This is a genomic window from Streptomyces sp. NPDC096040 (genome assembly GCF_040303265.1).
Classification (GTDB): domain Bacteria; phylum Actinomycetota; class Actinomycetes; order Streptomycetales; family Streptomycetaceae; genus Streptomyces.
On record NZ_JBEOTA010000012.1, the window covers coordinates 1 to 114,035 of the forward strand.

General features: G+C 69.7%; 94 protein-coding genes and 11 pseudogenes (1 of these 105 running past the window's edge). 56 read left to right on the plus strand and 49 right to left on the minus strand.

Features of this window, described 5'->3' with window-relative positions; genetic code table 11:
- Window positions 1-549: transposase (locus ABTY98_RS17805; protein WP_352221852.1), on the plus strand; the 549-nt coding region annotated here is incomplete at its 5' end.
- Between the two features lie 438 nt (window positions 550-987).
- A pseudogene (locus ABTY98_RS17810) lies at window positions 988-1,152 on the plus strand (transposase); the annotation flags it as partial.
- Between the two features lie 6 nt (window positions 1,153-1,158).
- On the opposite strand, the gene ABTY98_RS17815 reads toward ABTY98_RS17810, so the two are convergent.
- The 3 genes from ABTY98_RS17815 to ABTY98_RS17825 form a co-directional block, all read right to left on the minus strand.
- Window positions 1,159-1,659, minus strand: coding sequence for a VanZ family protein (locus tag ABTY98_RS17815; protein ID WP_352221853.1), 501 nt, complete (start codon window positions 1,657-1,659; stop codon window positions 1,159-1,161).
- A gap of 1,242 nt (window positions 1,660-2,901) precedes the next feature.
- Window positions 2,902-3,075 (minus strand): hypothetical protein, encoded by a 174-nt coding sequence (locus ABTY98_RS17820; RefSeq protein WP_352221854.1) that lies wholly within the window; start codon window positions 3,073-3,075, stop codon window positions 2,902-2,904.
- Window positions 3,076-3,319: 244 nt separating this feature from the next.
- Window positions 3,320-3,601, minus strand: coding sequence for a hypothetical protein (locus tag ABTY98_RS17825; protein WP_352221855.1), 282 nt, complete (start codon window positions 3,599-3,601; stop codon window positions 3,320-3,322).
- 196 nt (window positions 3,602-3,797) lie between these two features.
- Between ABTY98_RS17825 and ABTY98_RS17830 the strand changes: the two genes are divergently transcribed.
- On the plus strand, window positions 3,798-4,862 hold the full coding sequence (locus tag ABTY98_RS17830; RefSeq protein WP_352221856.1) for an ATP-dependent DNA ligase: 1,065 nt from the start codon (window positions 3,798-3,800) through the stop codon (window positions 4,860-4,862).
- A gap of 125 nt (window positions 4,863-4,987) precedes the next feature.
- On the plus strand, window positions 4,988-5,962 hold the full coding sequence (locus ABTY98_RS17835) for a DUF3048 domain-containing protein (RefSeq protein ID WP_352221857.1): 975 nt from the start codon (window positions 4,988-4,990) through the stop codon (window positions 5,960-5,962).
- On the opposite strand, the gene ABTY98_RS17840 is transcribed toward ABTY98_RS17835, so the two are convergent.
- Window positions 5,959-6,423, minus strand: coding sequence for a MarR family winged helix-turn-helix transcriptional regulator (locus ABTY98_RS17840; RefSeq protein WP_352221858.1), 465 nt, complete (start codon window positions 6,421-6,423; stop codon window positions 5,959-5,961). The genes ABTY98_RS17835 and ABTY98_RS17840 overlap by 4 nt on opposite strands.
- Before the next feature lie 222 nt (window positions 6,424-6,645).
- On the opposite strand from ABTY98_RS17840, the gene ABTY98_RS17845 reads away from it, so the two are divergent.
- The 8 genes from ABTY98_RS17845 (at window position 6,646) to ABTY98_RS17880 (ending at window position 14,047) form a co-directional block, all read left to right on the plus strand.
- A complete protein-coding gene (locus tag ABTY98_RS17845) occupies window positions 6,646-7,401 on the plus strand; it encodes a CoA transferase subunit A (RefSeq protein WP_352221859.1) in 756 nt (251 codons plus the stop codon).
- Entirely contained in the window at window positions 7,401-8,045 is a 645-nt protein-coding gene (locus ABTY98_RS17850; protein ID WP_352221860.1) for a CoA transferase subunit B, read from the plus strand. The genes ABTY98_RS17845 and ABTY98_RS17850 overlap by 1 nt, the downstream gene beginning before the upstream one ends.
- A complete protein-coding gene (locus tag ABTY98_RS17855) occupies window positions 8,042-9,244 on the plus strand; it encodes a thiolase family protein (RefSeq protein ID WP_352221861.1) in 1,203 nt (400 codons plus the stop codon). Before ABTY98_RS17850 ends, ABTY98_RS17855 begins: the two co-directional genes overlap by 4 nt.
- A gap of 109 nt (window positions 9,245-9,353) precedes the next feature.
- Window positions 9,354-10,127 carry a protocatechuate 3,4-dioxygenase subunit beta gene (gene pcaH, locus ABTY98_RS17860; RefSeq protein ID WP_352221862.1) on the plus strand — a complete coding sequence of 258 codons (774 nt, stop codon included), beginning with the start codon at window positions 9,354-9,356 and terminating at the stop codon, window positions 10,125-10,127.
- A 6-nt stretch (window positions 10,128-10,133) separates the two neighbouring features.
- Window positions 10,134-10,736 (plus strand): protocatechuate 3,4-dioxygenase subunit alpha, encoded by a 603-nt coding sequence (gene pcaG, locus ABTY98_RS17865; RefSeq protein WP_352221863.1) that lies wholly within the window; start codon window positions 10,134-10,136, stop codon window positions 10,734-10,736.
- 5 nt (window positions 10,737-10,741) lie between these two features.
- Window positions 10,742-12,073: a 3-carboxy-cis,cis-muconate cycloisomerase gene (gene pcaB, locus ABTY98_RS17870; protein WP_352222053.1), complete on the plus strand. Its 1,332-nt coding sequence runs from the start codon at window positions 10,742-10,744 to the stop codon at window positions 12,071-12,073.
- Window positions 12,070-13,191, plus strand: coding sequence for a bifunctional 3-oxoadipate enol-lactonase/4-carboxymuconolactone decarboxylase PcaDC (gene pcaDC / locus ABTY98_RS17875; RefSeq protein ID WP_352221864.1), 1,122 nt, complete (start codon window positions 12,070-12,072; stop codon window positions 13,189-13,191). The genes pcaB and pcaDC overlap by 4 nt, the downstream gene beginning before the upstream one ends.
- Before the next feature lie 64 nt (window positions 13,192-13,255).
- Complete coding sequence (locus ABTY98_RS17880) at window positions 13,256-14,047, plus strand: SDR family NAD(P)-dependent oxidoreductase (protein WP_352221865.1); 792 nt, start codon at window positions 13,256-13,258, stop codon at window positions 14,045-14,047.
- 97 nt (window positions 14,048-14,144) lie between these two features.
- Here the strand turns inward: ABTY98_RS17880 and ABTY98_RS17885 are convergent, their stop codons facing one another.
- Window positions 14,145-16,826, minus strand: coding sequence for an ATP-binding protein (locus ABTY98_RS17885; protein ID WP_352221866.1), 2,682 nt, complete (start codon window positions 16,824-16,826; stop codon window positions 14,145-14,147).
- Between the two features lie 181 nt (window positions 16,827-17,007).
- On the opposite strand from ABTY98_RS17885, the gene ABTY98_RS17890 reads away from it, so the two are divergent.
- The 3 genes from ABTY98_RS17890 (at window position 17,008) to ABTY98_RS17900 (ending at window position 20,591) form a co-directional block, all read left to right on the plus strand.
- A complete protein-coding gene (locus tag ABTY98_RS17890; protein WP_352221867.1) occupies window positions 17,008-18,279 on the plus strand; it encodes an MFS transporter in 1,272 nt (423 codons plus the stop codon).
- Window positions 18,280-18,282: 3 nt separating this feature from the next.
- Window positions 18,283-19,425, plus strand: a complete 1,143-nt coding sequence (locus ABTY98_RS17895) for an anhydro-N-acetylmuramic acid kinase (RefSeq protein ID WP_352221868.1) — start codon at window positions 18,283-18,285, stop codon at window positions 19,423-19,425.
- Window positions 19,426-19,526: 101 nt separating this feature from the next.
- Window positions 19,527-20,591: a DUF2510 domain-containing protein gene (locus ABTY98_RS17900; protein ID WP_352221869.1), complete on the plus strand. Its 1,065-nt coding sequence runs from the start codon at window positions 19,527-19,529 to the stop codon at window positions 20,589-20,591.
- 153 nt (window positions 20,592-20,744) lie between these two features.
- Here the strand turns inward: ABTY98_RS17900 and ABTY98_RS17905 are convergent, their stop codons facing one another.
- A complete protein-coding gene (locus ABTY98_RS17905) occupies window positions 20,745-21,359 on the minus strand; it encodes a TetR/AcrR family transcriptional regulator (RefSeq protein ID WP_352221870.1) in 615 nt (204 codons plus the stop codon).
- A 225-nt stretch (window positions 21,360-21,584) separates the two neighbouring features.
- On the opposite strand from ABTY98_RS17905, the gene ABTY98_RS17910 reads away from it, so the two are divergent.
- Complete coding sequence (locus ABTY98_RS17910) at window positions 21,585-22,379, plus strand: phosphatase PAP2 family protein (protein WP_352221871.1); 795 nt, start codon at window positions 21,585-21,587, stop codon at window positions 22,377-22,379.
- Complete coding sequence (locus tag ABTY98_RS17915) at window positions 22,376-23,329, plus strand: DMT family protein (protein WP_352221872.1); 954 nt, start codon at window positions 22,376-22,378, stop codon at window positions 23,327-23,329. Before ABTY98_RS17910 ends, ABTY98_RS17915 begins: the two co-directional genes overlap by 4 nt.
- Before the next feature lie 121 nt (window positions 23,330-23,450).
- On the opposite strand, the gene ABTY98_RS17920 is transcribed toward ABTY98_RS17915, so the two are convergent.
- The 4 genes from ABTY98_RS17920 to ABTY98_RS17935 all read right to left on the minus strand — a co-directional run bounded on the left by ABTY98_RS17920 (window position 23,451) and on the right by ABTY98_RS17935 (window position 27,908).
- On the minus strand, window positions 23,451-24,107 hold the full coding sequence (locus ABTY98_RS17920; protein WP_352221873.1) for an LURP-one-related/scramblase family protein: 657 nt from the start codon (window positions 24,105-24,107) through the stop codon (window positions 23,451-23,453).
- Window positions 24,108-24,174: 67 nt separating this feature from the next.
- Window positions 24,175-26,223 carry a phosphocholine-specific phospholipase C gene (locus ABTY98_RS17925; RefSeq protein WP_352221874.1) on the minus strand — a complete coding sequence of 683 codons (2,049 nt, stop codon included), beginning with the start codon at window positions 26,221-26,223 and terminating at the stop codon, window positions 24,175-24,177.
- Between the two features lie 197 nt (window positions 26,224-26,420).
- A complete protein-coding gene (locus tag ABTY98_RS17930; protein ID WP_352221875.1) occupies window positions 26,421-26,882 on the minus strand; it encodes a hypothetical protein in 462 nt (153 codons plus the stop codon).
- A gap of 90 nt (window positions 26,883-26,972) precedes the next feature.
- The gene (locus ABTY98_RS17935) at window positions 26,973-27,908 is read right to left on the minus strand and encodes a hypothetical protein (RefSeq protein ID WP_352221876.1); all 936 of its coding nucleotides are present in this window, start codon (window positions 27,906-27,908) and stop codon (window positions 26,973-26,975) included.
- 394 nt (window positions 27,909-28,302) lie between these two features.
- Between ABTY98_RS17935 and ABTY98_RS17940 the strand changes: the two genes are divergently transcribed.
- The 4 genes from ABTY98_RS17940 to ABTY98_RS17955 all read left to right on the plus strand — a co-directional run bounded on the left by ABTY98_RS17940 (window position 28,303) and on the right by ABTY98_RS17955 (window position 34,007).
- The gene (locus ABTY98_RS17940) at window positions 28,303-31,344 is read left to right on the plus strand and encodes an AfsR/SARP family transcriptional regulator (protein ID WP_352221877.1); all 3,042 of its coding nucleotides are present in this window, start codon (window positions 28,303-28,305) and stop codon (window positions 31,342-31,344) included.
- Window positions 31,345-31,428: 84 nt separating this feature from the next.
- On the plus strand, window positions 31,429-32,091 hold the full coding sequence (locus ABTY98_RS17945) for a M15 family metallopeptidase (RefSeq protein WP_352221878.1): 663 nt from the start codon (window positions 31,429-31,431) through the stop codon (window positions 32,089-32,091).
- Window positions 32,092-32,256: 165 nt separating this feature from the next.
- The gene (locus ABTY98_RS17950) at window positions 32,257-32,739 is read left to right on the plus strand and encodes an RNA polymerase sigma factor (protein ID WP_352221879.1); all 483 of its coding nucleotides are present in this window, start codon (window positions 32,257-32,259) and stop codon (window positions 32,737-32,739) included.
- Window positions 32,740-32,858: 119 nt separating this feature from the next.
- Window positions 32,859-34,007: a C40 family peptidase gene (locus ABTY98_RS17955; protein ID WP_352221880.1), complete on the plus strand. Its 1,149-nt coding sequence runs from the start codon at window positions 32,859-32,861 to the stop codon at window positions 34,005-34,007.
- Between the two features lie 51 nt (window positions 34,008-34,058).
- On the opposite strand, the gene ABTY98_RS17960 is transcribed toward ABTY98_RS17955, so the two are convergent.
- The gene (locus ABTY98_RS17960; RefSeq protein ID WP_352221881.1) at window positions 34,059-34,637 is read right to left on the minus strand and encodes a PadR family transcriptional regulator; all 579 of its coding nucleotides are present in this window, start codon (window positions 34,635-34,637) and stop codon (window positions 34,059-34,061) included.
- Between the two features lie 53 nt (window positions 34,638-34,690).
- Between ABTY98_RS17960 and ABTY98_RS17965 the strand changes: the two genes are divergently transcribed.
- Entirely contained in the window at window positions 34,691-35,086 is a 396-nt protein-coding gene (locus ABTY98_RS17965) for a nuclear transport factor 2 family protein (protein ID WP_352221882.1), read from the plus strand.
- A 326-nt stretch (window positions 35,087-35,412) separates the two neighbouring features.
- Window positions 35,413-35,547: pseudogene (locus ABTY98_RS42325) on the plus strand (IS110 family transposase); the annotation flags it as partial.
- Window positions 35,548-35,555: 8 nt separating this feature from the next.
- Here ABTY98_RS42325 and ABTY98_RS17975 read toward each other — a convergent pair.
- Window positions 35,556-37,496, minus strand: a complete 1,941-nt coding sequence (locus tag ABTY98_RS17975; RefSeq protein ID WP_352221883.1) for an RICIN domain-containing protein — start codon at window positions 37,494-37,496, stop codon at window positions 35,556-35,558.
- Between the two features lie 434 nt (window positions 37,497-37,930).
- A complete protein-coding gene (locus ABTY98_RS17980; protein ID WP_352221884.1) occupies window positions 37,931-40,162 on the minus strand; it encodes an alpha-L-fucosidase in 2,232 nt (743 codons plus the stop codon).
- A 495-nt stretch (window positions 40,163-40,657) separates the two neighbouring features.
- On the opposite strand from ABTY98_RS17980, the gene ABTY98_RS17985 reads away from it, so the two are divergent.
- From ABTY98_RS17985 to ABTY98_RS42330, 15 genes are all read left to right on the plus strand, one after another.
- Window positions 40,658-41,722 (plus strand): sugar ABC transporter substrate-binding protein, encoded by a 1,065-nt coding sequence (locus tag ABTY98_RS17985; protein ID WP_352221885.1) that lies wholly within the window; start codon window positions 40,658-40,660, stop codon window positions 41,720-41,722.
- 47 nt (window positions 41,723-41,769) lie between these two features.
- Window positions 41,770-43,335 (plus strand): sugar ABC transporter ATP-binding protein, encoded by a 1,566-nt coding sequence (locus ABTY98_RS17990; RefSeq protein WP_352221886.1) that lies wholly within the window; start codon window positions 41,770-41,772, stop codon window positions 43,333-43,335.
- Entirely contained in the window at window positions 43,328-44,368 is a 1,041-nt protein-coding gene (locus ABTY98_RS17995; protein WP_352221887.1) for an ABC transporter permease, read from the plus strand. Before ABTY98_RS17990 ends, ABTY98_RS17995 begins: the two co-directional genes overlap by 8 nt.
- Before the next feature lie 94 nt (window positions 44,369-44,462).
- Window positions 44,463-45,788, plus strand: coding sequence for an L-fuconate dehydratase (locus ABTY98_RS18000; protein WP_352221888.1), 1,326 nt, complete (start codon window positions 44,463-44,465; stop codon window positions 45,786-45,788).
- A complete protein-coding gene (locus tag ABTY98_RS18005; RefSeq protein ID WP_352221889.1) occupies window positions 45,781-46,683 on the plus strand; it encodes an amidohydrolase family protein in 903 nt (300 codons plus the stop codon). Before ABTY98_RS18000 ends, ABTY98_RS18005 begins: the two co-directional genes overlap by 8 nt.
- Window positions 46,674-47,111, plus strand: coding sequence for an RbsD/FucU domain-containing protein (locus tag ABTY98_RS18010; RefSeq protein ID WP_352221890.1), 438 nt, complete (start codon window positions 46,674-46,676; stop codon window positions 47,109-47,111). Before ABTY98_RS18005 ends, ABTY98_RS18010 begins: the two co-directional genes overlap by 10 nt.
- Entirely contained in the window at window positions 47,108-48,151 is a 1,044-nt protein-coding gene (locus tag ABTY98_RS18015; RefSeq protein ID WP_352221891.1) for a zinc-dependent alcohol dehydrogenase, read from the plus strand. Before ABTY98_RS18010 ends, ABTY98_RS18015 begins: the two co-directional genes overlap by 4 nt.
- Window positions 48,148-48,909, plus strand: coding sequence for an SDR family oxidoreductase (locus ABTY98_RS18020; protein WP_352221892.1), 762 nt, complete (start codon window positions 48,148-48,150; stop codon window positions 48,907-48,909). Before ABTY98_RS18015 ends, ABTY98_RS18020 begins: the two co-directional genes overlap by 4 nt.
- Entirely contained in the window at window positions 48,906-49,547 is a 642-nt protein-coding gene (locus ABTY98_RS18025) for a bifunctional 4-hydroxy-2-oxoglutarate aldolase/2-dehydro-3-deoxy-phosphogluconate aldolase (RefSeq protein WP_352221893.1), read from the plus strand. Before ABTY98_RS18020 ends, ABTY98_RS18025 begins: the two co-directional genes overlap by 4 nt.
- Window positions 49,544-50,638, plus strand: coding sequence for a PfkB family carbohydrate kinase (locus ABTY98_RS18030; RefSeq protein ID WP_352221894.1), 1,095 nt, complete (start codon window positions 49,544-49,546; stop codon window positions 50,636-50,638). Before ABTY98_RS18025 ends, ABTY98_RS18030 begins: the two co-directional genes overlap by 4 nt.
- A 62-nt stretch (window positions 50,639-50,700) precedes the next feature.
- Window positions 50,701-51,714, plus strand: a complete 1,014-nt coding sequence (locus tag ABTY98_RS18035) for an aldo/keto reductase (RefSeq protein WP_352222055.1) — start codon at window positions 50,701-50,703, stop codon at window positions 51,712-51,714.
- Complete coding sequence (locus ABTY98_RS18040; protein ID WP_352221895.1) at window positions 51,705-52,412, plus strand: FadR/GntR family transcriptional regulator; 708 nt, start codon at window positions 51,705-51,707, stop codon at window positions 52,410-52,412. Before ABTY98_RS18035 ends, ABTY98_RS18040 begins: the two co-directional genes overlap by 10 nt.
- 1,056 nt (window positions 52,413-53,468) lie before the next feature.
- Window positions 53,469-55,697, plus strand: coding sequence for an alpha-L-fucosidase (locus ABTY98_RS18045; protein ID WP_352221896.1), 2,229 nt, complete (start codon window positions 53,469-53,471; stop codon window positions 55,695-55,697).
- 434 nt (window positions 55,698-56,131) lie between these two features.
- On the plus strand, window positions 56,132-56,659 hold the full coding sequence (locus tag ABTY98_RS18050) for a hypothetical protein (protein ID WP_352221897.1): 528 nt from the start codon (window positions 56,132-56,134) through the stop codon (window positions 56,657-56,659).
- A 149-nt stretch (window positions 56,660-56,808) separates the two neighbouring features.
- A complete protein-coding gene (locus ABTY98_RS42330; RefSeq protein WP_502994269.1) occupies window positions 56,809-56,961 on the plus strand; it encodes a hypothetical protein in 153 nt (50 codons plus the stop codon).
- A gap of 45 nt (window positions 56,962-57,006) precedes the next feature.
- Here ABTY98_RS42330 and ABTY98_RS18055 read toward each other — a convergent pair whose 3' ends face one another.
- The 6 genes and pseudogenes from ABTY98_RS18055 to ABTY98_RS18080 all read right to left on the minus strand — a co-directional run bounded on the left by ABTY98_RS18055 (window position 57,007) and on the right by ABTY98_RS18080 (window position 62,927).
- Window positions 57,007-58,659 (minus strand): glycoside hydrolase family 27 protein, encoded by a 1,653-nt coding sequence (locus ABTY98_RS18055; protein ID WP_352221898.1) that lies wholly within the window; start codon window positions 58,657-58,659, stop codon window positions 57,007-57,009.
- 37 nt (window positions 58,660-58,696) lie between these two features.
- Window positions 58,697-59,005: pseudogene (locus ABTY98_RS18060) on the minus strand (arabinofuranosidase catalytic domain-containing protein); the annotation flags it as partial.
- Between the two features lie 64 nt (window positions 59,006-59,069).
- A pseudogene (locus tag ABTY98_RS18065) lies at window positions 59,070-60,536 on the minus strand (glycoside hydrolase family 10 protein); the annotation flags it as partial.
- 46 nt (window positions 60,537-60,582) lie between these two features.
- The gene (locus ABTY98_RS18070) at window positions 60,583-60,747 is read right to left on the minus strand and encodes a hypothetical protein (RefSeq protein WP_352221900.1); all 165 of its coding nucleotides are present in this window, start codon (window positions 60,745-60,747) and stop codon (window positions 60,583-60,585) included.
- Window positions 60,744-61,193, minus strand: a complete 450-nt coding sequence (locus ABTY98_RS18075) for a hypothetical protein (protein WP_352221901.1) — start codon at window positions 61,191-61,193, stop codon at window positions 60,744-60,746. The genes ABTY98_RS18070 and ABTY98_RS18075 overlap by 4 nt, the downstream gene beginning before the upstream one ends.
- A gap of 138 nt (window positions 61,194-61,331) precedes the next feature.
- The gene (locus ABTY98_RS18080; RefSeq protein ID WP_352221902.1) at window positions 61,332-62,927 is read right to left on the minus strand and encodes an arabinofuranosidase catalytic domain-containing protein; all 1,596 of its coding nucleotides are present in this window, start codon (window positions 62,925-62,927) and stop codon (window positions 61,332-61,334) included.
- Between the two features lie 695 nt (window positions 62,928-63,622).
- Here ABTY98_RS18080 and ABTY98_RS18085 point away from each other — a divergent pair.
- Complete coding sequence (locus ABTY98_RS18085) at window positions 63,623-64,666, plus strand: LacI family DNA-binding transcriptional regulator (protein ID WP_352221903.1); 1,044 nt, start codon at window positions 63,623-63,625, stop codon at window positions 64,664-64,666.
- Between the two features lie 107 nt (window positions 64,667-64,773).
- Here ABTY98_RS18085 and ABTY98_RS18090 read toward each other — a convergent pair whose 3' ends face one another.
- The 6 genes from ABTY98_RS18090 to ABTY98_RS18115 all read right to left on the minus strand — a co-directional run bounded on the left by ABTY98_RS18090 (window position 64,774) and on the right by ABTY98_RS18115 (window position 72,794).
- Window positions 64,774-66,627 (minus strand): RICIN domain-containing protein, encoded by a 1,854-nt coding sequence (locus tag ABTY98_RS18090; protein ID WP_352221904.1) that lies wholly within the window; start codon window positions 66,625-66,627, stop codon window positions 64,774-64,776.
- A 75-nt stretch (window positions 66,628-66,702) separates the two neighbouring features.
- Entirely contained in the window at window positions 66,703-68,439 is a 1,737-nt protein-coding gene (locus tag ABTY98_RS18095) for an amylo-alpha-1,6-glucosidase (protein ID WP_352221905.1), read from the minus strand.
- An 82-nt stretch (window positions 68,440-68,521) separates the two neighbouring features.
- The gene (locus ABTY98_RS18100; RefSeq protein ID WP_352221906.1) at window positions 68,522-69,346 is read right to left on the minus strand and encodes a carbohydrate ABC transporter permease; all 825 of its coding nucleotides are present in this window, start codon (window positions 69,344-69,346) and stop codon (window positions 68,522-68,524) included.
- A complete protein-coding gene (locus ABTY98_RS18105; protein WP_352221907.1) occupies window positions 69,343-70,326 on the minus strand; it encodes a carbohydrate ABC transporter permease in 984 nt (327 codons plus the stop codon). The genes ABTY98_RS18100 and ABTY98_RS18105 overlap by 4 nt, the downstream gene beginning before the upstream one ends.
- Window positions 70,327-70,336: 10 nt before the next feature.
- Window positions 70,337-71,584, minus strand: coding sequence for a sugar ABC transporter substrate-binding protein (locus ABTY98_RS18110; RefSeq protein ID WP_352221908.1), 1,248 nt, complete (start codon window positions 71,582-71,584; stop codon window positions 70,337-70,339).
- A 187-nt stretch (window positions 71,585-71,771) separates the two neighbouring features.
- Window positions 71,772-72,794 carry a LacI family DNA-binding transcriptional regulator gene (locus ABTY98_RS18115; RefSeq protein ID WP_352221909.1) on the minus strand — a complete coding sequence of 341 codons (1,023 nt, stop codon included), beginning with the start codon at window positions 72,792-72,794 and terminating at the stop codon, window positions 71,772-71,774.
- A gap of 437 nt (window positions 72,795-73,231) precedes the next feature.
- Here ABTY98_RS18115 and ABTY98_RS18120 point away from each other — a divergent pair, with 437 nt between their 5' ends.
- Together ABTY98_RS18120 and ABTY98_RS18125 are read left to right on the plus strand one after the other, a co-directional pair.
- A complete protein-coding gene (locus ABTY98_RS18120; protein ID WP_352221910.1) occupies window positions 73,232-73,324 on the plus strand; it encodes a twin-arginine translocation signal domain-containing protein in 93 nt (30 codons plus the stop codon).
- Window positions 73,325-73,931: 607 nt separating this feature from the next.
- Window positions 73,932-74,458 (plus strand): annotated as a pseudogene (locus ABTY98_RS18125) (winged helix-turn-helix domain-containing protein); the annotation flags it as partial.
- Between the two features lie 55 nt (window positions 74,459-74,513).
- On the opposite strand, the gene ABTY98_RS18130 reads toward ABTY98_RS18125, so the two are convergent.
- A complete protein-coding gene (locus ABTY98_RS18130) occupies window positions 74,514-74,966 on the minus strand; it encodes a MarR family winged helix-turn-helix transcriptional regulator (RefSeq protein WP_352221911.1) in 453 nt (150 codons plus the stop codon).
- 118 nt (window positions 74,967-75,084) lie between these two features.
- On the opposite strand from ABTY98_RS18130, the gene ABTY98_RS18135 reads away from it, so the two are divergent.
- From ABTY98_RS18135 to ABTY98_RS18145, 3 genes and pseudogenes are all read left to right on the plus strand, one after another.
- Window positions 75,085-75,813: an SDR family NAD(P)-dependent oxidoreductase gene (locus ABTY98_RS18135; RefSeq protein ID WP_352221912.1), complete on the plus strand. Its 729-nt coding sequence runs from the start codon at window positions 75,085-75,087 to the stop codon at window positions 75,811-75,813.
- 176 nt (window positions 75,814-75,989) lie between these two features.
- Window positions 75,990-76,790, plus strand: a complete 801-nt coding sequence (locus ABTY98_RS18140) for an SMI1/KNR4 family protein (protein ID WP_352221913.1) — start codon at window positions 75,990-75,992, stop codon at window positions 76,788-76,790.
- 93 nt (window positions 76,791-76,883) lie between these two features.
- Window positions 76,884-77,177: pseudogene (locus ABTY98_RS18145) on the plus strand (helix-turn-helix domain-containing protein); the annotation flags it as partial.
- Here ABTY98_RS18145 and ABTY98_RS42335 read toward each other — a convergent pair.
- The 3 genes from ABTY98_RS42335 to ABTY98_RS18160 all read right to left on the minus strand — a co-directional run bounded on the left by ABTY98_RS42335 (window position 77,149) and on the right by ABTY98_RS18160 (window position 81,898).
- Window positions 77,149-77,445 (minus strand): helix-turn-helix domain-containing protein, encoded by a 297-nt coding sequence (locus ABTY98_RS42335; protein WP_502994270.1) that lies wholly within the window; start codon window positions 77,443-77,445, stop codon window positions 77,149-77,151. The pseudogene ABTY98_RS18145 and the gene ABTY98_RS42335 sit on opposite strands and share 29 nt — an antisense overlap.
- Before the next feature lie 37 nt (window positions 77,446-77,482).
- The gene (locus tag ABTY98_RS18155) at window positions 77,483-78,529 is read right to left on the minus strand and encodes a zinc-binding dehydrogenase (protein WP_352221914.1); all 1,047 of its coding nucleotides are present in this window, start codon (window positions 78,527-78,529) and stop codon (window positions 77,483-77,485) included.
- A gap of 147 nt (window positions 78,530-78,676) precedes the next feature.
- Window positions 78,677-81,898 (minus strand): bifunctional cytochrome P450/NADPH--P450 reductase, encoded by a 3,222-nt coding sequence (locus tag ABTY98_RS18160; protein ID WP_352221915.1) that lies wholly within the window; start codon window positions 81,896-81,898, stop codon window positions 78,677-78,679.
- Between the two features lie 237 nt (window positions 81,899-82,135).
- On the opposite strand from ABTY98_RS18160, the gene ABTY98_RS18165 reads away from it, so the two are divergent.
- Window positions 82,136-82,789, plus strand: a complete 654-nt coding sequence (locus tag ABTY98_RS18165; RefSeq protein ID WP_352221916.1) for a TetR/AcrR family transcriptional regulator — start codon at window positions 82,136-82,138, stop codon at window positions 82,787-82,789.
- Window positions 82,790-82,800: 11 nt separating this feature from the next.
- Here the strand turns inward: ABTY98_RS18165 and ABTY98_RS18170 are convergent, their stop codons facing one another.
- Window positions 82,801-83,208, minus strand: coding sequence for a transposase family protein (locus ABTY98_RS18170; RefSeq protein ID WP_352221917.1), 408 nt, complete (start codon window positions 83,206-83,208; stop codon window positions 82,801-82,803).
- A gap of 296 nt (window positions 83,209-83,504) precedes the next feature.
- Here ABTY98_RS18170 and ABTY98_RS18175 point away from each other — a divergent pair, with 296 nt between their 5' ends.
- Both ABTY98_RS18175 and ABTY98_RS18180 read left to right on the plus strand, forming a co-directional pair.
- Entirely contained in the window at window positions 83,505-83,804 is a 300-nt protein-coding gene (locus ABTY98_RS18175; protein ID WP_352222057.1) for a YciI family protein, read from the plus strand.
- A 379-nt stretch (window positions 83,805-84,183) separates the two neighbouring features.
- Entirely contained in the window at window positions 84,184-84,549 is a 366-nt protein-coding gene (locus tag ABTY98_RS18180) for an HIT family protein (RefSeq protein WP_352222058.1), read from the plus strand.
- Between the two features lie 96 nt (window positions 84,550-84,645).
- Here ABTY98_RS18180 and ABTY98_RS18185 read toward each other — a convergent pair whose 3' ends face one another.
- The 5 genes and pseudogenes from ABTY98_RS18185 to ABTY98_RS18205 all read right to left on the minus strand — a co-directional run bounded on the left by ABTY98_RS18185 (window position 84,646) and on the right by ABTY98_RS18205 (window position 88,095).
- Window positions 84,646-85,110, minus strand: coding sequence for a hypothetical protein (locus ABTY98_RS18185; protein WP_352221918.1), 465 nt, complete (start codon window positions 85,108-85,110; stop codon window positions 84,646-84,648).
- Window positions 85,110-85,808 (minus strand): hypothetical protein, encoded by a 699-nt coding sequence (locus tag ABTY98_RS18190; RefSeq protein ID WP_352221919.1) that lies wholly within the window; start codon window positions 85,806-85,808, stop codon window positions 85,110-85,112. Before ABTY98_RS18190 ends, ABTY98_RS18185 begins: the two co-directional genes overlap by 1 nt.
- Window positions 85,793-86,158, minus strand: a pseudogene (locus tag ABTY98_RS18195) (YdeI/OmpD-associated family protein); the annotation flags it as partial. The gene ABTY98_RS18190 and the pseudogene ABTY98_RS18195, both read right to left, overlap by 16 nt.
- An 89-nt stretch (window positions 86,159-86,247) precedes the next feature.
- Entirely contained in the window at window positions 86,248-86,625 is a 378-nt protein-coding gene (locus tag ABTY98_RS18200; protein ID WP_352221920.1) for an STAS domain-containing protein, read from the minus strand.
- Window positions 86,626-87,239: 614 nt separating this feature from the next.
- Window positions 87,240-88,095 (minus strand): annotated as a pseudogene (locus ABTY98_RS18205) (LysR family transcriptional regulator).
- Between the two features lie 93 nt (window positions 88,096-88,188).
- Here ABTY98_RS18205 and ABTY98_RS18210 point away from each other — a divergent pair.
- Window positions 88,189-88,926: an SDR family oxidoreductase gene (locus ABTY98_RS18210; RefSeq protein ID WP_352222059.1), complete on the plus strand. Its 738-nt coding sequence runs from the start codon at window positions 88,189-88,191 to the stop codon at window positions 88,924-88,926.
- 210 nt (window positions 88,927-89,136) lie between these two features.
- Here ABTY98_RS18210 and ABTY98_RS18220 read toward each other — a convergent pair.
- Window positions 89,137-89,439, minus strand: a pseudogene (locus tag ABTY98_RS18220) (VOC family protein); the annotation flags it as partial.
- A gap of 31 nt (window positions 89,440-89,470) precedes the next feature.
- On the opposite strand from ABTY98_RS18220, the gene ABTY98_RS18225 reads away from it, so the two are divergent.
- Window positions 89,471-89,923: a MarR family winged helix-turn-helix transcriptional regulator gene (locus tag ABTY98_RS18225; RefSeq protein ID WP_352221921.1), complete on the plus strand. Its 453-nt coding sequence runs from the start codon at window positions 89,471-89,473 to the stop codon at window positions 89,921-89,923.
- Between the two features lie 143 nt (window positions 89,924-90,066).
- Here ABTY98_RS18225 and ABTY98_RS18230 read toward each other — a convergent pair whose 3' ends face one another.
- The 7 genes from ABTY98_RS18230 to ABTY98_RS18260 all read right to left on the minus strand — a co-directional run bounded on the left by ABTY98_RS18230 (window position 90,067) and on the right by ABTY98_RS18260 (window position 99,563).
- Window positions 90,067-90,639, minus strand: a complete 573-nt coding sequence (locus tag ABTY98_RS18230) for a glycosyltransferase (RefSeq protein ID WP_352221922.1) — start codon at window positions 90,637-90,639, stop codon at window positions 90,067-90,069.
- A 237-nt stretch (window positions 90,640-90,876) separates the two neighbouring features.
- Complete coding sequence (locus ABTY98_RS18235) at window positions 90,877-91,797, minus strand: carbohydrate ABC transporter permease (protein WP_352221923.1); 921 nt, start codon at window positions 91,795-91,797, stop codon at window positions 90,877-90,879.
- Window positions 91,794-92,729: a carbohydrate ABC transporter permease gene (locus tag ABTY98_RS18240; protein ID WP_352221924.1), complete on the minus strand. Its 936-nt coding sequence runs from the start codon at window positions 92,727-92,729 to the stop codon at window positions 91,794-91,796. The genes ABTY98_RS18235 and ABTY98_RS18240 overlap by 4 nt, the downstream gene beginning before the upstream one ends.
- Complete coding sequence (locus ABTY98_RS18245) at window positions 92,726-94,114, minus strand: ABC transporter substrate-binding protein (RefSeq protein WP_352221925.1); 1,389 nt, start codon at window positions 94,112-94,114, stop codon at window positions 92,726-92,728. Before ABTY98_RS18245 ends, ABTY98_RS18240 begins: the two co-directional genes overlap by 4 nt.
- Window positions 94,115-94,152: 38 nt before the next feature.
- Entirely contained in the window at window positions 94,153-95,253 is a 1,101-nt protein-coding gene (locus ABTY98_RS18250) for an enolase C-terminal domain-like protein (protein ID WP_352221926.1), read from the minus strand.
- A 63-nt stretch (window positions 95,254-95,316) separates the two neighbouring features.
- Window positions 95,317-98,580 (minus strand): discoidin domain-containing protein, encoded by a 3,264-nt coding sequence (locus tag ABTY98_RS18255; RefSeq protein ID WP_352221927.1) that lies wholly within the window; start codon window positions 98,578-98,580, stop codon window positions 95,317-95,319.
- 125 nt (window positions 98,581-98,705) lie between these two features.
- On the minus strand, window positions 98,706-99,563 hold the full coding sequence (locus ABTY98_RS18260) for a FadR/GntR family transcriptional regulator (RefSeq protein ID WP_352221928.1): 858 nt from the start codon (window positions 99,561-99,563) through the stop codon (window positions 98,706-98,708).
- A 254-nt stretch (window positions 99,564-99,817) separates the two neighbouring features.
- Here ABTY98_RS18260 and ABTY98_RS18265 point away from each other — a divergent pair, with 254 nt between their 5' ends.
- From ABTY98_RS18265 to ABTY98_RS18290, 6 genes are all read left to right on the plus strand, one after another.
- A complete protein-coding gene (locus ABTY98_RS18265) occupies window positions 99,818-100,870 on the plus strand; it encodes an aldo/keto reductase (protein WP_352221929.1) in 1,053 nt (350 codons plus the stop codon).
- An 8-nt stretch (window positions 100,871-100,878) separates the two neighbouring features.
- Window positions 100,879-102,624, plus strand: a complete 1,746-nt coding sequence (locus ABTY98_RS18270) for a class I mannose-6-phosphate isomerase (protein ID WP_352221930.1) — start codon at window positions 100,879-100,881, stop codon at window positions 102,622-102,624.
- Window positions 102,621-103,547: an ROK family protein gene (locus ABTY98_RS18275; protein ID WP_352221931.1), complete on the plus strand. Its 927-nt coding sequence runs from the start codon at window positions 102,621-102,623 to the stop codon at window positions 103,545-103,547. Before ABTY98_RS18270 ends, ABTY98_RS18275 begins: the two co-directional genes overlap by 4 nt.
- Before the next feature lie 750 nt (window positions 103,548-104,297).
- On the plus strand, window positions 104,298-105,362 hold the full coding sequence (locus ABTY98_RS18280) for a Rieske 2Fe-2S domain-containing protein (protein ID WP_352221932.1): 1,065 nt from the start codon (window positions 104,298-104,300) through the stop codon (window positions 105,360-105,362).
- Window positions 105,359-105,529, plus strand: coding sequence for a hypothetical protein (locus ABTY98_RS18285; protein WP_352221933.1), 171 nt, complete (start codon window positions 105,359-105,361; stop codon window positions 105,527-105,529). Before ABTY98_RS18280 ends, ABTY98_RS18285 begins: the two co-directional genes overlap by 4 nt.
- A complete protein-coding gene (locus tag ABTY98_RS18290; RefSeq protein ID WP_352221934.1) occupies window positions 105,526-106,464 on the plus strand; it encodes a PDR/VanB family oxidoreductase in 939 nt (312 codons plus the stop codon). The genes ABTY98_RS18285 and ABTY98_RS18290 overlap by 4 nt, the downstream gene beginning before the upstream one ends.
- 143 nt (window positions 106,465-106,607) lie before the next feature.
- Here the strand turns inward: ABTY98_RS18290 and ABTY98_RS18295 are convergent.
- Window positions 106,608-106,682, minus strand: a pseudogene (locus ABTY98_RS18295) (hypothetical protein); the annotation flags it as partial.
- A 12-nt stretch (window positions 106,683-106,694) separates the two neighbouring features.
- Here ABTY98_RS18295 and ABTY98_RS18300 point away from each other — a divergent pair.
- Window positions 106,695-107,247 (plus strand): annotated as a pseudogene (locus ABTY98_RS18300) (ABC transporter ATP-binding protein); the annotation flags it as partial.
- On the opposite strand, the gene ABTY98_RS18305 reads toward ABTY98_RS18300, so the two are convergent.
- The 5 genes in view from ABTY98_RS18305 to ABTY98_RS18325 are tightly spaced (at most 55 nt apart) and all read right to left on the minus strand, a layout consistent with a single transcriptional unit that may run on beyond the window.
- Window positions 107,216-109,393 (minus strand): discoidin domain-containing protein, encoded by a 2,178-nt coding sequence (locus ABTY98_RS18305; protein ID WP_352221935.1) that lies wholly within the window; start codon window positions 109,391-109,393, stop codon window positions 107,216-107,218. The pseudogene ABTY98_RS18300 and the gene ABTY98_RS18305 sit on opposite strands and share 32 nt — an antisense overlap.
- Window positions 109,394-109,448: 55 nt before the next feature.
- Window positions 109,449-111,056, minus strand: a complete 1,608-nt coding sequence (locus ABTY98_RS18310; RefSeq protein WP_352221936.1) for a glycoside hydrolase family 13 protein — start codon at window positions 111,054-111,056, stop codon at window positions 109,449-109,451.
- A gap of 32 nt (window positions 111,057-111,088) precedes the next feature.
- Window positions 111,089-111,970, minus strand: coding sequence for a carbohydrate ABC transporter permease (locus tag ABTY98_RS18315; protein WP_352221937.1), 882 nt, complete (start codon window positions 111,968-111,970; stop codon window positions 111,089-111,091).
- Window positions 111,967-112,923 carry a carbohydrate ABC transporter permease gene (locus ABTY98_RS18320; RefSeq protein ID WP_352221938.1) on the minus strand — a complete coding sequence of 319 codons (957 nt, stop codon included), beginning with the start codon at window positions 112,921-112,923 and terminating at the stop codon, window positions 111,967-111,969. The genes ABTY98_RS18315 and ABTY98_RS18320 overlap by 4 nt, the downstream gene beginning before the upstream one ends.
- A 6-nt stretch (window positions 112,924-112,929) precedes the next feature.
- Window positions 112,930-114,035, minus strand: partial view of an ABC transporter substrate-binding protein gene (locus ABTY98_RS18325; protein WP_352221939.1) — the 3' portion only. Its footprint extends 247 nt past the window's final position; the window shows 1,106 of its 1,353 coding nt (coding positions 248-1,353); the start codon falls outside the window, past its right edge — the gene reads right to left on this strand; its stop codon occupies window positions 112,930-112,932.

Here is a 114,035-nt window from a genome sequence, read left to right on the forward strand (position 1 = left end):
CGCACCGCCGCGGCCACGGGAGCGGACCTGCTGTGGCGGGTACGCAAAGACCTCGTGCTGCCGGTGGTCGAGCAACTGCCGGACGGCTCCTACCTCACGGAGATCTTCGACCGCAGCGACATCCACCACACCCGTCGTGGGGTGCCAGTACGGGCGGTGGAGTACACCATCGCCGGCCATGAGGGCGTCTACCGGCTCCTCACCACGATCCTCGACCCGCACATGGCCCCGGCCGCGGAACTGGCCGCTCTCTATGCCCAGCGATGGGAGTTCGAGTCCACCCTCGACGAAATCAAGACCCACCTCGGCGGGCCGCACCTGGTACTGCGTTCGCAGCACCCTGACGGGGCCGAGCAGGAACTTTACGGCTTCCTCCTCGTCCACCACGCCATCCGGCACCTGATGCACCAGGCCGCACGACAAGCCGACCGGGACCCCGACCGGATCTCCTTCACCCGCTCACTGCGCGTCGTGCGCCGCCAGGTCACCGACCAGGCGGCGTTTTCCCCCCGGCCGACTCCTCCGCGCGGTCAAAGCCACCCACGCTGAACTCCTGGAACGCCTCCTGCCACGACGCCGCCGCCGGGCCAACCCCCGCGTCATCAAATGCAAAGTCGCCAGCCGGCCCCTCAAACGCGCCGTCCACCGGGCAGCAGATCGCCCACCCGCCGCAGCCACCACCCTCGTTGGCGCCACCAAACCCAAACAGGTCAAGCGAACACCAAAGCCCTAAGTTACCGGTATTGAGGCTAAGGAGGGTCTTCGCAATTGAGCGGTGGAGTCGTCGCGAGATTGGCGGATGCGTGCCACTCACGACCGCGAAAGACGCTGATCGCAGCCGCTCGACCTGGCACGGATCCGCCAATCACCGTCCCTGGCGACAGCTACTACCGCCCCGTCACCAGCGCGCGCACCGCTCAAGTTTGAAGTCCCGCTAAGGAACTACACGCGATCCCGCCGGTCCGCGGCAGTGTCGGACGATCTTGCACCGGTCCGGGCACTTACCGGTGGGTTGCCGAGCGCACCTTCGCCTGGCTCCACGGCTGCCGACGCCTACGCATCCGCTGGAAACGACGGGCCGACATCCACGAAGCCTTCCTCGAACTCGCCTGCTGCCTGATCACCCACCGACAACTCGGCTCATCGTGTTAACCATTGTCAGGGCTGCCGTGTCTGGCTGCGGCGTCGGACACGTGATTTCAACTGTGGCGAAACCAGATAGTTGGCGAGCGTGTACAGCAGAACCCCGAGCACTGTTCCGCACGTATTCACGATCACATCATCGATATCGACGACCCGTCCAGCTTTCATGAGCCACTGCATGAATTCGATTGCGATGCTCAATGCGCAGCCGACAGAAATCGCGACGATACCACTGGTACGCGGGTAAGCGAATCGATAAGAAATGGCGACAGGGATAAACATCGCGGCATTCGCTACCTGTTGGCGAATATACATAGAGCGCTCCATGCTACCCATGGTTGAATAGTCAAAGAAGATGCCCTGACCTGGAATGATCCAGACCGTGCTATCACCCGAACCTATGGCTTGATCGGAGGTGATCGTGGCCATAAGGGCAATTGCAACAAAGAATAGCAATAGAGCGCGCGCCCCGGATCGGAAGCTCTCGCTCTTCTTTTCCATCCCGAAGCCGGCCATGCAGGCGAGGAGACAGGCCAAGAGCCCGACGGCGACGCTAACGGGCGTTATGCAGAGAACCAATTGCCACATATGTGAACTTTCGCCGAGCCCCTTTGCGGCCGGTCGGCTCGGGCGCCGACCGGCCGCAAGGTATCACGTGGGCTTAGTAGCAGAGCCACTTGCTGATGTAGGTTGTGCCACCGGACAGCATGGTCGCCCTGCCGGCGGTCTTGGTGGCGATCCAATCGGGGTCGTAAGTGTGGCCATCCGAGTTCTTGAATTGCACGCCAAGCTTCACGGTGACGGAGGAGCCGCTGTGCTTCCAGTACTCAGAAGTGAAGTCGCCCGGAAGGGGCAATTACAAGACTCAGCCCCAGCGCGACTGCAAGGCTGACCAAATTGTAACTATCTTGCGCGCCGAAATTAGCCATCCTTGACTACTCGTGCAATTGTCCGGCGAAACGATCATGAACCTATCAGAAGGCTATGGGCTCGTCGAGTGCGTCTGGAACGCCTCTTTCGGCTTGTCCGGTTCCCTCTCCACTGCCCTCCGCAGGGCGTGGGCGATGAGCGTAGTTTTACTGTTTCATTCACACTTTCAGAGGTGTGCTTTGTTTTTTGATTTCCTATATACCCGAAGAGTAAGAATTACGAGGAAAGTGGGTGGATCTTTCAATTTGGCGGTCGATAGAGCCTCCTGCCGATCCGAAGGCGGCAGCAGCGGTTCGGCTCCAGCCGGTCCGACGGCTCATCCGACACGATCCATGGCGACGTCCCGACACTGGACCGAACGCTCAACTCTCGCCCAGGACAGGGCCATCAGTGCCGATTGACCTCATTGCGCCAACAGCCATAAGACGCCACTGACGTCCTTCTTTCCGCTCCGGACTAAAGGTGTGATATTTGTCTGAAATGCTGGAATCGATGCTGTTGCTCCCGGCCGGACGTCAGCGGCCCCCGTGGTAGTCGCGCCACATCGAGCGCAGCACCAGGACGCAGATGGTCAGGGCGACGACGGCGATGGCCAGCACCACGAGGGCGATGGACAGGCCGACAAGGACGGCCACCAGGACCGTGCCGACGACCGCCAGAGCGACGACGCCGAGGCAGCCGATGCCGACGTACGTACCGACCGGGTACGCCTTGATCGGCGTCAGCGGTACCGGCGCCGGGGTGACCGGCCACGGGTAGATCGGCTGGCCGGTCCAGTCATACCGATCGGCTGAAGGTGGTCACACGACGGCGTGTGGTCGGGGATGTTCATGACCGCCTCCCACCGACGAACTCGCGCCGCGGTTCGGCGGCTGCACGGCGGGACAGGTCGAACTCCGAACGCAGGCGCTCGACGGTCACCTTCCGTCCGGTATCGGTGACCACTTCCCGGTTCGGCTTGAGATCCCTTTTGCGCAGCTCAGCAGGGGTGAGGGTGACCACCTGCGTCACCACCTTCCGGGGGTTGGCGGCGGGGAGGGAAGTGGTCACCTTGCTGGTCGTCTGAGTGGCCGTGACGTCGACCCAGGCGAACGGCAGTTCCGTCTCGTGGTGGTCGTCTCCCTGCTCGTGCCGGTGAGGTCACGTCGATGACTCCCGCGAGGGCGTGCGCGGCGACGTACGCGTCGATGGCGACGGGCAGCATGGCGGCGATCGGGGGCTTGGCCCCGAGGCGGCGGCCCAGCTCCTACTCGGCGGTCGCGGTGAGGGCGATACCGGCGAAGAGGGAACTTCCCGCAGCCAGGCGCGGGTGGGGTCGGCGGTCTCGGTGGTCGTGCTCGGCCGCGTCCTCGACCGCGATGATCAGCATGGCGATAACGACCTCGTACCGCCCGATGAGGCTGAGGTCCGTCTGGTTCAGCTCGGTGTAGTCGAGACCGTCCGTCTCGACGAGAAGCTGACGGGCGATGGCGACGGGGCGAGGGGCGGTCTCGTCGAGTTCACTGCGAAGGACGGGTACGTTTTCCACGGAGCCGGCACCTTGATCTGGAAGGTGCTGAATCAAGGCCCGATGTCGGTCTCTCACACCGGCTCCGGGTCGCCCCGCCGTCTCACAGACCTCTCGCACACTGAGTGCGAAGGGCTGGGCCGTGGGGCGCTGAGCTGCACTGATTGGACTCAGCGGAATCCCACGGACCCCGAAAGACGGTCGGTAAGCTTGTGGCATGGATCTGCCGGTGATGCCACCCGTGAAGCCGATGCTCGCCAAGTCGGTGGCGACGATCCCGCCGGACATGCAGTACGAGGCGAAGTGGGACGGCTTTCGCGCGATCGTGTTCCGGGACGGCGCCGAGGTGGAGCTCGGCAGCCGCACCGGGAAGCCGTTGACCAGGTACTTTCCAGAGCTGGTAGGGGCACTGAAGGAGCGGGTGCCCGAGCGGTGCGTGCTGGACGGGGAGATCGTGATCGCCCGGGAAGGCCGGCTGGACTTCGACGCGCTGACCGAGCGGATCCATCCGGCGGACTCCCGGGTGCGCACCCTGGCGGAACGGACGCCCGCCTCCTTCGTCGCCTTCGATCTGCTGGCGCTGGCGGACGAGTCCCTGCTGGAGGTTCCGCTGACCGACCGCCGCGCCCTGCTCACCAGGGCGCTGGCCGGGGTCGCCCCGCCGGTGCACCTGGCGCCGGCGACAACCGATGTAGACGTGGCCCGGCAGTGGTTCGAGCAGTACGAGGGGGCCGGTCTCGACGGGGTCATCGCCAAACCGCTCACCCTGCGCTATCTCCAAGACGAGCGCGCCATGTTCAAGGTCAAGCACGAGCGGACCGCCGACGTCGTGGTGGCGGGCTACCGCCTGCACAAGAGCGGCCCCGTGGTCGGCTCGCTGCTGCTGGGACTGTACGACGACCGGGGCGCCCTGCAGCACGTGGGCGTGTCGGCCGCGTTCCCCATGAAGCGGCGGGCCGAGTTGATCGAGGAACTGGAGCCGCTGCGCATGGACGACGTCTCCGGGCATCCGTGGGCCGCCTGGGCGGAGGAGGCCGCCCATGAGTCGGCCCGGCTGCCCGGCGCGCCGAGCCGCTGGTCGGGCAAGAAGGACCTGTCCTGGGTGCCGCTGCGGCCGGAGCGGGTGGCCGAGGTGGCGTACGACCATATGGAGAACGGCGCCCGCTTTCGCCACACGGCCCGCTTCCGCCGCTGGCGCCCGGACCGCACACCGGAGAGCTGCACCTACGCCCAGCTGGAGGAACCTGTGCGCTACGACCTCACGGAGATCCTGGGGGCGTAGCCCCAACGCCCCCCTCACCCTCCGTCGGGTCATCCGGCGGTCCGTGATCGGCTTCGACCGGGTATGGCCACCGATGAGCCGATGAGCACACAATCAAGGGGACGAACGGGGTGGCAACGGTGGGCATGCGACACAGGGCGCCGACGCGCCGGACCGCGCTGACGGCAACGCTGGCCGCGGCCGTGATGGCGGCCTCCCTCACGGCCGGCTGCACCCGGCACGGCACACCGGACGACGGCCGCGCATCGCACGGCAGCCAGGCACCGGACGGGCAGCACACCGCCGGCACCGGCTCCGTACTGGCCGTGAAGATCGACAACGTTGCCGCGGCGCGCCCGCAGACAGGGCTGGACTCGGCGGACGTGGTGTACGCGGAGCAGGTGGAGGGCGGGCTCAGCCGGCTGATGGCGGTGTACGCCACTCAACTCCCCGACGCCGTCGGCCCGGTCCGCAGCGCTCGCGAGTCCGACCTGGAACTGCTGCGTCAGTTCGACCGGCCGACGCTCGCGTTCTCGGGTGCCCAGCACAAGCTGCTCCCGCTGATCGACCAGGCGCCGCTGCGGCCGGAGACACCCGAGGCCGCGTCCCACGCCTACTACCGGGGCAGCGAGAAGCCGGCCCCGCACAACCTGTATCTCCGCCCGGCCAGGCTGATGGCCGGGGTGCCCGGCAGGGCGGCGCTCACCACCGGCTTCCGCTACGGCCCGGCCCCGGCCGGCGGCACGGTCACGACCACGCGCACCGTGCGGTACCCGGTGGCCCGCTTCACCTTCACCTGGTCGGCCGACCAAAAGCGCTGGCTGGTGTCGATGGACGGCACCCCGGCCCGGACGACGGCCGGGAAGCGGGTGGCGGCCGCGACGGTCGTGGTGCAGCACGTGCGGGTGCGCACGTCCAGGTATCACGACGTGCTCGGCAACTACACGCCGTTCACCGAGACGGTGGGGTCGGGGAAGGCCGAAGTGCTGCGGGACGGACGCTCGTTCGTGGCCACCTGGACGCGGCGGGCGGCCACGGACGGTACGACGTTCACCGGACCGGACGGCCGTCCCGTGGACTTCGCCGCCGGGCAGGTGTGGGTGGTGTTCGCGAAGGCCTAGGCCTGCGGGACGAGGGGTTCCGTGGGATTGCGCAGCCCCTCCGCCGCGTCCGAGACCCGGCGGATCAGATCGAAGAACTGGGTCTGCTCCTCGGCCGAGAGCGGGGCCAGGAAGACCTGGTTCATCCGGGCGGTGCGCACGGTGAGCTTGCGGTGGGTGCGCAGCCCGTCGTCGGTGAGGCGCAGCAGGAAACGGCGGCCGTCCTGCGGGTCGCGCACCTTGTCGAGGAGCGCGCGCCGGCCGAGCCGGCTGATGACCTCGGCGATGGTCGACCGGTCCAGACCCACCCGCTCCCCCACCGTGCGCTGGTCCAGCCCCGGCTCGGCGACGAGCGCGTTCAGGACGGCGAACTGCGGCGAGGTGATCTCCTCCGAGACCATCGTGTTCCACAGCAGGTAGTGGGCCTGCTGAAGCCGCCGGGCCAGGTGCCCGGGGTGGGTGGTGAGGTCCACCGCGGCCATATGCACTCCCATGATCTGAATTCGTTGGTGCACTGAACGATACCCGCGGCCAGCCATCCTGTCTGTATACCCGTCTGCCATCGTCTGAGGTCTTGACGGGTGGGGACGCGGGTGGCAGCGTGAAAGATATCTCGCTGAAATAATCAGTACCCTGATTAATTCGCTGATTGATCAGACGCGGAGCGCGTCACCCGGGCGCCAGGAAGAGACGGGGCTTCACGGATGGACAAGGTGGTCGCCACGGCCGCGGAGGCGGTGGCCGACGTGCCGGAGGGCGCGTCGCTCGCGGTCGGCGGATTCGGGCTGAGCGGTGTTCCGAACGTGCTGATCGGGGCGTTGTACGAGCGCGGGGTGAGCGGCCTGTCGGTGGTCTCGAACAACTGCGGGGCGATGGACACGGGGCTCGCGGTACTGCTGGCGGCGGGCCGGATCGCCCGGGTGACCGGCTCCTACATCGGGGCGAACAAGGAGTTCGCGCGTCAGTATCTGGCGGGTGAGCTGGAGGTGGAGCTGATCCCGCAGGGCACTCTCGCCGAGCGACTGCGCGCGGGCGGCGCCGGGATCCCCGCCTTCTACACCCCGGCCGGGGTGGGCACGCAGGTCGCGGAGGGCGGGCTGCCCTGGCGCTACGACGGCTCCGGAGGCGTCGCCCTGGCCTCGCCGGCGAAGGAGGTCCGGGAGTTCGACGGCACCGAGTACGTCCTGGAGCGTGGGATCCGTACGGACTTCGCCCTGGTACGGGCGGCGAAGGGCGACCGGCACGGGAACCTGGTCTTCAACAAGTCCACCCGGAACTTCAACCCGCTCGCCGCGATGGCCGGCAAGGTCACGATCGCGGAGGTGGAGGAACTGGTGGAGCCCGGCGAGATCGACCCGGACGCGGTTCATCTGCCAGGGATCTTCGTCCAGCGGGTGGTCGCGCTGACGGCGGAGCAGGCGGCGGACAAGAAGATCGAGCAGCGGACGGTGAGCAGCTGATGGCCTGGACCCGTGAGCAGATGGCGGCGCGGGCGGCCCGCGAACTGAGGGACGGGCAGTACGTCAATCTCGGCATCGGCCTGCCCACACTGATCCCGAACTATCTGCCCGAGGGCGTGGAGGTGGTCCTGGAGTCGGAGAACGGCATCCTGGGCACCGGCCCGTACCCCACCGAGGACGCCGTCGACCCGGATCTGATCAACGCGGGCAAGGAGACGGTGACGGTCCTGCCGGGGGCCTCCTTCTTCGACTCGGCGTTGTCGTTCTCGATGATCCGCGGCGGGCACATCGATGTCGCGGTGCTGGGCGCGATGCAGGTCTCCGCGAGCGGGGACCTGGCCAACTGGGCCATCCCCGGGAAGCTGGTCACCGGGATCGGCGGCGCGATGGACCTCGTCCACGGCGCCCGCACGGTCATCGTCGTCATGACGCACACGGCGAAGGACGGCTCGCCGAAGATCCTCACCGAGTGCGCGCTGCCGCTGACCGGCAAGGCATGCGTCGACCGGATCATCACCGACCTGGGTGTCCTGGACGTCACGGACGACGGACTCGTCCTCGTCGAGACCGCACCCGGGGTCGGCGTCGAGGAGATCGCCGCCAAGACCGACGCGAAACTCACTGTCCTGGAGGGTCTGCTGTGAACACGGTGTACATCGTCGACGCGGTGCGGACGCCGATCGGCCGTTACAACGGCGGTCTCGCGGGCGTACGTCCGGACGACCTGGCCGCCCACGCGGTCCGTGAACTCCTCTCCCGCACACCGGACCTGGACCCTGCCCGGATCGAGGACGTCTACTTCGGCAACGCAAACGGCGCCGGCGAGGAGAACCGCAACGTGGGCCGGATGGCCGCGCTCCTGGCCGGTCTGCCGACCAGCGTGCCGGGCGTCACCGTCAACCGGCTGTGCGCGTCGGGGCTCGAAGCGGTCATCCAGGCGGCCCGCGCGATCGCGGTCGGCGATGCGTCGATCGCCGTGGCGGGCGGCGTCGAGTCGATGACCCGCGCGCCGTACGTGCTGCCCAAGAACGACCGGCCCTTCCCGGCAGGCCACATCGAGCTGTACTCGACCACACTGGGCTGGCGCATGGTCAACCCGAGGATGGACCCGCAGTGGACCATCCCGCTCGGTGAGAGCGCGGAACTCATCGCCGACAAGCACAAGATCAGCCGCGAACAGCAGGACGAGTTCGCCCTCGCCTCCCATCAGAAGGCCGCGGCGGCCCAGCAACAGGGGCTGTTCAACGCCGAGTTGGCCCCGGTATCCATTCCGCAGCGCAAGGGTGAGCCGGTGGTCTTCGGCGCGGACGAGTGCGTACGGCCGGACGCCTCCCTCACCGCGATGGCCAAGCTGAAGCCGTCCTTCCGCACGGAGGGCGGGACGGTGACCGCGGGCAACGCGTCGCCACTCAACGACGGTGCGGCGGCGCTGCTGCTGACCGACGAGGAGGGGCTCAAGGCGGTCGGGCGGGAGCCGCTGGCCCGGGTCAGCGCGACCGGTGTCTCGGCGATCGACCCGGACTACTTCGGGCTCGCGCCGGTGGAAGCCGTGCACCGTGCGCTGGGCAAGGCCGGGAAGGGGTTTGCGGATCTCGACGTGCTCGAACTGAACGAGGCGTTCGCGGCGCAGGTGCTGGGGTGCGTGGCGGAGTGGCCGGAGTTCGATCCGGCTGTTCTCAATCCGCAAGGTGGGGCCATCGCTCTCGGCCATCCCCTCGGCGCGTCCGGGGCGCGGCTTGCCGGCACCGTTGCGCATCAGCTCGCGCGACAAGGGAGCGGTACTGGTGTTGCCACGCTGTGCATCGGTGTCGGGCAAGGGCTCGCGCTGGTTCTTGAGCGATAAACGGCCAGTCCGGCACCCGCGGGTGCGTCGTGGCTGGTCGCGCCCACGCGGCGGAGCCGCACATCGATACAGCCCCGCGCCCCCGGGGCGCTTACAGCTAGGACTTTCAGTGACTCTCACCCAAGCTGACATCGACCTCGAAATCGCCGCCAGGCATGCCGACTACGAGAAGCGCGTCGCCGAAGGCGCCCCCGTCGAGCACCACCCCCGTCGGGACTACGCCCCGTACCGCTCTTCCGTCCTTCGGTATCCCACACAACCCCTGGTCGCCATCGACACCAGCAAGGACCCGGAGCTGGTGGAGTTGCACTCGCCCGCCTTCGGGGAGCGGGACATCACCGAGATCGACAACGATCTCACCCGGCAGCACACCGGTGAGCCGATCGGCGAGCGCATCGCCGTGTCCGGGCGGCTCCTTGACCGGGACGGCCGGCCGATCCGCGGGCAGCTGATCGAGATCTGGCAGGCCAACTCGGCCGGCCGGTACGCCCACCAGCGCGAGCAGCACGACGCCCCGCTGGACCCGAACTTCACGGGTGTCGGCCGTACCATCACCGATGCCGAGGGCTGCTACCGCTTCACCACCATCCAGCCGGGCCCCTACCCCTGGCGCAACCACGTCAACGCCTGGCGTCCGGCGCACATCCATTTCTCGATGTTCGGTACGGCGTTCACCCAGCGGCTGGTGACGCAGATGTACTTCCCGAGCGACCCGTTGTTCCCGTACGACCCGATCATCCAGTCGGTGACGGACGACGCGGCCCGGCAGCGCCTGGTCGCGACCTACGACCACAGCCTGTCCGTGCCGGAGTTCTCATTGGGCTACCACTGGGACATCGTGCTGGACGGCCCGCACGCCACCTGGCTCGAAGAAGGACGCTGACCTGCCATGACGAAGATCGACACAAACAGCCCGGAGCAGGTGCTGCCCACCCCGTCGCACACGGTCGGCCCGTTCTACGGCTATGCGCTGCCGTTCCGCGGCGGCGAGGAGATCGCGCCCCTCGGCCACCCGGACACGATCACGGTCCACGGGTACGTCCTCGACGGGGAGGGCAAGCCGCTGCCGGACGCCTTCGTGGAGCTGTGGGGCGCCGACCCGGACGGGAACGTGTCCACGACGGACGGTTCGATCCGGCGCGACCCGGCGACCGGTGACTACCTCGGCCGCAACGGCGTGGAGTTCACCGGCTGGGGCCGGATCCAGACGGACGCCAACGGGCACTGGTACGCGCGGACGCTGCGGCCCGGCGCCCGCGGCGGCAGCGCGCCCTACATCAGCGTGTGCGTCTTCGCCCGCGGCCTGCTCACGCACCTGTTCACCCGGATCTATCCGCCCGGCGACGACACCGCGCTCGCCGCGGACCCGCTGCTCACCCGGGTGGGCGAGCGGCGCGACACGCTGATCGCCGGCGACGAGGGCCGGGGGACCTACCGTTTCGACATCCGCCTTCAGGGCGAGGGCGAAACGGTCTTCCTGGAGTTCCAGTGACATCACTGAGCTATGGCGGCGGTGACGCCGGGCTGCTCGGCCCCGGGTGGGCCGGTTCCGCCGTCGCGTCCGCGACCGGAGACGGCGCCTGGCTGCGGGCGCTCCTTGACGCGGAGGCGGCCCTCACCAGGGCACAGGCCGCCCTGGGGCTGGCCCCTGCCGAGGCCGCGGCGGCCGTGACCGAGGCGGCCGATCCGGACCGCTTCGACGTCGGCGCCCTCGCGGCGCGGGCCCGCGCCGGCGGCAACCCGGTCATCCCGCTGGTCGCCGATCTGACGCAGGCGGTCGGCGCGGAGTACGGGCCGTATGTGCACCGGGGCGCCACCAGCCAGGACATCATGGACACGGCGACAATGCTGGTCGCCGCCCGCACCCTGGACCTGGTCCTCGCCGACCTCCGGCGCACCGAGCAGGCGCTGGCCCGGCTGGCCGCCGAGCACCGCGACACGCCGATGCCGGGCCGCACGCTCACCCAGCACGCCGTACCGACGACCTTCGGGCTGAAGGCGGCCGGCTGGCGTTCGCTGGTCCTCGACGCCTGGGACCGTATGGCCCGGGTCCGTGAGTCACTGCCCGCGCAGCTCGGGGGCGCGGCGGGCACGTTGGCGGCTTTCGGAGCGTACGGCGCGGAACACGCGGAAGAGCTGCCGCAGGCGTACGCGCGTGAACTCGCCCTCGCCGCTCCCCTGTTGCCGTGGCACACCCTGCGTACCCCCGTCGCCGATCTCGCCGGGTGCCTCGCCTTCACGGCCGGGGCGTTGGGCAAGATCGCCGTGGATGTACTGACCCTGTCCCGCACCGAGATCGGTGAGCTCTCCGAGGGCAGCGGCGGCGGCTCGTCGGCGATGCCGCACAAGGCGAACCCCGTGCGGTCCACGCTCATCGCGGCCGCAGCCCGGCGGGCCCCGCAGCTCGCGGCCGTCCTGTACGGCTCCCTGGTCGCGGAGGACGAGCGGCCGGCCGGTGCCTGGCACGCCGAGTGGGAGCCGTTGCGGGATCTAATGCGCGCCGTCGGAGGCGCGGCCCGGGACGCGGCGGAGCTGGCGGAGGGGCTGCGGGTGCATCCGGAGGCGATGCGCCGGAACCTGGATCTCACCCGCGGTCTGATCGTCTCCGAGCGGCTGTCCGCCGCACTGGCTCCCGTGCTCGGCCGGGCCCGGGCGAAGGAGCTGCTCACCGAGCTCGCCCGCCGCACCTACACCGAGCAGCGCACGCTGCGCGAACTCCTCGCGGAGGAGCCCGAGTTGACGGACGTCGACCTCGACGACCTGACCGACCCCGCCCGCTACCCCGGCTCCGCCGGCGCTCTCACCGATCGTGCACTGGAGCGACGTTGACCGAGAACCTCCTCAACCACCGTGCCGAAGGCCCTGCTTCCGCTCCCCCGCTGCTGCTCGGGCCGTCGCTCGGCACCTCGTACGCGCTGTGGGACGCGGTGGCGCCCGAACTGTCGACCGGCCACCGGGTGGTGCGCTGGAACCTACCGGGGCACGGCGGTTCGGCACCGGATCTGATCAAGGCGGGGGCGACCGTCGGTGACCTCGCCGACCTGGTGCTCGCGCTCGCCGACTCGCTCGGCATCGAGCGGTTCGGGTATGCCGGGGTGTCACTGGGCGGTGCGATCGGGCTGCACCTTGCCGTCCACCACCCGGGCCGGCTGGAGAGCCTGGCCGTAATCTGCTCGTCCGCCCACTTCAACGGGGCCAGGCCCTGGGAGGAGCGGGCCGAGCGGGTCCGCCGGGAGGGCGTGGAGTGGCTGGCGGACAACGCGGGCACCCGCTGGTTCACGCCCGGCTTCACCGTGCCGCGCCTCGTCGAGGACCAGCGGACGGTGGACCCGGAGGCGTATGCCGCCTGCTGCGACGCGCTGGCCGCCTTCGACCTGCGCGACCGGCTCGGCGAGATCGCCGTACGCACCCTGCTGATCGCGGGCCGTCAGGACCCCGCGACCCCGCCGCCGCATCTGCGGGAGATCGCGGACGCGGTGCCGGCGGCCACGCTGGTCGAGCTGCCCGGCGCCTCGCATCTGGCGCCCGCGCAGTGCCCCGAGGCCGTCCTCACCGCGCTCCGCTCCCACCTCGACGGCGGTGCCAGGCGGGGCATGGCGGTGCGCCGGGAGGTGCTGGGCGACGCACACGTCGACCGGGCACAGGCCCGCCAGACCCCCTTCACGGCCCGCTTCCAGGACTTCATCTCGCGCTACGCCTGGGGCGAGATCTGGACCGACCCCACCCTCTCCCGCCGCGAACGCAGCATGATCACCCTCACCGCGCTGGTCGCGCACGGGCACTACGACGAGCTGGCCATGCATGTACGGGCCGCCCGGCGCAACGGGCTCACACCGGAGGAGATCGGGGCGGTGCTGCTGCAGACGGCCGTGTACTGCGGAGTTCCGGCGGCGAACGCGGCGTTCGCGACGGCCCAGCGGGTGCTGGCGGAGGAAGAAGAAGCGTGACCCTGGCAGTCGTAGCCTCAGGAGTGTCAAGCAGCCGGCGTCGGCTCGTGCCTACGCTGGAAGCATGTCCACTGTTCTGATCACCGGTGCCACCTCCGGGCTCGGCCGGTACGTCGCCTTCGAACTGGTCCGCTCCGGACATGCCGTCCTCGCGCACGGCCGCGATCCGGGCCGTACCGAGGCGTTGGTCGAGGAGCTGCGCGCCGAGGGCGAGGCGGAGGGTTTCGTCGCCGACCTGGCCTCGCTGGCGCAGGTCCGCGAGCTGGGCGCGCGGGTCGCCGACGCGCGTCCCGGCCTGGATGTACTGATCAACAACGCGGGCGTCGGCGCCGGTGCGCCCGGCACGGGGCGCGAACTGAGCGCCGACGGCCACGAACTGCGTCTGGCCGTCAACTACCTGGCCCCGGTGACCCTGACCCATGCCCTGCTGCCGGTCCTGCGCGCCAACGCTCCGGCCAGGATCGTCAACGTGGGCTCGGCCGGCCAGGAGCCACTGGACTTCGACGACCCCGAGTTCACCCGGGGCTACCAGGGCTTCGCGGCGTACTGCCGGGCCAAGTTCGCCCTGGCGGCCCACACGTTCGCCCTGGCGGAGGAGCTGGCGGGCACGGGTGTGGCGGTCAATGTGCTGCACCCGGCAACTTTCATGGACACGGCGATGGTGCGGGAGGGCGGGGTGGCGCCGTTGAACACGGTGGCGGACGGTGCACCGGGGGTACTGGCCCTGGCCACCCAGGACCTCGGAACCGGCGGCTACTTCGACGGCACGAACCCGGCGAGGGCCCACGAGGCGACGTACGACAAGGACGTCCAGAAGCGCCTGTCAGCGGTGACCGACCAACTCCTCGCGCTGTAGCGCGCCTGATCTTGGGGGCGCGGGGCCGTATCGATGTGCGGCTGCCGCCGCATGGGCGCGACAAGCCCCCACGCACCCGCGCCCCGCAACGCACCTTTCAGCGCAACCCCCGACCCGTATCCAAAACCTCCCGAGCCTGGGCAACCAGCCCGTCCGCCCCACACGACCGAGCCAACGCCAGCCCCCGATGCAGCTCGGCCACCGACCGCGCGGCGATCCCGTACTCCACCCGGGCCGCCGCATGCTCGTACTGGCACGGCGACGCCTCCAGACAGGCCACCGCCTGCGACGCGAGCCGCACCTGCCGCTGCCCGGTCTCCAGCGCGGCCGCGCACCGCAGCGCCTCGCCGATCGCCGTGTCCGTGCCGAACCGCTCGGCCTGCCGCCGCGCGTCGGCCGCCAGCCGTGCCGCGCGCGCCGGGTCCTCGCTCGCGAGGGCCCGCGCGAGGTCGAGCGCCCAGGGCACCACGACCGGGTTGAAGTGGCCGCCTGCGGCGGCCGCCTTCTCCGCCGCCTCCAGTTCGTTGACGGCCTCCTTCGTACGGCCGACGGCGAGCAGCAGCCGGCCGCGTACGGACCGCGGGTCCGGCATCACGATCATGGAGGGGTACGGCGGTGCGAAGCCGTACTGCTCTGCCGTGTCCCAGGCCTGCTGGACATGGCCGCGGGCGAGCAGCGTGTCCACCAGGTTGCAGGTGGCGGTCCAGTACAGGGGCAGCCTGCGGCCGACCCGCTCGGCGATCCGCTGGGACTCCCGCAGGGAGATCTCCGCTTCCCGCAGCCGGCCGCGCCTGCGGTGCCCGAGGCCCACGGAGGCATGGGCGAGGGCGAGGTGGCCGCCGCTCCAGCCGGAGGACTCGTAGGCGCGCAGGGCCTCGTTGTAGAGGCTCTCCGCACGGTCGAGGCGGTCGGTGAAGACGTAGGCGTTGGCGAGCATCAGCAGCAGCTCGATGCCCCACTCGCTGTCGGTCCAGCCGAGTCCGGGCGCGAGCCGGCCGTTGACGAGGGCGCGGTCGCAGAGTTCCACGACCTCTTCGGCGCTCTCCCCCTGGATGAGGAGGTCGAAGCCGCGCAGCATCAGCAGGGCGCGCTCGGAGTTGTCCCGGCCGGTGCAGGTGTCGGTGAGCGCGCCGAGGCGTTCGGAACGGCGCGGGGACACTGCCTCGCCGGCGATGCCCTCCCACATGAACTGGACGGCTTGGAGCCGGAGTTTGGCGGGGCCCTCCTCGTGCCGGGCGGCCTCCGCCTCGACGGTGCGGACGGCTTCCTCCAGCTGGTCGTTGTGGAGGAGTGCCTGGGAGAGGCGGAAGACGGCGTCGACGCGTTCGGCGCCGCCCAGGCCGGGCATGCCGAGCGCGGTGCGCAGGTGGCCGATGGTGACGGCGGGCTTGGTGAGCAGGGTGGCGCAGCCCAGTTCGTAGAGCACGCGCGCGTGGACCTCGGGTACGGGCGGTTCCAGCAGGGCGCGTTCGAGGCAGCGGCGGGCCGCGTCCGGGGCGCCGACCGCGAGGTGTTCCTTGGCCGCGTCCCGCAGCTGCTGGACGAGTTCCTCGTCGTCGTCCGGATGCACTTTCAGCAGATGGCGGGAGGCCTCGGCGATGCCCCGGCCGTCGTCGATGACGATCTGTGCGGCGATGCCGTGCATGGCGGTGCACATCGCCGGCGGTATGGAGTTGTAGACGGCGGTGGCGATCAGCGGGTGGACGAACTCCAGGTCACCGGTGTGGGAGCGGGAGCCGGCCGGGTCGGGCGCGGTGAGGATACGGGCACTGCGCAGCAGTTCGGCGCAGCGCTCGGCGTCCTCCATGCTCATGGTGGCGAGCTGGGCGACCAGGTCGACGGAGATGCCGGTGCCGAGGATGGCGGCGGCCCAGGCGAACCGGGTGGCGTCGATACCGAGGCCTTCGAGGCGCGTGACGAGTCCGCCGCCGCGGGCCGACCGGTTGAGCGCGCGCAGTTCGCCGGCCCGGGCCTCGACGGGGGCGACCTCGCTGTCCTGGACCTTGGCGAGGAGTTCGACGGTCTCGTAGGGGTTGCCGCCGGTGACGGCCCAGACCTCGCGGCAGAACGGGGCGTCGGCGTGCGCGCCCAGGGTGGCGAGGGTGAGTCCGGCGGTGGCGTCCGGGGTGAGGGCGCTGAGACTGTGCCCGGGGTTCGCGGCCGCGGCGGCCACGGTGTCGAGGTAGCGGGCGCTGTCGCCGCTGACCTCGCCGGGGCGGCGGGCGACCAGGACCAGGACGGACAGGTCGTCGAGACGCTCCACGAACGCGGCGAGCCAGGCCAGGGTCTCCTGGTCGGCCCAGTGCGCGTCGTCGATCAGCAGCACCAGTGGCCAGTCCCGTTCGGCCAGCCGGCGGACGGCGGCGACCAGGCCGTCGCAGACGCCCTGTGGGTCGGCCTGGCGCTCACCGGGGCCGGTTATGCCGAGGGCGGGGCCGACGATGTCGTACCAGTCGCCGAGGTATTCGCGGGCCTCGTCGGGGTGCAGGGAGACCAGGGCGGGCTGGAGCAGCTGCCGTACCACGTTGAAGGGAACGCTGCGCAGGGTCTCGCCGCCGCGAGTGGACCAGACGGTGCAGCCGCGGCGCTCGGCGATACGGCGGGCCTCGGCCAGCAGCGCGGTCTTGCCGAGTCCGGCCTCGCCGCTGAGGATCAGCAGGTTCCCGGCAGTGGACCGGTCGGCGCACAGGACGTCGAGTGCCTCGGTGATGGCGGCGATCTCCGCGTCGCGCTCCCAGAGGGGAGCAGAGGGGTCCTCTGGGGGTTGTTCCTCCGTCATCCCGTTACCTCCCCAAGTCGCCCGAACGACGTACAGACCACGAGCGTAGCCGTCCTGTTGGCTGTCCGGAGGCGGGACCGGGCAGCTGTGGCCGTGACGGGTGACAGCGGGCGCGGCCGGGCGACGCATGCCGGGCCCGACCTGCCGCTGTGGAGCTGACGGATCGTCAATGGGCATGGAAATGAAGCTGATTTTCGAAGATCGGGCAGTACGGGAGCGGAACCGGCCCCTCCGGGCGCTGGCGGCGGGCTCGGTGGGCAACTTCGTCGAGTGGTACGAGTTCGCGGTCTACGGCTACTTCGCGACGGTCGTCGCCGAGCGGTTCTTCACCCCGGCGGGCGGCAGCGCGGCCGAGGGGCTGGTGCGCACCTACGCCTCGTTCGGGCTGGCGTTCTTCTTCCGTCCGCTGGGCGCGGCCGTGTTCGGCCGGCTCGCCGACCGGCTCGGACGGCGGCCGGTACTGATCCTCGTGGTCGCGCTGATGACGGGCGCCACGGCACTCATCGGCCTGCTGCCGACGTATGCGCAGGCCGGCTCGCTCGCGCCCTGGCTCCTGACATTCCTGAGGGCCGTTCAGGGGTTGTCGGCGGGCGGGGAGTTCGGGGGTGCGGTGGCGATGCTGACCGAGTTCGCGCCGCCGGGGCAGCGAGGGCTGTACGGGGCGTGGCAGTCGTTCACCGTGGCGCTGGGCCTGCTGGGCGGGGCGGGCGTGGCGGCCGGGGTCGCCTCCGTCCTGACGGCTAGTCAACTCGACGCGTGGGGATGGCGGTTGCCGTTCCTGCTGGCGTTGCCGCTGGGTGCGCTCGCGCTGTGGCTGCGGGTGGGGCTGGAGGAGACGCCGGAGTTCCGGGAGCCGGACGTGCGGGCGGCGCGGGTGTCGGCCGGGGCGATCGCGCTGGCCGTCGGCCGGGTGATGGGCTGGTCGGCAGCCGGGTACACCTTGCTGGTCGTGCTGCCGTCGTACCTCCAGACAGCGCTGCACACCGGCTTTCGTGCGGCGCTGCTGGCGACCGTGCTGGCGAACCTGGGTTTCGCGGCGGCGATCCTCCCGGCGGGGCTGCTCAGCGACCGGGTCGGGCGACGGCCGGTGATGCTGACGGGGGCCGGTCTCGTGGTCGTGCTGGCCCTGCCGCTGCTCGACCTCCTCCAGGACGACGGGGTGTCCTCCGCGGTGAGGGGCGCGGCCCTGTGCGGTGCGGGTGCGGTGGTGGGACTGATGGCCGGGCCGGGGCCGGCGCTGCTGGCCGGGATGTTCCCTGCGCGCGCCCGCTGCACGGGCCTGGGACTCGCCTACGCCCTGTCCAATGCCGTGTTCTCGGGCTGTGCGGGCCTGATCATCACGGAGGCGGTGAAGCGCACCGGGAACCTGGACGTTCCCGGCTACTACGCGGCGGCGGCCTGCGCGGTGAGCGTGCTCGCGCTGGTGAGGTCACGGGAGACGAAGGCGGGTTGAGCGGTGCTGGTGATCGGTCTGATGTCCGGGACGTCGTACGACGCGGTCGACGCGGCCGCCGCCGAGCTGCGCCTGGCCGGCGACACGCTGCTGCTGAAGCCGCTGGGGCTGGTGAGCACGCCGTACGACGACGAGTTGCGCGGGGCCCTCGCGGGCGCGCTGCCCCCGGCGGCCGTACCGCTGGCGCGGGTGTGCCTGCTGGACACCCGGATCGGGCAGGCCTTCGCGTCGGCGGCCGCCCGCGCCGATCGTGAACTGTGCGGCGGACGGGCCGAGTTGGTCGCCTCACACGGGCAGACAGTCTTCCACTGGGCGGAGGGCGGCCGGGTGCACGGCACGCTGCAGCTCGGGCAGCCGGCCTGGATCGCGGAGGCGACGGGACTGCCGGTGGTCGCCGACTTCCGGCCGCGGGACGTGGCCGCCGGGGGCCAGGGCGCTCCCCTGGTGAGCCTGGTCGACCTGCTGTGGCTGCGCGGCCGGCCGGGCACGCCGGTGGCGCTGAACATCGGGGGGATCGCCAACCTCACCGCGCCGGACGGCACGGCCTTCGACACCGGGCCCGGGTGCGCGCTGATGGACGCGGCGGCCCGGGAGTTCACCGGCGGCCGGCTGGCGTACGACGTGGACGGGGCGCTGGCGGCGCGCGGACGGCCGTACGGACCGCTGCTTGAGCGGTTGCTGGCGGACCCGTACTACGCGCTGCCCGCGCCGAAGACGACCGGCAAGGAACTGTTCCACGCCGGGTACTGGCAAGCGCCGGAGGGCTTGTCGGCCGAGGACGCGCTGGCGACGCTCACCGAACTGACGGCCCGGACGGTCGCGGACGCGGTACGCGGCGTGGGCGCCACGGAGGTGATCGCCTCGGGCGGCGGCACCCGCAACCCGGTGCTGATGCGGCTGCTCCGCGGCCTGCTCCCCAAGACCCCCGTCCGCGCCTCCGACGAACTCGGTCTGCCCGCGGCGGCGAAGGAGGCATACGCCTTCGCGGTCCTCGGCTTCCTCACCGCACACGGTCTCCCGGGGACCGCCCCGACCGCCACCGGCGCCCGCCACCCGAGCATCCTGGGCTCCCTGACCCCGGGGCGGGACGGTCTGCGGCTGCCGCCACGGGCATCGAACCCGCCGGTGCGGCTGCGGGTCGAATGAGGGTGCGGGATCGGCTCGTACGAAGCAAGCCGGATCCGACTCATCCGAAAGTCGCCGGATCCTCTCATCCGACTTTCACCGATGCCTCATACGGTGGGGGCATGACGCAGGTGACTCCCCCCGGGTGGTACCCCGACCCCGGGCAGACAAGTGACGGTCCGGCCACTGAGCGCTGGTGGGACGGCAAGGCGTGGACGGAGCAGACCCGCCCCGCCGGGTCGGGTGCCGACTGGGGTCCCCCGACGCAATCGCCCGACGACGCGGCCTCCCAGGCATACCCGGCCTATCCGGCCTATCCGGCCTATCCCGGATATCCGGCACCGCCGGCCACCGGGAAGCGCGGGCTGCGCACCGGCGTTGCCGTCGGTGTCGCCGTGGCGGTGCTTGCCGCGATCGGGGTGGGCGCGTGGGCGCTCAGCGACAACGGCGGTGACAACGGCGCCGGCCAGGCCTCGCAGCAGAGCTCGGGCGGTCAGGGCGGCGGCTTCGGCCAGGGCGGCCCCGAGGGACAGAGCGGTGGGCAGAACGGCGGACAGGGCTTGCCGTTCGGCGGGTCGGGGTCCGGCGGCTCGGGCTCGGGTGGCTCCGACGGCGGTGCGTCGCCGTCGCCGAACCAGTCCGAGGCGCCGAAGGTCCAGGGCGGCGGCACGGTGTCGGACTCCTTCAACGCCATCAGCATCCCGGTGCCGGACGGCTGGACCGGGCAGGCGGGCACCGTCGGCGCCCAGATCACCTCCGACGGCTCCTACAAGTGCCCCGGCGACACCTCCAAGACCTGCACCACCGGCGGTGCCTACTCGGAGCCCGCGCTGCTGCTGGGCACCCAGGGCAGCACGGCCGAGGCGGTCGCCAAGGCGGACATCGCGGCCAACGCCAAGGAGTCCTACGGCGGCACGAGCTACGGCGCGATCACCTCGCACGAGGTGCTGGCCTCCAAGGCGGTCACCGTGGCGGGGCAGAAGGGCTATCTGGTCCGGTGGAAGGCGGTGACCAGCAAGGGCTCCGACGGTTATGTCGAGTCGCTGGCCTTCCCGTCGCCCGCCAACGCCCAGCAGATAGTGGTGGTCCGCTTCGGCGTCGACGTCAGTCAGAAGCAGACGGTCATCGACACGATCACCAAGGGCATCAAGGTGTCCTCCGGCAGCGGCAACGGTCAGACCGTCTGACCCACCCCGGACGGGAACGTCCGTCGGCCGGGTGGAGCGCCCCTCCGCTCAAAGGGGAGCTCCACCCGGCCGGGGGGTGCGCGCCGCCCCCGTCCCCACGGTGCGGCGCGAGCAGGTCACCGTCCAGTCATCCCGTGGACGGCGGCCTGGGTCCTAGGTCAGTCCGAGTGCGGGCAGCGCCACGGCCTCCACGAAGCGGACGAGGTAGTCGGCGTCGGCGTACTCGCCGGTGAGCACGGGCCGTACCCGCAGCACGCCGAACATCATGGCGGGCACGTAGTCCAGCACGGGATGACCCTCGGGCACCTCGCCGCGCTCGACTCCGCGGTGCAGGATCTCCTGAAGCGAGGCGATCTCGGGTTCGACGAGCGCCTCGCGCAGTGCCTGCGCCAGTTCCACGTCCGAGTGGAGCGCGTGGCCCAGCGCCGACAGCAGCTTGGTGTCCTTGCGCGACCAGTTCCCCGCGACCCGCGCCACCTCGCGCAGGTCCCCGGCGAGCGACCCGGTGTCGATCCCGGCGAAGCGCACCTCGCGGGTGGCCCGCAGCGCGGCGGCGACGAACTGCGGCTTGGTCTTCCACTGCCGGTAGAGCGTGGACTTGCTGCACCGGGTGCTGCTGGCGACCCCCTCCATGGTCACGGAGTCGTAGCCGCACTCGCGGATCTGTTCGAGCACGGCGTCGAAGAACTCCCGCTCACGCTCCGGCGTGATCTTGGAGCGGCGCGAGGCGGCGACCGTCTCCGGTCCGTCCGCGGCCTGCGACGTCATGTGCCCTACTCCTCACTCGCGCATCACTTGCGGATCACCTGGTCCCCGCCCGCCGTTCGGTCCGGGCGGAAACCTACAACCAGTGTGGCCTACGTCTATCGATACGCCACTGTACCGGTACCCGACCGTATCGGTACAGTGGCGTATCGGTACGCTTTCGTATCGATGAGTTCGGGCCACCGCCCGGGACTCGGCAGAGCACCACCGTCAGTGAGGGGGCCTGGGATGAGATCCCAGTCCGAGCCGGAAGCAGCGGAGCCGGGGGCGATAGCCCGGCCGCCGCTCGTCCGTGAGCTCCTGCTTGTCGTGGGACTCTTCCTCGTCTACAAGTTCGGGCGGCAGCTGGCCACGGGCCATACCGCCGAGGCCCTGCACAACGCCCACCGGATCTGGGACCTGGAACGGACGCTGCGGCTGCCCTCGGAGGTCGACGTGCAGTCCGCACTGCTGCACGGCGACGCCCTCGTCCACCTGGCCAACACCTACTACGCGACGGTTCATTTCCCGGCCACGCTGGCCTTCCTGGTCTGGCTCTACCTGAAGCGGCCCGCGCACTACGTCTGGGCCCGACGGGTCCTCGCCGTGGTCACCGCCGCCGCCCTGGTACTTCCCTTCACGTTCCCGCTGGCGCCGCCGCGGATGCTGGCCGCGACCGGCCTCGTCGACACGGCCCGGATGTACGGCCCCTCCGTCTACGGGCCGCCCTCCAGCGACCACCTCTCCAACCAGTTCGCGGCGATGCCCTCGCTGCACTTCGGCTGGGCCCTGATGGTGGCGATCGGCCTGATCGTCGCCACCAGCTCCCGCTGGCGCTGGCTGTGGCTGCTGCACCCGGCGATCACCCTGCTGGTGATCGTGGGCACCGCGAACCACTACTGGCTGGACGCGCTCGTCGCCACCGTGATGCTCGGTGCCGCCCTCGCCCTGATCAATCCGCCGCACCGCACGGCCACCACCGCCGGCCGCGGCACCCGCGAGTTCGTGTCCGAGGAGCCCGCGCTGGTAGGGGCAGGCCGATGAGCGCCGCGGCGGTGATCGCCGTCGTCCTCTCCCTGGTCTCGGCCGTCGCCTACGCGGCCGCCGCCGTCGCCCAGGAACGGCTCGCGTCGAAGACCTCCGGCGCGGGTCTGCTACGACTGCTCGGCTCCGGTGCCTGGTGGGCGGCGGTCGGCCTCAACGCGGGCGCCGCGCTCCTGCACGTCGTGGCCCTCAAGTACGGCCCGCTCACCCTCGTCCAGCCGCTGGGCGCACTCACCCTGGTCGCGGCCGTGCCCATGGGCGCGCGTGTGGCCGGGCGCCGGGTCAGCGGGACGGAGTGGCGGGGCACGGCCCTGACCCTGCTGGGCCTCGGCGCCCTGCTGGTCACGGCCTCCGGCCCCGCACCCCATCAGGTGCTGAGCCTCACCGAAGCCCTCGCGGTGGCCGGTACGACCGCTGCCCTGATCGGCGCCCTGTCCCGCCCCGGCACCCGCCCGGGCCTGCGGCACGCGACCGCGTCCGGCTTCGCCTCGGGCGTCGCCTCCGCCCTCACCCAGACGGTGACGGTGGCGGCGACCGACCGCTCGGGCCCGGTCCTGAGCGTCCAGGTGATCGTGGTGGCACTCCTGGTGGCCGCGTTCGCGGTGGGCGGCCTGCTGCTCTCCCAGATGGCCTACCGAGGCGGCCTGGGCGCCCCTCTGGCGGTGGTCACCCTGTCCAACCCGGTGACCGCGGCGGTCATCGGCCTGACCCTGCTGGGGCAGGGCCTGCAAGACGGCGTGGCGGGCATCCTGCTCGCCCTGGCAGGCGCGGGCCTCGCCTCCCGGGGCGTGGTCCTGCTGACCCGGGCGACCCCGGCGACACCGATCGCCGAACCGGACGACGAACACCCGGTGGCGGCGGTTCTGGCCCTGGAATCGGCGCGGGTGGCGGCGGAACAGGCACTGCTGCCCCGCCAGAAGCCGGAGAGCGAACACCTCACCGCCCACTGAAAAACGAAGCGCCCCCGACCGGGGCGCCTCGGTCGGGGGCGCCCCGTCAAGGGCGGGGCTGTGTCGATACGCGGCTCCGCCGCGAGGGCGCGACCAGCCACAACGAGCCCGCGGAGGCCGCTCAGCCCAGCCCGCGCGAGTCCTGCTTCAGGGCCGTGTCCACGGTCAGCGCCGTCGCCACCACCAGGCTCCGCAGCGGCTCAGGCAACTGGTGGTGAATCTGCAGCACATAGTTGTCGGCCGTGGTGAACATCGTCTTGGCGAGCCCCTCCCACGTCTTCGTGATCCGGGCCACCTCGTTCTCGGTGTGATCGACGATCGCGAAGTTCCACGCGCGCCAGTTCTCCGCCTTGATCGCGCCGACCTTCTGACCGCCCGCCATCATCGCGAAGTTGATCTTCCCGATCATGTTCTGCTGGACGATCTCACCGACCGGCGAACCGTCCGGACGCGTCACGATCACCCGGGACTTGAAGATCTTCGCGGGCCGGGTCAGCACCAGCTGCGGCTGACCGGACGCGTCACGGATCTCCAGCCGGTGGGTCATGAACTGGTCGAGGCTGGAGACGAAGCGCAGGATCTTCTTCAGCGCGCTCTGGCCGACCTCGACCACCGAGCCGATCTCCCGGCCGTGCTGGTCCATGACCTTGTACTCGTTGGTCAGCTCGATCAGCTTGGCCTTCTGGTTCACCACCAGGACCGGCTCGGTGAAGAGCGTTTGGGACGCACCGTGCGGATCGCGGTACGAGTCTGCAGGAGTGTTCGATTGCGTGGTCACCGGGGCACACTATCCCGATGTGACCGGTACCTGATCACTTCCGCACGATGCGGCCCTCAGCCCCTTCTCACCGGGTGCTGATCGCAGGGTCGCTGACCCCGGGCCGCCCGTTCTCCACATGCCCCGCGAACCGCCGCACGAAGGTCGCGTCGGTCTCGGAGGTGACCGTCAGGTCGTACCACTGGTAGCTGTGGTTGAGGTGGGCGATGTGCTTCACGGTGGCCCCTGCGCGCACCGTGAACGTGCGGCCCCGGCCACCGTAGCCGTCCGCCACCCTCAGCTTCACCGTACCGCTGCCCTTGTTGGTGAAGGTCAGCTCGATGTCGTCGCCGTGCGGCCGGGCGGTGACCTCGGGTCCCGCCACCTTGCCGGGGCCCTGGAAGCCGCGCAGGAAGCCGTTCGGGCCGTGCACGGTGAGGTCGTACGAGCCGCCCGAGTACACCGAGTTCCAGGTGTCGGAGACGGACCTGCCGGCCTCGGTGGTGTAGGTCCAGGGGCCGTCGGTACGGTTGTTGGAGGTGACCAGGAAGGCGGCACCGGCGTACGCGCCCGACGCGAACGTCAGCGTGAACCTGCCGGCCGCCGCGTCCAGCGAACCGTCCACGAGCGGGGCGTACTTGAGCGGCCGGGTGGGCCGCGAGCCGCGCTCCTGCCTGGGCAGGGCCGGGTTGGCTGGCGGGGTGGGCACGTAGTCGGGGTGGCGGTTCCTGTCCGGCGGCCGGTAGCCGTCGGTCGACGGCAGGGCGACCGGCTTGGTGTCCTTGCGGGAGAAGTCGAACGCGGCGGTCAGGTCGCCGCTGACAGCGCGCCGCCAGGGCGAGATGTTGGGCTCGTGGACGCCGAAGCGGTTCTCCATGAACCGGATGACCGAGGTGTGGTCGAGCGTCTCGGAGCAGACGTAACCGCCCTTGCTCCACGGCGAGACGACGATCATCGGCACCCGCTGGCCGAGGCCGTAGGCGCCGGCGGCGTGGCTCGCGTCGCCCTTGAAGAGGTCCAGGCTCGGGTCGACCGTGGACTTGCCCTGCGCGGCGGAGGCCGGCGGGAACGGCGGGATCAGGTGGTCGAAGAAGCCGTCGTTCTCGTCGTACGTGATGAACAGGGCCGTCTTCGCCCACACCGCGGGGTCGGCGGTGAGCGCGTCGAGGACCTGGGAGATGTACCAGGCGCCGTAGTTGGCGGGCCAGTTCGGGTGCTCGGTGAAGGCCTCGGGGGCGACGACCCAGGAGATCTGCGGCAGCTTGCCGGCCTTGACGTCGGCCTTGAGCTGGTCGAAGAAGCCCTCGCCCTTGGTGGCGTCGGTGCCGGTGCGGGCCTTGTCGTACAGCGGGTCGCCGGGCTGGGCGTTCTGGTACTGCTTGAAGTAGAGCAGCGAGTTGTCGCCGTAGTTGCCCCGGTAGGCGTCCTGGATCCAGCCCCAGCCGCCGGCCGCGTCCAGGCCGTCGCCGACGTCCTGGTAGATCTTCCAGGAGACGCCCGCCTTCTCCAGGCGCTCGGGGTAGGTCGTCCAGGAGTAGCCGGCCTCGTCGTTGCCGAGGACCGGGCCGCCTCCCTGGCCGTCGTTGCCGGTGTAACCCGTCCACAGGTAGTAGCGGTTCGGGTCGGTGGACCCCATGAACGAGCAGTGGTAGGCGTCGCAGATGGTGAAGGCGTCGGCGAGCGCGTAGTGGAACGGGATGTCCTCCCGGTTCAGGTACGCCATGGTCGTGGAGCCCTTGGCCGGCACCCACTTGTCGTACTTGCCGTTGTTGACGGCGGTGTGCGTGTCGCTCCAGCCGTGCGGGAGGTCCTGGATGAAGGCGAGGCCCAGGTCGTCGGCGTCCGGGTGGAACGGCAGGATGTCCTTGGTGCCGTTCGACTGGCGCCACACCGACTTGTTGTTCTGGGTGACCGGACGCGGGTCGCCGAAGCCGCGGACGCCTCTGAGGGTACCGAAGTAGTGGTCGAACGAACGGTTCTCCTGCATCAGGACGACGATGTGCTCGACGTCCTCGATCGACCCCGTTCGGTGGTTCGCGGGCAGCGCGGCGGCGCGCTGGACGCTGCTGGACAGCGCGGTGAACGCCGTGGTGGCGCCTGCGAGTTGGAGGAATCGGCGCCGGTTTACTTCGGTCATGGGTGTGCGACCTCTCATCCTGGCGTGCGGGATGGCCGGAACAGTGCGGATTGTGCGCGGGTGCGAGTGTTCCAAGGGCATCGAACGTCAGGGAAGGGTCCGGTGGCGCGGATGTGAAACTCGGCGGTACGTGAGGTGGGTAATCGGTAAGGAGGCGGGGCCGGCCACGGCCGGGTGGCCGTGGCCGACGTGGCGTCTCAACTGATGAAGGAGCCCGGGGCGCAGGCGCTGGACGCCACCCACGCGTGGGACATGATGTTGTCGTTCATGTTCGCGCCGTTGGTGAAGGTGTCGCGGGTGAGGTTGTCCACGTACAGCTCGCCCGGCTTGAGGCAGCCGTACGCGGAGGACGGGTAGTTGGTCAGGTAGTAGAAGGCGACGACGTCCTTGCCGCCGACGAAGCCGCTGTTCATCACGGAGGAGGCGGCGTTGACGTCGCTGCCCTGGAAGGGACCGGCCGCGTCGCCCCAGTTGGGGTCGTTGCCCGGGGTGACGCCGAGCAGCTCACCGCCGCAGTCCCAGTCCCGCCAGGCCCGCACGTTGCCGTCCCGGCCCGGCCACTGCGCGTTGCAGCCGGAGACGGCGTGGGCGTTCGCCGGTACGGCGAGGCCGAGGGCCGCGAGGCCCAGGGTGACGGCGGCGAGGGTCAGTTTGCGCATGATGGATCCCGTTCTGCCTCGTCGGAGGCGGTGTCGGTGTGGGTGAGGGCCGCGGCGGGTGCCGCGGAGTTCGTGGGGCGCCTGTCGATGTCAGGCGCGGGCGGGGACGAGCCGCTCGGCGCGCGCCAGCGCCTGCTGCCGCAGCCGCCGGTAGGCGTCCAGCCGGGCGCCGTACTTGCCGTTCAGCTGGGCCAGGTAGTGGGCCTCCCGGTCCTGGCCGACGGACTTGAGGGAGACGTCCTGGGCGCAGGTGGCGTCGGCGACCGCGATCCGGGTCTCGGCCGCGAAACTCCTGGCCTCCTCGGCCCGGGTCTGGACGGCGGGGTGCTCCCGGGTGGCCTGCCGGGCCGCGTCGGGGTCCGGATAGGGGTGCCCGGCCCGCTTCATGCAGCTCGCCCAGTCGTGCACGGCGGCGGTGAACCGCTGGTCGTGCAGCAACTTGCCGACGTACAGCGGACGCAGGTTGCTGGCGGTGGTGTCCAGCCGGAACCAGGTGGCCGGATCGCCGTACAGCGTGCGCTCGGCCGCCGCGTCACAGCCGCCGGACTCTTTGCTGACCGAGCCGCCGCCGGGGACCCCGGTACGCAGCAGCTCCGTCTTCCGTCCGCCGTCGAGCGCGGTGTCGTAGGCGGTCCTGCGTTCGGCCGAAAGTCCCTTGCGATAGGCGATGTTGGGGTTGTGCAGACGGGCGCGGTCCTCCTTGGCGGCGATCCGGCTGCCGTAGCCGTAGGTCCGGGCCCAGCGGACGTCGTCCTGGACGTAGCCGAGCGGCCGGCTCTCCGCCAGGGACAGGGAGGTGTCCGACCAGTAGCGAAAGCCGTGCCGGACCATGCACCGGGTGATCAGGCGCTGTTCGGCGTCCGAGACCCGGAGGTCCTCGGCGTAGGTCAGCTCGCGCGCCTTGGTCGCGGCGACGGGGGCCGAGCCGCCGCCGGACTCCCGGGAGCAGCCGGTGACGGCGAGCGCGGCCACGGCGGCGACGGTGCTCAGGTACGCGACCTTGCGGCGGAAGGCGGGGCGCTTCATCGGGCAACTCCCTGGCTGCGGTGAACGGCTCGGTGCTTTCGGCCCGTTGACGATGCCGGCGGGCCGTTCGTATGACATGCGGCCGCGGGGAATTTCCGGCGCGACGGAATTCGTGGCGGATCCGGGGGTGCGGTCATACGAGGGCCGCCGGCCGCCCGTCTCCCGTACAGGGGCCGCTATGGCCACCCACAGAAACCAGCCAACTGCGGCAGAAGGGAGAACCGCCCCCGGAGCCCTGTCGGCCCCGCCCCAGTTCGGCGTACCGGACGTCGCGGAGGGTCCCGTCCGACCGGTGGGACGGAACGGATCCGGTCACGGCGGCCCGGTCTTCGCCCTGCTCGGACAACCCCCGCCGATATCGTTGCCGGCATCCGCCAGGAGCGATCGGGGATCGATGTTCGAAGTACGTCTGCTCGGCCCGGTGGAGGTCTGGGAGGGGGGCCGACGGGCCCCGCTCGGCGGTTCCAGACCCCTGGCCGTCCTCGCCGCACTCGTCGTGCACCTGGGCGAGGTGATCTCCACCGGGCGCCTGGTGGACTTCGTCTGGGACGAGGAGGCCCCGGCCACCGCGGGCGCCCTGGTCGCCACCCATGTCTCCGCCGTACGCCGGGCACTGGCCCGGGTCGGAACCGACGAGCTGATCCGCACCCGGCCCCCGGGCTATGTCGCCGACCTCGCCCCCGACCGGGTCGACGCCCGCCGCTTCGAGGAACTCCTCGCGACGGGGCGGTCCGCGGAGCGCCCGGAGGAGGCCGCGGAGGTACTGTCCGAGGCGCTGGGGCTGTGGCGGGGCCAGGAGGCTCTCGAAGGGCTCGGCCAGTCGTTCGCCCGGATCGAGGCGGCCCGTCTCGGGGAGCTGCGGCTCGTGGCCGAGGAGGAGTCCTTCGGGCTGGCGCTGGAGCTGGGCCGCGCGGACGGCACGATCGCGCCGCTGCTCGCCCATGTGGCCGCGCATCCGCTGCGGGAGCGGCCGCGCGGCCAGCTGATGACCGCCCTGTTCCGCGCCGGCCGGGTCTCCGACGCCCTGCGCGTCTACCAGGAGGGCCGTGCGGTGCTCCGCGACGAGCTGGGCATCGACCCGGGCCCGGAGCTGCGGGCTGTCCACCAGGCCGTACTGACCGGCGACACGGGCGTGTTGGGTACCGGCCGGGCGGACCGGCCGGTGCCCGCCCCGAGGAGTGCCGAGCCCGCGCCCTCCCATCTCCCGCCCGACATCGCCGACTTCGTGGGCCGCGGCGGGCAGATCAAGTGGGCCACCGAGCTGCTGCGGAGCGTCGGCGACCCCGGTCGGACCGCGCCCCCGATCGGGGTGATCTCCGGACGCTCCGGCATGGGCAAGACCGCTCTCGCCGTGCACGTCGGCCACCAGACCGCCGAACACTTCCCCGACGGGCGCCTGTTCGTGGACCTCAGGGCCGCCGACACCACACCGCTGGAGCCCGCCGACGCACTCGTCCGGCTGCTGCGCGCGATGGGCGTCGACCCGGTCACGCTGCCCTCCGGTATCGAGGAGCTGACCGGCCTGTACCGCACCCACATCGGGCACCGGCGGGTCCTGGTCGTCCTCGACAACGCGGCCGGTGAGGCGCATGTCCGGCCCCTGCTGCCGCCGGGCCCCGGCTCCGCGGTGCTGATCACCAGCCGACGCCGGCTGGTGGCCCTGGAGGGCGCCGCCCATCTGGACCTCGCGGTACCGGACGAGGCCGAGGCCCTCGACCTGTTCCGCCGGGTGGCCGGCGAGGGGCGGACGGGGGCGGACCCGGAGCGGGCCGCGGAGATCGTCGCCCTGTGCGGGCGGCTGCCGCTCGCGGTGCGTATCGCCGGCGCCCGGCTGGCCGCCCGCCCGCACTGGGCGCCCGACCGGCTCGCCGGGCGGTTACGCGACGAACGGCGCCGGCTCAACGAACTCAGCGCCGGGGACCTGGAGTTGCGCACCAGCCTGGAACTCGGCTACGCCGACCTCGCGCCGCAGGAGCGCCAGGCCCTGCGCCGCCTCGCCCTGCTGGACCTGCCCGACTTCGCGGCCTGGATCGCCGCTCCCCTGCTCGGCATCGGGACCGAGGAGGCCGAGGAGGCCGTCGAACGGCTGGTGGACTGCCACTTCATCGATGTGATCGGCGTGGACGGCACCGGCCTCGCCCGCTACCGCATCCACGACCTCGCCCGCGAACACGCCCGCGAGCGCTGTCTCACCGAGGAGAGCGCCGAGGAGCGTGCGGCAGCGGTACTGCGCCTTGTCGGCTGCTGGCTGGATCTGGCCCGGAAGGCTGCCGCCCGCGGCCCCGGCGGCACGGCACGGCACTTCCCGGAACCGGCCGCCGTACGCCCGCTCGACCCGGAGACCGAGGAGGCGCTGCTCGCCCGGCCCGCGGCCTGGTTCGCCGCCGAGCAGGCCGGGCTGCTGGCCGCCGTGACGCACTGCGCCGACCATGGCATGGCGCGGGCCGCCCGGGACCTCGCCGGGGCGCTGATAGCGAGCTCGGCCGCGCTGTACAACCAGTTCGACGCCTGGTCCCGCTCGCACACCGCGGCCATGGCGGCGGTGCGCCGCAGCGGGGACGTCGAGGGCGAGGCCTGGCTGCTGGCCGGGCTCGGCCAACTCCGTTACGAACAGGACCGGTTCGAGGAGTCCTACGTCTACTTCGCCGACGCGCTGCGGGTGTTCGAGGAGCGCTCCCCTGAGGGCTCGGCGGTGGCACTGGCCGGAATGGGCACCGCCCGCCGTGAACAGGCCCGCTATGCCGAGGCGTTGGAACTGCTGGAGGCCGCGCTGGAGCGGTACGGCGACAACGGCGCCGTCGGCCCTCGGGCGCGGGTGCTGTACGGCATCGGGTACGTGCACCGCGAGCAGGGGCGCGGCACGCCGGCCCGGGAGGCGCTGTCCCGCGCCCTGGACCTGTACCGGGCCGCCGCCGACCTGCACGGCGAGGGGCTCACCCTGCGCTCACTGGCCCTGTGCGACCGGGCCGAGGGCCGGTACCCGGAGGCCGAACGGCTGCTGCACGACGCACTGCGGATCTTCACCGGCCTGCAGGACACCTTCGGCACGATGTACACCGAACAGTCCCTGGCCAAGGTGGAGTTGCGCACGGGCCGTACCCCGGAGGCGCGTCGGCGGCTGGTGCGCTGCCTGGAGGTGGCCCGGGAGCGGCAGGACCGGTTCGGCGAGGCGCTGGTGCTGCGCACGCTCGGGGAGGTGCAGCTGGCGACCGGGGACACCGACGGGGCCCGGGAGCCGCTGGAGCACGCGGCGGCCCTCTGGGCGGAGCTGGGGCTGGAGCTGTGGCGGGCGCGCACGGTGTGGGACCTGGCGGAGGTGTGGACGGCGGACGGCGACACGGAGACCGCGCGGGCGGCCCGGGCGGAGGCGCTGGAGGTGTTCCGGTCGGTGGGCGGACGGGAGGCCCGGGAGCGCCGGGGCGACGAGTCGCCGTAACCGGCCGGGGCTGCAGGAGCCCTGGTGACACGCTTGCAGGGGACCTGCAGAGCAATTGCAGGGGATCCGGCCACTGTTGTCTGCGTGACGGACATCATCACGCTCTCCGACTCCCGGGTCGCGGCGGTCACCGAGCAGGACTGCGGTGAACCGCTGGTCGATCTGCGCGGGACTCCCGGCCTGCTGATCGACCCCCGCCAGGCCGACCCCGACGGCAGCTATGCGCACCTGCGCTCCGGGGCACTCAGCCGGCTCCTCGACGCGCAGTCGCTGCTGCCCGCCGGGATCAGGTTCCTGGTGGTGGAGGGGTACCGGCCGCCAGGTCTGCAGCGCCGCTACTTCGAGCAGTACGCGGCGACCCTGCGCGCGGCCCACCCCGACGCCCCGCCGGACCGGATCCGCGAGCTGGCCAGTGTCTACATCTCCCCGCCGGAGGTGGCCCCCCATGTCAGCGGCGGGGCGGTGGACCTGACCCTGTGCACCGTCGACGGCATCGAGCTGCCGCTGGGCACGGAGGTCAACGCCACCCCGGAGGAGAGCGCGGGTGCCTGCCGTACCGGGGCACCGGACGTCGGCGCCGAGGCGCGCGCCAACCGGGCGTTGATGGAGCGGGCGCTGACCGCGGCCGGCTTCGTCAACTACCCCACGGAGTGGTGGCACTGGTCCTACGGCGACCGGTACTGGGCCCTGCTGAGCGGCGCACCGGCCGCCCGCTACGGGCCCGCCGCCGCTGTCCGGCCCGTCTGACCAACGGACCGCACCCTCTCCTCTCTTTCTTCTCTCTTCACATCTTTCTTCTCTCTTCACACCGCGAACGACCATCGGGGGACGACCATGGAAAGTCACGGCGGCACATGTACGCAGGGCCCGCACGAAGTCGTGCGGGGACCGGCCGAGGCGGCACAAGTGCCCATGAGCCCGAGAGACTTCGACGCCTCCTTCACCGCCGACATGCCCAGACTGCGCAGACGGCTGCTCGCCCTGACCGGCAATCCGCACGACGCCGACGACCTGCTGCAGGAGACGTATCTGCGGCTGTCCCGGCGGGCCCGCGCCCGGAGTCTGGCACACCAGCAGCACCCGTACGCCTACACCTGCACGGTCGCGCTGAACCTGCTGCGCGACTCCTGGCTGCACCCCTCCCGGCGTGAGCGCACCACCGACCGGCTGCCCGAGGCGGGCTGGGACGGCGGGCTCGGCTCGTACGAGGCCTCGGTCACCGCCCTCGCGCTGCTGAGCATGCTCTCGCCGAAGGAGGCGGCCGCGGTGATCCTCGTCGATCTGGAGGGCCTCACCCACGACACGGCCGGGGAACGGCTCGGCGCCCATCGTGGCACGGTCCAGCGCAACCGGATGCGGGCGCTGGCCAAGATGCGGGCGGCGCTGGCCGGTTGAGCCCCGGGTGTCGCGTCCCGACGGGGGTGGGACGCGACACCCGGCACATCACCGGACCCCCGCACACGGCTCCATGTCCCCATGTCCCCATGCCTGCATTTCGATGAAGGATGTACACCTTGAGACTCTCGGAACTCTCCACGCCGGGCCGGGCGACCGCCGCGGCGGCGGCGATCGCGCTGATCGCCTTCCTCCCCGCCACCGCGCACGCGGCCGCCCCGCGCGCCGCCCAGGACGCGACCTGCGGGGTGCTGGCCTCCGGCGCCTCGGCCACCGCGGAGGCCGCCGTCAACGCGGCCTGCTCACAGATCGGTGTCTGGTACAGCTGGGGCGGCGGCCACGGCGCCACGCCCGGTGCCTCGTACGGCTACTACGACGGCTCCGACCCCGACAGCCTGCACGACAACGAGCGCAAGGGCTTCGACTGTTCGGGCCTGACGCGCTACGCGTACTACCGGGCGACCGGCAGGGACCTGCTGAACGGCACGGCCGACGACCAGTACCACAGCTCGCAGGCCTCGGCCCGCTTCTCGGCCGCCCAGGGCACCGCTCCCCTGGTCCCCGGTGACCTGATGTTCTGGGGCAGCGGGCACATCCACCATGTCGCCATGTACCTGGGCGCCGGGCAGATGGTCGAGGCGTACGAGTCGGGCACCCACATCCGGGTCGCCCCGGTGCGCACGGGCGGCGACTACGCGGGCGCGATCCGCATCAACCCGTCCGGGACACCGGTGCCGCCGCCGGCCAACGGCGGTACGACCTTCGAGACCTGGGGCACGGGGGTGCGGACCCACTCCACGCCGAGCGTGCGCTCCTCCGTCGTGGACACCTTCGCCGGGCCGACCCAGGTCTCGGTCCAGTGCCAGGAGCACGCGGAGACGGTGACCGCCGAGGGCTACACCAACGACATCTGGTCCAAACTGGCCGACGGTTCCTGGCTGACCAACATCTACATCAAGGGCCCGGCCGAGCTGCCCGGCATCCCGGACTGCGGCGGCGACAGCGCACCGCCGCCGAGCGGGGGCAGCACGGCGTTCCAGACCTGGGGCACGGGGGTGCGCACGCACAACCAGCCCAATGTGAACGCCGGCGTCGTCGACTACTTCCCGCAGCCCACGACGGTCAACGTGGTGTGCCAGGCCCACGCCCAGACGGTGACGGCCGAGGGTTACACCAACGACGCCTGGTCCAAGCTGACCAACGGCGCGTGGATGACGAACATCTACATCAAGGGCCCGGCGTGGCTGCCGGGAGTGGCGACCTGCTGATCCGAGGCCGGTGACGGGGCGCCCGACGAGTCGGGCGCCCCGTCCCTGTACCTACTCACTTTGTTGATGATGAACCGCCGCCCGCTGCTCCAGTCGACGCAGCGCCAGCTCCCCCCACTGCAGGTTCTCCCGCTCGAAGGACATCCCGCGCAGCAGGGTGAGGTAGGGGCCGACGCGCTCCGCCTCCGCGAAGTACGCCTCCTCCGAGCGCCCGGCGAGCAGGCGCCGGCGTATCCGCTCGTAGCGGGCCAGTTTGGCGGTGGCCCACTCCATGCGCTCGGCGACGGCCGCGCGGACCGCCTCGATGTCACCGGCGTCCGCGCACTGCACCTTGACCAGGAGTTCGTCGCGGACCACCGAGGGCCGGGCCGGGGGCTCGGCGGTATACGCGCGCACCGCCTCACGGCCGGCCTCCGTCAACGAGAACAGCCGTTTGTTGGGCCGGCGCTCCTGCTCCACAACGCGCGCGGAGACCAGTCCTTCGGCCTCCATGCGCTCCAGTTCGCGGTAGAGCTGCTGGGGCGTGGCCGTCCAGAAGTTGGCGACCGTCGCGTCGAATCCCTTCGCGAGGTCGTACCCGGAGGCCTCGCCCTCCAGAAGGGCGGCCATCACCGCATTCCGCAGAGCCATGGGTGCACGCTAGCATCCCATTACTCAACTTTTTGACTAGGTGAGGTGGACCCATGCATCCCTTCCGCAAGGCCGTCGAGAGCGGCGACATGGACGCCGCGACCGCCCTGCTGGCCGACGACGTCGTCTTCACCAGCCCGGTCGCCTTCAAGCCGTACCCGGGCAAGGCGATCACCGCGGCGATCCTGCGCGCGGTGTCCCGGGTCTTCGAGGACTTCACCTACGTACGGGAGATCGCGAACCCCGACGGCCGGGACCACGCGCTCGTCTTCACGGCGACGGTCGCCGGCAAGAAGCTCCAGGGCTGCGACTTCCTGCACCTCGACGAGAACGGGAAGATCGACGACTTCACGGTGATGGTGCGCCCGCTCTCCGCCGCCCGGGCGCTGTCCGAGGCGATGGGCGCCCAGTTCGACCGGATCGCCCAGGAGGCCGCCGCAACGCAGTGACCCCGGCTACCGCGCGAGCGACGGCACCGGCTTCCGCAATCGCCCGGTCGAGGGACTGGTGGGGGCCGGGCACCACCCAGAAGGCTCGGGCCATGACCGCTACCGACCCGCCGCCGGGGCTCGCCTGGGACACCCCCGCGGCCGCGGCCGCCTACCGCGACCGTGACATGAGGCTGGCCCGGCAGCTGATCTTCCCGGCGGTACTGGACCGCGTCGGCACACCCCGGGCCCCGGTGCGGCCGTCCTCGACATCGGCTGCGGCACCGGCGCACTGGCCCTGGAACTGGCCAGGGCCGGTGGCTGGTCGGTGCAGGGCGCCGACCCCTCGGCCCGAGGGGAAGAAGCACGTCCAGGTCGTCCTCGCCCTCGCGCTCGCCCGCCGACGCGTTAACGTCATCTCGGCCCTGATCCGTGACCGACGGTGCTACCAGGTCACACCACCGGTCACGGCAGCCGCTTGACAACAGCATTAGGAAGCGATGATCTGCCACTGCTCCTCGGGCGCGCGGTTGTAGGTGAACTGGTTGATGTTGGCCCCGTCGGCGGTCGAGCCTCCTTCGACGTTGAGCGACAGTCCGCTCAGCCGGTTGGTGAGGTAGTAGTAGCCGTCGCCGGTCGGCGTGACCGCCCAGTGCTGCTGGGGAACGTTGTTGTCCCCGTAGATGGAGACGTTCCCGCCGTCCACCCGCGAGAGTCCGGCCACCTCCATCAGCTTGCCGCTGTTGATGTTCTTGATCTCGTAGTAGCCGTCTCCGGTGGAGGCGAAGGTCCACTTCTGGGCGGTGTTGTTCAGCCACGGCCACTGCTGGATGTTGGTGCCGTTGGCGGTGCCGAAGTTGTACACGTCGGCGACCTTGCCGCTCTTGCGGTTGACGATGCGGTAGACCGTGCCGTCGCCCGGCAATACGGAGGAGACAAGCACGGGCTTGGCTGTGCGCCCGCCGATCCTGACGCCGCCCATGTTGGCGTAGCCGCCGGTGGCCGCGTTGGCCTGGATCCGTACGAAGCCCACGTTGCGGGCGGCCCATTCGGCCACCTTGGTGGCGCGGTCGCCGGCCCAGGTGCCGGTGGCGACCTGGGTGAAGTTCGTGCCGTCGGTACTGGCGGAGATGGTGTAGGAGGTGATGTCACCGTCGGTGGTGTTGTTGCGGTTCCACTGCTTGGGCAGGTACTCCAGGGTGGAGACGTTGGTCCAGACGCCGCCCAGGTCGATGGTGATCGATTGCGGCAGCGCCAGGCTCCAGGTGGACCAGCAGGTCTCGAAGCCTCTGTCGCTGAGTCCGTCGATGGCGTTGAGCGGTCCCTCGCCGGTGTGGACGCCGGTGGCGTAGGCGCTGACGGGCGTCACGGGGTGTTCGGCGCGGGGCATCTGTGCGGGCAGTGGCGGGCGGGAGGTGTTCGGGCTCCAGGCGGCGCCGACCTCGGCGAGCCGGGTGACGATGTTGTTGTCCAGCACACCGTCGCGGTTGGGCGGGCAGTTGAGGATGAACGAGGTGTACTTCGGTTCCAGGTCCGCCAGGTGCGACAGGATCGCCGCCTTGCTCATGGGGTCGGTGGTCGGCGTGGTCGGATGCCAGAACCACCCGTTGCTGATCGTCTGCCCCTGCAGGGCCGCATAGGTGTTACCCGCAGGTGCCGTAATGCCCAACGGCTCCTCGAAGTAGATCGCGTCGCCGAGGAGGGGCACCGACAGCCCGCCGTGGTCGATCATGACGATGTCCGGCTGGAGCGACTTCACGTGCTCCCGGATGCGCTGGTACGAGATCGCCTGCTGGCCCATCTGCCAGGCGTAGCCGTCGGTGACGAACATGTCGATGGTGCCGTAGTTCGTCAGCAGTTCGGTGATCTGGTTCAGTATGAAGGTCAGGTCGCCCGGCTGGATCTCCTGGTCGGCGGGCACGCCGTGGCGGCTGTCGTAGGCCTGCACGTTGTAGGTGCGGTCCCAGATCGAGTAGTACAGGCCCACCCTCAGTCCCCGGGCACGGAACGCGTCGACGTACTGCCGCACGATGTCGTGCTTGTAGGAGCTGTTGGCCACGTTCTGCGTGCCGTAGGCGCTGGGCCACAGGGCGAAGCCGTCGTGGTGCTTGGTGGTCAGCACCCCGTAGCTCATCTTCGCCGCCGCGGCCGCCGCGGCCCACTGCGCACAGTCCACCGCCGTGGGAGCGAACAGAGCCGGGTTCTGGTTCGGCGCCGCCCACTCCTCGTTCGTGAAGGTCCCCAGGTTGAAGTGGTTGAACATGCCGAACCGCATGTTGACCAGGTTGCTGAGATTGGTTTGGAGGTCCGCGGCGGCCGCCTGAGTGAGCAGGCGGGAGAAGCCGGGAACCACGGGCAGCGCGCTCGCGGCCACAGCGGCACCCGCGGCGCCCAGCAGGGTACGACGGGACAGTCTTCTTCCTGACGACATGGGTGTACTCCCGGTTTCGGGTGGCTCTGATGTGTCGGGGTGAGGCGGTGGAGACGGCCAGAGGGCCTGCGGTCCCAAGTGCTTCAGGCGCGGCCCTGCCTCTGGGCTCCAGGCGCCGAACGTTAGGCCTGAACTTCGATGACGTAACTGATTCCTGCTGCCGTAGACATGCCATGTTCCACAGAGAACCGGAGCACGATGCTCCGCAGGCGCGGCGCGGGTTGACGTGCGGCGCATACAGCTGCGAAGGCGTCACCGTCGTCGCCTCCAGCAGCAGCACGTCGGTCACCGCCGGCGGGCAGGCCCGCGTGGTCGTCAGGGCCACCGAAGTGCTGCTGCTGACCACGCTCGGCCGGTACGAGACGTCTGGCGACTGGAAGTCCCCAGTCCCGCGGGCGCGCCCGCAGCAGCCGCTTGTCACGGCGGTGCCAGAGTCACAGCGCCGTGAAGGTCCACAGGAGGTTGGCGCTGCTGCCGTAGGTCCACTGCTTGGTGACGGACCCCGAGGCGACGTTGCCGCCGCCATCGAGGACCAGGCCGGTGGTGCGGTTGGCGATCGAGTAGCTGTTGCCGCCCCTGGGGGTGATCTTCCACTGCTGGTTGGTGCCGCCGTTCCACGGCGCCTGCTGGGCAGCGGAGCCGTCGGCGGTGGCGCCCCAGCCGTCGGCGACCATGCCGTTGGTGCGGTTGACCAGCCTGTAGTAGCCGCCGCCGACATCGACCGCCTGCCACTGGAGGTTGTTGCTGCCGTCCCAGCCCCACTGCTTGAGGTTGGACCCGGAGGCGACGTTGCCGCCGCTGTCCAGGGCAAGGCCGTCGGTGACGTTGGTGAGCCGGAAGTACGTCGACGGGTTGAACTGGACCTTCAGTGAGGTGATCTGGTCGTTGTTGCCGGTGACCCGCAGGTCGGGGTTGTCGGCGGTGAAGGTCCAGGCGGTGCCGGTGAAGTTGTCCCCGGAGTAGCCGATCACCTGGTAGCCGGAGGCCGGACGGAGGGAGGAGATGTTGCGCGTGCCCAGTCCGGCCGCGGTCAGGTCGGCCGCGGTGTGGTCGCCGAGGGTGAACGCGGCGGAGCTGCCGGTGTAGTTGACGTCCGTGAAGGCGACGGCGCCGGCGAGCGGCCGCATGCCCGGGATGGTGCCGGAGAAGGAGAGCTTCAGGACGTAGGCGTTGGCACTGTACGGCGCCGAGGACGGCAAAGTGACCGTGAGACCGGAGGAGTTCTGGGTCGGCGTGGGCAGGTCGATGTAGGTGCCGGCGGTGGAGCCGAGCAGCTTCACCGACGTCAGCGACGAGACGTTGATCCGGTCCGAGCTGAGGGTCTTGATCGTCAGCGAGCTGCCGGGCCAGCCCAGGACGGCGGCGTACAGGACGTTGTCGGCCTTGTTGCGGGTGAAGCGGATGTCCTGCGCCGTGCCGGCCGTCGGATTGGTGAAGGCCCCGCCGCCCATCTTCGTCGGGCCCTCGCCGTACACCGTCCAGGCGCGGGTCGAGTAGACCGACTCGCCGAAGCGCTTCAGGTGGTCGCCGATGCCGAGCAGGATGTCCTTCTGCGCCTGGGGGATGGTGCCGTCGGCCATCGGCGCGATGTTCAGCAGCACGTTGCCGTTCTTGCTGACCCGGTCGATGAACGAGTGCAGCATCTGCTGGATGCTGTAGTAGCCGATGCCCTGCGTGTAGCACCAACTGCTGCTGGAGATGCTGTCGTCGGTCAGCCAGTACGGGGTGGTGAGGTCGGCCGGCCCGCCGCGCTCGTAGTCGAACACCTCGCCCTTGTCGTCGAACCCGTCCTTGTAGGTGGCGACGACCTCACGGCCCCAGGCGTTGGCCTGGTTGTAGTAGTAGGACAGGAAGTTCAGGCGCTGCGTCTCGTCGACCGCGTCCAGTTTGAAGTCCTGCCACAGGATGTCCGGTTGGGAGAGGTCGATGACCTCCTTGAGCTTGTCGTACCAGAGCTGGTTCTCCGCGGCCGAGCCCAGCTGCCCGTAGAGCTTCTTCAGGCTCGGATCGGTCTGGGCGGGGGCGTACTCGTAGAAGCCGTTGTAGTTGTACGCGTGGTGCATGGCGACCAGCAGCTTGAGCCCCTTGGCCCGGATCGCCGTGGTGAACAGCTGCAGCAGGTTGAGCTTCGGGCCCTTGGCGACCGAGTTCCACTCGTTGACCTGGCTGTTCCACATGGAGAAGCCGTCGTGGTGTTCGGCGACCGGTCCGGCGAACCTCGCTCCCGCGTCGACGAACAGCTGCGCCCACGCGTCGGGGTCGAAGTTCCCGCCCGCCGACGTGAGCTTCGGTGCGAACTGCACTGTGTTCCCAGCGCGGTCCTTCGCCCCGTTGATGAAGTTGTGGTACGGCCACACGGACGGGTCCCCGTAGGTCGCGATGTGGTGCTGGTTCGCGTTGCTTCCCGCCTGGTACATGTTGCGCGGGTACCACTCGCTGTCGTAGGCGGGAACGCTGAAGACGCCCCAGTGGAAGTAGATCCCGAACTTCGCGTCCTGGAACCACTCCGGAGCCGGCGGGTGCTGGTCGACCGAGGTCCAGTCGGGCGTGTAGCTGCTGGGCGCCGCCTGGGCGATGCCGGCACCGAACACGCCTCCGGCAACGGCCGCCGCGGCGACGAAGGTGGCGCCGGCCAGGAAGCGGCGTCTGTTGATCGAACTCGACATGAGCACATCCCGGGTACGGAAGGGGGCAGGGGAACGCGGGGGAAACAAGTCGGCGCGTGGCTGCTGTGCCTGGGCCGCCGCTTGTTACGCATGAAGGTCCGCCATGTCTCCTGGGGATGTCAACTGGCGTGCAGGGATGAAAACACGCATCGACTCGCGCTTTTGTCCATATATGGGAGCTATCAGCGCATTGCCAGGGCGGCAGACATGGAATGTCTGGGGGCCGCGCGAAGGATGCGCCGCCACACGGGAAGTCCGCGGACAAGCCGTCAGCGCATCACAAATACGCATCATTGATGGGATGGATCTCCCTGTCGAGATCACACGACGGCGGCCCATCCAGATCATCTAGCAGCAATTCCCCGGCACTTTCGGCTCACCCACTAGACAACCTCGCCGAGCCCAATCTATAAACATCCCATCTATCCGTCAGCGACACACAGCCGTCGCACTGACGTAACAACCCCGCTCCGGGACCAGCGCGAGGAAGTACCCATGAGACTCAGAACCGCACTCAGCTCCACCGCCTCCGTCGTCTGTGCGCTGACGCTGCTCAGCGCCTGCAGCAGCGGCTCCGGCACCTCCGCCTCGTCGAGCGGCGACCCGTTGGTGGGCGTCGACTACCCGCGGTCCGACACCGACTTCTGGAACTCGTACATCAAGTACACGCCCGACTTCGCGAAGAAGCTCGGCCTCTCCCTCAAGACGACGAACTCCCAGAACGACGTCGCCAAGCTCACCGCCAACGCGCAGACCTTCATCAGCCAGGGTGTCAAGGGCATCGCGATGGCCCCGCAGGACACCGCCGCCATCGCGCCGACCCTCGCCCAGCTGGAGGCGAAGAAGATCCCCGTCGTCACCATCGACACCCGCCCCGACAGCGGCAAGGTGTTCATGGTCGTACGGGCCGACAACCGCGCCTACGGCGAGAAGGCCTGCCAGTTCCTCGGCACGAAGCTCAACGGCAAGGGCAAGGTCGTCATGCTGGAGGGCGGCCTGGACTCCATCAACGGCCGTGACCGCACCGAGGCGTTCAACGACTGCATGAAGAAGAACTACCCGGGCGTCAAGGTGCTCGGTGAGGCCACCAACTGGGACGGCGCGGTCGCCGCGCAGAAGCTGCAGACGGACCTGACCGCCAACCCCGACATCAAGGGCGTCTACATGGAGTCCAGCTTCGCCCTGTCCGGCACCCTCCAAGTCCTCAAGCAGAAGGGCCTGCTGGTGGGGCCGAAGGACAAGAAGCACGTCTTCATCGTGTCCAACGACGGCATCCCCGAGGAGCTCAAGGACATCGCGGCCGGCAACATCGACGCCACCGTCTCCCAGCCCGCCGACCTGTACGCCAAGTACGCCCTGTACTACCTCAAGGCGGCGATCGAAGGGAAGACGTTCAAGCCGGGCAAGACCGACCACGACAGCACGATCATCCAGGTCCGTGACGGTCTGCTGGAGGACCAGCTCTCCGCTCCCCTGGTCACCGTCGACGGCGGCACCTACGGCGGCGTCCCCAGCGTCAAGGGCGACGACACGTCGCTGTGGGGCAACAACCTCGGCTGACCGGCCCTGTCAGGCACCCAACGGCTAACCAGCACAAGGCGGTTGAGATGAGCGATGGGGAGCGAGCAGTCACCCCCGCGCCCGCCCCGGCGGACGATGGGCGGGCCCCCGCAGCCCCGCCCGTCGTCGAGGCGACGGGCATAGTCAAACGATTCGGTCCGACGGTGGCCCTGAACGGCGCCCGGATCACCATCAGGCCCGGCGAGACCCACGCACTCGTCGGCCGCAACGGGGCCGGCAAGTCGACCCTGGTGTCCGTCCTGACGGGCCTGCACGCCCCGGACGAGGGAACGGTCACCTTCGGCGGCGGCCCCGCACCACGACTCAGCGACCGCGACGCCTGGCGACAGCGCGTGGCCTGCGTCTACCAGAAGTCGACGATCATCCCCACGCTGACCGTCGCCGAGAACCTCTTCCTGAACCGGCACCACCACGGCCCCAGCCGGCTGATCAGCTGGACCGGCGTACGCCGCCGGGCCCAGGAACTGCTGTCGACCTGGTCGGTGGAGGTCGACCCGCAGTCCCCGGCCGGGGACCTGAGCGTCGAGCAGCGGCAGTTCGTGGAGATCGCCCGTGCGCTGTCCTTCGGGGCCCGGTTCATCATCCTCGACGAGCCCACCGCACAGCTCGACGCGGCGGCGATCAACCGGCTCTTCGACCGCATCCGCGACCTGCAACGCCAGGGCGTGACCTTCCTGTTCATCAGTCACCACCTGCAGGAGGTCTACGAGATCTGCGACATGGTGACGGTGTTCCGCGACGCCCGGCACATCGTGACCGCTCCGGTCGCGGACCTCCCCCGCACCGAGCTGGTCGCCGCCATGACCGGTGAGGCGGCCGCCGACCGGCAGCAGGTGCGGTCGAGCGCCGTCGATCGCACCGCCACCCCCGCGCTGTCCGTGCAGGCACTGGGCAGTGACGGCGCTTACGGTGATGTCACCTTCCAGGTGGGCGCCGGCGAGATCGTCGGCCTCGCCGGTGCCGCCGCCAGCGGACGCACCGAGGTCGCCGAGACTGTCGTAGGGCTGCGGACGGCCGCCACCGGCGATGTGGAGATCGCCGGCAACCGCCCCCGTCCCGGCAGCGTGCCCGCCGCGCTCGCCGCCGGAGCCGGATTCGTCCCGCAGGACCGGCACCACCAGGGCTTCGTACCCGACATGTCGATCGCCGACAACGCCACCCTGTCCGTGCCCCACCGGCTCGGCAAGAACGGCTTCCTCAGCCGTGATCGACGCGACCGGCTCGCCGGCAACATGATCGAGAAGCTGGCGATCAAGACGCCGGGCCCCGATCTGCCCGTCTCCTCCCTCTCCGGCGGCAACCAGCAGAAGGTCGTCATGGCCCGCGCCCTCGCCGACGACCCCCGCCTGCTGGTCCTGATCAACCCGACCGCCGGCGTGGACGTGCGCTCCAAGGAGTTCCTCCTCGGCAAGGTCGAGGAGACCGCCGAGTCCGGCACCGGAGTGCTCATCGCCTCCGACGAACTCGACGACCTGCGCATGTGCGACCGGATCCTGGTGATGTTCCAGGGCCGGGTAACGACAGAGATAGCCCGCGGCTGGCACGACCACGACCTCGTGGCCGCGATGGAAGGAGTGGACCTCAATGCCTGAAACCGTCCTCGCGGACACCGCCGCCAAGGCCGTGGAACCGAAGCCGAAGCGCACCGCGCTGCTCGGCGGCCGGATACCCCTGGCCCGCCTGCGCGACCTCGCCCTCGTCCCCGCGATCGTGGTCATCGCGGTCGTCGGCCAGATCGTCAACCCCGTCTTCCTGCAGGCCGACAACCTCATCAACGTCCTGCAGACCATGTCGGAGATGGCCCTGCTGGTCCTCGCCCAGACGATGATCCTGATCGTCAAGAAGATGGACCTGTCCCTGGAGTCCACCATGGGCCTCGCGCCCGGCGTCGCGGCCTGGCTGGTCGTCCCGGCCGGCGCCGGGCACGGACTCGGCCTGCTCCCGGGCGCCTGGTCGATCCCCGTCACCCTCGCCGTGGGCGCGCTCGTCGGCGTGATCAACTCCCTGCTGATCATCCGCTTCGGCCTCAACGGCTTCATCGTCACCCTCGGCATGCTCATCGTGCTGCGCGGCATCCTCACCGGCATCTCCGGCGGCCAGACCTTCTTCCAGCTGCCGGAGTCGATGCTCTACACCGGCACCGCCGAATGGTTCGGCATGCCCGCCTCCATCTGGATCTGCCTGGCGCTGTTCGCCGTCGCCATCGTCGTGCTCGGCTGGACCAGCTTCGGCCGCTCCCTGTACGCCATCGGCGGCAACGTCGACGCGGCGAGGGCAGCCGGCATCCGCACCGACCGGGTGCTGTGGATCGTCATCGTCACCGGCAGCGTGCTCGCCGCCCTCGCCGGACTGATGCTGTCCGGACGCCTCGCCTCGGTCGCCTCCGCTCAGGGCAACGGCTACATCTTCACCGTCTTCGCCGCCGCCGTCATCGGAGGCATCAGCCTCAACGGCGGCAGGGGCACCATGTTCGGCGCCTTCTGCGGCATCCTGCTGCTCTTCATGATCCAGAACGTGCTCACCCTGGCGGGCGTCCCCGCCCAGTGGATCGGCGCCCTCAACGGCCTGATCATCCTGGTCGCCCTCGCCATCTCACGCATCACCGGCGGCAAGGTCCAGGAGTGACCCGGGCGGCCCCATCGGCCGCCCGACCTCCGCCGCGTTCACGTCTCGTCGCAAGGGGACCGATTCCCCCTTGCCCCTCACAGGAGTTGCCGCCATGTCCTCCACCGTGCCCTCATCCGCCCGCATCACCGCCCTGGACGTACTGGACGTGCGGTTCCCAACCTCCGAACACCTCGACGGCTCGGACGCCATGAACCCCGAGCCCGACTACTCCGCCGCCTACGTGGTCCTGCGCACCGACGCCGGTGACGGACTGGAGGGCCACGCGCTCGCCTTCACCACCGGCCGCGGCAACGACGTACAGGCCTCCGCCATCGCGGCCCTCACCCCGCACGTGGTCGGTCTGTCCGTCGAGGAGGTCTGCGGCGACCTCGGAGCGTTCTCCCGTTCCCTCGTGCACGATCCCCAACTGCGCTGGCTGGGGCCGGAGAAGGGTGCCATCCACATGGCCACCGGAGCGGTAGTCAACGCCGCCTGGGACCTCGCCGCCAAGCGGGCGGGCAAGCCCGTGTGGCGCTTCCTCGGCGAGATGTCGCCCGAGGAACTGGTCGCCCAGGTCGACTTCCGCTGGCTGTCCGACGCCCTCACCCCCGAGGGGGCCCTGGACATCCTGCGCCGTGCCGAACCGGGCCGCGAACAGCGCATCGCCCGTCTGCTGGAGCGCGGCTACCCGGCCTACACCACCACCCCCGGCTGGCTGGGCTACTCCGACGAGAAGCTGGCCCGCCTGGCCCGCGAGGCCGTCGCGGACGGCTTCACCCAGATCAAGCTGAAGGTCGGCGCCTCCCTGGAGGACGACGTACGGCGTGTGCGCGTCGCCCGCGAGACGGTCGGTGACGGCATTCGCATCGCCGTAGACGCCAACCAGAGATGGGATGTCGCCCCGGCCATCGACTGGATGCGCGCCCTGGCCCCCTACGACCCGTACTGGATCGAGGAGCCCACCTCACCCGACGACATCCTCGGCCACGCCGCCGTACGCAAGGGCGTCAGCCCCATCAAGGTCGCCACCGGCGAGCACATCGCCAACCGGGTCGTCTTCAAGCAGCTGCTGCAGGCCGGGGCGGTGGACATCGTGCAGATCGACTCCGCCCGCGTCGGCGGCGTCAACGAGAACATCGCGATCCTGCTGCTCGCCGCGAAGTTCGGCGTGCCGGTCTGCCCGCACGCCGGCGGGGTCGGCCTGTGCGAGATGGTGCAGCACCTGTCGATGTTCGACTACGTCGCCGTCTCCGGCACCACCGACGACCGGGTCATCGAGTACGTCGACCACCTGCACGAGCACTTCGTCGACCCCGTCCGCATCGTCGACGGGCACTACCTCGCCCCGACCCTCCCCGGTCTGAGCGCTCAGATGCACCCCGAGTCGCTCAAGGAGTACAGCTACCCCGACGGCCCGGTCTGGTCCGCCCGTGTCTGAGCCGCTGCCCCTGGTCGACGCCCACCACCACGTGTGGGACCTGGACCATCGTCCCCAGTCCTGGCTGGACGAACCCGGCCACGAGCGCATCCGCCGTTCCTTCGGCGCCGACGACCTGCGCTCGGCCGCGACCGCGACCGTGGCAGGCCGGCGGCTGGAGTGCACGGTGCTCGTCCAGTGCGTGCCGTCGGTCGAGGAGACACGCGAGTTCCTCACCCTCGCCGACACCGACCCGATCGTCGGCGCGGTCGTCGGCTGGGCGGACCTCACGTCCCCCGCGATCGGCGACGTACTCGACGCGCTGCGCGCCGGACCCGCCGGTACGTATCTGCGGGCCGTACGTCACCTCGTCCAGGGGGAGTCCGATCCCGACTGGCTGCAACAGCCTTCGGTGGAGCGGGGACTGCGGGCGGTGGGCGAACGCGGCCTCGGGTACGACGTGCTCATCCGCAGCCACCAGTTCCCCCAGGCGATCCGCCTGGCCGAACGCCTCCCCGGCCTTCCCCTGGTCCTCGACCACGCCGGAAAGCCACCCATCGCCCGGCAGGACCTGGACGACTGGGAGCGGGGCGTGCGGCAGCTGGCCGCGCACCCCCAGGTGCGCTGCAAGGTGTCGGGTCTGGTCACCGAGGCCGACCACGAGAAGTGGACCGTCGACGACATCCGGCCGGTGTGGGATGTCCTGCTCGCGGCCTTCGGGCCCGACCGGCTGATGTTCGGCTCCGACTGGCCGGTCTGCGTCCTCGCCGGCGGCTGGAACCGGTGGGCCGCCACCGTCGAGGAACTCCTGGCCGGCTGTTCCGCCGCCGAGACCACGGCGGTCCTCGCCGGCACGGCCACCACGTTCTACCGCCTCAACCCCGCTGAAAGGAAGGGAGGGGCTCCATGCTCCTGACCGAACTCCTGCACCCGGGCATCCTCGAAGCCCTGGCCGGCGCCGGTCACGGGGCGCGCGTCCTGCTCGCCGACGGCCACTATCCGGCGAGTACGGCCACCGGCCCGCGGGCCAGGACCGTCCACCTCAACCTGGCGCCGGGCCTGCTCGATGTCACCACCGTGCTCGACGTCCTGCTGCGCGCCCTGCCCGTCGAGTCGGCGCACGTGATGGTGCCGCCCGAGGGCGAGCCGGAGCCGCCGGCCATCGCCGAGTACCGCTCGATGCTGGCGCCCGTCCCGGTCGAGACGCTCGGCCGCTTCGAGTTCTACGACGCCGCCCGCTCTCCCGACCTCGCCCTCGTCGTCGTCACCGCCGACATCCGCACCTACGCCAACCTGCTGCTCACCATCGGCGTCCGCGCTGAAGGGACCCTGAGAACACCATGACACTCGCAGTCCGCTACCTCGCCGCCCGCACCCTGGACACCGCGCCCGTCGAGACCCCGCCCCCCGGCCCCGGCCAGGTGGAGATCGCCCCCGCCTACGTCGGCATCTGCGGCACCGACCTGCACATCTTCCACGGCGACATGGACGCCCGGGTCGCCACGCCCGCGGTCCTCGGACACGAGATGTCCGGCCGGATCGTGGGGGTGGGTGCGGGAGTGGAGGGCTGGGCGCCCGGTGACGCGGTTACCGTGATGCCGTTGCGCTGGGACGAGACCTGCCCGGCCTGCCTCGCCGGCCATCAACACATCTGCCGGCATCTGGACTTCATCGGCATCGACTCCCCCGGCGCGATGCAGCAACGCTGGACCGTGCCCGCCACCACCCTCGTACGGCTGCCCGGCGCCCTCCCCCTGGACCACGCCGCCCTCGTGGAGCCCACCGCGGTCGCGGTGCACGACATCGGCCGGGCCCGGGTCCGCGACGGCGAGAAAGCCGTCGTGGTCGGCGGCGGCCCCGTCGGCATTCTCATCGCCCTGGTGGCGCAGGCGGCCGGAGCCAACGTCCGGGTGGTCGAGCTGAGTCCGCACCGGCGGAAGATCGCCGTGGAGTTGGGGCTGGCCACCTGGGACCCCGGGGCCGACGACGTGCCCGAGCTGGTCCGGCAGTGGACCGGTGACGCCGGCGCGGACGTCGCCTTCGAGGTCTCCGGCGCGCAGGGCGGCGTGGACACCGCCGTCGACGTGCTGGGAGTGCGCGGCCGGTTGTGCCTGGTCGCCATCCACCCCCGCCCCCGCGAGGTGAACCTGCACCGCTTCTTCTGGCGCGAACTCACCCTCGTGGGCGCCCGGTTGTACGACCGCTCCGACTTCGAGAAGGCGGTGACCCTGGTCGACGACGGCACCATTCCGGCCGAGCGGCTGATCAGCAAGGTCGTGCCGCTCACGCAGGCGCCCGCCGCTTTCGAGGCCCTGGAGGGCGGCGGCGACGTGATGAAGATCCTCGTGGACTGCACCGACGACGCCCGGGGAGTGGCCGTATGACCTCCTTCGACCTCACCGGGAAGCTCGCCGTCGTCACCGGCGCCCGGCGCGGCATCGGCCGGGCCATGGCCCGCGCGCTCGCCCAGGCCGGTGCGGACGTCATCGGCGTCAGCGCCACACTGGAGGCCTCCGGCAGCGCGGTGGAGAAGGACGTCCTCGCCGCGGGCCGCACCTTCGAGGCGATTCGCACCGACTTCGCCGACCCCGAGGCCGTACGGGCCCTGGGCGCGGACCTCGCCGGGCGCGAACGGCCGGTGGACATCCTGGTCAACAACGCGGGCACGATCCGCCGCACTCCGGCCGCCGAACACACCGACTCGGACTGGGCGTTGGTGCTTCAAGTCAACCTCAACGCGCAGTTCGCGCTGACCCGTGCGGTCGGCGCGTCGATGGTGGCCCGCGGCCAGGGGAAGATCATCTTCACGGCTTCGCTGCTCAGCTTCCAGGGCGGAATCACCGTCCCCGGCTACACCGCCGCCAAGCACGGCATCGCCGGCCTGACCAAGGCCCTGGCCAACGAATGGGCCCCACGGGGGGTGAACGTCAACGCACTCGCCCCCGGCTACATCGCCACCGACAACACCCAGGCCCTGCAGGACGACCCGGTACGCAGCGAAGCGATCCTGGACCGCATCCCCGCCGGGCGGTGGGGCGACGCCGACGACCTGGCGGGCGCCACGGTCTTCCTCGCCTCCAACGCCGCCGCCTACGTCCACGGCGTCGTCCTGCCCGTCGACGGCGGATGGCTCGGCCGATGACCGCCGAACCGACCGTCGACCTGGCCGCCGTACTGGCCGGAGCCCGTCTCCTGCCGGTGCTGACCGTGCCGTCCGCGGCGACCGCCGGCCCGCTGGCGGACGCGCTCGCGGCGGGCGGCGCCCGGTGCGCAGAGGTCACCTTCCGCACCCCCCACGCCGAGCAGGTACTCAAGACGATGGCCGCCCACGGCGGGCTCGCCGTCGGCGCCGGCACGGTCCTCACGCCCGAGCAGGCGGAGCGGGCCGTGGCGGCCGGGGCCCGCTTCGTGGTCTCCCCCGGCTTCGACGAGGAGGTCGTCGCCAGGTGCCGCGAGCTGGGGGTGCCCGTGGTGCCCGGCGTCGCCACCGCCACCGAGCTGATGCGCGCCCTGCGGGCCGGCCTCGACACCGTCAAGCTCTTCCCCGCCGAGCCGCTCGGCGGCCCGCGGACGCTGCGGGCTCTCGCGGCCCCCTTCCCTCGAATGCGTTTCGTGCCGACCGGCGGGATCGACGCCTACCGCATGGCCGCCTACCTCGCCGATCCGGCGGTCCTCGCCGTCGGCGGCAGCTGGATGGCCACCCCCGCCCATCTGGAGCGGGGCGAGTACGCGGAGATCCGCCGGCTGACCGCAGACGCGGTGGACAGGAGCGCGACGTGACCGACGTGGTGGCCCTCGGCGAGGTGATGCTGCGCTTCGACCCGGGCGAGGGGCGGATCCGCACCGCCCGCACCTTCCAGGTCTGGGAGGGCGGCGGCGAGTACAACGTCGTCCGCGGACTGCGGCGCTGCTTCGGCCTGCGCACGGCCGTCGTGACCGCCCTCGCCGACAACCAGGTGGGGCGGCTGGTCGAGGACCTGATCCTGCAGGGCGGGGTCGACACCTCGCTGATCCGCTGGGTGCCCGCGGACGGCGTCGGCCGCGGCGCACGCAACGGCCTGAACTTCGTCGAGCGCGGCTTCGGCATCCGAGGCGCACTGGGTGTCAGCGACCGCGCGGGCACGGCCGTCTCGCAGCTGCGCAAAGGAGACGTCGACTGGGACGCGGTGTTCGCCTCGGGTCCGCGTTGGTTCCACACCGGCGGTATCTTCGCCGGTCTGTCGGACACCACCGTGGACGTCGCGGACGAGGCCATGGCAGCCGCGCGGCGGCACGGTGTGACGGTCTCCTACGACCCCAACTACCGCCCCAGTCTCTGGGCCGGCAGGGGCGGCGCGGACCGGGCGCGCGAGGCCGACCTGCGGCTCGCCCGCCACGCCGACGTCGTCGTGGGCGCCCTGGGCCTGGCAGGCCCGTACCCGGGGGCGGTACGGGTCGAGGCGGACGAGGTGCGGGACGCGCTGGCCGAGGTGGCAGGGTGCCTGCCCCAGGCCGAGGTGCTGGCGACGACCGTGCGCACGGTGCCCTCGGCCGGGGTGAACGACTGGTCCTCGGCCGCCTGGTCGGCCCGGACCGGCTGTGTCCGTGGCCCCGAGATGCCCGGTCTGCACGTCCTGGACCGCATCGGCTCCGGCGACGGATTCGCGGCCGGACTGATCTACGGACTGCTGACGGGCGACGCCGCGGAGGACGGCTCGGCGCCCGGCGCGAGGCCCGCGGCGCGCCTCGATGCCGCCGCCCTGCAACGCGCTCTGGCCTACGGCACGGCCCACGGCGCACTGACCATGACCACGCCCGGTGACGTCTCCATGGCCTCGCTGGCCGAGGTCGAGGCGCTCATGGCCGGTGGCTCGGCCGCCGTCAGAAGATGACCGGCCTGCGGCCGGACGGACGACATCGCACCACTGGAGGAGCACAGGTGAGCAGGCAGACCATGAGGCATCGGCAGATCGCGAACTCACCCGTCGAGTTCACGGAGCTCGGCTTCGGGGCCTCCGTGATCGGCAACCTCTACCGAGTGACCCCTCCGCAGGACGCGCAGGCCGCGATCGAGGCGGCCTGGGAGGCCGGCATCCGGTACTTCGACACGGCACCGCACTACGGGCTCGGTCTCTCCGAGCGACGCCTGGGGGCCGCCCTGCGGGGCCGTCCGCGCGACGAGTACGTCGTCTCCTCCAAGGTCGGCCGCCTGCTCGTCCCCAACGAGCGGCCGCGCGGGGTCGACAGCGAGGGCTTCGTGGTGCGGGACGACCTGCGCAGGCAGTGGGACTTCAGCCGCGACGGAGTGCTGCGCTCCATCGAGGCGACCCTGGAACGCACCGGCCTGGACCGCCTGGACGTCGTCTACCTGCACGATCCGGACGACCACTGGCGGCAGGCCGCCGAGGAGGCCATGCCCGCTCTGGCCGAACTGCGCGGCCAGGGGGTGATCGGCGCGATCGGCGCCGGCATGAACCAGTCGGGCATGCTCGCCCGCTTCCTGCGTGAGACCGCAGCCGACGTGGTGATGCTCGCGGGGCGCTACACCCTCCTCGACCAGTCCGCCCTCGACGACGTCCTGCCCGCCGCGCAGGCACTCGGCAAGAGCGTGGTGGCCGTGGGCGTGTTCAACTCGGGACTGCTCTCCCGCGACCGCCCCGCCGAGGGCATGAAGTACGATTACCAGGACGCTCCCTCTGATCTGGTGGCCCGCGCTCTGGCGATCGCCGAGGTCTGTGCCGCCCACGGCACGAGCCTGCCGGCCGCCGCCATCGCCTTCCCCCTCAGGCATCGCACTATCATTAACGTCACCCTCGGCATGCGGACTCCGGAACAGGTCGTACGAAACGTGGAACTCCACCGCGGGCGCATCCCCGACGGCCTCTGGGACGATCTCCGTGCCCAAGGGCTGATCAGGTCGGACGTGCCCACGGCGAGCGGTCCCGGAAGGAGTTCGCGGTGTCTCTGACGGACAAGGCCATTGCGCAGATCCGTGAGCTGATCCGCACGGGTGCGCTGCCGCCGGGATCGAAGCTGCCGCCCGAGCCGGACCTTGCGGCCCAGCTGGGCCTGTCCCGCAACCTGGCCCGTGAGGCGGTCAAGGCGCTGGCCGTCGCGCGGGTCCTGGAGGTCCGGCGGGGCGACGGCACGTACGTGACCAGCCTGCAGCCGAGCCTGCTGTTGGAAGGTCTGGGCGGTGCGGTGGAACTGCTGCAGGGCGACTCGGCCGCCCTGCAGGACCTCATGGAGGTACGACGGCTCCTGGAACCGGTCACCACCGCCCTGGCCGCCACCCGGATCAACGACGCCCAGCTGGCCGAGATAAAGCGCCACCTCGACGCCATGCGCGAGGCCCGCGACGAGCCCGAGCAGCTCACCACACACGACGCCGCCTTCCATCACGCGGTCGTCTCCGCCGCCGGCAACGAGACCCTGCTCACCCTTCTGGAGAGCATCTCCGGCCGCACCCTGCGCGCCCGCATCTGGCGCGGCCTGCTCGACGCCCAGGCCTCGGACCGCACCCTCGCCGAGCACGAGGCGATCTTCAACGCTCTGTCCACCCGCGACGCCGCTCTGAGCCAGGCCGCCGCGCTGCTGCACGTGAGCAACACCGAACAGTGGCTGAGAGAACACCTGCGCTCCGGCGAGGCCCTCCCCCTTCGGTAGACGTCGGTGAGGATTGCCGACTTCGGCACATCGTGGTCAGACCGAAGCCGGTACCGGCGAAGAAACCGTCGAGGATGCTGTGCCGGTACCGCAGCTGGACATGACAGCGCTTTCGGTCGTAGGTGCGGCCGCGGGCGGCCGTGCGGCACGTTCCGTCCGCGCGGAGAGGGCCGGCCCCCGCGGGACGCGTCCCCCTCTGCCTGCGACTGCTCACGCCGGTGTCACTCGCGCAACGAACCGGACGGTCTCATCCCATGGCCGCCGCACCCACCAAGATGACGCACAATCAAACGCGAGACACAGGGAACTACTTCACAACCGCACAGTCAAGGGTCTCGACGCCCCTCTCCGACATGGCGTCACGAACGCACACAGGAGAATGAGACATCCCATGTGTGTTACGGCAGTTGTGTGCCGCGACTCTTGACCGTCCCCCTCGGTCGAGGCATGCTCCCATCTGTTTCAGCGAGTTGGACACAAGGCCGCACTGCGAGGATCCTATGGGCGCACGCGACATCCATCCCATGTATCGATTCACCATCGCTGCGCCGTCGTCGGCGAGCGTTCCATAGGCAAGCGTTGCAGTGCGACAGAATCGAACGGCAAGCAACGCGACGGCAGAAGAAGGGGCGTCGGCGAGGGCCCTCGCCGACGGAGCCGGCTGTCCCGGCGGAGAACAGCAGCGCTCGAGTCAGCCCGCCGACCCGGCATCCGGCGGGTCCATCCGGAGCAGCACGCCGCTGCCGACGACGCGAGCGGGTCGGCAGGCACCTGCCGCGCCATGCCGGCCGGCGACCGGCACACGAGCGGGCAACTGGCCGGTCGTGGCCCAGATGTGGGGCCTCCACTGCCCCTGCCTGCCCGGCAGGCTCCGTAGCACTACTGACGGCAAGCGCACAGTGACCTGAGCGCGGCATGGGCAGGCACCCGCGACGTGTGCCCCCTCGTCCGCGTCCACAGCTCCGGACAAGCACGCCTTCCAGACCAGGACGTCCACGTGAGTTCGTCGCGTCCAGCTCCTACGCGCCTCCATGTGAATCGACGAAGGGTTCCGCTATGACGATCAGCAGACGTGTGTTCCTGTCGAGTGCCGCCGGTGTCGTCGCCGCCGTCACGGCGGACCTCACAGTCGGGACGGCGAGGGCGCTGGCGGCTCCGTCGTCGTACTCGCCCACGTGGGCGTCGGTGGACCAGCACCCGGCGGCGCCGGAGTGGTTCCAGGACGCGAAGTTCGGGATCTACTTCCACTGGGGTGCCTTCAGCGTCCCGGCCTACGACAACGAGTGGTACCCGCGGAACATGTACAACTCGGGGATGGCCGCCAACGCCCACCACGTCGCCACCTACGGCGACCCCTCGGTGTGGCCGTACAACAACTTCCTCGACGGGGCCCCCGACAAGGCGGGCAACTGGGTGCAGTTCGCGCCCGAACTGGTCTCCCGGGGCGGCAAGTTCGACCCGGACGCCTGGGCGCAGCTGTTCGTGGACGCGGGCGCGAAGTTCGCCGGACCGGTGTCCGAACACCACGACGGGTTCTCGATGTGGAACAGCTCGGCCAACGAGTGGAACTCCGTCAGGCACGGGCCGGGTCTGAACCTGCTGGCGCTGTTCCGTGACGCCATCCGGGGCAAGGGCCTGAAACTGCTGGTGGCCATGCACCACGCGTTCAACTTCAACGGCTACTACGACCACGTGCCCGCGCAGCCGACCACCAGCCTGAAGAAGCTCTACGGTCAGCTCGACACCGCCGCGGAGAACCAGCTGTGGTACGACAAGCTCAAGGAGGTCGTGGACCTGGCACAGCCGGACATCCTGTGGGAGGACTTCGACCTGAGCCTGGTCGACGAGACCCAGCGGCTGAACTTCCTTTCCTACTACTACAACCAGGCCAACTCCTGGGGCAAAGAGGTCGTGGCCACCTACAAAGACGGCTACGACAACAACGGCGAGATGTTCGACTACGAGCGCGGCGGGCCGGCCGACATCACCAACCCCTACTGGCTGACCGACGACAGCCTCAGCAACTCCAGCTGGTGTTACACCGTCGGCATCGGCTACTACTCCACCACCCAGATGCTGCACTCGCTGATCGACCGGATCAGCAAGAACGGCAACATGCTGCTCAACATCGCCCCCATGGCCGACGGCACCATCCCCCAGGGCCAGAAGGACGTCCTGCTCGGCCTCGGCGACTACCTCAAGCGCTTCGGCGAGTCCCTGTACGCCACCCGCGCCTGGACCGCCTACGGCGAGGGCCCGACCAAGATGGGCGGAGGCTCCTTCACGGCCCCCGTGGCCGGGAGGAACAAGGACTTCCGGTTCACCCGCAACAAGGCCGACAACGTCCTGTACGCGACGGTTCTGGGCTGGCCGGGCAGCTCCACGACGATCACCACTCTGGCGAGCGGACGCATCGACCTCACGTCACTGTCGTCCGTGCAGCTGCTGGACGCCAACAGCGGTACGTACATCAAACTGCCCACGCCGACGCAGAGCAGCGGCGGACTGCAGATCAGCCTTCCGTCGTCCTCGGCGCCGTTCAACGCCCTCGCGTACGTGCTGAAGTTCACCTTCTCCGGCCAGATTCCGCCTCTCACCGAAAGCGGTGTCGCCGACGCGTACAGCGATGTCCGGTACGGGGGCTCGGCGGCCAGGCTCGTGCTGGGCGGCTACACCGCCGCGCAGCTGCAGAGCGCCGGGCTCGGGGCACGCTCGATCTCCTCCTTGAAGATATCCGCCGGCTACCAGGTCATCGGCTACTCGGGGGACAACTTCTCCGGCACGTCCTGGACGTTCAGCGCCGACAACCCCGACCTGCGCAACACCGGCAACAACGACGCCATCACCTCGCTGAAGGTGATCTTCAACCCGACCTCGTACCTTCGCGTCACCAACCTCACCGACGGGCTGGCCCTGGACAGCGGCGGCAACGTCGCCTACGGCAGCGACCTCATCCAGTGGACCTGGAACGGCGGCGACAACCAGCAGTGGCAGGCCGTCGACCTGGGCAACGGTTACTACCGCCTGGTCAACCGCACCAACGGCATGGCCGCCGACGGCTGGGGTGCCACCAGCGACGGGGCGGCGGCCCAGCAGGCCCCCTGGAACGGCGGCAACAACCAGCAGTGGCAGATCACAGACCGCGGCAACGGCTGCTACAGCATTGCCAACCGCTCCACCGGCCTCGTCCTCGACGGCGGCGGCCAGGTCACTTCCGGCTCCGTCACCAAGCAATGGCACTGGAACGGCAGCACCAACCTCCAGTGGACCTTCACCGTGCAGTGACCTGTGCGGGCCGGGAGCGGACGGCGAAGCCCGCCCCGGCCCCGTGACTGCGCGAGGCCGAAACCACGTCTTCAGCACGACCGTTCCGGCCACGGGACACAGGCCCTTCGCATGCGTCGCCCGGCCGGCATCGGTTGCCACGCTGACGCCGTCCAGGCTGCCTGAGTGTCGTCGCCACGGCGATCCGACAACCAGCGATGGACCCTGGGCTGATCCACGCGAATCCGCAGGGAAAGGCGGGTGGTGCCGGTCTCCCCACCAGGAGGCGGCACCACCTGTGACGGTCAGCAGCGTGGTGCCGGTCGTCCACCTGCCCGCCGCCACGGCGGCCGCGCCCGGCAGTCGCCGGCGGCGCAGCGGCTCCGCCGTGCCCCGACTCCCGTGCTCCGGCCGCCGATCGCGGCGGCGATTCCCCCACCTCGCAAGGAGACTTCGTGAACACCACGACAGCGCGCCTGTCACGCCACCGGGAACATCCAGTGGCCGATCGGCAGGCGAACACTCCCGACGGCTCGGACAGCCCGCGGGGCGCCGACCGCAGACACCTCCTCACCGCCCGGGGCCTGATCGCCGGCGCGACGGCCTCGACCCTGGCGCTGCTGGGACTGCTGACCGGAGGCACCGCCCAGGCCGCCACAGCGACGCAGTCCGCCCCGGCGGTGTCGGCCCCCAGCCAGTTCCACGGAGTGAACTGGGCGGATCCCAACGACAACTTCATCACCGGCCCGAACGTACCCGTCGGCCTGTCGACGTCGGACGACTACGCGACCGTGTACGCGAAGTCCACGGCCATCCTCAAGGGCTTCCAGAGCGTGGGGGTCACGGTCGCGCGCATCACCCGCGATCGCTTCGATCGGAGGCTTATGTACGTCCGTGCACTGCTTCGAGGACCACCCACCCGGCTACGGCAGGCTCGCACCGCGTGCGGCCCTGAACTCCGACGCTCCCCAGAATCGACCTGAGCGGGCAGTGCGCGTTCCGGTTCTCGCCGACGCTGCGTCCGGAGCCGCACGGGTTCGAGGCCGGGGAGTTCGACGACAGTGGCTGAGCCTCGCTGCTCGTACCGTCCCACTGGCAGCTGCGCGACCACGGGCGGCACATCTACGTCAACATCGCCTACCCGATCCCGGTCGGCCCTCCCTTCGTACCGGACGAGAACGAGACCGGGGACTACCGCCGGGACGGCCAGGACGATCGCCAGGGCGAACAGGTACACGGCTGTGAACCGCCTTCGTCGGCGGCTGGCGGCCGGCGGCCGGCTTGAGCATGGAGACCTCCTCTGTGGGGCCCGGCGAAAAGCACGGGAGCCTCATCCCAGCGTCCACTGCTGGTTGCTGTTGCCGTTGCAGGTCCACAGCTCGGCGAGGGTTCCGTCGGCGGTGGCCGCTCCTGTGACGTCCAGGCACAGACCGGACTGCACGCCGGTGATCGTTCCGTTGGAATTCCGCCTCCACTGCTGGTTGGTCTGGCCGTTGCAGGGCCAGATCTGCACCTTCGTCCCAGCGGTGGTCTGGTTGTTGTCGGCGTCCAGGCACATCTGGCCGCTGCCTGAGTAGACGGTGAGCCGGCTGGACGTCGAGTGCGTCCAGATCTGGTTGACCCCGCCGTTGCAGCTCCAGATCTCCACCTGGGTGCCGGCGGTCGTGGTCGAGTTCGGTACGTCCAGGCACTTGCCCGCACCCACCGCGTGCAGCTCACCGGTCACGGCGGACCCTCCGCCGCCGGTGCCGCCCGCGACCCGGTACATCACCGTGCCGTGCGCAGGGACCGAGGCGCTGATCGTGCCCGAGGTGGTCGAGGACGCCCCCGACCACAGGTCGGTCAGGGTGTAGGCGGACGCCCCGGTCTTCCCGATCGCGTCCGCGGTGGTGGAGATGGTCGCCGTCGAGCCCGTCTCATTGAACAGCGCCACCGACACGTCCCCGCCCGCCAGCGGCTTGGCCAGCACGTCCAGGCCGCCCGCGGACGACACCATGGTGCCCTGTCTGCCCAGGGAGTCCTGGTCCACGGCGATCACCCGGGAGTTGGTCAGGGTGGACAAGGTGTCCGCACTGGCCGAGGGGATGTCGGTGCCCGCGATCAGCGGCGCGGCCATCTCCGCCCACAGACTGAACTCGCTGCGGCTCTCGGTGGCCGTCATCGAGCCGTTGCCGACCTCCAGCATGTCTGGGTCGTTCCAGTGGCCGGGGCCGGCGTAGGAGGCCAGTCCCACGTTGCTGTGGAAGATCGACAGCATGCTGGAGAAGCTCGCGTTGATGTCCCCGGTGGTGCGCCAGCTGTTGCCCACGCCCGCACCCCAGGTCCACACGTTCTCCTGGCCCCAGTTGCACAGGCTGTACAGGATCGGCCGTCCGGTGGCCGCCAGCGCGTCCCGCATGGCGGTGTACCGGCTCTGCGCCGGCGCCCCGGCGTTGTTGCAGTTGTCGTACTTCAGATAGTCCACACCCCACGACGCGAACGACTGCGCGTCCGTGGTCTCGTGCCCCAGGCTGCCCGGGTACCCGGCGCAGGTCGCGGTGCCCGCGTCCTCGTAGATCCCCAGCTTCAGCCCCAGCGAGTGCACGTAGTCCGCGGTGCCCTTGATACCGTCGGGGAACTTGGCCGGGTCCGGCACCAGACGGCCGCCGGAATCACGACTGTGGGTCATCCAGCAGTCGTCGATGTTGACGTACGAGTAGCCCGCCGCCTGCATGCCGTTGGTGTGCATCGCCTGCGCGGTGGACTTGATCAGCGACTCGGAGACACCGCAGCCGTACGCGTTCCAGTCGTTGAAGCCCATCTGCGGGGTCGGCGCGAGCCCGTTGCCGAGCGCGGCGGCGGGCTGCGCCGTGCCGAGGGAGAGCAGGGGGGCGGTCACGGTCAGCAGCACGGCCGAGAAGATGAGCGCCAGGGTTCTGCGCGGGGACGGCAGCGGCAGCGGAAGCGGCCGAAGACGCCTGGCTCTCTCGTTGGTCCTGGGCATAAGTCATCGACTCCTGTGCCGAGTTGGGAGCGGGGGGTCAGCGGTAGCCGGCGGCGGTGATGCTGGCCTGCACCGCGTTGTCTGTCGCGTCGGAGGGGTAGCCGGCGACGATGGCTCCCTCGTAGAAGGTGCCGGCGCTCAGGTTGGCGCCGCCGCCGGGCTTGCAGCAGTCGCCGCCGCTGCCCAGGACGATGGCCCCTTGTTTCTTCATGGGGCTGTATCCGCCGGGAAGCCCGCCGTCCCACAGGGTGGTCAGGCCCCCTGACTGGGCGTCGCCGCCCTTGAGGGCGAACCTCGACGTGCCGTTGTTCTTCAGCATCGCGGTGACGAACTTCGTTCCCAGGGCCCCCGACCTGTACTTCGCCGCAGTGCCGGGGGGCAGGAGCGCGCGCTGGGCGCCGATCACCTCACCTGAGGTTCCAGTGCTGGTTGGCGCCGCCGTTGGAGTCCCAGACCTGGACCGGGGCCCCATTGGCGCTCTGCCCGCTGGGGACCTCCAGCGCCCGGCCGGAAGCGACGTTGGTCAAGGTGTACGAACCGTCGTCGTTCCGGCTCGCCCGCCAGTGCTGGTTCGCACCGCCGTTGGCATCCCAGATCTCCATCCGCGTGCCGTTGCCCGTCTGACCACCCGGCTCGTCCAGAACCCGCCCACTGCCGATGTTCGTCAGTGTGTAGGAGCCATCACCGTTCTGATTCGCCCGCTACTGCTGATTCGCACCACCGTTGCCATCCCAGATCTCCAGGGGCGTGCCATTCGCCGACTGGCTGCCCGGTACGTCCAACACCCGACCCGCAGCGACATCGCTCAGCGAATACACCGTGCCCGAGACGATGCCCCCCGGGTTCCCCGTACTGCCGCCCAGCGCGGACAGGACCGCGTCGTAGGCCGGCTTCTTGTTGCCGTTGTTGTCGAACAGCAGCGGGTTCTCCCCTGTCCGCCATGAGTCGCTGTCCCTGATCCCCCACGTGGTGATGCCGGTGCAGCGGGGGACGTTCATGCACGCCTGGACCGTGTTGGCGTAGGCGGTGGGCGACGCCTGGGCGATGTCGAGTTCGGTGATCTGGACGTCGACGCCGAGGGCGGCGAAGTTGGACAAGGTGGTCTGGAAGCTCGACGGCGGGCCGCCGGCGCCGAAGTGGCTCTGGAAGCCGACGCAGTCGATGGGCACGCCGCGCGCCTTGAAGTCGCGCACCATGTTGTAGACGCCCTGCGTCTTGGCGTCGGTCCAGTTCTCGATGTTGTAGTCGTTGTAGCAGAGCTTGGCCGAGGAGTCGGTGGCTCGGGCGGTGCGGAACGCCTCCTCGATGAAGCCGTTGCCGAGCACGTTCTGGAACACCGAGCTGCGGTGCTGGCCGCTGCCTCCGTCGGCGAAGGCTTCGTTGACCACGTCCCAGGCGTAGATCTTGCCCTTGAAGTGGTTCATCTCCGTGGTGATGTGGTTGTTCATGACACTGCGCAGGGTGTTCGCGTCCGTGATCGAGCTGACCCAGCCGGGCAGTTGGGAGTGCCAGACCAGCGTGTGGCCGCGCATCCGCTGCCCGTGCGCGGTGGCGTGGTTGACGATCTGGTCACCGGGCCCGAAGTTGAAGTTGCCGCGGGACGGTTCGGTGGTGTCCCACTTCATCTCGTTCTCCGGGGTGATCATGTTGAATTCCCGGTCGAGAATCGTGGAATACGTCGAGTCGCCGAGCTTCCCGGCGGCCACGGCGGTGCCGAAATAGCGGCCGCTGCCGGCCGCGGCCGAGCCCAGTGTGCCGGAAGCCGCGTGTGCGGCGGGGGCCACGGTCGCGGCCAGGGCCAGTACCGTGCCGACCGTCAGACCGGTTGCCGAGACCAGAGCCTTGCGGAGACGGGGCTCTTCGTTGAGCCAGGACATGAACGATCATTCTCCTTGTGTGTGGGGACGGAGGTCCCGATCAGGCTCAGGAGACCGGCAGAGCGGTCCACTGCTGGTTGGCGCCGCCGTTGCAGTCCCAGATGGAGTCGGTGATGGTCAGGCCGGTCTGCGTGAAGGCGAAACCGGAGCGGGGCACCTGGATCGCGCCCGCGGTGGCTCCTTGCCGTTCACGTACAACTGACGTGCTCACACCGCTGCCGACGTGGACCGACCAGATACTGTGGTCCGATCATGCACCTGCCAACCTGCTACCTGCTGGGCGCCGGTCACGACCGGCTGCTGCCCGGACATGGCCTGGTAGCTGATGGTGTGGCCGTTCTGGCCGCCGTCGCCGGAGCCGAAGGCCAGCGGCTGGGACAACCGGTAGGTGCCACCGGCCAGGTAGACCACGACATCCGAATCGGCCGAGAGCTGGTGCGCGGGCTGTCGCGCCTGGTCGAGGGTGGCGAACGGCCGCTGGGCGGTGCCGTCCCCGCCGGGGGTCGCCCCCGGCGCCACGTACACGGCGGCGGCCGCCGCTTGACGCTCGGCCGGTACGGCGCTCGTGGCCCCGGCCGTGGCCACGCTCACGGCCAGTAGGGCGAGCAGACGTACGGGGACGGCCCAGAGGCCGCGGAGCACTCTGGCTCTGGACATCGTCATCCTCCTGTGGTGACGCGTGTGCCCGGTGGTGGCAGGGGCGTGCGGCGTTCTTCGCCGTCGTGGCCGCCTGCATCCGGCGGCGCCGCGCCCCGTGGCCGGCGGTCAGCCGGCCACGGGTGGGAGCCGTTCACGTCAGGTGAGACTCCAGCGCTGGTTCGACCCACCGTTGCACGGCCAGAGTTCAGCCAGGGCGCCGTTGGCCGTGGAGGCGCCGGTGACGTCGAGGCAGAGCCCGGACTGCGTGCCGGTGACGGTGCCGTCGGAGTTCACCTGCCACTGCTGGTTGGCCCCGCCGTTGCACGGCCAGGTCACCACCTTGGTACCGGCGGACGTCTGGTTGTTGTACGCGTCCAGGCACATCTGGCTGCTGCCGCTGTAGACGGTCAACTGGTTGGAGGACGTGCGGGTCCAGGTCTGGTTGGCGCCGCCGCTGCAGTCCCAGATCTGCAGCTGTGTGCCGGCCGTGGTGGACGAGTTCGGCACGTCCAGGCACTTGCCCGCGCCCACCGCATGCAGCGCACCCGTGCCCGTCCCGCCGGAGGAGTTGCCGTATCCGGCCGCGGTGATGTTGGCCTGGACCGCGTTCTCGGTGGCGTCCGACGGGTAGCCGGAGGTCATCACGCCTTCGTAGAAGGTGCCTTGGGCGCCCTTGCTGTTGTCGCCGCCGATGCCCAGGATGATGGCACCCTGCTTCCGCATCGGGTTGTAGCCCGAGACGTTGGGGCGCGGCCCGTCGTAGAAGGTGGACAGGCCGCCGGACTGCGCGTTGCCGCCGCGGATCGCCCAGTGGTTCGCCCCGCCCTTGACGATGGCGGTCGTATACCGGTAGTTGATGGTCGGGTCGCCGGCGTTGTAGTGCTGATCGACGCCGGAGAACAGGCCGTTCTCCAGATCGGCCATGATCCAGGGGCCGTTGCCCGCACCGTAGCCCCAGACCTTGATGTTGCCGAAGTAGATGGCCTCCATGGTGCCGTTGCCGTCGTCGTTGCTGTCCGTCTCGGCGTTGCCGTAGTCGAAGCAGCACCCGCCGTTGTAGTGCGTGCCGTCGAAGATCGCGTACATGCCCTCGGGGTTGTCCCCGGTCGCGATGCCATTGGTGTGGTTGTTGCGGTAACCCGTGCCGGGCGCCACGAAAACGCCGTAGGCCTTGTGACCTCCCACCGTGGTGGGTGCGGCGGTCGCGTTCGCGAGGTTGTCGGGGCCGCCCGCGGCACCGCCCCCGGGCGCCTGGGTGAGGTTGTTGCTGCGCCCGGACTGGTCGTAGATGATCGTGATCAGGCAGGTCGTGCCCGAGCAGAACGAGTCCTGCGCCGCGGCGTCGGCGTAGCCGCCCGCACTCAGCAGGCCGATGTCCCGGGTGGTGTTGTCCGAGGCCCGCCGGACCTGGTAGAGCGGCCCGTTGTACGAGGCGTACAGCGCCCGCGTCGTGCTGTGCGCCGCCACACAGGGCGACCCGCCGGCCGCGTAGAGGTCGCACGGCCCGGCCGCGGCGGCCCGGGCTGTGCCGGCCGTGGCCGTGGCGCCGACCAGCGCGCCGGCGACGAGCACGGCTGCGGCCCCCGCCCTGACGAACGTCTTCGGCCGAGTACGGGACAAGGGCGCCGACGGACGGACGTCTTCCTGGTCCGGCACATTTTCCGGCCGGCCACGGCGCCGTACCGCCGCGAACAGCCGTCGGACGCCACCGCGTCCTGACAGCGGGCGACGTCCTGCACGTGTGGTTCCCATCTCATCTCCCTACCGTGTCGGCGCAACCCAGTCGGGTTGTGTGGGTGGCGCTAGTGATCCGGAAGCGCTTGCGTGCCGTTTTTGCAGCGGGATTACAGAGAGGTTTCGGGGGGAGACGGTGCTCCCGATTTCGCAGGGCTGTCAAGGGGGCGGAGTCTTCTGCTCCGAACCTTGTCGCGGAATCGATTCGATGGCTGATTCCTGCGTATCGGGACGGATCGGCACGCCCGAGCGGGTCCGACATGGCGGCAGGCAGGTGGCGGCGCGACCTCCTGCCGCGCAAGAGCGGCCGGTCGATCGGGTGTGTCCTACAACCCGGCCCGGATCACCTGGGGTGACCCGCCATCATGCCGGCGAACAGGGACGTAGACACGCAACCCCGGGGACGAGCGGCCGGGTCGCAGGCACTGGCCGAAGCGGCGGGGCTTCGATGCGCGCGGCGGCGCCGCATTCGCCTCGCGCACAGCATTGACCCCGCAATCCACCGGTCGTACCTTCATGTCGAAGCGCTTGCATGGAATCGATTCGCTCCACACCCTTTCGGTACCGCGTGAGACGCGGAACGCGTGACGGTTCCCGGCAGCCCGACGCCACTTCGGCACCGCCGGGCGGGTCCGCGACCAGCCCCTGCCCCAGGAACGAAACATTGCGCGCTAGGTATTCTTCTGGCCTGTGGGTGAGTTCTTGGGAGCTTCATGAACATCGGGGAGATCGCCCGGCGCGCGGGCGTGTCACGGAGCACGGTGTCGTACGCGCTGAGCGGCAAACGACCTGTCGCGGCCGGCACCCGCAGGCGTGTCCAAGACGTGATCGACGAGTTGGGATATCGGCCCAACGCGGCCGCGAGGGCCCTCAAGGAGGGGCGGACCCGGACGATCGGTCTGGTCGTCCCGCCCGCCGGCAGTCGGCTCACGCACATGCAACTGGACTTCGTCGCCAGCGTGGTCGACGCAGCCGCCCGGGTGGACCTGGATGTGCTGCTGTCCACTTCCGGCGGGGATCACGACCGTTCCTTCGAGCGGTTGGTCTCGGAGAGCCGCGTGGACGGTGTGATTCTCATGGAGATCCGCCTGGAGGATCCTCGTGTCGGTCGCCTGCAGGACGCCGGGCTGCCCTTCGTCGGCATCGGGCACACGGCCGGCGACCAGCAGATGTCCTGGATCGACGTCGACTACGCCGGCCTGATCGAGCACAGCGTGCGGCACCTCGCCGATCTCGGGCACCGCCGGGTGGCTCTGGTCACCCGGTCCCCGGAACTCATCGCGGCGGGTTACGGCCCCGCCCGCAGGGCCAGGGAGGGTTTCGAGAAGGCCCTGGCGGAACGCGGCCTCGACGGCATCGAAGTGCCGTGTGGGGACGATGCCCGTTCCGGCCAGGAATGCATCACGACGCTCCTGCGCAGTCACCCGGACCTCACCGCTGTCACCACCATCAACGAGGCCGCCCTGCCCGGCATCCAGAGGGCACTGGCGGACACCGGTCTCGAAGTGCCGTACGACTTCTCCATCACCGGAGTGGCGGCGAAGACGTGGGCCGATGACTTCCGTCCGCCGCTCACCGCGGCGGACGTACCGGCCCTGGAGATGGGCGAGAAGGCCGTTTCCCTGCTGGTGGAACGTATCGCCGCGCCGGACACCCCGCCTCGGCACATCCTGCTGGCACCCTCGATCTCGCTGCGCTCCAGCACAGCTGCCGCTCCCACCGGCCGGCAGACGCGAGTCAACGGCGCGGCGCGCTGAGCCGAGCGGATGCGCCAGCCGCGTCAGGGACGGGCGAGGCACGCGGCCGTCCGACAGCGATACCGGACGGCCGTGCGGCCCGGGGGACATTCCAGAGGTGCCGGCCGTCAGTCCTTGCCGAGGAGGCGCCAGATCTGGTTCTTCTTGGTGCTCAGGGCGCTCGCGGGGTCGCAGGTCCACTGGTGGATCCGGGCACCGGGAGCGGTGGAGACGTCGCTGACGTCGACGCACTTGCCGCTGTGGACGGCGACGAGTTGGTAGTCGTTGCTGTTGCCGAGTGCGGTGACGGGGTTGAGGGTGAACATCTGATTGGTCTGGCCGTTGCAGGTGTACTGGATGACGGCGGCGTCGTCGGTGGTGGAGGCTCCGGAGACGTCGAGGCACTTGCCGCTGAGCTCGTTGACGACCGTGTAGGTGTTCGTCCGGCCCGACACCGGCTTGAGGTCGAGCATCTGCTGGTAGCCGCCCTCGCAGTTCCACTGCTGGTACTGGGTGCCGTTGGCGGTGCTCAGGTTGGTGTCGTCCAGGCACTGGCCGCTGTTCTCGCTGACGGCGACCGTGGAGACGGTGGTGTTGGACGGCGGGAGCAGGGTGACGGTGTAGCCGTCCTTGGCGTTGCTCCAGGGCAGGCTCACCGAGGCCGCGTTGTTGCTGACCGTCAGGGTGGTGTCGGAGATCGTCTCCGGGCCTGCCACCGCGGCGCCGTTGTTGTAGGGGACGCGCTGGACGACCGCACGGACCTTGCCGCTCTCCACCACCGAGGTGGTGCCCAGGCCGGTGAGGTTGACCGTGACGTTGCCGGTGTTGCCGTTGCTGCCGAGCAGCACCTTGGCGTTCTTCGCGGTGTTGTCCTTGGTGGCGAGGCCGTCGGTGGCGGAGCCGGGGACGAGGTTGACGATGTTGCCGGTCTGGGATCCGTAGTAGCGGTACATGAACCACTCGCCCAGCGGCAGGTACTGGCCCGCGCTGTTCTTGGTGAGCAGGTTCGCCTCGTCATCGTGCAGAGCGGTGCCGGATGCCCAGTTGCCGCGCAGGCCGTCGGCGCCGGCCCGCTCCAGGCGGCCGATGAACCAGGCACCGCCGCCGGGGTTCTGCTGGGACAGCGCGGCGTACTCGTTGATCTGGTACGCGCGGGTGTTGGCCAGACCCGCGGCGGCGAGGGTGGAGTTGGCGCTTGCGACGCCCGGGACGGGGTCGGCGGGTTCGTCGTGCCAGCTGTAGATGTCGGGGGCGACGTTGTTCGCCTTGACGTAGTTGAGATACGTGGTCCACCAGCTGTTGGAGGAGGTGGGCTGGCCGGCGATGCTGGGGCCGACGATGAGCTGGCCCGGGAACGCCGCCCGGACGCGGGCGTAGAACCGCGACCACATCTGCAGGTACTGCGCCTGCGAGGCGCCCCAGAAGCCGCTGCCGTCGGGCTCGTTCCACAGGTCCCACTGGACTGTCATGTTGTTGGCTCTGACGTCGTTGATGAGCTGGGTGACGAAGTTGTCGAACTGCGTCCAGTCGCCGTTGTCACCGGGCCAGCCCACGTGGGTGGTGCTGTCGGCGCCCCACAGGTCGTGCGGCAGGAGCACGAAGGTGCCGCCGAGGGCGGCGGTGCGCTTGTACTGCGCCAGGGTCGAGTTCCAGCGGGTCTGGTACTCGGCGAGGCTGGTGGCATAGCCGCCGCTGTTGAGCTGGGCGCCGCCGGCCCGCATGAAGTGCCACTTGATGTCCTTGAAGAAGTGGTCCTGCGGGAGTGAGCCGTTCGGCGTCATGCCGTAGATCATTCCGGAGGCGCGGTAGGTGGGGGCGCCTCCGGCGGTGGCGAAGTCGACGGTGACGCTGGTGTCCGCGGCCCGGGAGGGGGCGGCCGGTACCAGGGTCGCGGCCAGGGAGGTCACGAGGACGGCGGCGGACCGGATGGCTCGGCGTCCGGTTCGGGGTGCTGGTCCGGGCAGGGTGGTGGGCGAGTTCATGGTGCGGCTCCTGAAGGGGGATGGAGGAGGAACCGGGGCTCGTCACGGCCCCGGGGCTGTGTGGGAGGCGGCCCCTCAGCGGCTCTCTCGGTGGGCGTGTGCTTCGGCCAGCAGGAGGTAGCTGCTGGCGGTCCAGGTGTAGGCACGGTCGCGCAGGCCCGTTCCGGTGAGGGCGTCGAAGTTCTCCGCGAACCCGTGGGTTTCGCACAGGGCGCGGAAGCGGGCGCTGATGTCGTCGGCCAGCCGCTGGTGGCCGGCGCGGCGCAGGCCGTCCTCGATCAGGACGGTTGCGGGGGCCCAGATCGGGCCGCGCCAGTAGCCGTCGGCGAGGTAGTGCGGTGAGGTGGTCAGTTCAGTGGCCAGGCCGTACGGCGTCAGGTGGGCCTTGACGCGGTCGGCCAGCGCACTGCCGACCTCGCCGGGCAGGTGTTCGCCCAGCACGATGGGCATCATGTCGAGGAGACTGGCGCTGTTCCAGGTGTCCCCGGTGGCGGCCGACCGGGCGACGAACCTGTCGCCGGTCCAGAGCTGGTCGAGCAGCGCGGTCTGGGTCTGCTCGGCTGTCGCCGTCCATCGGCGCGCCTCGTCCGGCTTGCCCAACGCCTCTGCCAGGGCGGCGAGTTCGTGCAGCTGGAGGACGAGGAAGGCGGCCAGGTCGGCGGCGACGACGACTCGCTCGGGGTCGAAGGTGGTGGCGTTGTCCCAGCCGCTGTCGTTGCCGTGCTGGTAGTAGGGCAGTTCGGCGCCGGGGGCTCGTCGCGCGGTGAGCCAGAAGGTGGTCCAGCCCTCCAACCGGTCGTATGTCTCGGCCAGTTCGGCCTGGTCGAGAGGCCTCGACAGCCGGCGGCGCAGGTGGCCGAAGGCCCAGCCGTGGATGGGCGGCTTGACGAAGTTGTACAGGACCTCGGAGTGGGTGACCGAGTCGGGCAGGGCGCCGCTGTCGTCCTGGTGGTCGAAGGGCAGGTGGTACTGGTCCAGGGCGAGTTCGGGGCAACCCGGAGCCAGGGCAAGGGCGTTGAAGCAGTGGTCCCAGCTCCAGACCTTGTCCATCCAGTGCTTGGACATCAGCACGGCGGGCCGGGTGACCAGGCCCGTCGGCCGTACGGTCGCCGACCAGGCGACGTAGGCGGCGAGTTCGGCGGCCGGGGTGGCGGACGAGCGCCAGGGGGCCACCGCGTCGGCGAAGTCCGCGAACGCACCCCGAACGGACCTCACGATGTCGTCGAAGGTCGCCGCGGACGCGTACGGCGGGCGGGAGGTGCCGAGTTCCTCGATCGCTATCTCCCAGGCTCCGTCCGCCTGCGCGGTCACGGTGAGACCGCGGTCGCTGCTGCCCAGGACCTGGCCTCCGGCCGTGTCGGCGATGGTGCCGGACAGCACGGTGACGCGGTACCGGCGTCCGGTCTCGTACGACGTGAACACGTGCGCGTCCGCCGCCGGGTCGTGGAAGAAGTACGTCCCGCTGAACGGGGTCAGTGCGTGCGCGGCGGCGAGGACGCCGACGCCCAGGCTGCTCCCCCGCAGCCGTACGGTGTCCGGGGACTCGTAGGCGAGGTCGACGTGCCCGCTCTCGCCGATCCAGCTGAGCAGGCCGGGTGTCGCCTCCACACGGGTGGCGGCCCGGTCTCCGGTGGCCGGGTCCACCGGGATCAGGCGCAGGACGGCGTGCATGCCGTTCTGGTGCGAGACGAGGTGGAGGTCCTCGGCGTACGTCCTCTCCGCCACCACGGGCGAGATGTCGAACCAGGACCCGTAGGTGCTGAACGGGATGTCGTGGACGGAGAAGGCCGGGCCGGACGGGACGGCGGTCATGGGGCGTGACTCGTTTCTGGAGCAGGAGGCAACGGTGACTGGCGCGCGGAGGCTTCAGCCGTCGTGGTGGGGTGGGGAGGACTCAGTCCTTGACCGCGCCGGCGGTCACGCCGGCGGCGACGTAGCGCTGGGCGAGGACGAGGATCACCGCGGCGGGCAGCGAGGCCACGACGGCGGTGGCCATGATGGCGTTCCACTGCTGGTTGTTGTTGCCGATGTAGTGGTAGATGCCGAGCGTGATCGGCTCATGGGCGCCGCCGTTGACCAGGGTGCTGGCGAAGACGAAGTCCGACCAGGACCACAGGAAGGCGAACAGCGACACCGTGACGACGGCGTTGCGGCTCATGGGCAGCACGACGGACCGGAAGGTCCGCAGGGCCGTTGCTCCGTCCATCTGCGCGGCCTGGAGCAGTTCGCCGGGGATGCCGGACATGAACGCGGTGAAGATCAGCACAGCGAACGGCACGGCCAGGGTGGAGTCGGCGACGATCAGGCCGGGGACGGACTGGAGCAGGCCCAGCTGGAGGTAGATGGCGTAGAAGCCCATCGCCATGATGATGCCGGGGATCATCTGGGCAGCCAGCAGGACGAAGCTCAGCAAGCCGCCGCCGCGCGGGCGCAGCTTGGCCAGTGCGTAGCCGGCGGGTGCGGACAGGGCCACGGTCAGCACCACCGTGCCCAGGCCGATGGCGAGGCTGGTGCCCAGATACGGCAACTGCTCGTCGAGGACGGTGCGGTAGCCGGCCAGGGTGCTGTGGCGGGGGAACAGGTCGGGGGGGCTCTTGCGCATGTCCTGGTCGCGGGTGAAGGACACGTTCAGCATCCAGTAGACCGGGAAGAGCATGGCTGCCGTCAGCAGCAGACCGATGGCCGTCTTCCACCACGTGCGGCTGATGCGTCGGTTCATGACAGCGCCTGCTTTCGCTGGACTCTCAGGTACACCAGGCCGAAGACGAGCGCCGCGACGACGAGCAGGTTGCCGACGGCGGCACCGGGGCCGAAGGCAGGCAGGAGGTTGCCGAAACCGAGCTGGTAGGACCAGGTGGCGAAGGTGGTGGACGAGTCCACCGGGCCGCCCTTGGTCATGATCCAGATGATGTCGAAGACCTTGAGCGTGTAGACCAGCCCCAGGAGCAGGGTGATCGCCGACACCGGGCGCAGCAGCGGGAAGGTGATGCTCCAGAAGCGGCGCCAGGCACCCGCCCCGTCGAGGGCGGCGGCCTCGTACAGGCCGGCCGGGATGGACTGCAGGCCGCTGTGGAGCACGACCAGGTTGAACGGGACGCCGATCCAGATGTTCGCGATGATCACCGAGATCAGCGACCAGGACGGCGAGGTCAGCCAGTTCACCGGCCCGATGCCGACGGCGTGCAGGGTGGCGTTGACGATTCCGGAGTCGCTGTTGAGCATCCACGACCAGGTGGAGGCGGAGACGATCAGCGGCAGCAGCCAGGGCACCAGGAACAGGGCGCGCAGGGTGGCCGACAGCCGGAAGTGCTGATGGAAGAAGACCGCGAGGGCCAGCCCGATGGCGTACTGGAAGACCAGACATACGGCGGTGAACACCGCGGTGTGCAGCAAGGCCGGGGCGAAGGTCGGGTCGTCGAAGACCTTCTGGTAGTTGTCCAGTCCGGTGAACGGGGCGTCGCCCTGGACGAAGGAGCGGACGGTGTAGTTGCGCAGGCTCAGGTCGAGGTTGCGGTAGAGCGGATAGGCGTAGAAGAGGGCGAGGTAGACGGTCACCGGGGCGAGGAATCCCCAGGCGGCCCACTGTGTGGAGGTGGGCCGGCGGCGCTTCCTGCTGCGGGCCGGGGTCGGGGCAGCGAGGGCCGCCCCGTTCCGGACGCCCGCGGACCGGTGGTCCGGCGGATGTGTCGTCTGCTTCATCGGGCTCACGTCACTTGGCCGCGGTCTGAGCCGAGGAGAGCGCGTCCTTGGGCGACTTGGAGCCGCTCAGGGCGGACTGGACGGCCTTCCACATCTGCTCGGAGATCTTGGGGTACTTGGTGCCCAGGTCGTCACTGGTGCGGCCCTTGGCCGCCTTGACCGCCTCCACCCACGGCTTCAGCTCGGCGTTCGCGGCCACCTGCTTGTCCTGGACCTCACTGGTGGGGGCCACGTAGGACAGGGTGGTGTCGGTGTCGTTGAGGTTGTCGGTGCTGGTCAGGCAGGTCGCCAGCTTCTGGGAGGTGGCGTAGCGGCCGGTGTCCTGCTGCACCGGGATGGTCATGAACTCGCCGCCGGTCGGGGCCGAGGCATTGCCTCCGCCTGCGCCGGGAATGGGCAGCACCCCGTAGTCGAGGCCGGCCTTCTTGGCATTGGCGAGCTGCCAGGTGCCGTTCTCGCTGAACGCGTAGTCGCCGCCGGCGAACTCCTGCCAGCTGGTGGTCTGGGTGTTGTTGAGCACCGAGTTGGGGGCGTAGCCGCTCTTCAGCCAGTCCTTCCACAGGGTCAGCGCGGACACGGCCTGGGCGGAGTCGAGTTCGGTCAGCTTGGCGCCCGATCCCCAGAACCAGGGCAGGAACTGGAAGCTGCCCTCCTCCGTGCCGATCGCCGAGAAGGTGATGCCCTTCTTGCCCGCCTTCTTGACCTTCTCCAGCGCCGCCGTCAGCGACTTCCAGTCCTTGACCGAGCTGATGTCGACGCCGGCCTGCTTCAGCACCTTCTTGTTGTAGTAGAGGGCGAGGGTGTTGGCGCCGATGGGCGTGCCGTAGGTCTTGCCGCCGGACTGGCCGGCCGCGAGCAGGTTGGGGTCGACCTTCGAGGTGTCCAGCTTGTTGTCGGCGGTCGTGGTGAGCACGCCCGCCTCGGCCAGGGTCGACACCACCGGGTTGTCGACGATGAGGACGTCCGGCGAGTTGCCCTGCTGGGCCGCCAGCAGCGTCTTGTTGCCGAGGTCGCTGGTGTCGAAGGCGGTCCGCTTGATCTTCACCCCGGCCTTGGTGCCGCACTGGTCGAGCAGCTTCGCCCAGGCCGAGCCCTTGTCGAACTGCGGGTAGGGGTCCCAGATGGTGTAGGTACCGCTGCCGGTGCCCTTGGTGTCGGTGCTGCCCGAGCCGGAGGAGCAGGCGGTGGCACTGACGGCGACGGCCAGGGCGGTCAGGGCCGCGGCGGTCAGACGGCGCTGGCTGGAGGAGCTGTTCATCGCAGGGGTTCCTTTGTTTTGGGCATGCGGGTGCCGAGGGCACGGGGTGGTGAGCAGGAAGCGGGCTCGGCGAACGGCACTGTCGGGCGTTCGCGCACCCGGTGATGTGCGGAGATCTACGTGAGGTGAGAGGGCTTACGTGGCGTGAGGAGATCTACGTGGCGTGAGGCGGTTTGGGCGCGTGCGGTCAGGGCGTCGTACCGGTTCCGGCGGGCCCGGTGCTGGCCCGCAGCGAGATCGGCGGCGCGAGCAGATGGTGCCGGGGCGGGGCATCGGGATGGTCGAGCCGCTCCACCAGCAGGTCGACGGCGCGCCGGCCCATCTCCTCCGCCGGTACGTCGGCGGCGGTGAGCTGCGGGGTCACCGTCTCGGCCCAGCGGCCGGCGACGACCCCGGTGACGGAGAAGTCGCGCGGCACATGGCGGCCGGCCTGGGCGAGGCCGCGGTACAGGCCACCCAGAGCGGCCTCGTTCAGTGTGACGAGGGCGGTGGTGCCCGGGTCGTCGTGCAGGATCTGTTGCAGGCAGGCCTCGCCCGAGGCCGCGTCGTCCCCGCAGCAGTACGTCCGCACCGTCAGCCCGCGCTCGGCGGCGGCCTTCGTGAAGCCGTCCAAACCTCGGTGCGCGGACTCGTACCCGGCCCGCCGCAGCTGCTCGGGCCGGTTGACGAAGGCGACCCGACGGTGGCCGAGGTCCGCCAGGTGATGGACGCACGCCGCCGCCAGCGCGGTGTGGTCCAGACCCACCCACCAGTCGCCCTCCGGATGAGCGGTACGTCCGATGGCGACGGAGGGAAAGCCCAGCGCGGCCAGGTGATCGACCCGGTCGTCCTCCAGCCGGATCTCCATGAGGATCGCCCCGTCGACCCGCCGCTCCCCCAGCAGCCGCTGGAACGAGCGGTCACTGTCCACACCGCTCGGAGACAGCAGCACGTCGTAGTCGTAGGCCGCCGCGGCCTCCACCACACTGCCGATGAAGTCCAGCTGCATGCCGGTGTAGTGGTTGCCGGCCGGCGGGAACACCAGACCGATCGTGCTGGTCCGGCCGTTGGCCAGGGCGCGCGCGCTGGCATTGGGCCGGTAGCCCAGCTCGTCGATGACGTCCTGGATCTTCCGGCGGGTGTCGTCCGACACCGGGCGCTTGCCGCTCAGCGCGTAGGACACGGTGCTGCGCGAGACACCGGCCCGGCGGGCGATCTCACCGATGTTCACAGCGACTCCTTGCTCGAACCGGTTCGACTCTCCGAGAGGGAGAGTACTCACCGGCCACGAGGGGGTGGGGTGGGTACGAGGAGCGATGCCGGTTGTCGAACCGGTTCGCGTGAAGTGAAGCTAGGGACTACCACCAGGCGTGTCAACGCTTTTGACCGGACTTTCCCGTCCGGCAAAAGACCCGGGAGAACCTTGCGCGGGAGGCATTGCCGGTCCGACTACCCGGTGCTACCTTCTCGAACCGGTTCGATGAAGTGGTCCTTCCGGCAGCCGTGGGACGCCGCCCCCGCTTGATCCGGATCCCATGTCTCTGAGCGGAGCGAGACGGGAGCGGAACTCTCCTGGGACCGGACCGGACCGGCCGAGCCGCACTGCCGCCCAGCCCGAACTCTCCGACCGTGAGCGGGCTTCCAGCGAATCGAACAGGAGAAACCACCTTGCCGGAATCCATCTCCCGCAGAGCGGTTCTCGCCGGCATGGCCGCCATGACGGTGGCCGCCTCGGTCGGCTCGCAAATGCTGCCGCTGTAGCAGCCGTATGCCGCCGGAGAAGCGCCAGAGAAGCAATGACAAGGACGTACTTCGCAATTGAATGGTCACGGATCAACGCCGACCGACACCACAGGCACACGGCATGGCTGCTGTCCCCATTGTCGGCGGGCAGCGGCACAACGCCGCGCATCACATGACCCACCCGCAGACGCCGCAGTCTGGCGAACGTCGTGGTGTAAGGCGTGCGTTCGCCCACGACCTGTATCCCCGTGTCCGCCGCCTTCTCCGCGTCGGCCAGGGCCTCCGGCGTCACCTGACCGGTGGCCGTGGTGTCGTCCGCGTGTGGACTAATTCCCCCGAGGCCGTAACCCCTACCTTCAGCAGCGACTCACCCGTGACGGCGTAGAGCACGTCCCAGAGGCGACCCCTGCACTTGAGGCATAGGCCCTTCCCCTCGCCGATGTTGTCTGGCGTCGGACGGCTCTCGTGCCCTTCTCGGCACAGGACGCGATACGGTACCCGGGCACCAAGCCAGGCAACTTCGAGGACCCTACCGCCGAGTTCCGCGATCCGGGTCTGGAAGTCGGTCCATGCCCTCTGGGGCCGTTCCCTGTGCAGGCCCGGCAGATACCGATGCCTTGCGCCACCCGCCGAGCGGTTCGCACGCGGTGAGAAGAGCGAGGTCATCGCGAAGGAGTTACGGGTGGCCTCACGCTCGGTGCGGCGCTGGCGGCATGCGTGGCAGCAGGGCGGTGTGCAGGCGCTGCGTTCGAAGGGTCCGGTGTCCGTCGAGCGGCTCAGCGCACGGCAATGGGCGCGACTGGAACAGGAGTTGAAGCGCGGGCCGCTTGCGCACGGCTGGGACGATGAGTTCCAGGGCTGGACGCTCAAGCGGGTCAAGCTGCTGATCGGGCGGGTGTTCCAGGTCGGGTACACGGTCCAGGGCGTGTGGAAGCTGCTGCGCCGGCACGGCTGGTCCGCTCAGGTCCCGCTGCGGGGGGCGATCGAGCGCGACGAGGAGGCCATCGAGGTGTGGAAGACGGGGGTGTGGCCGCAGGTGAAAGAGCCGCGGCGGACCTGGGCGCCCACATCTGCTTCGAGGACGAGGCAGGCCAGGGGCTGAGGCCGCCGAAGGGACATACCTGGGCGCCCCGCGGGGCCCGGCCGGTGGTGTTGAGGCTCTTTTTAAAATCCTCGGCCCGCTCTTCAGCCTCAGTTGGTTGCGACTTCAATCAAAGGGAGTCGCTCGAGATCGACTGGCGAGCCTCGCCAGAACATCGCGGAGGGCTGACAGAGACTCGCGGGGAACCTGATCCAGGAGGTGGCGTCGGACGGCCGCTGCGTGCAATGGCCGGGCCTTGGCGACGGCAGCTCGGCCCTGGTCGGTGATGAGGACCTCGACGCCGCCCTCGGTGGGGCGTCGCGTCACGAGGGCGCGCTGTTCCATACGAGTCAGGTGATGGGACAGACGGCTGCGGTGCCAGCCCATCGAGGAGGCCAATTCATTTTGGCGCAACAGACCGTGGCCCAGTTCTGCGACGCGGGTCAGGACGCCGAAGTCGGGATCGGACAGGCCGGTGGCGGCGCTCACGTCGTCGGCGACGCGGGCGCGGATGGCTTCGGCTGCTTGCTTCCACAGGTGCCACAGTTCCATTTCCGCGTCGTTCAGCCGATCTTCCACCGGTACATCGTAGCGACCCTCCTGTTGACGTGACAACAACGGCTACCTATCGTGTTGTCACATCAACACTGGTCACCTGCGGCGTGGCGCCGACAGGCCATCTTCACCGAGGTTCGTCGTGACAAAAACCAGCAGGACCGCACTGGTCACCGGAGGCAACAGGGGGATCGGACGGGCGATCGTCGAGGGCTTGGCCCGGGAAGGCTTTGTCGTGTACCTCGGAGCCCGCAGCTGGGCCCAGGGCGCCACCGCTGCCGCAGGACTGGCCGGGGACGTCCGCCCGGTGCAACTCGATGTGACGTCTCAGGACGACATTGCCGCCGCGGTCACGCGCGTCGAGCACGACTTCGGCCACCTCGACGTCCTGGTCAACAATGCCGGCGTCAACGTCGGCAACCGCCGCCCACTGGACCGCCTCCCCAAGCCCACCGAGGAGACCGCCGAGGACATGCGCTTCGTCTACGAGGTCAATGTCTTCGCCGTAGTCACTCTCATCAACGCCTTCCTGCCGCTGATCCGCGCAGCCGAGGCCGGCCGCATTGTCAACGTCACCAGCAAACGCGGCTCCCTTGGCGAAGAGGGCGCCTGGGTAGGCCAACCGTCCCTGTCCTACTCCAGCTCCAAGACGGCCCTGAACGCCGTCACCGCCCACTTTGCGCGCGAACTCGCCGACACTTCCATCAAGATCAACGGTGCCGCGCCCGGTCATGTCGCCACGGAGTTCAACAACTTCCGCGGTACCCGCACCCCCGAGCAGGGCGCTGCCGTCGCCATCCGCCTGGCCACCCTCGGCTCCGACGGCCCCACAGGCCAGGTCTACGAAGACGACGTCCGACTCGCCTGGTGACACTGCCGACCGGCGTGGGGAACAAGAGCAGATCTGGGGAACGGCCCGAGCGTGAAATTCGCACAGTCGCGGTTGCCTCTTCGCGGGCCGGTGCCAGGGTGGCTCGGATCGCCTCCCCTCCCAGATGGCGGCGCCCCAAGGAGATAAGCCGTGGCGAATTCAACTCGCCGAACACGGTGCGCCGTTGCTCGGGGCATCCGGGCTGGCTTCCTTTCGCCACCTGGTTCGACGGCAACTTCTTCGCCGTGGACCTCGCGCCTGCCGCGGACGGCCGCCCCGGCCAGGTGATCGAGGTCGGCCGCGACTTCAACGACGGCCCCCGCTATGTCGCTTCCTCCGTCACCGCCTGGCTCGGCCAGGCCCTGGGCCAGCCCGATCCGCACGCCCCGCAGCAGTCCGGGGAGGACTCGCGCCAGTTGGTGGTCTCAGCCCTGGACGAGCGGCTTGCGCCGGGCGTCCAGGCGATCCACCTCAATGACGCCCCGTCACACGTCGACGTCGTCCCACTCTCCGCCACCCCGCACCTTCGGCGCCTGCACCTCAACCGCTGCGCCACCACTGACCTGTCCCCCGTGGCAGCACTCCCCGTCGAGGACCTGGCCATCGATCTCGCCCCTGAGGCCGACCTCACTCCGCTCGCCCGCCACCCGCACCTCGCCTCACTCGCCGTCGGCTCCGAAACCCCGATCGACCTCGCCCCGCTGCGCACCCTCCCCGCGCTGCGCTCCCTCGACCTGTCCCGTTGCTCCACGCCGGACTTGGCGTTGCTGGCCGATCTCCCCGGCCTTCGCTACCTCGCCCTCTCCGCCACCCAGTGGACAGCCCTGATCGCCGCCGACCTCCTCCCCGCCCACCTTGCCGCCGCCCGCCTGGCCGGAGCCCCGCCGCTCACCGCCGCCCTCGACCTGCTCGCTGCCCTCGGTGTCGACACCTCCACGGCCTACCGCCTCTCCGGCACTGTCGAGGACGCCTCCTAACGCTGTGAACACATCGGTCAACCAGGTTGGCACCAGCGCGACCTCGGCCGGTTGGGTGTGGGGAGGCGTTCAATCCGGAAGGGACGCGATGGCGTGCGCCGGGGAAGCACCAGTTAGGTGCGGTTCCGGCGCGCGATGATGCTGCTGGCCTCGGCTAGCGGGAACCGGGTCCCGGTGATTGCGAAGCTGGTGCAGGCCGACGAGGACACCGTCCGGGATGTGATCCACCGGTTCAACGAGATCGGCCTGGCCCTGGACCCTCGGTGGGCGGGAGGCCGTCCCCGCCTGCTCAGTCCTGACGACGAAGACTTCGTCGTCCAGACGGCCACCACCCGCCCGACCAAGCTCGGACAGCCCTTCACCCGCTGGTCCAGGCGGCGACCAGCGCTTGCCGACTGGAGAAGTGTCCGTAGAGGGTGCGCCGCGCGACGCCGGCCGCCTGAGCGATGCTGTCGAGACTCGCGTCTGTCCGCGTGGGGGGGGTTGTGCCGCAGTTTCTGTGGGTCCCGCAGCCTCCGCTGTGACGAAGGCGGATGGGCCGGTATGTCCGTAGGCGGGCGGACTGTACGCCGCTTCGGAGGACGCCGGTTTCTGACACTCGGGTACCGGATAGCCGTGGGCGCCGGTGCTCCCTCAAGCACCGGCGCCCACTCACCCCTGCCCGAGGTGGCTTGATGTCCTACTGACGGGTGTCAGGGGACGAGGATGAGGCGGATCGGGTCGCCGATCTTGTTCTCCAGTCGGTGGACGGCGTCGGCCGCGTCGGCCAGCGGGATGTGGTCGGTGATGGAGGGGGCCAGGTCGAGGCGGCCGACCGCTGCCAGCTGGACCAGCTCGGAGACGGACTCGGGGGAGCCGCCGTAGTGACCGCGCACCTGCTTCTGCATGTAGTTGAAGGTCAGGCCCTCGGTGATCGTGAGCGGCCTGGGCGTGATGCCGACCAGGATGAGGCTGCCGCCCAGGCCGAGCGCCGCGGCGGCCTGCTCGCGGACGGCGGGAACGCCGGCGCAGTCGAAGGCGAAGTCCAGGCCGCGTCCGCCGGTGGCCGCGCGGACCTGGTCGGCGAAGTCGGGGGCGGCCGGGTCCAGGGCGAAGTCCGCGCCGAAGGCCAGAGCACGCTCCCGGGCGCTGGGCAGCGGGTCGACGGCGATGATCGGCGCGGCGCCGACCAGGCGGGCGAGGCGCACGTTGTGTGCGCCGACTCCGCCCGCGCCCCACACGCCGACGGACTGGGCGGCCCGGACGCCTGCGGTGGTCACGACGGCGGCGTAGGGGGTGGAGACCGCGTCGGGGATGATCGCCGCCTGGTCGAAGGGGAGGCTGTCGGGGATGGGGATGAGGGTGTCCTCGCGGGCGAGGGTGTACTGGGCCCAGCCGCCGTCGTAGTCGATGCCGGCGGTGAGTATCTGGGTGCAGGGGCGGCGGCGCACGCAGCCGGCGCACTGGCCGCAGGTCTTGCCGGCCTCCAGGGTGACGCGGGTGCCGACGGTCAGGCCGCGCTTGAGGTCGGGGCCCAGGGCGTGGATCACACCGGAGACCTCGTGGCCGACGGTGACCGTGTCGGAGGTGGCGAACAGCGGGACGAGAGAGCCGTCGATCAGGTGGACGTCGGAGAGGCAGACGCCGGCGGCCTTGACCTCGATGAGGACCTCGCCCGGGCCGGGCACGGGGACGGGCACCTCCTCCACGGCGAACTTCTTGCTGTCCAGGTGGAAGCGTCCGGCGAGCATGGTGTCCATGAGGATCTGCTTTCTGTGAGTGGCAGCTCCCGGGCCGGTTGGGCCTGGCCGGGGGCCGTGTGATGCCGTGGAAGTGGGGGCTGGGGCCGGGAGGCGTGCGGGGCGACAGGTGGCGCCGCACGCCTCCCGGTGTCAGGGGGAAGGGGGTCAGGCGAAGACGTCCTGCTGGTAGCGCTGGTCGGCTTCGAGCTGGGCGAGCCACTGCTGGGCGGTCTCGTCGTCCGCGCCGGTCCGCTCGCGGTAGATCGCGGCGAGGGCTTCGCGTACGGCGGGCGCCATGCGGCGGCCGTCACCGCAGACGTAGATGTACGCGCCGTCTTCGATCGCCTGCCACACCGTGTCGGCGGTGTTGGCGATGGCGTTCTGCACGAAGCGTGCCGGGTGGCCGGTGACCGCGGAGTAGGCGGTGTGGACCTGGGCGATCCCGGACTTCTCCCAGTCCTGCATCTCCTGGCGGTAGAAGTAGTCGTGCTCGGGGTGGCGGCAGCCGACGAACACCTGCGACAGGCCGACCTGGGTGCCGCCCGCGTGCTGCCAGGCCCGCTCCTCCAGGAAGCCGCGCAGCGGCGCGATGCCGGTGCCGGGGCCGATGAGGATCAGCGGCGTGGCAGGGTCGGCCGGCGGGGCGAACGTCGGGGACGGGACGCGCACGTAGCCGTAGAAGACGTCACCGGGCTCCAGGCCCGCAATGTAGGAGGAGCAGGTGCCGCGGTACCGGCCGTCGCCGGACAGAGCGGGGCCCTCCAGCAGGCCCACCGTCAGGCGCACGTGACGCGGGTTGGCCAGCGGGGCGGAGGAGATGGAGTAGAAGCGCGGGCGGATCGGGCCCATCATCTCCAGGAAGACGGCCAGCGGAAGTTCGATCGCGGGGAAGCGCTCCAGCAGGTTCAGCACCGAGATGCGCTTGCCGAGGATCTCCTTCTGGTAGCGCTCCTCGCCCTCCTCGGTGTCGGCGGTGTAGGCCTGCAGCTGCGGCCGGGTCCACGGGCACTGGGTGTGCCCGGACAGGGTCTGGATCTGGGAGCGGGTGGCCACGTCCTGGAGTTCCAGGAACTCGGTGAACAGCAGTCCGGCGGTGACAGGGGCGCCCACGGGCAGGTGGGTGCGGCCGCCTGCGGGCTGGTCCAGGCGGAGGACCTGGTCGCGGTCGACGCCGAGGCGCGCCAGCGCGCGGTCGACCAGCGCGGGCTCGTTCTTGGCGAAGACGGCCAGGTGGTTGCCCGTGTCGTAGGTGACACCCTCGGGCAGCTCGATCGTGATCGACTTCGCGGCCGGGCGCGGCGGCTCGATCTGGAAGTCCCACAGGCCGGTCGCGTCGGCCACGAGTTCCTCGTTGGCCACCACCGTCAGGGGGTATGCCTGCTCGGAGACGATCGCGGGGCGCACGTCCGCTTCGGACAGCAGCTGGACCTGGTAGCGCGGGCCGCTCGCCTCGGAGGTGTCGGCGGCGTACTCCTCGGCCAGGGTGGCCCACAGGGTGTTCATCCAGCGGGTGGCCATGCCGTCGAAGTCACCGGCGGCATCCGCGATGCCCCGCTCGATGACCGGGGTCGCGCCCGCAGCCAGCAAGCCTTCCTCGATCCGCTTCGGGAAGGCCTGGAAAGTGGCCACCCACTGCGTGTTGCCGGCGCCCAGCAGGGCGAACCGCACGTTCGACAGTGAGCCCTCGGGCAGTCCGGCGGCGAGCAGGTCGTCGAAGCGCTGGGCGTTGTCGGGCGCCTTGCCGTTGTAGCTGGCGGCCACGACGGCGAGCAGGCCCTCGGTGGGCAGGTTGTTGCCCAGCTCGTCCAGGCTCATCAGCGTGGTGCCGAAGCCGGAGCGCTCACTGCGGTCGGCGATGGTGCGGGCCAGGTCCTCGCACGAGCCCAGGCTGGAGCCGTAGGCGACGGTGAGGTTCACCCCGACACCGCTGACCGCGGCCTGTGCCTGGGTGTCGTCGGTCTGCAGGTCCGCAGCGCCGAAGACGGTCCGCTCGTGCTCCTGGCGGCTTCGCACGACGAGGTTGAAGTCGCCGGGCTTTCGCGTCAGTGCCTCCCGCGCGTCCATCTTGTAGTCGTTGGTGTCGGAGAACTTCAGCTTCTGCAGCACCAGCGCCAGGGCCAGGCGGGCCTCGGTGAGCGCGAACTGGCGGCCGATGCAGGCCCGTACGCCGTTGCCGAACGGCTTGTAGGCGTGCGGGTGCTGCTTGGCCCGGTTCTCCGGCAGCCACCGGTCGATGTCGAACTCCTCCGGCCGCTCCCACGCGTTGGGGTGGGTGTGCAGCGGGCCTTCGAGGATGGTGACCCGCGTGCCCTTCTTCAGCTCGTACCGGCCGCCGATGACGGTGTCCTCGTACGGCGCCTTGCCGAACAGCGGAATCGGAGCCCACAGGCGCAAGGTCTCGTCGAGGATCCGCGGGATGACGTCCAGCTGCATGATCGTGTCGTAGTCCGGGACGGTGTCGCCGGGCAGCAGGCGGTCCACCTCGGCATACGCCTGGGCCAGGACGTGCGGGTTGCGCATCAGCGAGTACGTGGCGAACGACAGCAGACCACTGGTGGTCTCGTGACCGGCGATCAGGAACGTCAGCACCTGGTCACGGACGTTGTCGACGTCCAGTGACTTGCCGGTCTCCGGGTCGGTGGCCTCCAGCATCAGACCCAGCAGGTCCTCCTCACCGCTGGAGGTCCCCTCACGTCGCTCCTTGATCACACTCTCGACCAGGTCCTGCATCAGCCGGATGTCCTCGGCGTACTTCCTGGCGTCGGCCTTACGGAGCTTGGTCATCATCGGCAGCTCCTGTGAACGCCGCAACGACTCCACCAGCGCGCCCAGCAGAGCGTTCAGGAAGGGGTGCAGCTCCTCCTCGTCGAAGGACTTGAACCGGTAGCCGAACCCCGTCAGAGCGATGGTGTCCAGGGTGAGCCGGGTGTAGTCGTCGGTGATGTTGACCGGCTGACCCGCCCTGCGCTCCCACTTGCCCACCAGGTCCTGGGCGATCTCCAGCATCTGCCCGTAGTAGTTCCTCATGGCCCGCTGGCTGAAAGCAGGCAACAGGACCCGGTGCGCCATGCCCCATTCCTCTTCGTGCTGGTGGGCCGTGAACAGGCCGGCACCGGCGAAATCCCGGACGTGGAACAGCGGCGTCTTCTCGACCTGCTTGAAGAACCGCGTCTCGTCACAGACCTCCCCCACCAGGTCAGGGTCGTAGACGAAGACCTGCTCGATGCCGGCGATGTCCATGCCGTAGATGCCCTCGGGGAACTGCTTGGACAACTCGCCGAAGTAGGCGAACGGTTTGGTGCCGGGGATCTGCGGCGTGTGGCCGAGGAGCGGGATCCCGCGCGGGGACCGGATGGGACGCAGGTCGTTCTCGGGATACGTGGTCATGGCTTGCTCCTTTGTGCGGAGAGGGGATGGGCAAGGGCGCCGGTCGATGCCGCGGTGCACCACAGAAACTTACGCCGTACGGAATTGGTACCGTACACAGTACGGAAAGTGGAGCGCAACCCCGACCGCGAGCGCGACCGCCGTGAGGAAGCTCACTTCCGTACAAGGTATGGAAGTGATACCGTACGCGGTATGGAAAAATCGAGGCGTCTCCCGCGGGGAACAAAGAAGAGAGACGTGCCTCTGACCGAGGCCGGGATCTACGCCGCCGCCCTGCGGCTCATCGACGCGGACGGGGTCGAGACGCTCACCATGCGCAAACTCGCGACCGTGCTGGATGCGAGCCCGATGTCGCTGTACCACCACGTGCCGAACAAAGAGGCCGTGCTACGTGGCGTGGCGAGGATGGTCGGCGCCCAGTTCCGTACCGTGACGCTGGAGGACGCTCCCTGGCAGGAGCGCATGCGCCTGCTCGCCTCGGACTTCCGGACGCTGGCGCATCGTCATCCCAAGCTCATGGGCTACTCGTTCAGCCACCAGCCGGACTTCATCCAGCGCGAAGACCCGTTCCTGGTCGCGTTCACGGCGATCCTGGGCACCGCAGGGGTGCCGCTCTCGGAGATCCCGGAGGCCGCCGCTCTCCTGTGCGCCGTCGTCAACGGTGTCCTCACCGCCGAACTCAACGGCGCGCTCCACCAGTGGGCGAACCTCAAGCCCCCCGGCCCTGACGCCGACGAAAACGGGGCCGCGGATGCAGACCCTGGCTCTGCGGATGCAGCCCCTGAAGGCCCTGACCAGGACCACATGTTCCGCCTCGTGATGGACACGCTGATCACGGGCCTGGAAAGCCGGCTCACCGCCGATCGTGACGGCCAGGGCGCCGGCCGTTGAGACTCTCGTCCTCAGGCGCTGCGGACTGAGGCAGGCTCGTGGTCGGGCGACCCCCGACTGCAGCGCATGGGAAAACCCGGGAGGCAACCCAGGTACGGGGCGGTCAGCTGAGCGAACGGCTCGGCGAACGTGCGACGCGGGCAGTCGTCCGTGCTGCAGATGAAGCGCGGGACCGTCGGATGGATCACGACACTCTGTTCAGCGAGCGGCAGATCCTTCAGTCTGCGCTGGTAGGAGTCGTGCACTCGCTTCGAGGAGCGGCCACAGTCCGGACATGCTGCCCCGGCTGCCCGGCCTCTGGCCGTGACGTCGACCGTGCCGAAGGCGGCGGTCACCGCTTCGACGTCCACGTCGTCGATTCCGTCGAACACGAGCGAGTCCCAGAACGTTGCGTCGGCCTGCATGACCAGCACCGTCACCGCTCGTTGCGGTCACCGGAGAGGTCGAGCGCAGAGCTGACGAAGCGTCACCCACTGCTACAAGCGGGAAGGCGTAGGCGGTCTCACGCGAATCTGGGTCCTTGCAATCGAACGCCGCGGTGACGCTCCGCGACCGCTCCCCAAGATCTGTGCCAGAGCCGAGAACGGACAGCAGATGTCCACCACTTCGGGCGGCACCTGAGCGAATAGTGGAATCGAACGACACCGTTGGCGAGCACCTCCGTTACTGTCGAGCGGCCGCTGCCGATCCGAGAGAGGGAACCGTGTACTTCTTCGTGAGGGCCGACAATCCCCGGCCGACGTTCCACCTGGACATGACCCCACAAGAGCGGGAGATCATGACGAAGCACGTGGCCTACTGGACCGAACGGGCCAAGGACGGGATCTCCGTCGTCTTCGGGCCCGTTGCTGCCCCCGAAGGGTTCTTCGGTATCGGCGTCTACAAGGTCGACGACGAGGCGCACATGCACCGGCTCCTCGCACAGGACCCTGCGAACGGCCTGCTGAAGTTCGAGATCTTGCCGATGGCCACCGCGGTCGTCGGCCACGAGGTCCGGTATCCGGACCTGCCGTGAGAGCCCGACAACCATGCAAGCCCAACCCGACCCAGGCTCGTGCCCCGGCCAGGACGGGCAGCCCCCGAACCGGGGAGGGGGAATCCCCAGTGGTCGCAGTCTCCCGGGAGGCGCGGTGAAGTCCTCCCGCTGAATCGCAAGCGGAAAACGAACAGACGAGGACCGAGGTGCCGCCCGAAGTGGTGGACATCTGCTGTCCGCTCTCGGGCTCTGGCGCAACTTCTGTGATCTATGCTCGGCTGCGATATCCGCAGGCCAACCGGAATCGGTTGAGAGCCCGCCAAGCGCCGTCCCGCCTGTGACAGGGTCTAGCTCCGTGATCTGTACTTTCTGCCGACTCATCCAGGAGGACGGTGCGCGCTGGGTGGCCCGTGAAACCGTGGCCTGCGCGTTCTCCCCGCTGGACCCTCTGGCGCCCGGCCATACCCTGGTGGTGCCCACACGGCACTACGGGGACGTCTTCGACACCCCACACGACGTCCTCACCACGACAATGGAACTGGTCCAACGCGTAGCCGGAGCCATGAAAACCGCCTTGGGCGCCTCAGGAGTGAACATCCTGAACGCCAGCGGCCCGGGGTCGGAACAGTCAGTGCCACACCTTCACTTCCATGTCGTCCCGCGGTGGCTGGACGACGGAATCTCGACCTGGCCGGCCGGACGGTCCGAGCATGAATTGGCCGGCGACCCGGACGCGAGGCTTGCCGAGTTCCTGGCTCGAGAACGGCGGTATCACAGAAGTTGAGCCAGAACCCGCTCTCGTGAACAGAGCCACGCAGCTCTCCTGCGCGGTATCGACAACAACCCTGGTGGGAACACGGTTGTCGGGCCCATATGCGGCTTACGGGCCGACACTGGAGACGCTGGGCACATGCAGCTCGAACGACGTCGGGTCCTCATGGCCGAGGCCGACGAGGAAAGCGTGCGTCTTCCTCATGGCGGCCACGTACGCGCTGGAGCGCGTCCCGTACTGGGCGAACACCTCCCCCACGGGGCCGCGATGGAGCACCGGGAACGGCGTGGGCTGCGGGGCCATGACGAAGAAGTCGTCGTTGGCCCAGAGGAACGGGTCGGAGACGTCCGGGTGTTCGCAGGCGGCGCGCATCGCTGTGGTGGTGTTGGCGTACGCGGGCAGCCCCCGCTGGTGGGTGGGGATGTGGCGGGCGCCGGCCGCCCACCAGGGCCGGTAGCCGACGATCCAGACGTGCCGGTGCGGGAGGTGGGCCGTCCAGGAGCGCAGCGCGTACCGCAGCTGCTCGTTGTGGGACCCCTCCCGCACCGCAACGACGATGTCCGGCAGCTCCATTACGAGGCGAGGGACATCGAGTCGCAGGTCACCGGCGTGTAGTCACACGACGGCTCCGGCGGGGCGACCGTCGTCAGGAAGGTCCTGCGGTGACACGAGGAGTCCAACGGCGTGAGCATCGGTCCCGGGGTGCCGGCCGAGTCGATCGGCTGCACGTCGTACGGACCCACACCCCACGATCCGCCGACGCGAGTGGAGCCGGTGATCTGCAGGGTGACGGCCTCCGACCCGATCTCCAGGTCGCCGATGATGCCGTTGGTGACCCACGGCATCAGCCAGTACAGCCACTGCCCTTGGGCGCCGTCCGCGCACTCCTCGCCGAGGACCTCCGCCCACAGTTCCAGCGCGAAGCCGGTGTTGCACTGGATGGAGCAGGTGTCGAAGCCGATCGGGGTGCCGTCGAAGCCGAGGTACACCGGGTTGCCGGTGATGATCTCGATCATCTCCGGCGACACGGAGAACACGTTGAGTTCCAGGTCCAGCCCGTTGAACGTCGGGCAACCCCGCTTGAACCCGCACACCTTGCCGTTCGCGGCCTTGTACTGGATGTCCTCGCCGTCGTCGGAGTTGACGTTCATGGCGAGGCTGGAGAAGCACTCGAAGACGAATCCGTTGTCGTCGCCGCAGACCGGGTTACCGCACTGGTCCACCCTGGTGATCCGCATCACGTCGGCGTTTGCAATCAGCGGACAGGACATGCCCGGGGCTCCTGACGTCTCGCAGAAGCCCGGCCCATAACCAGCGACAGAGACAGTCTAGCGATCAGCACCTCTTCCCCGAGAGGCTCACCGCGGGCCCGGGTCTCGGCCTTCTTGGCGTCTTGGACCCGGTACAAGATCGCGTGCCGGTCCAGTGTCTCGAAGAACTCCGCCGCGGCCGGGTCGGCGGTCAGGGCCGCGGTGAGGTCGTCCGGCACCGTGGCGGTCTTCGCGCCGTCGTAGGCCGCCTCCCAGCGGCCGTCTGCCCTGGCGCGGTCGACCTCGGCCTGCCCCGGAGGATGCATCCGGCCCTGCTCGATCAGGGCGGCCACCTTGTCCCGGTTGGCCTGTCCCGGGTCAGCATGGTGGCGCCGGTGCGGCTATCCGAGCCTGTTGATCCCGGACAGCCGCGCTGGATCGAGCGCGTCGAAGAGGGTGGTCAGTCGCTGAGTGCCTGGCGGAGAGTTTCGTGGCAGTCGATGACGGTGCCGATGCCGACGAGTTGCAGGGCGCGCATCACTGAAGCGGTCGGTTGGGCCAGGCGGAGCCAGCCGCCGGCCTCGCTGAAGGTGCGGTGGGCGGTGATGAGGACGTTGATGCCGCTGGAGTCCATGAAGGTCACCTGCCCCAGGCCCACGACGACGCGGGGGCGGCCCGTGCTGGAGACGTCCAGGGCCTGGCGGAGCCTGTCACCGGTGTGGTGGTCGATCTCTCCGGCCAGCGTGAGCACGTGGACGCCGTCGGTGGCGGTGGCTACGACCGACAGCTCGCCCGGCTGAACGGCCTGTTCGGTCTCTGCCACTTCTTCCTCAGCCATGTCGATGACCCTGGCACAGCCAGGCCCTCGCGGGAATTGCTGCCCGGCATACGCTGGGTGATGCCGTGGTGAGACGGAACCCACACTGGGGCGGCAGGCGTCACCTTGTTCGGTGGGGGTATACGCGCGAGGTGGTGGACGGGGGGCCGCCGCGGACTGGCTCAGTCCCACCCGCCGCCCCAGCTCGGTCACACTCAAGCCGGAATCCGTGGACAACACCACCAACGCGGCAGCCCCGCTCGAACTGGTGCCGGCCGCCGCGGTCACCTCGGCCACTACCGCGTCACTGAGAGCCAGCGAGGCGGCCCCCAGAAGATTTGCCGTACGAAACTCATCATGCATGACTCGTACGTAACCCCGCTGAGGTGCTGCAAAGCCCACGTATCACGGCTCCGCGAGACCCTGGCCGACTCGTACCGACTTTGCGCATGAGGTCGTCGAGTCCGAAGGCCGCGTCGGTGAATTGGGGCCGCTGGCGCGGCTGATCGTGCCCGCTTCGCGGACTAACGACCATGGGAGCAATTGACTTGGATGTAGCTCTCCGGCGGGGAAGCGTTGAGCTGCCAGTTACTTGATCGGGGCTGTCGTCGGGTGGCCGCCCTCCTGATCCGAGTTCAAAGACGCGTTGCGACGCGGATCAGGTCAGCAACTGCACGAAGGCGGCTGTGCGGCGGCCAGGCGATCACCGTTGTCACGGGCTGAGCGTCCAGGACCGGCACGGCAGCGAGGTCCCGGCGCAGGTCGGCGCCGGCTGACTCGGGAATGACTACGGTGGTACGGCCGAGCGCGATCAGCTGGAAGAGCTGTGTCAGGTTCCGTATCTCTGCGCCCGGCCCTTCTGGGTAGTTGCCGCCGGGACCGGGCCAGCGGGCCAGCGGGCCAGCGGGCCAGCGGGAGCTTCGGCAGTGTGGTGACGTCGGCCAGCCGGACCTGGGCGCGGCCCGCGAGCGGGTGTGAGGCCGGCAGGATCGCGACCTGTCCCTCGGTGTACAGGGCTTCGGTATCGAGCCCGGCCGCTGAGTCGAAGGGCAGGTGCAGCAGAGCCACGTCGGCATGCCCGTCCTGCAGCAGCTGCTGGTGTTGGTGTGCCTCGCAGAGCAGCAGATCGACGGCGGCTGCGCCGGGTTCTGCGGCGTAGACGCCGAGCAGTTTCGTCAGCAGCTCGCCGGCGGTGCCGGATTTGACGGCGAGGACGAGGCCGGGGTGTGCTGCCGCGGCCCGTTGGGTACGCCGCTCAGCTGCGGTCACCGCGCTGAGGATCGCGCGTCCCTCGGCCAGGAGCACGGCTCCGGCCTCGGTGAGCGTGACCTTGCGGCTGTTGCGTTCCAACAGTGTGATTCCGAGCCGTCGTTCGAGCCGGGCGATCGTGCGGGACAGTGGCGGCTGGGCTACCCCAAGGCGCTGGGCGGCCTTGCCGAAGTGCAGTTCCTCGGCGACGGCGACGAAGTACCGCAGCTCGCGTATTTCCATGAGCCCAGGCTAATGACGGCAGACGGCTGATCGATATCGCTCGGGTATTGCTGCACTACCGAGATGGTGTTGGTACCCGGATGCGGCGCGGGCATGCTCGATGTCATGAGCCAGAAGACGATCGCGCTGGTCACCGGCGCGAACAAGGGAATCGGGTATGAGATCGCGGCCGGGCTGGGTGCGCGGGGCTGGAGTGTCGGTGTCGGAGCCCGGGACGAGCAGCGCCGGGAGGACGCCGTGGCGAAGTTGCGCGCGGCCGGTGCCGACGCCTTCGGCGTACCCCTGGACGTGACCGATGGCGGGAGCGTGACCGCCGCAGTCCAATGGATCGAGGAGCGGGCGGGACGGCTCGACGTACTGGTCAACAATGCCGGCGTGGCCGGCGGTCGGCCGGAGGAACCCACGACCATCGACCTCGATACCGTGCGGCAACTGGTGGAGACCAATGTCATCGGCGTCATCAGGGTCACCAACGCGATGCTGCCGTTGCTGCGCCGTTCGGCGCACCCTCGGATCGTCAACCAGTCCAGCCACGTGGGCTCCCTGACGCTGCAGACCACGCCCGGCGTCGACCTCGGGGGAATCAGCGGCGTCTACGCACCGACGAAGACCTACCTCAACGCCGTCACCATCCAGTACGCCAGGGAGCTGAGCGGAACCAACATCCTGATCAACAACGCCTGCCCCGGCTACGTGGCCACCGATCTCAACGGATTCAGCGGGACCCAGACCCCTGAGCAGGGCGCGGCGATCGCCATCCGGCTGGCTACCCTGCCGGACGACGGCCCGACCGGCCGGCTGTTCGACGCCACCGGGGTCGTGCCCTGGTGACCTAACCTTCGGATGCGTTCCTCGTCGACCACTCGACAGAGCAACACGGCCTGGCCGGGGTGCAGCTGTTGGCCGACCCACTTCCCAGCCGAGGTCATCCAGCCGGCAGAACGTCGTCAGGTCAGCAGGGCAGAAGGGGGCGTCACGCACGAGCCTGGGCTGCAACCGCGGTCTTCGGGGATCGGTGGTCGTCCGGTGGCGTTTGGTCGATCAGGCGCGGTCGTGGAGAGTGACCTGGTAGCCGTCGGGGTCGGCGAAGGTGAATGTCCGGCCGAAGGGGCCGTCGACCGGTGCGGAGACGATGGTGTGACCGTCGGCGACGAGAGCATCGTGAATGGCCTGGACGTCTGTGGCGTGGAGCCAGATCGCGGCGCCGATGCCGGGCTGAGCAACGGATGCAAGGTCGGTGCCGGGAACGACGTCGCGGAGAGCGAACGCGATCGGCTTCGTCTCGAAGACGACAGCGTGCGCAGGGCCGGCCTGCGAGCGGACGAGGCCGAGGTACTGCTCGTAGACACAGGTCAGAGTATGTCAGAATACTGACATGAATCAAGACGGTGTCGACCTGGAGACGTCACTGGGCTACCTGCTGAAACAGGCGTCGAGCACGCTGCGCGCGGCCATGGAGGAGGTGCTGCGGCCGCTCGGGATGAGCGTGACGCACTACTCCTGCCTCGAGCTGCTGGCGCAACGACCGGGCTTGTCGAACTCCGAGCTCGCGAGGGGCGCGTTCGTGACACGGCAGACGATGAACGTGCTACTCCAGGCCCTGGAACGAGACGGCTACGTGATCAGGCCTGCGGAGGCACCCGTCGGGAAGGTGCTTCCCACGCGGCTCACGCCTCGCGGCCGACGAAGCCTCGAGAAGGCGAGCGCAGCCGTCCGGTCCGTCGAGGCCAGAATGCTGGCCGGCCTGACCGAGCCCGAGCAGTCAGACGCGTTCCGGATCCTGCAGAGCATGATCCATTCCCTGCGCGGTGACAACGAGGGTGCATAGCTCGTTCCGCGGCGCACGTCTCGTCGCGCTCGGACAGGAGTGCAGCCGAGCCTGAAATCCGCGTCGGCGACCTCGAAAACCGACAGACCCCGACTACACCCTCTACTGCGATGAGCCCTGAAAGGGCGACACTTTGGTCCAGGTCACAGGAGCGCTTGCACGGCCTCCACCCACTGCTTGGTCCCCGCGCCCATCTGGTCCGCGAGGAACGTGCTGCGGGCGAAGGAGGAGGCGACCGCCGTAGCCCGGCGCTCCCCTTCCGGGTACAGCTCCCTGATCGCCGCCACCCACGAGCGGACATCCGCGCGGTCGATGAACGTGCCCGCATCTCCGAGGGCCTCGCGCAGGCCCGGCGTGGGGTGGGCGATGACGGGGATACCGGAGGCGAGGGCCTCCACCGCGGCCATGTCGAACGACTCGTAGATGCTGGGCATCATCAACACCCGGGTCTGTGCCCGCACGTCGCCTCGCATGTCGGAGGTCTGGGGGATGACGCGCATGTTCCGCAGCACCGGGCGCAGGATCTGCTTGCCGTGGCCGCCGGTGACGCCGAGGAACGGCGTGGACCGCAAATGGGCGGCGGCCCCGCGCCACGTGTCCACGCCCTTATGCCGGTTGAGGTTGACCAGGGTGACCCGGTCCCCCGTCTTCGGGGCGCGGTGCTCGTCCGGGACCCAGTCGGTGTTGTAGATGCACAGGTCCGGCCACAGGGCCACGGGGCGGGCTGCGATATCGAAGTCGACAGTTCTGGGAGGGATGCGAGCAGCTACCTGGGCGAGGCGTTCCGGAGCGATGCTGCGGCGCCCCGCGCCGCAGGGTTCAGGATCGGATTCCCTCCCCGCCTCAAGGCGGGGATTCCCTCCGAAGAAGAGGGATGGCCAAGATGGTCGGTGATCTCGCCCTCCAGGGCGGACTCCAGGATCTTCTTCGTCAGCTGCTCGAGGAGCCGCGGGTCATTCCTTGGTCGAGCCGGCGAGCATTCCGGAGACGAGGGTGCGCTGCGAGAAGAGGAAGAGCACAAGGACCGGCAGAATGGCCACAATGATGGCGAGGGCCAGCTCCGGGACCGTGATGTCCAGGCCGGCGCCGGCGACCGGATTGAAGGAGGGCGTGGAGGACAGTAGTTGGTTCAGGCCGACCTGGACCGGGAACTGATCGCTGTTGGGCAGCACGAGGTAGGGCAGGAAGAAGTTGTTCCAGTTGCCGACGAAGCTGAAGAACGCCACCAGCCCGACCACGGGCTTGGCCAGCGGCAGGGCGATCCGGGCGAAGATCTGCCACTCGGAGCAGCCGTCGATGCGTGCGGCCGACAGGAGTTCGCGCGGCAGGCTGGTCGCGAAGTAGATGTACACCAGGTACACGCCGAAGGGGTAGAACGAGAACGGCAGGATGACCGACCAGGCCGTGCCGATCAGGTGGAAGCGGTTCAGTTCCAGGAAGATCGGCAGCACCAGCGTCGCCGAAGGCATGATCATGGTGATGAGCGTGATGGTGAGCAGGGTCCGGCGGCCGCGGAAGCGGGTCAGTGCCAGCGCGTAGCCGGCCGGCACACTGGTCAGCAGGGTGAGCAGCAGTGAAGCGCCCGAGTAGAGCGCGGAGTTGCGGAGCCAGACCAGCATGGCGCCGTTCTGGAAGGCGAACAGATGCCGCCACGCGGTACCGATGCGGGAGAAGGACCCGAAGGACAGCGGCGCGTCGCGGATCATCTGATCGGCGGTCTTCGACGGGGCGAGCAGCAGCCACAGCACCGGCAGGACGAAGAAGACCACCAGGGCCGTGAGCAGCACCCAGATGACGAGCGCGGACACGGCACGGGAGGGCGCCCGGCGTCGTACGGCTGCGGGCCGGGCAGCGGCGGAAGCGGTAAGCGTCATTTCTCGTCCATCGTGAACATGTTGGTACGCGAAACCAGCAGGCCCGCGCAGATGAGGCCGAGCGCCAGCAGGAAGACCGAGATGGCGGCGGCACCGTTGAAGTCGCCCTGCTGGAAGGCGAAGGTGTACGCCAGTTGGTTGGGTGACCAGGTCGGGTCGACCCGGCCGAGGCTCGCGGTCTGCAGGAGTTGCGGCTCGACGAACAACTGGGTGCCGCCGGCGAAAGCGAGGATCGTCATGTAAGCGATCCACTGCCTGATCATGGGAATCTGGATGTGCCAGGCGGTCTGCCACGGCCCGGCACCGTCCACCCGCGCTGCCTCCAGCACCTCGTCGGGGATGTTGTTGAGCGCCCCGTACATCACGACCATCCAGCCTCCGGCGCCGGTCCAGAAGGCGATCAGGACGAAGATCACCGGGAGGTTGCCGGGGGCGAGCACCGCGGCGAACGTGTGGAAGCCGAGCGCTTCCACCAGCCAGGAGACGGGGCTGACGTCGGGATCGAGCATGAACAGCCAGACCAGGACGCTCGCCACGCCGGCCAGCGCCCCCGGGATGTAGTAGAGGAATCGCAGCAGCGCGGACAGCCCGGGTCGCATGCGGTCGCGCAACGCGACGGCGGTCACGACCGTCAGGACGACGAGCAGGACGAGCCACATCGCCAGGTAGACCACGATGTGGGCGAAGGCCGGCGCGAAGCGGTAGTCCTGGGCGACCTTGACGAACTGTTTGATGCCGGTGAACTGGCCCCGGTCGTTGGTCACCGACAGGTAGAGGGCGTAGCCGGTGGGGAAGACGCCGAAGGCGAGCAGCAGGATCGTGTAGCCCGCGACGAAGAAGTAACCGGCCGGGCCGCCGGCCCTTCCCCGCCGCGGTGTCACACCGGGACGAAAAACGGGGCCGGCGGCCTGCCGGGTGTCGAGCAGTGTCATTGCGTGGTCACCTTGTAGCCGCGGGCCTTGGCTTCGTCGGCGATGGCGGACTGCCAGGCGGGCAGTGTCGCGGTGAGCGACTTGCCGGACGTCAGCGCCGGGAGGACGACGCTGGACCAGGCGGTGGCGTCGCTGAAACGGGTGTTGCCCCAGCCGGTCCAGACCTCGTCGGCGGCCTGCTGGAAGGCATCGCCGACGTCGCCTGCGAAGTACTTCTTGATGTCGGGGTTGGCCAGCCAGGCCTTGGCCGCGGGTGCGTAGGCGGGGTAGGTCGGGGCCTTCGCCTGGTTCGCGTCGGACGTCGTCAGCCAGGTGACGACGTCGGTGGCCGCCTTCAGGTTGGCGCTGTGCGAGGAGACCATCCACACGCCGCCGCCGACGTTGCCCGTCGCGCGGGTCGTCTCACCGGGCCAGGACAGTGGCGGGGCCGCCGCGATCTGGCCTGCGGGTACCTTGAAGGCGGCGTTGAACAGGTACTGGCCGTACCAGGAGGGGCCGTAGGCCATGACGACCTTGCGGCCGCTGGTCTTGGCGAAGCCCTGGCTGAAGAAGCCCTGCGTGCTGACCGCCTTGGCCGAGATCAGGGAGTCGAGCAGCTTGCTCATGCGGGTGCACTTCTCGTCCTGCAGGGCGACCCGCAGGTGGTCGGTTCCCTTGAGGTCGAAGGCCGGGCACTGGCTGGACCACAGGTAGGACTCCTGGGAGTTGGTGTCCCCGATCGAGCCGACAAGGTAGCCGGGATGCTCCTTGGCGATCCTCAGGCCGAGCGCCTGGTACTCCGGCCAGGTGGTGGGAACCTGGTAACCCCACTTGTCCAGCTGTGTTTTGTTGTACCAGAGCACCACCTGGGCGATGTCGTTGCGCAGACAGTAGGTGTGCCCGCCGGCCTGGCAGGGTGCCAGGGAGCCGTGGGCGAAGTTGCCCAGGGTCTGCTGTGGGACCAGTCCCTGGTCGAGGGGGGCCACGAAGGGGGTGGCTCCGGACTTGGTCGGTGTGGTCGCCCAGGTGACGTCGGTGGGGGTGCCGAAGACGACGTCCGGCCAGCCGTTGCCGGTGCGGTCGAAGAGCTGCACCTTGGTCTGGAGATAGGTCGAGCCGTCGGCACCGCCGTCGTAGGTGACGATGTTCAACTTCGCGCCGGGGTGCGTCCTTTGGTACTCCTGCACGGCGGGCAGCCGGGTGGAGTCCGCCCAGACCGTGATCTTCGCCGTTCCGTCCTGCTTGACCGGGGTGAACTTGCCGGTGCCGGCCTCCTTGGCGGAGGACGTGTCGGCACTGGCGCAGCCGGTCAGCGCGGTGGCCGCGCACAGGGCGAGGACGGCCGCGGCGGTTCTCAGGGTTCTGCGGCGGGTGCGGGCGGGGCCGGGGATTGCGGAAGACGCCATTGTCTTGCCTTTCTGTTCTCACATGCGGGCGACGTGGTTCAGCCGGCGGCCGGCTCGACGAAGCGTTTGAGTTCGTTGCCGTAGGCGTAGTCGAGGGGAAGGGCGATGCCCGGTCCTGTGGGTGCGTGCACGAGGCCGCGGGCGTCGACGTGGCGCTCGCGCACGACCGTCGTGGCGGTGACGAGCGACTCGTAGTAGGTGGTGTTGGAGATGGCCATGCACAGGTGGTGGTTGGGGATGTCGGAGCCGTGCACCTCTGCGCGGAGCCGGTAGGCGTCGGCCAGGTGGGCGGTGCGCATGGCTCCGGTGATGCCGCCACGAAGGATGGTGCCCACCCTTACGCCGAAGGTGGCGGCGCCCGCGTTGATGAAGTCCGCCGAGTTCATGTGGGCGCCGTCTGAGGTCTCGGCCACCAGGAGTGGGACACCGACGGACTCGGCGAGCCGCCGGTACGCGGTGATGCTGAACTCCCGCATCGGCTCCTCGTACCAGAGGTAGCCGGCCTCGGTGAGCGTCCGGCCCAGGTGGATGGCCTCGGGCAGGTCGAATCCTGCGGAGCCGTCGTACATCAGGGGTACGTCGGGGCCCACGTGGTGGCGCAGGGCCAGGCACAGGGCGGCGTCTCTTCGGGCGTCGCCCCAGGCGTGCAGTTTGATGCCGCGGTAGCCGGCGGCCAGGCACTGGTCGGCGACGTCGAGGAACTCCTCGGTGGAGGCGAAGGTGGACGTGGAGGCGTAGGCGGGTATCTCGGTGCGGAAGCCGCCGAGGAGCTGCCAGACCGGCTGGTCGTTCATCCGGCCCGCGAGGTCCCACAGGGCGGTGTCGACGAGGCCGAAGGCGGGCAGCGGCAGTTCCTGGATGCGGTCGAGTTCCCAGACCCGGTGCCAGAGCCATTCCCTCTGGAGTGGGTCCTGGCCGAGGAGTTCCTCGCGGAAGACCCGGTCGACCAGGTCCTCCAGCACCGCGGCCGCTCCCGGGCGGGCGAACAGCGCGACTCCTTCGGCGCCTGCGTCGGTGCCGATGTGCAGGACCGCGCCGTCGCCCACCGGTGCGCTGCCGCTCAGTCCGTCCCGCCAGCGGAACGCGGGGTCGGCGGCCGGGACCCCGACCCGGTGGACCTGGACATGGGTGATCTTCATGCTGCCTTTCGGCTGGGAGGACAGGGAGGCGGGGAGCTGCGGGGCAGGAGCGCGGGCTACGGGTCAGAAACCGCCGTAGACCTGGAGCGCGTAGACACTGCCGCCGTTCGAGCTGGAGTCGGTGACGGTCAGCCGGACGTAGCGTGCCGAGACCGGCGAGTCGGCGTAGGAGGTGTTCGCCGAGGTGGTGGTGGCGACGGCGGTGTGGTCGTCGAGCGTCGACCAGTTCACCCCGTCGACGGAGTACTCCATGCGGTAGCGGTAGCCGCCGCTCAGCTCGAAGGTGGTCACGACGCCCGACACCTCGGTGACCTCGCCGAGGTCGACCTGGATCCAGGACGGGTCGGGCAGGCCCCTGCCCTGTGCCCAGCGGGTGTTCGGGTCGCCGTCGACGGCGCGTTCAGGTCCGTAGTCGGCGGAGAAGGCGGAGGAGGCGGTGGCGGCCTTGCCCCGGGCGAGGTCGATGTCGTCGGGTGTGGTGAGGGCGGCGGCGGGGCTGGGTGGCGAGGCGTTCAGGGCGGCGTCACGGGCGACGACGGTGAAGGAGTAGTGCGTGCGGGGTTGGAGGTTCTCCACGTGCACACTGGTGCGGTCGGTGACGGCGACGCGGGTGCCGTCCTGGTACACCGCGTAGGAGGTCACGCCGGTGTCGTCGGTGGCGGCCGGCCAGCTCAGATACGCGGCGGTCGGCAGCACGGGGGTGACGGTGGGCTGCCCGGGGGCACCGGGCGCCTGGTGGTCGCCGCTGGGGGCCAGGGCCTTTCCGTAGACGGCGAGTTCATAGACGCTGCCGCCGTTCCGGTTGGAGTTGGTGATGGTGAGGCGCACATAGCGTCCGGTGACGGATGTGGCGGCAGGGGAGGAGGCGGTGGCCTCGGTGGTGACGCTGCCGGTGTGGTCGTCCAGGGTGGACCAGTGGGCCTCGTCGGGTGAGACCTGGATGCGGTACCGGTAGCCGTCGGCCTTCTCGAAGGTGGTGATGGCGCCGCTCACGTCGTACTGGGCGCCGAGGTCGACCTGGATCCAGGACGGGTCAGGCAGCCCCAGGCCCTGCGCCCAGCGGGTGCCCGGGTCGCCGTCCACGGCGCGTTCGGGGGTGTTGGGCTCGGAGTACGAGGAGCCGGTGACGTCCTTGCCCACCGCGATGTTCACGCCTGGGGTCATGGTCACGGTGACGGGGGGTCCGGGGCGGGACTCGTTGCCGGCCGCGTCCCGGGCGGTGACCGTGAAGGTGTGGGTGGTGCCCGGGGTCAGGCCCGTGATCAGGGCGCCTGCACCGGTGGAGGCACCGCGCGGCTCGCCGTCGCAGTAGACGGCGTACCCGGTGACACCGTTGCGGTCCTGGGAGGGAGCCCAGCTGAGGCGGGCGACGGTCGGGAAGTCGGTGTCCACGGTGGGCCTGCCGGGCGCGGTGGGCGCGGTCCGGTCGTCGGGGGCGGGGCCGGGGTCGAGGTGGCGGTAGGCGGGTTCGAGGCCCGCGTTGTTGACGATCGAGGCGGGCAGTTGATCGCAGCCGTCGACGGTCGGGTTGTCGCGGACGGTGCTGCCGGTGCTGTTGAACTGTGCCGAGTAGGCGGGCTGAGAGGTGAAGTTGTGCTCGGCGGTGATGTCCAGGCCGTGGTTCATCAGCAGCCACTGGTACGACACGTCGCAGATGGCGTTGCCGGTGGTGTGCCAGTAACGGCTTCCCTCGTCCTGGTAGATGGCGCCGTAGGCCAGGGCCGGGATCTTGTGGATGTAGTTGCCGGAGATCACGCCGCCGGGGGCGGCGCTCAGGGTGTAGATGGCGCCTCCGTCGGCCTGGTGCTTCATGATGTCGCTGATCTCGTTGTCGGTGACGATGGTGTCCCGGCTGGTGGTGGGCGTGTCGTACACCGGGACCCCGGAGTTGCCCGGATAGTTGCTGTCGCCGCCCTGGTCGGTGAGGCCCCAGCCCCAGCCGACGGAGATTCCGCTGTAGGGCAGGTCATACAGCTTGTTGTGGGTGATGACGGTGTGGTCGGTGTAGCCGGCGAGGATGCCGAGCGAACCGCGGTACTGGTCGGCGACAGCCGTCACGACGTTGTCGCGGACCGTGTTGTCCTTGGTGATCGACCGGGGGTCGCTCGGGTGGTGGTCGATGACGTCGGTGCCGCCGATCTGGATGCCGGTCGCGGCGATCTCCTTGAAGACGTTGCCGGTGATCGTGGTGCCCTGGGTACCGGTGTTGAGGTTCAGGCCGACCGCACCGAGGTGGGTGAAGAGCGAGTCCTCGACGGAGATTCCGCGTCCATAGCTGACGTTGACGGCGCCAGGGGTCTTGACCCACTTCAGGCGGGTGGAGTCGAAGTCGGGGTTGTCGTTCCCGACGATGCGGAAACCGGCCTGGCCCTCGACGAGACCGTCGTCGGAGCTGGGATCGAGCCAGGTCGAGTAGGAGAAGGTGATGCCCCTGAAGGTCACATCAGCCACGGGGTGGTCGATGGTGCCGTTCAGGTCCACCAGATCCTGGACGCGGGGCACCGTCACGGTCGCGGTCGCGAGGTCCTGGCCGGGTTCCGGCATGTAGTAGAGCTCGCCCTCGCTCTTGTCCAGATACCACTCCCCCGGGGTGTCCAGAAGTTCGCGGGCGTTCTCCAGCCAGGTCGGGTTCTGGATCTCCTGGCCCTGGTGGAGGTTGGCATTGTGGAAGCAAGGCTGCTGCATCGTCATGGTCGTGGTGCTGATCGACTTGACGGGGCAGCGGTAGAGCATCCAGCCCCAGGCGCTGACGACCTCCACGTCGGACTGGTTCTTCCAACCGGCGAGGGAGGTGTCGGTGACGGTGTAGCCCGTCGCGGTCTTGGAGAACCCCGACGGGTTCTCGGGCCCGCGGGCACGCGTCTGCAGTGCCCCGTTGACGTACATCTGGCGGAAGTCGAGGTCGCCGACATGGGCCTTGTAGACACGGTGGCCGGCATCGGCCGGTTTCCAGCCGGTGACGGCGGTGCCGCCGCTGATGACCGGATGGGCGCCCGCTGCCGCCTCGTAGACCACGCGGTGCCCGTTGGTGCCGGAGTCGGCACTGGTCAGCTCGAAGGTGTCGGTGAGCTGGTAGGTGCCGCTGAGCATTTCGACATGGATGTCGCGGTGCATGTCCCGGTTGATCAGGCGGACCTGCGCCCTGGCGCGCTGCAGGGTTCGGAACGGACGGCCCTGGGTCCCGGGCCAGTTGTCGCGGCCCTGAGAAGGGGAGACATAGACGCTGATGGCCCGGGGCGCAACGGGAGTTCGAGCCGCGGCGGTGCCCGGCGGGACGGCGGCGGTGACAACCACGGGTATGGCGGCGATGACGGTGGCTCTCCGCACCAGGGCGCGGAGAAAGACAGGAATTCTCGACACTGAAAGTTCCAATCACGTGCCGGGGAGGGAAGGTGAGTCTCCGCCCGTCGTACGGGTGGGTCGCCTGGGTCGCTCGGTGATGCGAGGACCGGTCAGGACGCGGAGGTGTGCGTACCAGGGGGTGGGGTCGCGCCCCGCGGCGGCCGCGCGGGGGTGGCGGCAGATGGCGGTTGCTGCGTGCCGGCGCGGTCGGACATGTTGAAGAGCCGGTCGCGGATCTTGCGCTCGAATTGGGCCTGGGTGGTCCCTATGTGGGCGGTCATCTGCTCCACAGCGGCTTCGGCCTCGCCCGCCGCGATGGCCTCGGCGATGGCGACGTGCTGGTTGCCGGCCACCTCGATCGACCCCGGGACGTCTCCGTGGAAGAGCAGCACGTCCGACTGGGCAGCGAAGCGGCGGATGTTGGCGACGCTCGACCGCAGGAACACGTTGTGTGCGGCGACGCTGACCGCGTCGTGGAACAGGGCGTCCGCGCGGGCGAACGGTTGAACGTCCCCGGTCCGGGCGGCCGCGAGCGAGTCCTGGGCGTGCTCGCGTATGGCGCGCACCTCGATCGGAGTGGCGAGCGCCGCGGCGCGCCGCGCTGTCTCGGCCTCGATCAGGCGGCGGTAGTCGAGGAGCATCAGCAGGTGCTCCATGTTGGTGGGCTGGAAGTGAGAGAGCTGGTCGTCGACCAGCGCGCTGGTCGAGGCGGCAACGAAGATACCGGCGCCCTTACGGACGCTCAACCGGCCTATCGCGGCCAGGACCTTGACGGCCTCACGAGTGACGTTGCGGGACGCGCCCAGGATTTCCGCGAGGCCCTGTTCGGTGGGGAGCCGATCACCGGGCAGCAGATCCTCCTCGGCGATGTACGTCAGCAACTGCTCCGCGACGCGTTCGTACCCGGGGCGGTAGCGGTCCGTCGGGTCACTCGCTCCTACGGCACCGGGGGTGGGCACGTCTGGCACCGGACGACCTCCTCGCGGCTCGAATGCTTCAGATCTATCGGCGCGGCAACTATGGCACCGGGCCTACTGGATGGGAAGCATCCGGTCGAGAGAATTCCTCCGCTTGTGGTCGAGTGATGCCGTATCCGCGGACGGCATCGTTTCTTTGGTTCCGGCCGTTGCATTGCCCGCGACCTCATACGTATCGTCCTCGCGCCGGATGAAGCAGATGCATCGGAAGCATCGGGCTCCAACGCCAGCGAGAGGCGCAGCCGTTGAAGCACTACGCCCATCCCTGCGAACCCCGCGATCCGCACCGCCGACACTCCGACTCCCGCCGCCTCGGCGCCACCGCCGTCCACGTCAGCCGCCTCGGACTCGGTGCCGCGCCCCTGGGCAACCTCCACTCCCCACTTGACGAGAGCGAGGCCGCGGCCACCGTCGACGCTGCCTGGGAGTGCGGCGTGCGGTACTTCGACACCGCGCCGCACTACGGCCTCGGACTGTCGGAACGCCGCCTCGGCGCCGCCCTGGCGGGCCGGCCACGAGCGCGGTTCACCGTCTCGACCAAGGTGGGGCGGCTGCTGGTGCCCAACCCCGCGCGCACCGGTTCCGACGTCCCCGTCGGCGGTTTCGCCGTACCCGACACACTCACCAGGCAGCCGGACTACTCACGCGACGGAGTCATGCGCAGCCTGGACAGCAGCCTGCGCAGGCTCCGGCTGGACCGGGTCGACCTCGTCCTCGTCCACGACCCCGACGACCACATGGACACCGCGATCGATCAGGCGTTGCCCGCCCTGGCGGAGCTGCGCGACCAGGGCGTGATCGGTGCCATCGGGGCGGGGATGAACACCGTCGCCCCACTGATGAGGATCGTCACCGAGACCGACGTGGACGCCGTCATGGTGGCCGGGCGGTGGACACTCGTGGACCGCTCCGCCGGACCGCTGCTCGACCTCTGTGCCGAACGCGGAGTCTCCGTGATCGCTGCCGCTCCCTTCAACTCCGGCGTGCTCGCCACCCCCTGGCCGTCGAACGACGCGTTCTTCGACTACGGACCCGCCCCCGCAGCGGTGCTGAGGGACGCACACGCCCTGGCCAAGGTCTGCGTACGGCGGCAGGTCGCCCTGCCGCACGCCGCCCTGCGGTTCCCGCTACGCCACCCGGCCGTGGCCTGCGTCGTGGCCGGCGCCCGCTCGGCGGCGCAGGCACGGTCCGCCGCCCACCGGGTGGCAGAGGACCTGAGCCCGGACGACTGGGCGGCGATTTCGGCAGTTCCCCTGACCTTCGGCACTCCAGCGGCCATCCCCGGCAGCACCCCGTGATCCGCCCCATGATCAAGGAAGCAGTAGACCCCACCATGACGCCTCCCGCCGGTGTTCCCACCTACGACGCCACCCCCCGCCAGTCCCCCTGCGGCGGCACGGTCGACCGCGGATGGGCCCCCGCCCTCACCGCTCTGCCGGACGGACCGGGCGTCCTCGCCCTGGACGGGCCCGCCATCCTGGACTGGAGCGCCGCCGCCGAGGACCTACGCAAAGCGGCGGCACAGCTGGGCCTGCCCCTGACCTTCCTGGACGTACGCGAACACTTCGCTCCATGGGAGGTGATCGACAAGGCGACCCGTTCCGCCCGACTCCCCGACGACCCTCACTTCGCTCCCCTCGCCGACGGCACCCTCGCCGACCTTTTCGACAGCCCTCCCCACCCTCCTCGCCCCGGCGTCGGCTACACCATCGTCCTCGGCCCCGGCGCGGCGCTCATCCCGCACGACGTCCTGTGGTACGCCGACCTGCCCAAACGTCACGCGGAAGCGGCCGTCACCGCGGGCACCGCCCGGAACCTGGGCCAGCCCGAGGGCACCGGACCAGCCACCACCAAGCGGCTGTTCTACATCGACTGGCCGCTGCTGGACCGGCACCGCGAAACCCTCGCGCCCCGCATCGACCGCTGGTTCGACCTGCAGGACGCCCACAGCCCTGCCTCCCTGGACGGCGGGACCCTGCGCCGCACCGCCGCCCAGCTGGCCACCCGCCCCTTCCGCACCCGCCCCACCTTCAACTCCACCTCCTGGGGAGGCCACTGGGCCCAGCGCACCCTCGGCATGAACCCCCACGCCCGCAACACCGCCCTCGGCTACGAACTCATCGCCCCCGAATCCGGCGTGCTGATCGGCGACGGCTCCGAGGCCCAGGTGGAGGTTCCCTTCCAGGTGCTGGTCGGTCTGCACCCCCGCGAGATCATGGGCGAGCCCGGGCACCGCACCTTCGGCACCTCCTTCCCGTTGCGATTCGACTACCTGGACACGGTCGACGGCGGCAGCCTCTCCGTCCACTGCCACCCCCGGTCCGACTACATGCGCGAGGTGTTCGGCTGGCCCTACACCCAGCACGAGACCTACTACGTGATGACCGGCGGCCAGGATGCCAAGGTCTATCTCGGACTACGAGAGGACGCTGACCTGGAGCGCTTCGAGAGGGAGGCGCATGCGGCGAACGAGCACAGCCGGCCCTTCGACATCGAGCGCTACGTGGGCGCCTTCCCCGCGGAGGCGCACCAGCTGTTCCTGATCCCCGCCGGCACGCCGCACGGAAGTGGGCGCGGCAACGTGGTGCTGGAGATCAGCGCCACCCCGTACCTGTACTCGCTGCGCTTCTACGACTGGCTCCGCAAGGACGCCGAGGGTGCGCAGCGCCCCGTCCACGTCGACCACGCCTTCCGTAACCTCGACCGCGAGCGCTCGGGCGCCGCCGTCCCCGACACCCTCATCCAGCACCCACGGACCCTGCGCGAGGGCCACGGGTGGCGAGAGGAGGTCATCGGCTCCCTGTCGGAGATGTTCTTCGAGGTACGGCGAACCGTGCTCGGCCCCGGCAGCCGCGCCGAAGACGACACCGTGGACCGCTTCCACATCCTCAACGTGGTCGAAGGCGGCGGCGCCCTGATCGAGACCCACAGCGGGCACCGCCTGCCACTGGCCTACGCCGAGACCGTGGTCCTGCCGGCCACGGTGGGGGGCTACACCCTCACACCGCTGGGGGCGGGCGGCGCCCGGGTGGTGAAGGCGCTGCTCCGGTGAGACTCCCCGCGGACATCCCCGTCCTCGAGATCGGCGGCAGCCATGTGTCGGCCGCCCTCGTCGACCCGGTGACCGGCTTGATGCGGGCGGGCACGCACCGACGCATCACCCTCGCGCCCCAGGGCGACGCACGGGAGATCGTGGACCGCGTCGCCCGCTGCGCGGCGCTGCTGCCCACTGCGGCCTCCGACTGGGGCATCGCCCTGCCCGGCCCCTTCGACTATGCCGCCGGGGTGGCGTGGTACCACGGCGTCGGGAAGTTCGACGCCTTGTACGGGATGGATCTCGGCCGGGCGCTCCGGGTCGCCCTCGGGGAGCGGATGACCGCCGCGGCCTTCGTCAACGATGCCCACGCCTTCCTGCTGGGCGAGGCCGCCGTCGGAGCTGCGGCGGGACACCGCCGCGCCGTGGGAATCACGCTCGGTACCGGGGTGGGCTCGGCTGTCCTCCGCGATGGAAGGCTCGTCTGCTCCGGCCCCCACGTTCCCCCCGAAGGCCGCGTCGACCTGCTGGGCGTCGATGGGGGGCCGCTGGAGGATACCGTGTCCAGCCGCGCCGTCGTCCGGCGGTTCACGGCTCTTTCGGGGCCGAAGGCCGCGGCCGCGGTGACGGGCGTACGCGACGTGGCCGAACAGGCACGGGCCGGGTCCGGCCCGGCCCGTGCCGCACTGGACGAGACCTTCGAGGCGCTGGGCCGCGCGCTCGGCCCGTGGATCATCGGTTTCGGCACCTCGGTGCTGGTGGTGGGCGGCTCCATCACCGGGGCCTGGGACCTGATCGCCGAGCCCTTCACCCGCGGCCTGCGGTCCGCCGGGCCGGCGCCGCCGGAAGTGCGTCGGGCGGCCAATCCGCGGGACGCCGCGTTGATCGGAGCAGCGCTGGCCGGCCGCGTCCCGGCCTGCGGGCATCTTCGACCGCCCTGAGCGGCTCGCCCAGCCGCGCCGCTCATTCGTCCGCGCCGCTCGGCGGGGCGGAAGAGGCCCAGCCTCGTGGCAAGCGTGCTCCTCATGGAAGATCTCCGGGTCGGGCGTGGTGAAGTGCACCGGGTGGATCCGGCCGTCCATGAGCCGCTGGCCCGTCGCCTTGTCGACCCCTGCCCGTACCACCGCTGACGGCGCGCTGTCGACTCGCCATGCTTTCCCACAGACGGCAAAGCCCACTCCGAACCCATGCAGCGCTCCGCTTTGCTCCTGCCCACTGACCGGGCAGCCAAGATCCGGACCATTCCCGTGGTCAGCAGCGTGTCAGACCTGTACCACCAGCAGACCAAGAACCTGCCGGTGACCGCCCCTCGACCCTCGCGTTCGGCAGCCGCTCACACGGCCCAGCGTCATGAAGTCTGATCATGCCGTTGACCTGCAACGACTCACCGGAAGAGCGAAAAGAAGGCGAATTCGACCCGGATTCGACCCCGACCTCCTCCCGTCACGACAACGACCAGAGCTAGACCGGTCATTCGTTGCAAATCATCGAAGCTGCGGCGACACGAGCCGCAGGCGAAGAACGGAAGACATCGCGGCACCCTTCACTGAGGTCGAGCACCGAGGCGTATTCAGATCAGGCCTCTGAACAGGCCTTTTATGTCAAACCTTCCGTGAGGCGGAAGAGGTATTGCGGCGCCGCGACGCCCTTCCGGACGATGTCGCCATCACCCAACGACGGGAGCCGCAGCCATGCCGCACACGACGAGTTTCGCCAGGAACCAGTGGTACGTCGCCGCCTACAGTCAGGAGGTCGGGCGGGAGTTGCTCGGGCGGACGGTTCTCGGGGAACCGCTCGTCTTCTACCGCGCCGAGGAGGACGGCAGCCCGGTCGCCCTCAGCGACCGCTGTGTGCACCGCCGTTACCCGCTGTCGGAGAGCGGACTCGACGGTGACCGGATCGTGTGCGGGTACCACGGGTTCACCTACGACCGGACCGGCGCGTGCGTGTATGTGCCGGGGCAGAAACGCATCCCCCGCACCGCCCGGGTCGCCTCCCACCCGGTGGTCGAGCAGGACTCCCTGGTGTGGGTGTGGATCGGCGACCCCGGGCTGGCGGACGCGGACGCCATCCCGCGCGCCCGGCACCTCGACTCCCCCGGCTGGACGACCGCACGGGGCATGGAGCCCATCGACGCCGACTACGGTCTCCTCGTCGACAACCTCCTCGACCTCTCCCACGAGACCTATCTGCACGGCGGCTACATAGGCACCCCGGAGGTCGCCGAGACGCCGATCACCACCGAGGTCGACGAGGGCGCCGGGATCGTGCGGGTCAGCCGGCACATGGACGACGCCGAGTGCCCGCCGTTCTACGCCCGTTCGACCGGGATCGAGGGGCGGATCACCCGCTGGCAGGACATCGAGTACCACGCGCCCTGTCTGTATCTGCTGCACAGCAGGATCGCGCCGGTCGGCGTGCTGCCGGAGGCAGACGGCAGCGATCCGAACGGCTTCCACACCGAGATCACCTACGCGATCACCCCGTCCTCGGACGGCAAGGTGTACGACTTCTGGATGGTCTCCCGGGACTGGGCGACGGACGACCCCGAGGTCACCGACTTCCTGCGGGGCAACAACCACACGGTGGTCATGCAGGACGTGGACGCCCTCAACCTCCTTCAGCGGACGCTCGGCTCGGAGCGTGCCGGCTACCAGGAGCTGAGCATCAACATCGACACCGGCGGCCTCGCCGCCCGCCGTATCCTCGCCCGGCTGGTCGAGGAGGGCGACAAGCCCGTGGAGAAGGTCCTGTGAGCACACCGACCGGGGAGATCTACCGCATCGACTGGCTGCCGGGCACCGACGTGCTGCACGGTACCTGTCACTGCGGAGCCGAGCACACCGCGCAGGACCCGGTCGAGATGTGGGAGTGGATGCTCGGACACCCCGAGGGACACCAGCCCCCGGAGCGCACCACATGAGCCTGTACGAAGCCGAACTGTCCGTCCGTGAAAAGGTGCTGGCGGCTGACGGTGTCGTCTCCCTCACTCTTCGGCATCCCCTCGGCGAGGACCTTCCGGGCTGGGAGCCGGGGGCGCATGTCGACGTCGTGCTCGGACCGGAGCTGGAGCGGCAGTTCTCGCTGTGCGGGGATCCCGGGGACCGTTTTGGCTGGCGCATAGCCGTTCTGCGGGAACCCGACGGGCGGGGCGGATCCGCCTACGTCCACGAGCGGTTGGGCGTCGGCGACAAGGTACGGGTGCGTGGACCGCGCAACCACTTCCGCCTGGAGCCGGCCCCCCGCTACCGGTTCGTCGCGGGTGGCATCGGTATCACCCCGATCCTGCCGATGCTGGCCGCCGCCGAGGCCGCGGGCGCCGAGTGGACGCTGTTGTATGGCGGGCGCACCCGGCGGTCCATGGCGTTCACCGGCGAGTTGGCGCGGTACGGCGGGGAGCGGGTCACCGTCGCCCCGCAGGACGAGAGCGGGCTGCTGGACCTCGGCCCTGTGCTGGACGACGTTCCGGACGGCACCCTCGTGTACTGCTGCGGTCCGGGGCCACTGCTGGACGCGGTGGAGGAGCGCTGCCCTGCGGGCGTGCTGCGAGTGGAGCGGTTCCAGCCGAAGGCCCGACAGGCGGCCGAGGACGGGCAGTTCGAGGTCGTCCTCGCGCAGAGCGGTCGTACCCTCACCGTCGCACCGGGCGTCTCGGTGCTCGACACCGTCCGGGCCGCCGGGGTCGAGGTGCTCTACTCCTGCGCGGAGGGCACCTGCGGCACCTGTGAGACCGACGTCCTCGAAGGCACCCCGGACCACCGGGACTCGGTGCTCAGCGAGGAGGAGCGGGCGGCCGGGGAGACCATGCTCATCTGTGTGTCGCGGTGCCGAGGGGAGCGCCTGGTGCTCGATCTGTGATCCGCAGGTCCACCTCGATCCCCGCCACCGCCGCCAGCAGAGGCGCCAGCAGGTCGCGGCGGACCGCGGTGACGGACATCCTGGCCGGAGTGCACCGCCAGGGTCACTCCGGCCACCACCTGGCCGCTCCGGTCCCGCACCGGAGCGGCGAGTGTTCTGACGCCGTCTTCCACGTCGTCTTCGGGCAGGGAATACCCCTGACGACGTATCAATTGCATGGGCGAGTATCACCGCCCGGGATGGCGTTCGTCTTCCAGGAGTACGGCCGCAGCCTGTTCCCCTGGATGCGGGTGGCCGAGAACGTTCGAACTCCCGCTGAGGCAGAAGCGGTTGACGCGCGAGCGGTGGAAGGAACTGGTTTTGGACGCGCTGCGCTCGGTCGGCCTGGCGGGCGCCGCCGGCGCCTGTCCGTGGCAGCTCTCGGTCGGTATGCAGCAGCGAGTCGCGATCGCTCGGGCCCTCGCCTACGAACCGCAGGTCGATCTGGAGGATCTGGTCCGGGGGCTGTGGCGGGAGCGCGGGATCACGATCCTGTTCGTCACCCACGACATCGACGAGGCAGTCTACCTGGGCCAGCGGATGATCGTCCTCTCCGCCTCCCCGACCGTCGTCCAGGAACAGCTGAAGGCCGATCTGCCGGACCGGCGCGACCAGTTGCACACCCGGGTCGCCCCACGCTTCGCCGAACCGCGCACCCATGTGTACGAGCAGATCCAGGCGGCGAAACGCGGGGCTCCCCCGGCGGCGGAGGTCACGACGTCAGATACGCCTCCACCTCACTGAACTGCGCGGCCGGCCAGCCGCTGTTGGCGGTGACGGTCAGCCGCAGATAGCGCAGGTTGGTGCTGCCGGGCAGGGCGACGGTTACGGTGTTGCCGGTGGCCGGGTCGAAGCGGTAGCCGGTGGAACCCACCACGGTCGAGTAGTTCGAGCCGTCGGTGCTGCCCAGCACGGTGACGGTCTGGGTGCGCGCGCCCCAGGCCGAGGACGGGGGCAGCTTCAGCACCAGTCGGCGGGCCGCGTAGGAGGAGCCGAGGTCGATGGTCAGCGACTGCGGGAAGGCGTTGTTGGTGGACTCCCAGTAGCTGCTGGCGTCGCCGTCGACCGCCTTGCCGGGGGTGTAGACGTCCTGCGAGCCGGTGGCGGTCGCCGGGCGGCCCTTGGCGAGGTTCCGGCCCGGGTCCGGGGCAGGGTTGCTCTGCCCGGGCTGCGGCCAGGTGGAGCAGTCCGACCAGGTGCTGGACCAGCCGGAGTTGCCGCCGCCGTCGGTGAGCGCGAAGGAGCCGGAGCTCGCCGGGTAGGGGCAGTTGTAGATACCGGCAGCGCCGACGCCGGTGGCGGTGACATTACGGAAGGTCGCGGAGCCCTGCGCCTCGGCCTGGACCACGACCGTCCCGGTGTTCCGCACGGTCGCGCCGGTGACGTTGACGTTCCTGACCGCGTATCCCTGGCCGCCGCCGGAGACGAACTCGAAGGCGCTGTACGGGCTGTCGGTGATCGTGGTGTTGGTGATGTTGACGGTGGCGTTGATGGCGCTGTCGTAGGAGTCGACGCGCAGCGCGCCCATCGGATGGTTCCAGTTGGGGTTGATCGCGCCCGCACGGACGAGCGTGTTGCCGTCGACCGTGATGGTGCCGGCGAGCGGGGAGAAGGGATCCGCGAACTTCTGGTTGGAGATGGCGATACCGCTGCCCAGCGCGTTGGTGTCGGAGATCAGGTTGTTCCGGACGGCGATGTCGGTACCGCCGTAGATCGCGATGCCGTTGGCCAGGTTCGGCTGCGAGATGGTGTTGTTCTCGAAGCTGGAGTTGCTGTCCGGCGAGTACAGCGACCACATGGCGAGGGAGTCGTCGCCCTGGTTGCGCAGGAAGTTGTTGCGGACGATCACGCCGTGGGCGGTGCCGTTGAGGTTGAGTCCGTCGGCGGTGGTGTCGAGGATGCGGTTGTTCTCGACGACCAGGTTGTCGTTGTTGCCCATCAGCCAGAAACCGCACTTGAGGTGCTGGATCCACATCCCGGACACCGAACTGTTCGGACCCAGTGACCCGTTGACGAAGTTGTCCGGGTTGGAGTCGACGCGTTCGGTGACCTCGCCGATCACCGCGAAGTCCTTGATGTGGACGTTCCCGGAGGAACTGGACTGGTCGATGAACCGTGAGGTGTGCACGACCGAGTACCAGTTGCCGGCACCCTGGAGGGTGACGTTCTGTACTCCGCTCAGGGACGACGTCAGCCTGTAGTCGCCCGGCGGGATCCACACCGTCCCGCCCTGTGCGGCGGCGATGGCGTCCCGGAAGGCCTGGGTGGAGTCGCCGTTGCCGCTGGGGTCCGCCCCCTTGGAGGTGACGGAGACCGACCCGGCGGGCTGTGCGGCGGCCCCGGCCACCTGCTGGAAGTCGGCCACGTCGACGGTGACCTGGGTGCCGGTGGACTCGAAGGCGACCTTGTCACCGGCCTGGACGTTCTGGCCGAGCAGCAGCCGGGCGTTGTCGAAGAAGTGGTGCTGCTTGGCGCCGGCGATCCAGCCGGTGTCGACGTAGGAGTACTTCGAGGTGACGGTCAGCGTCTTCGCCAGCTTGACCCCGTTGACGTACACGTTGAGCGTGCCTGACTGGCCGTCGGAGACGCTGTAGGAGACGTTCACGGCGTTGGACGCCTGGGGTGCGGTGAACTCGACCCGCTGTCCCGAGGTGAGGCGCACGGCCTGGCGGCCGGAGGCCTCGGAGGCGAGGGTGCCCTGGGTGTAGTCCGGGCCGATCCTGGTGCCGGTGGTGGTCGCCGCCTCCGCCTCGACCGAGGTGAAGGGCAGGCTCGCGCCCACGGCCGCGTGGGCGGCGGGCGCGATGGCGACGAGCATGCCGGCGGCGAGCGCGACAGCGGCCGCCGCGGCCGGCATGCTTCTGACACATCTGGCTGTGGTGCTCTGCATGTGCTGATCCCTTCGGTGTGGGGGTGACGGGGATAGCGCGAGCGGTGCCGGCGGCTCAGGTCGTCAGCCAGGCCGCCGTGTCCTGCGGCAGTCGGCCTTCGTCGTCCAACGGACCGCTGGTGAGCAGGAGTTGGGCGTGACGGGGGAGTTCCGCGGGGGCGGGGGCGAGGTTGACCACGCAGGTCACGCCCTCGGCGCGGGTGAAGGCGAGGACTCCCTCGGGGGCGGGCAGCCAGGTCAGCGGGCCGGCACCGAAGACGGGGCGGGCGGCGATGGCCCGGCGGTAGAGGCTGAGCATGGAGTCCACGTCATCCTGCTGCCGGTCGGCCGCGTACGAGGCCCAGCCGGCCGGCTGCGGCAGCCACGGCTCCTCGCGCGAACCGAACCCCGCGTACGGCAGGGTGGCGACCCAGGGCATCGGCACCCGGCAGCCGTCCCGGCCGGGATCGGTGCCGCCGGACCGGAAGTACATCGGATCCTGTATGCGGTCCGCCGGGATCTCGGCCTCCGGCAGCCCCAGCTCCTCCCCCTGGTACACATACACCGCACCGGGCAGCGCCAGGGACAGCAGCGCGGCGGCGTGGGCCCGGCGGGTGCCCAGCTCCAGGTCCGACGGTGTGCCGAAGGCCTTGGTCGCGAAGTCGAAGGCGGTGTCCTCGCGGCCGTAGCGGGTGACCGTGCGGGTCACGTCGTGGTTGCACAGCACCCAGGTGGCGGGCGCGCCTACCGGGGCGTGCTCGGCGAGGGTGGTGTCGATCGACGTCCGCAGCCGGTCCGCGTCCCAGGGGCAGGACAGGAAGGAGAAGTTGAAAGCGGTGTGGAGTTCGTCGGTTCGCAGGTAGCGGGCGAAGCGTTCGGCGTCGGGGAGCCAGACCTCGCCGACGAAGACACCGTCGTAGTCGTCGGCGACCGCCCGCCACGAGCGGTAGATGTCATGCAGGTCGTCGAGGTCGACGAAGGGGTGCGGCTGCGGGTTCGTGGCCAGGTCGGGCAGGTCCGGGTCCTTGGCGAGCAGGGCGGCGGAGTCGATGCGCACGCCGGCGACGCCCCGCTCGAACCAGAACCGCAGGATGTCCTCGTGCTCCTGGCGGACGGCCGGATGGGCCCAGTTGAGGTCGGGTTGTTCGGGGGTGAACAGGTGCAGGTACCAGTCGCCGTCCGGCAGCCGTGTCCACACCGGTTCGGTGGAGCCGACGAACTGGGAGGGCCAGTCGTTGGGCGGGAGTTCGCCGTTCGCGCCACGCCCTGGGCGGAAGTGGAACAGCTCGCGCTCGGGACTGCCGGGACCTGCCGCCAAGGCCGCCTGGAACCAGGGGTGTTGGTCCGAGACATGGTTGGGGACGATGTCGACGATCGTCCGCATGCCCAGCTCCCCCGCCTCGGCGATGAGTTTCTCGGCCTCGGCGAGGGTGCCGAAGGCCGGGTCGATGGCCCGGTAGTCGGCGACGTCGTAGCCGCCGTCCTTCAGCGGTGACAGGTACCAGGGGTTGAACCAGAGGGCGTCCACGCCCAGTTCGGCGAGGTACGGCAGCTTGGCGCGGACGCCCGCGAGGTCGCCGGTGCCGTCGCCGTCGCCGTCGGCGAAGCTGCGGACGTACACCTGGTAGATGACGGCGGAACGCCACCAGTCGTGGTCCTTCGGGGCATGGCTGGGCTGTCCCACGTGCGTGCCTTTCTGTCGTCGGAGGAAGGGCGTCAGCCCTTGGTGCTGCCCGCGCTGATTCCGGCGATGATGTGCCGCTGGAAGACGAGGAACAGCGCGACCATCGGGATGCTGGCGATCACCATCGCGGCGATGAGCACGGTGAGCTGGATGTTCTGCGACAGCTGGACCAGGGCCACGCTGATGGGCTGCTTGTCGGTGTCCGAGAAGACCATCAGCGGCCACAGGAAGTCCTGCCACACCGCGACCAGGGCGAAGATCGACACCACCCCGAGCACCGGGCGGGACATGGGCAGGACGACCGACCACAGGATGCGCAGCTTTCCGGCGCCGTCGATCTCGGCGGCTTCCAGGACGTCACGGGGCAGCTGGTCGAAGAACCGCTTGAGGAGATAGAGGTTGAAGGCGTTGGCGACGGCCGGGAGCCAGATGCCGAGCGGGTCGTTGAGCAGGCTGGTGTGGATGAAGGGCAGGTCGGCGACGGTCAGGTACTTGGGTACGACCAGGGCCTGGGCCGGGACCATCAGCGTGGCCAGGATCCCGCCGAGGATCACCTTGCCGAAGGCCGGCTTGAGCTTGGACAGGGCGTAGGCCGCGGCCGTGCAGAACACCAGCTGGAAGGCCCAGGCGCCGGCCGCCTGCACCACCGTGTTCCACAGGTGCTGGGGCAGCTGCATCAGGTCCCAGGCGTCGGTGTACCCGGTCAGGTGCCAGTGGTGGGGAATCAGGGTGGGCGGGGTCTGGGCGACCTCGTCCGGGGACTTCATCGCGCCGGTCACCATCCAGTACACGGGGAACAGGAAGGCGAGCGCGAAGAGCAGGACGACACCGGTGAAGACGGTCCAGTAGATCGCCTTCCCGCGCGGGCGGGCCAGGGTCGCCGGTGAGATCAGGGTTCGGGTGGCGCTGCTCATCCGTCCTCCCCGGAGCGGGTCAGCCGCAGATAGACGGCGGAGAAGACACCGAGCAGCACCAGGAGCATGACGCTGAGGGCGCAGGCGCCGCCGAAGTCGTTGTAGAGGAAGGCGTACTTGTAGATGAGGTAGAGCACGGTGACCGTTGCGTTCTCCGGGCCGCCCCCCGTGATGACGAACGGTTCGGTGAAGACCTGCATGGTGGCGATGATCTGAAGGAGCATCAGCATGAGAATGACGAACCTCGTCTGAGGGATCGTCACATGCCGGATGCGCTGGAGGAGGTTGGCGCCGTCGAGTTCGGCGGCCTCGTAGAGCTCGCCGGGGATGGACTGGAGGGCGGCCAGGTAGATCAGGACGGTGCCGCCCATGTTGGCCCACGTGGCCACGATCACCAGGGAGACGAGCGCGGTGTCGGCGCCGTTCGACCAGTTCGAGGTGGGCAGGTGCAGGAAGCGCAGCGTCTCGTTGGCGAGGCCGGCACCGGGGTCGTAGAACCACTTCCACAGCAGGGCGCTGACCACCGGCGGGATCATCACCGGGAGGTAGACCACGACGCGGAAGAACGCCTTCGCGTGCCGTAGTTCGTTGAGGACCAGGGCGAGGACGAACGGGATCGCGAAGCCGATCAGCAGCGCCAGCAGCGTGAAGGTGAGGGTGTTGCGCCAGGCCGCCGAGAACTCGGGGTCGTGCAGGACCCGGGTGAAGTTGGCGGTGCCGACCCATTCCGGGGGCGAGCCCGGCGTGTACTTCTGGAAGGCGATCACGACCGCCCGGATCGCCGGATACCAGGAGAACAGGGCGAAGCAGATCAGTCCGCCGAGCAGGAAGCCGTAGGCACGGGCCTGGTCGAGGAACCGGCGCCGCCTCCGGTCCCCTGCCGGGGACGGCGCCGGGAGCTGTCGTACGGCGACCGCGGCCGAGGCGGGTCGTCGTGCGGCCGTCTTCGTCATCGTGGGTCAGCTCCGGGCCAGGATGCCGTCGATCTTCTCGTTGGCGTCCTTGAGGAGCTGGTCGATGTCGGCGTCCTTCTTGGTGAGGACGGCGGAGACGGTGCCGTCGAGGACGGAGTAGATCTGCTGGGCGTCGGGCGGCTCGATCTTCATCTGGAGGGAGTGGTTGCCCTCCAGGAAGGCCTGGTAGTTCTCCACCGGGACGTTGGCGTTGGCCTTCTTGACCTGCTGGTCCTTGGCGTCGGCGGCGCCGGTGAACAGGCGCGGCTCGGGCAGGCCCACGGGTGCGTTGTTCTTCTTGGCGCGGGCGTAGTCGCCGAGGAAGCCGTCACCCGGGGTGAGGAACATGGAGTCGAGCCACTTGAGGCCGGCGCGAATCTGCTCCGGGGTGTCCTTCTTGTTGAACATGTAGCCGTCGCCGCCGATGAGGGTGCCCTGGCCGCCGGGCATCGGGCCGAGGGCGAGGTCCTTGTAGTTGCCGCCCTTCTCCTTGACCAGGATCGGGATGTTGTCCGGGGCGGAGAGGTACATGCCGAGCTTGCCCGAACCCATCATCTGCTGGACGTCGTTGATGATCAGCAGCTGCTTGCTGCCCATCGAGTTGTCGGTCCAGCGCATGTCGTGCAGGTTCTGCAGGACGGCGTGGCCCTGGGGAGTGTCGACGGTCGCCGTCTTGCCGTCGGCGGAGACGACGTCGCCGCCCTGGGAGTACAGCTCGGCGGTGAAGTGCCAGCCGCCCTGGTTCTGGGCGCTGTAGTCGGCGTATCCGACGGTCCCGTTGCCGAGAGCGGCGATCTTCTTGGCGTCGGCGCGGACCTCTTCCCAGGTCGTCGGCGGCTTGTCGGGGTCGAGACCGGCCTTCTGGAAGAGCGCGCGGTTGTAGATCAGCCCCATGCTGTATCCGGTCCGCGGGATGCCGTAGACCTTCCCGCCCACGGTGTAGATGTCCCGCAGCTGCTTCTGGATGGTGTCGTAGCTCTTCAGGTCCTTGAGGTACGGCGTGAGGTCGGCCGCCTGGTTGATGTTCACGACGTGCTTGGCGTCGGTGAAGTACGTGTAGAAGACGTCCTCCATCTGGCCGCCGGCCAGCTTGGCGTCGAAGGTCTTCGGGT

What these genes read in the sequence shown, in the direction of transcription:
- ABTY98_RS17815 (WP_352221853.1), bottom strand. Translation starts at nt 1,659, where the DNA reads ATGGCCGGCTTCGGGATGGAAAAGAAGAGCGAGAGCTTCCGATCCGGG.
- ABTY98_RS17830 (WP_352221856.1), top strand. Translation starts at nt 3,798, where the DNA reads ATGGATCTGCCGGTGATGCCACCCGTGAAGCCGATGCTCGCCAAGTCG.
- ABTY98_RS17835 (WP_352221857.1), top strand. Translation starts at nt 4,988, where the DNA reads ATGCGACACAGGGCGCCGACGCGCCGGACCGCGCTGACGGCAACGCTG.
- ABTY98_RS17840 (WP_352221858.1), bottom strand. Translation starts at nt 6,423, where the DNA reads ATGGCCGCGGTGGACCTCACCACCCACCCCGGGCACCTGGCCCGGCGG.
- ABTY98_RS17845 (WP_352221859.1), top strand. Translation starts at nt 6,646, where the DNA reads ATGGACAAGGTGGTCGCCACGGCCGCGGAGGCGGTGGCCGACGTGCCG.
- ABTY98_RS17850 (WP_352221860.1), top strand. Translation starts at nt 7,401, where the DNA reads ATGGCCTGGACCCGTGAGCAGATGGCGGCGCGGGCGGCCCGCGAACTG.
- pcaG (WP_352221863.1), top strand. Translation starts at nt 10,134, where the DNA reads ATGACGAAGATCGACACAAACAGCCCGGAGCAGGTGCTGCCCACCCCG.
- ABTY98_RS17880 (WP_352221865.1), top strand. Translation starts at nt 13,256, where the DNA reads ATGTCCACTGTTCTGATCACCGGTGCCACCTCCGGGCTCGGCCGGTAC.
- ABTY98_RS17885 (WP_352221866.1), bottom strand. Translation starts at nt 16,826, where the DNA reads ATGACGGAGGAACAACCCCCAGAGGACCCCTCTGCTCCCCTCTGGGAG.
- ABTY98_RS17890 (WP_352221867.1), top strand. Translation starts at nt 17,008, where the DNA reads ATGAAGCTGATTTTCGAAGATCGGGCAGTACGGGAGCGGAACCGGCCC.
- ABTY98_RS17900 (WP_352221869.1), top strand. Translation starts at nt 19,527, where the DNA reads ATGACGCAGGTGACTCCCCCCGGGTGGTACCCCGACCCCGGGCAGACA.
- ABTY98_RS17905 (WP_352221870.1), bottom strand. Translation starts at nt 21,359, where the DNA reads ATGACGTCGCAGGCCGCGGACGGACCGGAGACGGTCGCCGCCTCGCGC.
- ABTY98_RS17910 (WP_352221871.1), top strand. Translation starts at nt 21,585, where the DNA reads ATGAGATCCCAGTCCGAGCCGGAAGCAGCGGAGCCGGGGGCGATAGCC.
- ABTY98_RS17915 (WP_352221872.1), top strand. Translation starts at nt 22,376, where the DNA reads ATGAGCGCCGCGGCGGTGATCGCCGTCGTCCTCTCCCTGGTCTCGGCC.
- ABTY98_RS17925 (WP_352221874.1), bottom strand. Translation starts at nt 26,223, where the DNA reads ATGACCGAAGTAAACCGGCGCCGATTCCTCCAACTCGCAGGCGCCACC.
- ABTY98_RS17930 (WP_352221875.1), bottom strand. Translation starts at nt 26,882, where the DNA reads ATGCGCAAACTGACCCTCGCCGCCGTCACCCTGGGCCTCGCGGCCCTC.
- ABTY98_RS17935 (WP_352221876.1), bottom strand. Translation starts at nt 27,908, where the DNA reads ATGAAGCGCCCCGCCTTCCGCCGCAAGGTCGCGTACCTGAGCACCGTC.
- ABTY98_RS17940 (WP_352221877.1), top strand. Translation starts at nt 28,303, where the DNA reads ATGTTCGAAGTACGTCTGCTCGGCCCGGTGGAGGTCTGGGAGGGGGGC.
- ABTY98_RS17950 (WP_352221879.1), top strand. Translation starts at nt 32,257, where the DNA reads ATGAGCCCGAGAGACTTCGACGCCTCCTTCACCGCCGACATGCCCAGA.
- ABTY98_RS17960 (WP_352221881.1), bottom strand. Translation starts at nt 34,637, where the DNA reads ATGGCTCTGCGGAATGCGGTGATGGCCGCCCTTCTGGAGGGCGAGGCC.
- ABTY98_RS17965 (WP_352221882.1), top strand. Translation starts at nt 34,691, where the DNA reads ATGCATCCCTTCCGCAAGGCCGTCGAGAGCGGCGACATGGACGCCGCG.
- ABTY98_RS17975 (WP_352221883.1), bottom strand. Translation starts at nt 37,496, where the DNA reads ATGTCGTCAGGAAGAAGACTGTCCCGTCGTACCCTGCTGGGCGCCGCG.
- ABTY98_RS17980 (WP_352221884.1), bottom strand. Translation starts at nt 40,162, where the DNA reads ATGTCGAGTTCGATCAACAGACGCCGCTTCCTGGCCGGCGCCACCTTC.
- ABTY98_RS17985 (WP_352221885.1), top strand. Translation starts at nt 40,658, where the DNA reads ATGAGACTCAGAACCGCACTCAGCTCCACCGCCTCCGTCGTCTGTGCG.
- ABTY98_RS17990 (WP_352221886.1), top strand. Translation starts at nt 41,770, where the DNA reads ATGAGCGATGGGGAGCGAGCAGTCACCCCCGCGCCCGCCCCGGCGGAC.
- ABTY98_RS17995 (WP_352221887.1), top strand. Translation starts at nt 43,328, where the DNA reads ATGCCTGAAACCGTCCTCGCGGACACCGCCGCCAAGGCCGTGGAACCG.
- ABTY98_RS18000 (WP_352221888.1), top strand. Translation starts at nt 44,463, where the DNA reads ATGTCCTCCACCGTGCCCTCATCCGCCCGCATCACCGCCCTGGACGTA.
- ABTY98_RS18010 (WP_352221890.1), top strand. Translation starts at nt 46,674, where the DNA reads ATGCTCCTGACCGAACTCCTGCACCCGGGCATCCTCGAAGCCCTGGCC.
- ABTY98_RS18015 (WP_352221891.1), top strand. Translation starts at nt 47,108, where the DNA reads ATGACACTCGCAGTCCGCTACCTCGCCGCCCGCACCCTGGACACCGCG.
- ABTY98_RS18020 (WP_352221892.1), top strand. Translation starts at nt 48,148, where the DNA reads ATGACCTCCTTCGACCTCACCGGGAAGCTCGCCGTCGTCACCGGCGCC.
- ABTY98_RS18025 (WP_352221893.1), top strand. Translation starts at nt 48,906, where the DNA reads ATGACCGCCGAACCGACCGTCGACCTGGCCGCCGTACTGGCCGGAGCC.
- ABTY98_RS18035 (WP_352222055.1), top strand. Translation starts at nt 50,701, where the DNA reads ATGAGGCATCGGCAGATCGCGAACTCACCCGTCGAGTTCACGGAGCTC.
- ABTY98_RS18045 (WP_352221896.1), top strand. Translation starts at nt 53,469, where the DNA reads ATGACGATCAGCAGACGTGTGTTCCTGTCGAGTGCCGCCGGTGTCGTC.
- ABTY98_RS18055 (WP_352221898.1), bottom strand. Translation starts at nt 58,659, where the DNA reads ATGCCCAGGACCAACGAGAGAGCCAGGCGTCTTCGGCCGCTTCCGCTG.
- ABTY98_RS18075 (WP_352221901.1), bottom strand. Translation starts at nt 61,193, where the DNA reads ATGTCCAGAGCCAGAGTGCTCCGCGGCCTCTGGGCCGTCCCCGTACGT.
- ABTY98_RS18080 (WP_352221902.1), bottom strand. Translation starts at nt 62,927, where the DNA reads ATGGGAACCACACGTGCAGGACGTCGCCCGCTGTCAGGACGCGGTGGC.
- ABTY98_RS18085 (WP_352221903.1), top strand. Translation starts at nt 63,623, where the DNA reads ATGAACATCGGGGAGATCGCCCGGCGCGCGGGCGTGTCACGGAGCACG.
- ABTY98_RS18090 (WP_352221904.1), bottom strand. Translation starts at nt 66,627, where the DNA reads ATGAACTCGCCCACCACCCTGCCCGGACCAGCACCCCGAACCGGACGC.
- ABTY98_RS18095 (WP_352221905.1), bottom strand. Translation starts at nt 68,439, where the DNA reads ATGACCGCCGTCCCGTCCGGCCCGGCCTTCTCCGTCCACGACATCCCG.
- ABTY98_RS18100 (WP_352221906.1), bottom strand. Translation starts at nt 69,346, where the DNA reads ATGAACCGACGCATCAGCCGCACGTGGTGGAAGACGGCCATCGGTCTG.
- ABTY98_RS18105 (WP_352221907.1), bottom strand. Translation starts at nt 70,326, where the DNA reads ATGAAGCAGACGACACATCCGCCGGACCACCGGTCCGCGGGCGTCCGG.
- ABTY98_RS18110 (WP_352221908.1), bottom strand. Translation starts at nt 71,584, where the DNA reads ATGAACAGCTCCTCCAGCCAGCGCCGTCTGACCGCCGCGGCCCTGACC.
- ABTY98_RS18155 (WP_352221914.1), bottom strand. Translation starts at nt 78,529, where the DNA reads ATGGACACCATGCTCGCCGGACGCTTCCACCTGGACAGCAAGAAGTTC.
- ABTY98_RS18160 (WP_352221915.1), bottom strand. Translation starts at nt 81,898, where the DNA reads ATGACCACGTATCCCGAGAACGACCTGCGTCCCATCCGGTCCCCGCGC.
- ABTY98_RS18185 (WP_352221918.1), bottom strand. Translation starts at nt 85,110, where the DNA reads ATGGAGCTGCCGGACATCGTCGTTGCGGTGCGGGAGGGGTCCCACAAC.
- ABTY98_RS18190 (WP_352221919.1), bottom strand. Translation starts at nt 85,808, where the DNA reads ATGTCCTGTCCGCTGATTGCAAACGCCGACGTGATGCGGATCACCAGG.
- ABTY98_RS18200 (WP_352221920.1), bottom strand. Translation starts at nt 86,625, where the DNA reads ATGGCTGAGGAAGAAGTGGCAGAGACCGAACAGGCCGTTCAGCCGGGC.
- ABTY98_RS18210 (WP_352222059.1), top strand. Translation starts at nt 88,189, where the DNA reads ATGCTCGATGTCATGAGCCAGAAGACGATCGCGCTGGTCACCGGCGCG.
- ABTY98_RS18225 (WP_352221921.1), top strand. Translation starts at nt 89,471, where the DNA reads ATGAATCAAGACGGTGTCGACCTGGAGACGTCACTGGGCTACCTGCTG.
- ABTY98_RS18235 (WP_352221923.1), bottom strand. Translation starts at nt 91,797, where the DNA reads ATGACGCTTACCGCTTCCGCCGCTGCCCGGCCCGCAGCCGTACGACGC.
- ABTY98_RS18240 (WP_352221924.1), bottom strand. Translation starts at nt 92,729, where the DNA reads ATGACACTGCTCGACACCCGGCAGGCCGCCGGCCCCGTTTTTCGTCCC.
- ABTY98_RS18245 (WP_352221925.1), bottom strand. Translation starts at nt 94,114, where the DNA reads ATGGCGTCTTCCGCAATCCCCGGCCCCGCCCGCACCCGCCGCAGAACC.
- ABTY98_RS18250 (WP_352221926.1), bottom strand. Translation starts at nt 95,253, where the DNA reads ATGAAGATCACCCATGTCCAGGTCCACCGGGTCGGGGTCCCGGCCGCC.
- ABTY98_RS18270 (WP_352221930.1), top strand. Translation starts at nt 100,879, where the DNA reads ATGATCAAGGAAGCAGTAGACCCCACCATGACGCCTCCCGCCGGTGTT.
- ABTY98_RS18280 (WP_352221932.1), top strand. Translation starts at nt 104,298, where the DNA reads ATGCCGCACACGACGAGTTTCGCCAGGAACCAGTGGTACGTCGCCGCC.
- ABTY98_RS18290 (WP_352221934.1), top strand. Translation starts at nt 105,526, where the DNA reads ATGAGCCTGTACGAAGCCGAACTGTCCGTCCGTGAAAAGGTGCTGGCG.
- ABTY98_RS18305 (WP_352221935.1), bottom strand. Translation starts at nt 109,393, where the DNA reads ATGCAGAGCACCACAGCCAGATGTGTCAGAAGCATGCCGGCCGCGGCG.
- ABTY98_RS18315 (WP_352221937.1), bottom strand. Translation starts at nt 111,970, where the DNA reads ATGAGCAGCGCCACCCGAACCCTGATCTCACCGGCGACCCTGGCCCGC.
- ABTY98_RS18320 (WP_352221938.1), bottom strand. Translation starts at nt 112,923, where the DNA reads ATGACGAAGACGGCCGCACGACGACCCGCCTCGGCCGCGGTCGCCGTA.